113 protein-coding genes, 2 pseudogenes and 2 riboswitches (1 of these 117 only partly in view) are annotated in these 108,090 nt (G+C 68.5%); of the genes and pseudogenes, 60 read left to right on the plus strand and 55 right to left on the minus strand.

The window, feature by feature from the left end:
- Positions 1-356: pseudogene (locus ACFQ4E_RS06200) on the minus strand (flagellum-specific ATP synthase FliI); the annotation flags it as partial.
- Between the two features lie 120 nt (positions 357-476).
- Here ACFQ4E_RS06200 and ACFQ4E_RS06205 point away from each other — a divergent pair.
- Genes ACFQ4E_RS06205 through ACFQ4E_RS06240 form a run of 8 tightly spaced genes read left to right on the plus strand, consistent with a single transcriptional unit; the run spans position 477 to position 6,585 of the window.
- Positions 477-821 (plus strand): flagellar basal body rod protein FlgB, encoded by a 345-nt coding sequence (locus ACFQ4E_RS06205; RefSeq protein WP_386802072.1) that lies wholly within the window; start codon positions 477-479, stop codon positions 819-821.
- 12 nt (positions 822-833) lie between these two features.
- Positions 834-1,244 carry a flagellar basal body rod protein FlgC gene (gene flgC / locus ACFQ4E_RS06210; protein ID WP_386802073.1) on the plus strand — a complete coding sequence of 137 codons (411 nt, stop codon included), beginning with the start codon at positions 834-836 and terminating at the stop codon, positions 1,242-1,244.
- A 7-nt stretch (positions 1,245-1,251) separates the two neighbouring features.
- Positions 1,252-1,575, plus strand: a complete 324-nt coding sequence (locus tag ACFQ4E_RS06215; RefSeq protein ID WP_386802074.1) for a flagellar hook-basal body complex protein FliE — start codon at positions 1,252-1,254, stop codon at positions 1,573-1,575.
- 8 nt (positions 1,576-1,583) lie between these two features.
- Positions 1,584-1,853: a flagellar biosynthetic protein FliQ gene (locus ACFQ4E_RS06220; protein ID WP_386802075.1), complete on the plus strand. Its 270-nt coding sequence runs from the start codon at positions 1,584-1,586 to the stop codon at positions 1,851-1,853.
- A 1-nt stretch (position 1,854) separates the two neighbouring features.
- Positions 1,855-2,613, plus strand: a complete 759-nt coding sequence (locus ACFQ4E_RS06225; RefSeq protein WP_386802076.1) for a lytic transglycosylase domain-containing protein — start codon at positions 1,855-1,857, stop codon at positions 2,611-2,613.
- Entirely contained in the window at positions 2,610-4,697 is a 2,088-nt protein-coding gene (gene flhA, locus ACFQ4E_RS06230; protein WP_386802077.1) for a flagellar biosynthesis protein FlhA, read from the plus strand. The genes ACFQ4E_RS06225 and flhA overlap by 4 nt, the downstream gene beginning before the upstream one ends.
- 3 nt (positions 4,698-4,700) lie before the next feature.
- Entirely contained in the window at positions 4,701-5,456 is a 756-nt protein-coding gene (locus tag ACFQ4E_RS06235) for a flagellar biosynthetic protein FliR (protein WP_386802078.1), read from the plus strand.
- Positions 5,457-5,466: 10 nt separating this feature from the next.
- Positions 5,467-6,585, plus strand: a complete 1,119-nt coding sequence (locus tag ACFQ4E_RS06240) for an EscU/YscU/HrcU family type III secretion system export apparatus switch protein (RefSeq protein WP_386802079.1) — start codon at positions 5,467-5,469, stop codon at positions 6,583-6,585.
- A 1,027-nt stretch (positions 6,586-7,612) separates the two neighbouring features.
- On the opposite strand, the gene ACFQ4E_RS06245 is transcribed toward ACFQ4E_RS06240, so the two are convergent.
- Genes ACFQ4E_RS06245 through ACFQ4E_RS06265 form a run of 5 tightly spaced genes read right to left on the minus strand, consistent with a single transcriptional unit; the run spans position 7,613 to position 10,854 of the window.
- Positions 7,613-8,338 carry a hypothetical protein gene (locus ACFQ4E_RS06245; protein WP_386802080.1) on the minus strand — a complete coding sequence of 242 codons (726 nt, stop codon included), beginning with the start codon at positions 8,336-8,338 and terminating at the stop codon, positions 7,613-7,615.
- Entirely contained in the window at positions 8,335-9,003 is a 669-nt protein-coding gene (locus ACFQ4E_RS06250) for a MotE family protein (protein ID WP_386802081.1), read from the minus strand. The genes ACFQ4E_RS06245 and ACFQ4E_RS06250 overlap by 4 nt, the downstream gene beginning before the upstream one ends.
- Positions 9,000-9,374, minus strand: coding sequence for a hypothetical protein (locus ACFQ4E_RS06255; RefSeq protein WP_386802082.1), 375 nt, complete (start codon positions 9,372-9,374; stop codon positions 9,000-9,002). Before ACFQ4E_RS06255 ends, ACFQ4E_RS06250 begins: the two co-directional genes overlap by 4 nt.
- Positions 9,374-10,306 (minus strand): flagellar motor switch protein FliM, encoded by a 933-nt coding sequence (locus ACFQ4E_RS06260; RefSeq protein ID WP_386802083.1) that lies wholly within the window; start codon positions 10,304-10,306, stop codon positions 9,374-9,376. The genes ACFQ4E_RS06255 and ACFQ4E_RS06260 overlap by 1 nt, the downstream gene beginning before the upstream one ends.
- A complete protein-coding gene (locus ACFQ4E_RS06265; RefSeq protein WP_386802084.1) occupies positions 10,303-10,854 on the minus strand; it encodes a flagellar basal body-associated FliL family protein in 552 nt (183 codons plus the stop codon). Before ACFQ4E_RS06265 ends, ACFQ4E_RS06260 begins: the two co-directional genes overlap by 4 nt.
- Positions 10,855-11,040: 186 nt before the next feature.
- Between ACFQ4E_RS06265 and fliF the strand changes: the two genes are divergently transcribed.
- From fliF to ACFQ4E_RS06295, 6 genes are all read left to right on the plus strand, one after another.
- Positions 11,041-12,735: a flagellar basal-body MS-ring/collar protein FliF gene (gene fliF, locus ACFQ4E_RS06270; RefSeq protein WP_386802085.1), complete on the plus strand. Its 1,695-nt coding sequence runs from the start codon at positions 11,041-11,043 to the stop codon at positions 12,733-12,735.
- Between the two features lie 4 nt (positions 12,736-12,739).
- The gene (locus tag ACFQ4E_RS06275; protein WP_386802086.1) at positions 12,740-13,408 is read left to right on the plus strand and encodes a FliH/SctL family protein; all 669 of its coding nucleotides are present in this window, start codon (positions 12,740-12,742) and stop codon (positions 13,406-13,408) included.
- Positions 13,401-13,853 (plus strand): FliM/FliN family flagellar motor switch protein, encoded by a 453-nt coding sequence (locus ACFQ4E_RS06280; protein WP_386802087.1) that lies wholly within the window; start codon positions 13,401-13,403, stop codon positions 13,851-13,853. Before ACFQ4E_RS06275 ends, ACFQ4E_RS06280 begins: the two co-directional genes overlap by 8 nt.
- 4 nt (positions 13,854-13,857) lie before the next feature.
- Positions 13,858-14,682, plus strand: coding sequence for a flagellar type III secretion system pore protein FliP (gene fliP, locus ACFQ4E_RS06285; protein ID WP_386802088.1), 825 nt, complete (start codon positions 13,858-13,860; stop codon positions 14,680-14,682).
- A 16-nt stretch (positions 14,683-14,698) separates the two neighbouring features.
- Positions 14,699-15,772 carry a flagellar motor switch protein FliG gene (locus ACFQ4E_RS06290; protein ID WP_386802089.1) on the plus strand — a complete coding sequence of 358 codons (1,074 nt, stop codon included), beginning with the start codon at positions 14,699-14,701 and terminating at the stop codon, positions 15,770-15,772.
- 116 nt (positions 15,773-15,888) lie between these two features.
- The gene (locus tag ACFQ4E_RS06295) at positions 15,889-16,296 is read left to right on the plus strand and encodes a GFA family protein (RefSeq protein WP_386802090.1); all 408 of its coding nucleotides are present in this window, start codon (positions 15,889-15,891) and stop codon (positions 16,294-16,296) included.
- Between the two features lie 55 nt (positions 16,297-16,351).
- Here ACFQ4E_RS06295 and ACFQ4E_RS06300 read toward each other — a convergent pair whose 3' ends face one another.
- From ACFQ4E_RS06300 to ACFQ4E_RS06335, 8 genes are all read right to left on the minus strand, one after another.
- Positions 16,352-17,080: a hypothetical protein gene (locus ACFQ4E_RS06300; protein ID WP_386802091.1), complete on the minus strand. Its 729-nt coding sequence runs from the start codon at positions 17,078-17,080 to the stop codon at positions 16,352-16,354.
- Between the two features lie 14 nt (positions 17,081-17,094).
- Positions 17,095-17,907, minus strand: coding sequence for a DUF1217 domain-containing protein (locus ACFQ4E_RS06305; protein WP_386802092.1), 813 nt, complete (start codon positions 17,905-17,907; stop codon positions 17,095-17,097).
- Positions 17,904-18,362: a flagellar biosynthesis repressor FlbT gene (locus tag ACFQ4E_RS06310; protein WP_386802093.1), complete on the minus strand. Its 459-nt coding sequence runs from the start codon at positions 18,360-18,362 to the stop codon at positions 17,904-17,906. The genes ACFQ4E_RS06305 and ACFQ4E_RS06310 overlap by 4 nt, the downstream gene beginning before the upstream one ends.
- Before the next feature lie 4 nt (positions 18,363-18,366).
- On the minus strand, positions 18,367-18,765 hold the full coding sequence (locus ACFQ4E_RS06315; RefSeq protein WP_386802094.1) for a flagellar biosynthesis regulator FlaF: 399 nt from the start codon (positions 18,763-18,765) through the stop codon (positions 18,367-18,369).
- A gap of 129 nt (positions 18,766-18,894) precedes the next feature.
- Positions 18,895-19,734: a flagellin N-terminal helical domain-containing protein gene (locus ACFQ4E_RS06320; protein ID WP_386802095.1), complete on the minus strand. Its 840-nt coding sequence runs from the start codon at positions 19,732-19,734 to the stop codon at positions 18,895-18,897.
- A 106-nt stretch (positions 19,735-19,840) separates the two neighbouring features.
- Complete coding sequence (locus tag ACFQ4E_RS06325) at positions 19,841-20,230, minus strand: hypothetical protein (protein WP_386802096.1); 390 nt, start codon at positions 20,228-20,230, stop codon at positions 19,841-19,843.
- Complete coding sequence (locus ACFQ4E_RS06330; RefSeq protein ID WP_386802097.1) at positions 20,227-20,532, minus strand: rod-binding protein; 306 nt, start codon at positions 20,530-20,532, stop codon at positions 20,227-20,229. The genes ACFQ4E_RS06325 and ACFQ4E_RS06330 overlap by 4 nt, the downstream gene beginning before the upstream one ends.
- Positions 20,533-20,544: 12 nt before the next feature.
- Positions 20,545-21,654: a flagellar basal body P-ring protein FlgI gene (locus ACFQ4E_RS06335; protein ID WP_386802098.1), complete on the minus strand. Its 1,110-nt coding sequence runs from the start codon at positions 21,652-21,654 to the stop codon at positions 20,545-20,547.
- Between the two features lie 175 nt (positions 21,655-21,829).
- On the opposite strand from ACFQ4E_RS06335, the gene ACFQ4E_RS06340 reads away from it, so the two are divergent.
- Positions 21,830-22,549 carry a winged helix-turn-helix domain-containing protein gene (locus tag ACFQ4E_RS06340; RefSeq protein ID WP_386802099.1) on the plus strand — a complete coding sequence of 240 codons (720 nt, stop codon included), beginning with the start codon at positions 21,830-21,832 and terminating at the stop codon, positions 22,547-22,549.
- A gap of 64 nt (positions 22,550-22,613) precedes the next feature.
- Here ACFQ4E_RS06340 and ACFQ4E_RS06345 read toward each other — a convergent pair whose 3' ends face one another.
- From ACFQ4E_RS06345 to ACFQ4E_RS06360, 4 genes are all read right to left on the minus strand, one after another.
- Complete coding sequence (locus ACFQ4E_RS06345) at positions 22,614-23,651, minus strand: flagellin (protein WP_386802100.1); 1,038 nt, start codon at positions 23,649-23,651, stop codon at positions 22,614-22,616.
- A 14-nt stretch (positions 23,652-23,665) separates the two neighbouring features.
- Entirely contained in the window at positions 23,666-25,078 is a 1,413-nt protein-coding gene (flgK, locus tag ACFQ4E_RS06350; RefSeq protein ID WP_386802101.1) for a flagellar hook-associated protein FlgK, read from the minus strand.
- Positions 25,079-25,112: 34 nt separating this feature from the next.
- On the minus strand, positions 25,113-26,417 hold the full coding sequence (locus tag ACFQ4E_RS06355) for a flagellar hook protein FlgE (RefSeq protein ID WP_386802102.1): 1,305 nt from the start codon (positions 26,415-26,417) through the stop codon (positions 25,113-25,115).
- 108 nt (positions 26,418-26,525) lie between these two features.
- Positions 26,526-28,400, minus strand: a complete 1,875-nt coding sequence (locus ACFQ4E_RS06360) for a hypothetical protein (RefSeq protein WP_386802103.1) — start codon at positions 28,398-28,400, stop codon at positions 26,526-26,528.
- A 93-nt stretch (positions 28,401-28,493) separates the two neighbouring features.
- Between ACFQ4E_RS06360 and flgF the strand changes: the two genes are divergently transcribed.
- From flgF to ACFQ4E_RS06385, 5 genes are all read left to right on the plus strand, one after another.
- The gene (gene flgF / locus ACFQ4E_RS06365; protein ID WP_386802104.1) at positions 28,494-29,240 is read left to right on the plus strand and encodes a flagellar basal-body rod protein FlgF; all 747 of its coding nucleotides are present in this window, start codon (positions 28,494-28,496) and stop codon (positions 29,238-29,240) included.
- 12 nt (positions 29,241-29,252) lie between these two features.
- A complete protein-coding gene (gene flgG / locus ACFQ4E_RS06370) occupies positions 29,253-30,038 on the plus strand; it encodes a flagellar basal-body rod protein FlgG (protein WP_386802105.1) in 786 nt (261 codons plus the stop codon).
- Positions 30,035-30,691, plus strand: coding sequence for a flagellar basal body P-ring formation chaperone FlgA (flgA, locus tag ACFQ4E_RS06375; RefSeq protein WP_386802106.1), 657 nt, complete (start codon positions 30,035-30,037; stop codon positions 30,689-30,691). Before flgG ends, flgA begins: the two co-directional genes overlap by 4 nt.
- The gene (gene flgH, locus ACFQ4E_RS06380; RefSeq protein ID WP_386802107.1) at positions 30,688-31,443 is read left to right on the plus strand and encodes a flagellar basal body L-ring protein FlgH; all 756 of its coding nucleotides are present in this window, start codon (positions 30,688-30,690) and stop codon (positions 31,441-31,443) included. Before flgA ends, flgH begins: the two co-directional genes overlap by 4 nt.
- A gap of 86 nt (positions 31,444-31,529) precedes the next feature.
- Positions 31,530-32,156 (plus strand): hypothetical protein, encoded by a 627-nt coding sequence (locus ACFQ4E_RS06385; RefSeq protein ID WP_386802108.1) that lies wholly within the window; start codon positions 31,530-31,532, stop codon positions 32,154-32,156.
- A 3-nt stretch (positions 32,157-32,159) separates the two neighbouring features.
- Here ACFQ4E_RS06385 and ACFQ4E_RS06390 read toward each other — a convergent pair whose 3' ends face one another.
- The 9 genes from ACFQ4E_RS06390 to ACFQ4E_RS06430 form a co-directional block, all read right to left on the minus strand.
- Entirely contained in the window at positions 32,160-32,825 is a 666-nt protein-coding gene (locus ACFQ4E_RS06390) for a flagellar hook assembly protein FlgD (RefSeq protein WP_386802109.1), read from the minus strand.
- Between the two features lie 8 nt (positions 32,826-32,833).
- Positions 32,834-34,819 carry a flagellar hook-length control protein FliK gene (locus ACFQ4E_RS06395; protein WP_386802110.1) on the minus strand — a complete coding sequence of 662 codons (1,986 nt, stop codon included), beginning with the start codon at positions 34,817-34,819 and terminating at the stop codon, positions 32,834-32,836.
- Positions 34,816-35,553: a sigma-70 family RNA polymerase sigma factor gene (locus ACFQ4E_RS06400; RefSeq protein WP_386802111.1), complete on the minus strand. Its 738-nt coding sequence runs from the start codon at positions 35,551-35,553 to the stop codon at positions 34,816-34,818. The genes ACFQ4E_RS06395 and ACFQ4E_RS06400 overlap by 4 nt, the downstream gene beginning before the upstream one ends.
- A gap of 84 nt (positions 35,554-35,637) precedes the next feature.
- A complete protein-coding gene (locus ACFQ4E_RS06405; protein WP_386802112.1) occupies positions 35,638-36,249 on the minus strand; it encodes a hypothetical protein in 612 nt (203 codons plus the stop codon).
- 408 nt (positions 36,250-36,657) lie between these two features.
- On the minus strand, positions 36,658-37,617 hold the full coding sequence (locus tag ACFQ4E_RS06410; protein ID WP_386802113.1) for a flagellar motor protein MotB: 960 nt from the start codon (positions 37,615-37,617) through the stop codon (positions 36,658-36,660).
- Positions 37,618-37,635: 18 nt separating this feature from the next.
- Complete coding sequence (locus tag ACFQ4E_RS06415; protein WP_386802114.1) at positions 37,636-38,109, minus strand: MucR family transcriptional regulator; 474 nt, start codon at positions 38,107-38,109, stop codon at positions 37,636-37,638.
- A 418-nt stretch (positions 38,110-38,527) separates the two neighbouring features.
- Positions 38,528-40,354 (minus strand): tetratricopeptide repeat protein, encoded by a 1,827-nt coding sequence (locus ACFQ4E_RS06420; protein ID WP_386802115.1) that lies wholly within the window; start codon positions 40,352-40,354, stop codon positions 38,528-38,530.
- Positions 40,344-41,606 (minus strand): hypothetical protein, encoded by a 1,263-nt coding sequence (locus ACFQ4E_RS06425; protein WP_386802116.1) that lies wholly within the window; start codon positions 41,604-41,606, stop codon positions 40,344-40,346. Before ACFQ4E_RS06425 ends, ACFQ4E_RS06420 begins: the two co-directional genes overlap by 11 nt.
- On the minus strand, positions 41,603-42,601 hold the full coding sequence (locus ACFQ4E_RS06430; RefSeq protein WP_386802117.1) for a hypothetical protein: 999 nt from the start codon (positions 42,599-42,601) through the stop codon (positions 41,603-41,605). Before ACFQ4E_RS06430 ends, ACFQ4E_RS06425 begins: the two co-directional genes overlap by 4 nt.
- Before the next feature lie 134 nt (positions 42,602-42,735).
- Between ACFQ4E_RS06430 and motA the strand changes: the two genes are divergently transcribed.
- The 6 genes from motA to ACFQ4E_RS06460 all read left to right on the plus strand — a co-directional run bounded on the left by motA (position 42,736) and on the right by ACFQ4E_RS06460 (position 46,644).
- Positions 42,736-43,602 (plus strand): flagellar motor stator protein MotA, encoded by an 867-nt coding sequence (gene motA, locus ACFQ4E_RS06435; RefSeq protein ID WP_386802118.1) that lies wholly within the window; start codon positions 42,736-42,738, stop codon positions 43,600-43,602.
- A complete protein-coding gene (locus ACFQ4E_RS06440; protein WP_386802119.1) occupies positions 43,599-43,838 on the plus strand; it encodes a hypothetical protein in 240 nt (79 codons plus the stop codon). Before motA ends, ACFQ4E_RS06440 begins: the two co-directional genes overlap by 4 nt.
- Complete coding sequence (locus tag ACFQ4E_RS06445; RefSeq protein ID WP_386802120.1) at positions 43,835-44,251, plus strand: hypothetical protein; 417 nt, start codon at positions 43,835-43,837, stop codon at positions 44,249-44,251. The genes ACFQ4E_RS06440 and ACFQ4E_RS06445 overlap by 4 nt, the downstream gene beginning before the upstream one ends.
- Before the next feature lie 115 nt (positions 44,252-44,366).
- Entirely contained in the window at positions 44,367-45,074 is a 708-nt protein-coding gene (locus tag ACFQ4E_RS06450; RefSeq protein WP_386802121.1) for an ABC transporter permease, read from the plus strand.
- Positions 45,067-45,819, plus strand: a complete 753-nt coding sequence (locus ACFQ4E_RS06455) for an ATP-binding cassette domain-containing protein (protein ID WP_386802122.1) — start codon at positions 45,067-45,069, stop codon at positions 45,817-45,819. Before ACFQ4E_RS06450 ends, ACFQ4E_RS06455 begins: the two co-directional genes overlap by 8 nt.
- An 18-nt stretch (positions 45,820-45,837) precedes the next feature.
- On the plus strand, positions 45,838-46,644 hold the full coding sequence (locus tag ACFQ4E_RS06460; protein WP_386802123.1) for a substrate-binding domain-containing protein: 807 nt from the start codon (positions 45,838-45,840) through the stop codon (positions 46,642-46,644).
- A gap of 3 nt (positions 46,645-46,647) precedes the next feature.
- Here the strand turns inward: ACFQ4E_RS06460 and ACFQ4E_RS06465 are convergent, their stop codons facing one another.
- From ACFQ4E_RS06465 to cobU, 3 genes are read right to left on the minus strand one after another with little or no spacing between them, the layout of a single operon-like run.
- The gene (locus ACFQ4E_RS06465; RefSeq protein WP_386802124.1) at positions 46,648-47,754 is read right to left on the minus strand and encodes a THUMP domain-containing class I SAM-dependent RNA methyltransferase; all 1,107 of its coding nucleotides are present in this window, start codon (positions 47,752-47,754) and stop codon (positions 46,648-46,650) included.
- Positions 47,751-48,761: a nicotinate-nucleotide--dimethylbenzimidazole phosphoribosyltransferase gene (gene cobT / locus ACFQ4E_RS06470; protein WP_386802125.1), complete on the minus strand. Its 1,011-nt coding sequence runs from the start codon at positions 48,759-48,761 to the stop codon at positions 47,751-47,753. Before cobT ends, ACFQ4E_RS06465 begins: the two co-directional genes overlap by 4 nt.
- On the minus strand, positions 48,758-49,270 hold the full coding sequence (cobU, locus tag ACFQ4E_RS06475; RefSeq protein WP_386802126.1) for a bifunctional adenosylcobinamide kinase/adenosylcobinamide-phosphate guanylyltransferase: 513 nt from the start codon (positions 49,268-49,270) through the stop codon (positions 48,758-48,760). Before cobU ends, cobT begins: the two co-directional genes overlap by 4 nt.
- 112 nt (positions 49,271-49,382) lie before the next feature.
- Between cobU and ACFQ4E_RS06480 the strand changes: the two genes are divergently transcribed.
- Genes ACFQ4E_RS06480 through cobD form a run of 3 tightly spaced genes read left to right on the plus strand, consistent with a single transcriptional unit; the run spans position 49,383 to position 52,139 of the window.
- Positions 49,383-50,210 carry a propanediol utilization protein gene (locus ACFQ4E_RS06480; RefSeq protein ID WP_386802127.1) on the plus strand — a complete coding sequence of 276 codons (828 nt, stop codon included), beginning with the start codon at positions 49,383-49,385 and terminating at the stop codon, positions 50,208-50,210.
- 8 nt (positions 50,211-50,218) lie between these two features.
- Entirely contained in the window at positions 50,219-51,130 is a 912-nt protein-coding gene (cbiB, locus tag ACFQ4E_RS06485) for an adenosylcobinamide-phosphate synthase CbiB (protein ID WP_386802208.1), read from the plus strand.
- 49 nt (positions 51,131-51,179) lie between these two features.
- The gene (cobD, locus tag ACFQ4E_RS06490) at positions 51,180-52,139 is read left to right on the plus strand and encodes a threonine-phosphate decarboxylase CobD (protein WP_386802128.1); all 960 of its coding nucleotides are present in this window, start codon (positions 51,180-51,182) and stop codon (positions 52,137-52,139) included.
- Here the strand turns inward: cobD and ACFQ4E_RS06495 are convergent.
- From ACFQ4E_RS06495 to cobO, 3 genes are read right to left on the minus strand one after another with little or no spacing between them, the layout of a single operon-like run.
- On the minus strand, positions 52,136-53,566 hold the full coding sequence (locus ACFQ4E_RS06495; protein WP_386802129.1) for a cobyric acid synthase: 1,431 nt from the start codon (positions 53,564-53,566) through the stop codon (positions 52,136-52,138). The two genes, cobD and ACFQ4E_RS06495, sit on opposite strands and share 4 nt — an antisense overlap.
- Before the next feature lie 23 nt (positions 53,567-53,589).
- The gene (locus ACFQ4E_RS06500; protein WP_386802130.1) at positions 53,590-54,198 is read right to left on the minus strand and encodes an HAD family hydrolase; all 609 of its coding nucleotides are present in this window, start codon (positions 54,196-54,198) and stop codon (positions 53,590-53,592) included.
- On the minus strand, positions 54,198-54,806 hold the full coding sequence (gene cobO / locus ACFQ4E_RS06505) for a cob(I)yrinic acid a,c-diamide adenosyltransferase (RefSeq protein ID WP_386802131.1): 609 nt from the start codon (positions 54,804-54,806) through the stop codon (positions 54,198-54,200). The genes ACFQ4E_RS06500 and cobO overlap by 1 nt, the downstream gene beginning before the upstream one ends.
- A 104-nt stretch (positions 54,807-54,910) precedes the next feature.
- A riboswitch (cobalamin riboswitch) is annotated at positions 54,911-55,117 on the plus strand.
- Between the two features lie 75 nt (positions 55,118-55,192).
- Here cobO and ACFQ4E_RS06510 point away from each other — a divergent pair.
- From ACFQ4E_RS06510 to cobJ, 7 genes are read left to right on the plus strand one after another with little or no spacing between them, the layout of a single operon-like run.
- Complete coding sequence (locus ACFQ4E_RS06510) at positions 55,193-55,606, plus strand: DUF1636 family protein (RefSeq protein ID WP_386802132.1); 414 nt, start codon at positions 55,193-55,195, stop codon at positions 55,604-55,606.
- A 1-nt stretch (position 55,607) separates the two neighbouring features.
- Positions 55,608-56,657: a cobalamin biosynthesis protein CobW gene (gene cobW / locus ACFQ4E_RS06515; RefSeq protein ID WP_386802133.1), complete on the plus strand. Its 1,050-nt coding sequence runs from the start codon at positions 55,608-55,610 to the stop codon at positions 56,655-56,657.
- A gap of 13 nt (positions 56,658-56,670) precedes the next feature.
- A complete protein-coding gene (cobN, locus tag ACFQ4E_RS06520; protein ID WP_386802134.1) occupies positions 56,671-59,940 on the plus strand; it encodes a cobaltochelatase subunit CobN in 3,270 nt (1,089 codons plus the stop codon).
- Positions 59,937-61,085, plus strand: a complete 1,149-nt coding sequence (gene cobG / locus ACFQ4E_RS06525) for a precorrin-3B synthase (RefSeq protein ID WP_386802135.1) — start codon at positions 59,937-59,939, stop codon at positions 61,083-61,085. The genes cobN and cobG overlap by 4 nt, the downstream gene beginning before the upstream one ends.
- Complete coding sequence (locus ACFQ4E_RS06530) at positions 61,075-61,704, plus strand: precorrin-8X methylmutase (RefSeq protein ID WP_386802136.1); 630 nt, start codon at positions 61,075-61,077, stop codon at positions 61,702-61,704. The genes cobG and ACFQ4E_RS06530 overlap by 11 nt, the downstream gene beginning before the upstream one ends.
- Positions 61,701-62,429, plus strand: a complete 729-nt coding sequence (cobI, locus tag ACFQ4E_RS06535) for a precorrin-2 C(20)-methyltransferase (protein ID WP_386802137.1) — start codon at positions 61,701-61,703, stop codon at positions 62,427-62,429. Before ACFQ4E_RS06530 ends, cobI begins: the two co-directional genes overlap by 4 nt.
- Complete coding sequence (cobJ, locus tag ACFQ4E_RS06540) at positions 62,426-63,181, plus strand: precorrin-3B C(17)-methyltransferase (RefSeq protein WP_386802138.1); 756 nt, start codon at positions 62,426-62,428, stop codon at positions 63,179-63,181. The genes cobI and cobJ overlap by 4 nt, the downstream gene beginning before the upstream one ends.
- Here the strand turns inward: cobJ and ACFQ4E_RS06545 are convergent.
- The gene (locus tag ACFQ4E_RS06545; RefSeq protein ID WP_386802139.1) at positions 63,154-63,906 is read right to left on the minus strand and encodes a cobalt-precorrin-6A reductase; all 753 of its coding nucleotides are present in this window, start codon (positions 63,904-63,906) and stop codon (positions 63,154-63,156) included. The genes cobJ and ACFQ4E_RS06545 overlap by 28 nt on opposite strands.
- On the opposite strand from ACFQ4E_RS06545, the gene cbiE reads away from it, so the two are divergent.
- The 8 genes from cbiE to ACFQ4E_RS06585 all read left to right on the plus strand — a co-directional run bounded on the left by cbiE (position 63,905) and on the right by ACFQ4E_RS06585 (position 70,294).
- A complete protein-coding gene (gene cbiE / locus ACFQ4E_RS06550) occupies positions 63,905-65,101 on the plus strand; it encodes a precorrin-6y C5,15-methyltransferase (decarboxylating) subunit CbiE (protein ID WP_386802140.1) in 1,197 nt (398 codons plus the stop codon). The two genes, ACFQ4E_RS06545 and cbiE, sit on opposite strands and share 2 nt — an antisense overlap.
- Complete coding sequence (locus ACFQ4E_RS06555) at positions 65,098-65,472, plus strand: cobalamin biosynthesis protein (RefSeq protein ID WP_386802141.1); 375 nt, start codon at positions 65,098-65,100, stop codon at positions 65,470-65,472. The genes cbiE and ACFQ4E_RS06555 overlap by 4 nt, the downstream gene beginning before the upstream one ends.
- The gene (gene cobM, locus ACFQ4E_RS06560) at positions 65,469-66,263 is read left to right on the plus strand and encodes a precorrin-4 C(11)-methyltransferase (protein ID WP_386802142.1); all 795 of its coding nucleotides are present in this window, start codon (positions 65,469-65,471) and stop codon (positions 66,261-66,263) included. The genes ACFQ4E_RS06555 and cobM overlap by 4 nt, the downstream gene beginning before the upstream one ends.
- 117 nt (positions 66,264-66,380) lie before the next feature.
- Positions 66,381-67,685, plus strand: coding sequence for a cobyrinate a,c-diamide synthase (locus tag ACFQ4E_RS06565; protein ID WP_386802143.1), 1,305 nt, complete (start codon positions 66,381-66,383; stop codon positions 67,683-67,685).
- Entirely contained in the window at positions 67,682-68,407 is a 726-nt protein-coding gene (gene cobA / locus ACFQ4E_RS06570; RefSeq protein WP_386802144.1) for a uroporphyrinogen-III C-methyltransferase, read from the plus strand. Before ACFQ4E_RS06565 ends, cobA begins: the two co-directional genes overlap by 4 nt.
- Complete coding sequence (gene cobF, locus ACFQ4E_RS06575; RefSeq protein WP_386802209.1) at positions 68,404-69,174, plus strand: precorrin-6A synthase (deacetylating); 771 nt, start codon at positions 68,404-68,406, stop codon at positions 69,172-69,174. Before cobA ends, cobF begins: the two co-directional genes overlap by 4 nt.
- Positions 69,171-69,380, plus strand: a riboswitch (cobalamin riboswitch). Its footprint overlaps the gene before it by 4 nt.
- A 34-nt stretch (positions 69,381-69,414) precedes the next feature.
- Positions 69,415-69,588, plus strand: coding sequence for a CbtB domain-containing protein (locus tag ACFQ4E_RS06580; RefSeq protein WP_386802145.1), 174 nt, complete (start codon positions 69,415-69,417; stop codon positions 69,586-69,588).
- A 4-nt stretch (positions 69,589-69,592) separates the two neighbouring features.
- Positions 69,593-70,294: a CbtA family protein gene (locus ACFQ4E_RS06585; protein WP_386802146.1), complete on the plus strand. Its 702-nt coding sequence runs from the start codon at positions 69,593-69,595 to the stop codon at positions 70,292-70,294.
- Here the strand turns inward: ACFQ4E_RS06585 and ACFQ4E_RS06590 are convergent.
- Positions 70,291-70,668: a DUF1636 family protein gene (locus ACFQ4E_RS06590; protein ID WP_386802147.1), complete on the minus strand. Its 378-nt coding sequence runs from the start codon at positions 70,666-70,668 to the stop codon at positions 70,291-70,293. The two genes, ACFQ4E_RS06585 and ACFQ4E_RS06590, sit on opposite strands and share 4 nt — an antisense overlap.
- A gap of 61 nt (positions 70,669-70,729) precedes the next feature.
- On the opposite strand from ACFQ4E_RS06590, the gene ACFQ4E_RS06595 reads away from it, so the two are divergent.
- The 6 genes from ACFQ4E_RS06595 to ACFQ4E_RS06620 all read left to right on the plus strand — a co-directional run bounded on the left by ACFQ4E_RS06595 (position 70,730) and on the right by ACFQ4E_RS06620 (position 76,317).
- Entirely contained in the window at positions 70,730-71,263 is a 534-nt protein-coding gene (locus tag ACFQ4E_RS06595; RefSeq protein WP_386802148.1) for an isochorismatase family protein, read from the plus strand.
- 137 nt (positions 71,264-71,400) lie between these two features.
- Positions 71,401-72,060 (plus strand): paraquat-inducible protein A, encoded by a 660-nt coding sequence (locus ACFQ4E_RS06600; protein WP_386802149.1) that lies wholly within the window; start codon positions 71,401-71,403, stop codon positions 72,058-72,060.
- Positions 72,030-72,674 carry a paraquat-inducible protein A gene (locus ACFQ4E_RS06605; RefSeq protein ID WP_386802150.1) on the plus strand — a complete coding sequence of 215 codons (645 nt, stop codon included), beginning with the start codon at positions 72,030-72,032 and terminating at the stop codon, positions 72,672-72,674. Before ACFQ4E_RS06600 ends, ACFQ4E_RS06605 begins: the two co-directional genes overlap by 31 nt.
- Positions 72,671-75,118, plus strand: a complete 2,448-nt coding sequence (locus tag ACFQ4E_RS06610; protein ID WP_386802151.1) for an MlaD family protein — start codon at positions 72,671-72,673, stop codon at positions 75,116-75,118. The genes ACFQ4E_RS06605 and ACFQ4E_RS06610 overlap by 4 nt, the downstream gene beginning before the upstream one ends.
- Before the next feature lie 3 nt (positions 75,119-75,121).
- Positions 75,122-75,676 (plus strand): PqiC family protein, encoded by a 555-nt coding sequence (locus ACFQ4E_RS06615; RefSeq protein ID WP_386802152.1) that lies wholly within the window; start codon positions 75,122-75,124, stop codon positions 75,674-75,676.
- 11 nt (positions 75,677-75,687) lie between these two features.
- Entirely contained in the window at positions 75,688-76,317 is a 630-nt protein-coding gene (locus ACFQ4E_RS06620; protein ID WP_386802153.1) for a GDSL-type esterase/lipase family protein, read from the plus strand.
- Positions 76,318-76,324: 7 nt separating this feature from the next.
- Here ACFQ4E_RS06620 and ACFQ4E_RS06625 read toward each other — a convergent pair whose 3' ends face one another.
- The 5 genes from ACFQ4E_RS06625 to ACFQ4E_RS06645 form a co-directional block, all read right to left on the minus strand.
- On the minus strand, positions 76,325-77,248 hold the full coding sequence (locus ACFQ4E_RS06625) for an ornithine cyclodeaminase family protein (RefSeq protein ID WP_386802154.1): 924 nt from the start codon (positions 77,246-77,248) through the stop codon (positions 76,325-76,327).
- Between the two features lie 132 nt (positions 77,249-77,380).
- The gene (locus ACFQ4E_RS06630; RefSeq protein WP_386802155.1) at positions 77,381-79,147 is read right to left on the minus strand and encodes a PQQ-dependent methanol/ethanol family dehydrogenase; all 1,767 of its coding nucleotides are present in this window, start codon (positions 79,145-79,147) and stop codon (positions 77,381-77,383) included.
- Between the two features lie 294 nt (positions 79,148-79,441).
- Positions 79,442-79,972: a tetratricopeptide repeat protein gene (locus tag ACFQ4E_RS06635; protein ID WP_386802156.1), complete on the minus strand. Its 531-nt coding sequence runs from the start codon at positions 79,970-79,972 to the stop codon at positions 79,442-79,444.
- Between the two features lie 56 nt (positions 79,973-80,028).
- Positions 80,029-81,045 (minus strand): YVTN family beta-propeller repeat protein, encoded by a 1,017-nt coding sequence (locus tag ACFQ4E_RS06640; protein ID WP_386802157.1) that lies wholly within the window; start codon positions 81,043-81,045, stop codon positions 80,029-80,031.
- A 9-nt stretch (positions 81,046-81,054) separates the two neighbouring features.
- Complete coding sequence (locus ACFQ4E_RS06645) at positions 81,055-82,248, minus strand: ABC transporter substrate-binding protein (RefSeq protein WP_386802158.1); 1,194 nt, start codon at positions 82,246-82,248, stop codon at positions 81,055-81,057.
- 186 nt (positions 82,249-82,434) lie between these two features.
- On the opposite strand from ACFQ4E_RS06645, the gene pedF reads away from it, so the two are divergent.
- Together pedF and ACFQ4E_RS06655 are read left to right on the plus strand one after the other, a co-directional pair.
- Positions 82,435-83,109: a cytochrome c-550 PedF gene (gene pedF, locus ACFQ4E_RS06650; protein WP_386802159.1), complete on the plus strand. Its 675-nt coding sequence runs from the start codon at positions 82,435-82,437 to the stop codon at positions 83,107-83,109.
- A 7-nt stretch (positions 83,110-83,116) separates the two neighbouring features.
- Positions 83,117-84,022 (plus strand): substrate-binding periplasmic protein, encoded by a 906-nt coding sequence (locus ACFQ4E_RS06655; protein ID WP_386802160.1) that lies wholly within the window; start codon positions 83,117-83,119, stop codon positions 84,020-84,022.
- A gap of 1 nt (position 84,023) precedes the next feature.
- On the opposite strand, the gene ACFQ4E_RS06660 is transcribed toward ACFQ4E_RS06655, so the two are convergent.
- The 12 genes and pseudogenes from ACFQ4E_RS06660 to ACFQ4E_RS06715 all read right to left on the minus strand — a co-directional run bounded on the left by ACFQ4E_RS06660 (position 84,024) and on the right by ACFQ4E_RS06715 (position 96,684).
- Positions 84,024-84,905, minus strand: a complete 882-nt coding sequence (locus ACFQ4E_RS06660) for an FAD:protein FMN transferase (RefSeq protein ID WP_386802161.1) — start codon at positions 84,903-84,905, stop codon at positions 84,024-84,026.
- A 58-nt stretch (positions 84,906-84,963) separates the two neighbouring features.
- On the minus strand, positions 84,964-87,072 hold the full coding sequence (locus ACFQ4E_RS06665; RefSeq protein ID WP_386802162.1) for a 4Fe-4S binding protein: 2,109 nt from the start codon (positions 87,070-87,072) through the stop codon (positions 84,964-84,966).
- A 53-nt stretch (positions 87,073-87,125) separates the two neighbouring features.
- Entirely contained in the window at positions 87,126-87,473 is a 348-nt protein-coding gene (locus tag ACFQ4E_RS06670) for an SAF domain-containing protein (protein WP_386802210.1), read from the minus strand.
- Positions 87,450-88,418, minus strand: a pseudogene (locus tag ACFQ4E_RS06675) (Gfo/Idh/MocA family oxidoreductase); the annotation flags it as partial. The gene ACFQ4E_RS06670 and the pseudogene ACFQ4E_RS06675, both read right to left, overlap by 24 nt.
- 60 nt (positions 88,419-88,478) lie before the next feature.
- Positions 88,479-90,149 (minus strand): thiamine pyrophosphate-dependent enzyme, encoded by a 1,671-nt coding sequence (locus tag ACFQ4E_RS06680; RefSeq protein WP_386802163.1) that lies wholly within the window; start codon positions 90,147-90,149, stop codon positions 88,479-88,481.
- Between the two features lie 85 nt (positions 90,150-90,234).
- On the minus strand, positions 90,235-90,840 hold the full coding sequence (locus ACFQ4E_RS06685) for an alpha/beta hydrolase (protein ID WP_386802164.1): 606 nt from the start codon (positions 90,838-90,840) through the stop codon (positions 90,235-90,237).
- Between the two features lie 11 nt (positions 90,841-90,851).
- Entirely contained in the window at positions 90,852-91,784 is a 933-nt protein-coding gene (locus ACFQ4E_RS06690) for a VOC family protein (RefSeq protein ID WP_386802165.1), read from the minus strand.
- Positions 91,785-91,887: 103 nt separating this feature from the next.
- Entirely contained in the window at positions 91,888-92,538 is a 651-nt protein-coding gene (locus ACFQ4E_RS06695) for an aspartate/glutamate racemase family protein (protein ID WP_386802166.1), read from the minus strand.
- A 5-nt stretch (positions 92,539-92,543) separates the two neighbouring features.
- Positions 92,544-93,383 (minus strand): ABC transporter permease, encoded by an 840-nt coding sequence (locus tag ACFQ4E_RS06700; RefSeq protein ID WP_386802167.1) that lies wholly within the window; start codon positions 93,381-93,383, stop codon positions 92,544-92,546.
- Between the two features lies 1 nt (position 93,384).
- Complete coding sequence (locus tag ACFQ4E_RS06705; RefSeq protein WP_386802211.1) at positions 93,385-94,233, minus strand: ABC transporter permease; 849 nt, start codon at positions 94,231-94,233, stop codon at positions 93,385-93,387.
- A gap of 140 nt (positions 94,234-94,373) precedes the next feature.
- A complete protein-coding gene (locus ACFQ4E_RS06710; RefSeq protein ID WP_386802212.1) occupies positions 94,374-95,639 on the minus strand; it encodes an ABC transporter substrate-binding protein in 1,266 nt (421 codons plus the stop codon).
- Between the two features lie 61 nt (positions 95,640-95,700).
- Positions 95,701-96,684 carry an ABC transporter ATP-binding protein gene (locus ACFQ4E_RS06715; RefSeq protein WP_386802168.1) on the minus strand — a complete coding sequence of 328 codons (984 nt, stop codon included), beginning with the start codon at positions 96,682-96,684 and terminating at the stop codon, positions 95,701-95,703.
- 257 nt (positions 96,685-96,941) lie between these two features.
- Between ACFQ4E_RS06715 and ACFQ4E_RS06720 the strand changes: the two genes are divergently transcribed.
- From ACFQ4E_RS06720 to speB, 3 genes are all read left to right on the plus strand, one after another.
- Positions 96,942-97,628: a GntR family transcriptional regulator gene (locus tag ACFQ4E_RS06720; RefSeq protein ID WP_386802213.1), complete on the plus strand. Its 687-nt coding sequence runs from the start codon at positions 96,942-96,944 to the stop codon at positions 97,626-97,628.
- Complete coding sequence (locus ACFQ4E_RS06725) at positions 97,625-98,449, plus strand: GNAT family N-acetyltransferase (RefSeq protein WP_386802169.1); 825 nt, start codon at positions 97,625-97,627, stop codon at positions 98,447-98,449. The genes ACFQ4E_RS06720 and ACFQ4E_RS06725 overlap by 4 nt, the downstream gene beginning before the upstream one ends.
- 147 nt (positions 98,450-98,596) lie before the next feature.
- Entirely contained in the window at positions 98,597-99,538 is a 942-nt protein-coding gene (gene speB / locus ACFQ4E_RS06730; protein WP_386802170.1) for an agmatinase, read from the plus strand.
- A gap of 340 nt (positions 99,539-99,878) precedes the next feature.
- Here speB and ACFQ4E_RS06735 read toward each other — a convergent pair whose 3' ends face one another.
- Complete coding sequence (locus ACFQ4E_RS06735; RefSeq protein WP_386802171.1) at positions 99,879-101,111, minus strand: serine hydrolase domain-containing protein; 1,233 nt, start codon at positions 101,109-101,111, stop codon at positions 99,879-99,881.
- A 247-nt stretch (positions 101,112-101,358) separates the two neighbouring features.
- Between ACFQ4E_RS06735 and ACFQ4E_RS06740 the strand changes: the two genes are divergently transcribed.
- Positions 101,359-102,081, plus strand: a complete 723-nt coding sequence (locus ACFQ4E_RS06740) for a TetR/AcrR family transcriptional regulator (protein ID WP_386802172.1) — start codon at positions 101,359-101,361, stop codon at positions 102,079-102,081.
- On the opposite strand, the gene ACFQ4E_RS06745 is transcribed toward ACFQ4E_RS06740, so the two are convergent.
- Both ACFQ4E_RS06745 and ACFQ4E_RS06750 read right to left on the minus strand, forming a co-directional pair.
- Positions 102,078-103,139, minus strand: a complete 1,062-nt coding sequence (locus ACFQ4E_RS06745; protein WP_386802173.1) for a sigma 54-interacting transcriptional regulator — start codon at positions 103,137-103,139, stop codon at positions 102,078-102,080. The genes ACFQ4E_RS06740 and ACFQ4E_RS06745 overlap by 4 nt on opposite strands.
- Positions 103,140-103,148: 9 nt before the next feature.
- On the minus strand, positions 103,149-103,775 hold the full coding sequence (locus ACFQ4E_RS06750; RefSeq protein WP_386802174.1) for a XylR N-terminal domain-containing protein: 627 nt from the start codon (positions 103,773-103,775) through the stop codon (positions 103,149-103,151).
- A 225-nt stretch (positions 103,776-104,000) separates the two neighbouring features.
- Between ACFQ4E_RS06750 and ACFQ4E_RS06755 the strand changes: the two genes are divergently transcribed.
- The 4 genes from ACFQ4E_RS06755 to ACFQ4E_RS06770 all read left to right on the plus strand — a co-directional run.
- Complete coding sequence (locus ACFQ4E_RS06755; RefSeq protein ID WP_386802175.1) at positions 104,001-105,479, plus strand: aldehyde dehydrogenase family protein; 1,479 nt, start codon at positions 104,001-104,003, stop codon at positions 105,477-105,479.
- 104 nt (positions 105,480-105,583) lie between these two features.
- On the plus strand, positions 105,584-106,693 hold the full coding sequence (locus ACFQ4E_RS06760; RefSeq protein WP_386802176.1) for an NAD(P)-dependent alcohol dehydrogenase: 1,110 nt from the start codon (positions 105,584-105,586) through the stop codon (positions 106,691-106,693).
- A 43-nt stretch (positions 106,694-106,736) separates the two neighbouring features.
- Positions 106,737-107,648, plus strand: a complete 912-nt coding sequence (locus ACFQ4E_RS06765) for a SphA family protein (protein WP_386802177.1) — start codon at positions 106,737-106,739, stop codon at positions 107,646-107,648.
- Positions 107,649-107,708: 60 nt separating this feature from the next.
- Positions 107,709-108,090: the start of an ABC transporter substrate-binding protein gene (locus tag ACFQ4E_RS06770; RefSeq protein ID WP_386802178.1), read on the plus strand. It continues 905 nt past the right edge of the window; 382 of the gene's 1,287 nt are visible here — the first part of the coding sequence; it begins with the start codon at positions 107,709-107,711; the stop codon falls past the right edge of the window.

A 108,090-nucleotide genomic window follows, 5' to 3' on the forward strand; every position in this document is an offset into this window, starting at 1 on the left:
CGGAGCGGCCCGAGCCCGTCGCGGGGCCGCCCCAGCGCGTCGATCACCCGGCCGATCCAGCCTGGCCCGGGCCTCAGCCCCTGCCCCGGCGCGTCGATCTCGACTTCGGCGCCCGGACCGACGCCCAGCCACGTTCCGAAGGGCAGAAGATGCGCGCCCCGGGCATCGACGCCCACGACCTCGGCGGCGATCGGCCCCGCTATGCCCGCCACATGGCAGCGCGTGCCGATGGCCAGCGCCCGGTCGAGCCCGCGCACCGTCAGCCGGAGCCCGATCACCTCGGACACCCGCCCCTTGAGCGTGGTGCCCGATACACCGGCAGCCGCCTGCGTCAGGTCTGAAAAAACAGTGTGCATGATCTATTTTCCATGGATCACATTAACTATCCATGCTATCCACAATCAAAAACAAAGGAAAGAGGCATGGATATCGGCGGTATTGCTTTCTTCAAATTGGCCGGAGAGCGGATGCGCTATATGGCGAGCCGGCAGCATGTGCTGTCCGAGAACATCGCCAATGCGGATACACCCGGCTACCGCGCCCGCGACGTAGCGCCCTTCGAGGACGTGATGCGCCAGGGCGCCCCGACCCGTGGCATGACGGTCACGCGGGTTGGCCATATCGACGGCGGCCACAAGGTCGGCGGCATCACCACCACCGAGACGGCGGATGGCTGGGAGCAGAGCATCGACGGCAACTCCGTCGTCCTGGAAGAGCAGATCGTCCAGGCGACCGAAACCGAGGACGCCTACCGCCTCGCCGCCGATCTCTACCGCAAGGGCTACCAGCTCATGAACCTCGCCGCGACCGGCCAGGGATAAGGGAGGGCCGTCATGGACCCGTTGAAATCCATCTCCGCCATCGCCGCATCCGGCCTTCGTGCGCAGGGCACCCGGATCAAGGTCGTGGCCGAGAACGTCGCCAATGCCGACACCCGCGCCACCACGCCCGGAGCCGATCCCTATCGCCGCAAGACCGTGTCCTTCGCCGAGCGGATGGACGACACGATCGGCGCCACGCTGGTCGAGATCGACCGCGTCGGCCGCGACGAGGGCCAGTTCACCAAGGTGCACGATCCCGCCCATCCCGGCGCCGACGAGAACGGGCTGGTGAAGGTCCCGAACGTCAACGCGCTTCTGGAAATGGCGGATATGCGAGAAGCGGCCCGCAGCTACGAGGCCAACATGAACATGTTCGAGACGGGGCGCCGGATGCGGTCGCGCATGCTCGACCTGTTGAAGTGAGGATATCATGGCAGAAAGCCTGATCACATCGACCGCGGCGCTCAGCGCCTATCGCTCCACCCAGGGGCTCTCGGCCACCAAAGGCCCCTCCGACGCGGTCGAGACGAGCCGCGGCGCGGATTTCGCCGAGCTCATGGCCAAGGCCGCCAGCTCTGCCGTCGAGAAGGCCGAGAAGGCCGAGCACGTCATGCAGGCGGGGCTCCAGGGCGGCTACTCGACGCAAGAGGTGGTGCAGGCCACGCTCGAGCTCGAGTCCACGGTGAAGATGGCGGTCACCTTCCGCGACAAGTTCATCTCGGCCTACCAGGAAATCATGCGAATGCCGATCTGACGCCCGCCATGACCGAGGCCGAGGTATATGATCTCCTGTCGGACACGATCTGGACCGTCCTGATCGGCGTCGGGCCGATCCTGGCGCTTGCCCTGGGCGTCGGTCTCGTCATCGCGTTCTTCCAGGCGCTGACGCAGATCCAGGAAATGACGCTGACCTTTATCCCGAAGATCGTGATCATCCTGATCGGCATCGTCGCGACCACGCCCTTCATCTACGGGATGCTGGTGACGATATCGGACCGGAGCTTCGACGCCATCGCCAGCGGGGGGCTCTAGGATGCGCCGCCTCGCCCGCGCCTGCGCCCTTGTGCTGGGCCTCATGCCCCTGCCCGCCGCCGCGGCGGGATGGGCGGATTTCTACGGCACCGCCACGGCACCGAGCGCAGCGCCGGGCGGCGGCGTAACCGGCATGTGCCTGCGCCAGATCCTCGCCGCGCAGGAGCGCTACGCGATCCCCCACAACCTGCTTCTCGCCATCGGGCTGCAGGAGGCCGGGATGATGCGGGACGGAGAGCTGACGGTCTGGCCCTGGGCAGTCAATTCCGAGGGCAAGGGCCATATCTTCGACAGCCGCTCCGGCGCGCTGGCCTTCGTCGCCTCCGAGCATCGCCGCGGCGCCCGCTCGATCGACGTGGGCTGCATGCAGATCAACCTGCGCTGGCACCCCAAGGCCTTCGACAGCGTCACCGACGGGTTCGACCCGGTGCAGAATGTCGATTACGCCGCCCGCTTCCTCAAGGGCCTCTACCACGAGATCGGCGATTGGGAAAAAGCCGCCGGCGCTTACCATTCGCGCACCGAAGAGCACCAGCGGGTCTACCGCACCAGCCTCGAGCGCAATATCCGCGTCGCCAATGACCGCATCGCGATCTTCCGCGACGTGGCCCGCAACGCGCCCGAGACTGCGCCCGTCGCCCAGGCGGGCGGCCCGTTCTGGAGCACCCGTTCCGAGCCCGGCGCGCCGCGCCGCTCGCTTTTCGGTTCCGGCGACCTGCAACCCATCCTTCCGGTCTTCGTGCGCGGAGAGCGGCCATGACCAGCCGCGCCGATCCGCCCCCCGCCTCGGCCTGGGCCACGAGCCTCGCCAATCGCGACATCGGCTTCGCGCTCGGCGTGACGCTGATCCTCGCGGTGCTCTTCGTGCCGCTCCCGGCGATCCTCTTGGACTTGGGCCTCGCGATCTCGCTGTCGCTCTCGGTCCTGATCCTGATGGTCGCGCTCTGGATCAAGCGCCCGCTCGAGTTCAACGCCTTCCCGACGCTCCTTCTCGTGGTCACGCTTCTGCGCCTGTCGCTGAACGTCGCCTCGACCCGCCTGATCCTCTCCGAGGGCCATAGCGGCACGAACGCCGCGGGCGGCGTGATCGAGGGCTTCTCCCGCTTCATCGTCGCGGGCTCCTACGTCATCGGCATCGTGATCTTCTCGATCCTCGTGGTGATCAACTTCATCGTCATCACCAAGGGCTCGACCCGGATCGCCGAGGTCTCGGCGCGCTTCTCGCTCGACGCGATGCCGGGCAAGCAGATGGCCATCGACGCCGATCTCGGCGCGGGCCTGATCGACGACGCCCAGGCGCAAGCAAGGCGCAAGACGCTCGAAGAGGAGAGCAGCTTCTTCGGCGCGATGGACGGTGCGTCCAAGTTCGTGCGCGGCGACGCGGTCGCGGGCATCATCATCACGCTCATCAACATCGTCGGCGGTATCCTGATCGGCACCGTCCAGCACGACATGTCGCTCGCCGCCGCCGCCACCGCCTATACCACGCTGACCATCGGCGACGGTCTCGTGAGCCAGGTGCCCGCACTGATCGTGTCGATGGCCGCGGGCCTCATCGTCACCAAGGGCGGCACCGACGGCGCGGCCAACGAAGTGGTTATGGCCCAGCTCGGCCGCTTCCCCAAGGCGCTCTTCATGGCCTCGGGGCTTCTCGTGGCCATGGGCCTCCTGCCCGGCTTCCCCTTCCCGATCTTCCTCGCGCTCTCGGCGATCATGGCCGCGACCGGCATCATGATGCACCGCCGCATGGCCACCGAGGCCCGCGACGAGGCCCGCAAGGCAGTGACCGAGGAGGCCCCCCAGACCGAGGAAGACGTGCTCAAGCAGACCATGCGCGTCGACGATCTCTGCCTCGAGCTCGGCACCGCGCTGGTGCCGCTCTCCGACGGCCCCGAGGCCGCGCTTCCCGGCAAGATCAAGAGCCTGCGCAACCTCTTCGCCCGCGAGTTCGGCTTCGTCCTGCCGACCGTGCGGATCCGCGACGAGCAGACCCTGCCGCTCAACACCTACCGCATCCTCGTCCACGGCACCGAGGCCGCCCGCGGCGAATGCCGCCCCCGCGGCCGCATGGTCCTGACCCCGCCCGACACCACGCTGAAGCTCAAGGGCGAGAAGACCAAGGACCCCGCCTTCGGGCTCGACGCGATCTGGACCGACCGCCGCCAGGCCAACGAGGCCGAGCAGCACGGGCTGACCGTCGTCGATCCCGAAAGCGTCCTGACCACCCACCTGACCGAGGTGGTCAAGGACCACATGTCCGAGCTGATGACCTTCGGCACCACCAAGGAGGCCGTCGAGCGGCTCGACCGCGACTACCAGAAACTCGTCGCCGATCTCTCCGCGCCGACCCCGATCATCCATGTCCAGCACGTCTTGCAGCGCCTCCTCGACGAGCGCATCTCGATCCGTAACCTGCCGCAGATCGTCGAGGCCATGGCCGAGGCCGACCGCCACGGCGCCAATGTCACCCGCGTCACCGAGCATGTCCGCCAGCGCCTCTCCAAGCAGATCTGCGCGGGGCTGACCGACGAGCAGGGCTTCCTGCCGGTGATCGGCCTCTCGCCCGCCTGGGAGCGCGAGTTCCTCGAGGCGCTCCGCAAGCAGGGCGACGAGACCCAGTTCCTGATGTCGCCAAAGCGCGTGCAGGAGTTTGTGCTCGACGCCCGCCGCGAGATCCAGACTCATGCCCGGGACGAGGTCTGGGCCGCGATCCTCTGCGCCCCCGAGATCCGCCACCATATCCGCGCCATGCTCGAGAGGGTCAGCCCGACCACGCCGATCCTCAGCCATGCCGAGATCCACCGCAAGGCGACGCTCCGCACCGTCGGCCAGATCGGCGGCTAGGGGATGGACCTCTCGGTCTTTCTCACCTCGCAGATCATCGGTGTCGGCGTGATCTTCGCGCGGATCGGCGCGATCTTCCTCTTCATGCCGGCCTTCGGCGAGCAGGCGATCCCGAACCGCCACAAGCTGGCGCTTGCGCTGCTCCTGTGCATCGCGCTCTCGCCCGCCATCGGCATCGGCCCGCTCGATCTGTCGCGCCCCGTCGACCTGATCGCGATCTTCGGCCTCGAGATCACCGTCGGTCTCTGGCTCGGACTGACCGCGCGGATCGTGATGAGCGCGGTCTCCTTCGCGGGCTACCAGATCGGCATGGTCTCGGGCCTCGCCAACGCCCTGGCGCCCTCGCAGGGCGCCTTCGAGGGCGCGACGCTCGTGGCCTCGATCCTGACGCTCGCCGCCACCGCGCTGATCTTCGCCACCGACACCCATCATCTGATCCTCGGCGCGATCATGATGTCCTACGATGTCTTCCCGGTCGGCCAGCTGATGCCCTACGACCTCGCCGACCAGATCATCCGCGCCGCCGCCATGAGCCTTTATCTCGGCGTCACGCTGGCCGCGCCCTTCTACGTCCTGCAACTGGTGATGAATACCGGGCTCGGCCTCGCCAACCGGCTGATGGCCACCCTGCCCGTATTCTTCGTCGCGACGCCGCTCCTGCTCGGGGCGGGGCTTGCGGTGATGAGCATCGCGCTCCCCTCCGTCATCGCCGGGTTCCTGGCCGCCTTTACCGGCTGGCTCGGGACGCTGGCGTTCTGAGGGGGCGGCGATGAGCGAGGAAGACAAGGACAACAAGACAGAAGAGGCCTCCGAGCGAAAACTCAAGAAAGCCCGCGAGAAAGGCGACGTTCCGAGTTCCAAGGAACCCGGCAACGTGATGAGCATCTTTTCCTTCTTTATCCTTGTGCTGTTCATCCTGCCCGTCGCCGGTCCGTCGCTCGCCGAGGTCTTGGGCGCGCTTCTCGCCCAAGCCGCCCATATCGAGGTCAGCGCCGGCGCGACCGGGCTGCGCGATCTTGGCGGCGTCGTCAGCGAGCTCGCGCTGCCGCTGGCCTTCCTGCTCGCGCCCGCGCTCGCCACGATGATCGCGGCGGCGCTGTTCGGTGTCCTGATCCAGGGCGAGGTCGTGGTCTCGACCGAGCGCATCCAGCCGAAGCTCTCGAAGATATCGCCGCTCCAGGGTCTCAAGCGCATTTTCTCGACCGACACCGCGGTCGAATTCGTGAAGAACCTCGCCAAGGTCGCCGTGGTCGCCTTCATCGGCGCGCAGGTATCGGTCGGCGCGGTCACCGCGGTCTGGCAGTCGGGCGGGCTCGAGCCGGTGAGCCTGCTTCTCTATCTCCGCGAGAAGATCGCGCTCGTCTTGATCCTGACCTGCAGCTTCCTGATCCCGCTGGCGATCATCGACATCGTCTGGAAGCGGTTCCAGTGGCTCAAGAAGCAGCGCATGTCGATCAAGGAGCTGCGCGACGAGCACAAGGACAGCGAAGGCGATCCGATGATCCGCCGCAAGCGCGAGGAGCTCCGCCGCGAGCGCGCCCGCCAGCGCGCCGCGACTGCCGTGCCCAAGGCGACCGTGGTCTTGACCAACCCGACGCATTACGCGGTGGCGCTCCGCTACGAGGCCGGTCTCGATCCCGCGCCGGTCTGCGTCGCCAAGGGCGCCGACCTGATGGCCCACCAGATCCGCAAGCTCGCCGCCGAGCATGACGTGCCGATGATCGAGAACCGCCCCCTCGCCCGCGCGCTCTATGACAGCGTCGAGATCGACCAGACAATCCCCGACGAGCACTGGAAGGCCGTGGCCGAGATCCTGCGCTACCTCATGGATCTCCGCGCCCGCATCCGCCGCGCCCCCCCCGAAGGCTCGACCCGCCGCTACGACTGAGCCGCGCCGGGGCCTGCCTGCCCGAGCCCGTAGCCGCGCCAGCGCTGGACCGGGGTGCGGCGCAATGACCTCCGTGGTCGTCGCTTTATGTCTGCCAGATACCTCCGACCTCGATCGTCGCGCCTTCGTCCCCAAAGCGCCGGACCGTTGGGCCGGTCCAACGCAGGCGCGGCGGCCTGCGGCCTTGTTCCGCGCCTGGGTCAGAGGATCATGGTCAGCGCCAACTCCGCGAGAAGAGAACCATCGTTCGCCCGAGCCCTAAGCCACGCCCGCGCTGGACCGGGGTCCGGCGCAATGCCCTCCTTGGTCGTCGCTTGATGTCTGCCAGATACCTCCGACCTCGATCGCCGCGCCTTCGTTCCCAAAGCGCCGGACCGTCGGGCCGGTCCAGCGCTGGCGCGGCGGCCTGCGGCCTTGTTCCGCGCCCTGGGGCGGGGATCACGATCAGCAGCCATGCCGCAAGAAGACGACCACGTTCCGCCAAAGCCCAAAGCCGCGTCAGCGCCTGCCCGCGGGGAGGCGCTCCAACCTCCGGCCCGTGCGCTTTATCCACGCCACACCCGGGAGACCTCCACCGTCTCGCCCAGCGTCCCCAAAGCGCCTGCCCGTGCGGGCGGGCAGGCGCTGGTGCGGCGGCCTGCGGCCTTGTTCCGCACCCTAGGGCGGGGATCATGGTCAGCATCCGTGCCGTGAGAAAACAACGACGTTCCGCCAAAGACAAAGCCGCGCCAGCGCCTGCCCGCGGGGAGGCGCTCCAACCTTCGGTCCGTGCGCTTTATCCCGGCCACCCTCGGACGACCCCAACCGTCTCGCCCAGCGTCCCCAAAGCGCCTGCCCGTCCGGGCGGGCAGGCGCTGGCGCGGCGGCCTGCGGCCTCGTTCCGCGCCTGGGTCAGAGGATCATGGTCAGCACCCCTGACCCATAAAGACGGCATCAAGAAATTGCCCATGGGCAAATGTCCGTTTTCGGTCTGAAAACGGCACACCGCGTCCATTTCAGGGGGTCGAAACGGCGGCTTTGTACCGTTTCAGTAGCCGAGCGCGCTGCGGTAATCCTCGTAACTGAGGCGCGCCGCCCCGAGCGGAAGCTCCAGCGCCGCGAGGATCCGCGCCCGGTCGGGCTCGGTCATCGGGGCATCCGCCTGCTTGGCGCGATGCGAGGCGAGCTTGACCTCTTCTCCGGAAAAATGCCCGATTTCAACGGCATCCGGCACCGCGAAGAGCTCCCGGAAGGCCTGCTCGTCGGCGAGGATCTCTTCCATCTTCACCACCCGCGCCCCGCAGGCGAGACCGGCGACATTGTAACCGGTCACATGCCGCGCCGCGAAGGCGAAGAGGATATCCGGCAAGCCCGGCCCCAGCCTCGCCGCCTTCAGAACCGGCAGCGCCGCGCGCAGGACGTCCGGCAAAACCGGCTGTCCGGTCAAGACTTTACGCGAGATCCAGGCATAGCAGCTCTCGATCTGGCGCGCCGGGTCACGCACCAAAAGCCGATACGCCACCCCGCCCCCGTCGCAGGCCGGTTTCATACTCTGCGGCGCGAAACTGGTGTGCAGCGCCACCGGCGTCCCGCCCGTCTCCGCCGCGCCCCGCATCGACGCGACGAACGCGTCCGGGCTCTGCCCTCCGACGCCGAGCCGCGTCTTCGCGACGAAGTCCTGGCTGCCATGGCTGACCTCGTATCCCGGCAGGTCGCGCAGGATCGCGGCGATGGTATGGGTGGCGGCGAAGCCGATGCTTTCGACGACGATCATTTCAGCTTGATCCCGGTCAGGTCCTGGTCGCCCGGCAGCTGCGAGCGTTCGAGGATGATCTTCGAGATGGCGCGCGCGCGCACCGGGTTGAGGCTGGCGAGGATCGGCGCCGCATCGCGTTCGCGCATGGTCCCGAGCACCATGACCGACACCTCGAGATCGAGATCGTCCATGATGTTGGCCGCATCCGCAGGTTTCATCGCCGCGTAGAGACCCACCAGCCGGTCGACATCGGCGGTATGCGCGGCCTCGACCCGGTCCAGAAGCCCGGTCAGCTCTTCGCGCAGCTCGGTCAGGCGGGCGGTCTCGATGGCCAGTTCCTCGGCGGCGAGGCCGACCTCGGAGGAGCGGGTCTCGAGCTTCTGCTTCTGCGCCTCCAGAAGCGCGCGTTCCTCCTTGATCGCGGCCAGCAGCGTCTCGGGCATCTCGCAGCCGCGCGCGAGGATCTCGTCGGCGGCGCTGGCGACATCCGGCTGGGGCGCGGCGGCGGGTTCGGCTTCGGGTGCGAGCGCGGCGGCTCCGGCCGCATCGGCGGCCGACACGAAGACACCGCGCGGCACCCGGGGCTCGGTCGCCTCGTCCACCGCGACACCGCCGCGGATCAGCGCGGCGCCGCCCAGCGCGACGAGGCAGAGCGTCATCCGGGACGGTCGCCAGGCGATCATGTCGAGCGGTCCTTGGCGGAGGCGAAGAAGGATTTCACCAACTCGCTCTTGTCATCGGCATTATGCGGCCCGCTGCCATTGGCCGAGCGGATCGTGGCGGAATGGTTGCGGCGCGCCTTGGCGGCGGGCGCGACACCCGGCTGCGGCGCCGAGCGCGCGGGCTTGCGCGGAGCCGGTCCGGTCTCGGCGACCGAGCGCAGCGCCTGCACCGTGTCCTCGCTGCGGTCCACCGCCAGCGCGAACTGCTCGACCATCGGGCCGAGTTCCTCGAGCATCGCCCGGAGCCGCGCGACCCGGCGTTCGAGCACCAGCCCGAACCCCACCGCGACCAGCAGAAGCGCCACGATCACGAAATCGATCATCAGTCCCATCACTCTGTTCCCCTTTCCTTGTCGAACAGGATCTCGGTCACCCGGACCGCCGCGGCGCCCGAGCGGCGCCGTCCGATCGCGCCTCGCAGAAGCGTCCGGCCCGATGTGGCCATCGACACCTCGGCATCCGCGTCGAGCCCGAGATCGAGCACCTGTCCGACCTTCCAGTCGAGCGCCTCGGACAGAGGCACCCGGAGTTGTTGCAGGATCGCGGTCAGCGTCACCGGCGTGTCCTTGAGCGCCGATTGCATCCCCACTTCCCAGCTGTTGTCGCCACCGATCTGCTCGCCCATGAACAGCTCCGAGAGCTTGCCGCGGACGCTTTCGACGGTGACATGCGGCAGCACGAAGACGATGCCGCCGCCGCGCCCTTCCAGACCGATCTCGAACGAGACCCGGCTGGTCGGGCTTTTCGGCGGCGCCAGAAGCGTCGATTGCGGACTGCTTTCGAAATGGCTGACGCGGAAGCGGACCTCGTCTACCGGCGCGAAGGCCGCGCGCAGCTCGTCGAGCACGAGCTGCGAGACCTGCTTGGCAAGGTTCTTCTCGATCGAGGTGAAGCTGCGCGGCGACCATTCGGTGGGCTTGGCCGTTCGGCCGCCCAGAAGGATCTCCAGCATCGAGAAGAGGAGCTTCGGGTCGATCGCGAGCGCGAAGATGCCGCCCCAGGGATCGGCCTCGCAGACGACGGTCAGCCAATGCGGATCGACCCCGTCGAGCGCATCGCCGCAGAGAAGGTAGTCGACGCGGGTGAACTCGGCCTCGACCGGCACCCCGGTGAAGCCCTTGAGCGCGCCGGCCAGCCCCTGCGCGTGACGCTCGAAGATGGTCTCGAGCATCGGCAGGCGTTCGACGTTCTGCGCCGTGACGCGGATGATCTCTTCTTCGAGGCTGAGCCCCTGGGGTTCGGTCTGGATCGCCGTCTCGCTCATTGGATCACCATGTCCGACACCAGCACCTCGCGCGGGGCCTCGCTGTCCATCACCGCGCGGGCGCGGCGCAGAAGCTCGGCCTTGAGACGCGCCAACCCGGCGCTGCCTTCCAGATCGTCCTCGGCGAGCTGGCGCAGGTAGTCCTGCAGCGTGTCGCGGATGAAGAGGCGGCGCTCGTCGAAGCGCTCCGCCCCCTCGATGGACTGGTCGATGGCGAAGGCGATGTTGAGCTTGAGAAAGCGCGTGGTCTTGCGCCCGGTCATGGTGAGCGAGGTGATGTTCACGATCATCTCGCTCATCGCCGCGATGCGAATGCCGCTCGCCGCGCCGGGCTCGGCGCTCTCAAGACCATGCCCACCGGCGGCCTCGGGCGCACCGTGGCCTCCCGCGTCGCCGCCATGCGCGGCGTCCCCATGTGCCTCGGGGGGCGTGTCGCCGCCCAGGACCGTATTCATAAGGCGCTCAGGCCCGAGCGCGATGGTCAGGCCGCCAATGGCGGCGCCCGCGCAGACAAGGATCAGCGCAAGGATAACGAAGATGCGTTTCACCTTTGACGGTGACGAAGGGGCTGCTTCTGCAACGGCCATTTTCTGGCTCACTATTTTTGCCTGCTCTCACCAAATAAATGAATAAGAATGAATTGACCGACAAGGAAAAAGAGGACATTATCCATAAAAAACGTATAAAACGTGATCCCGGATGACCGGGACGACATAAACCGAGGCGGAATACAGGTGCTGAAGCTCAAGGAGAACCTTGGAGCGCTGGGGCGTGGGCGCGTGGCATTGCTTGGGGCAACGGGCCTCGGCATGGTCCTCGTGCTGTTTCTGGGTCTCGGCGCGGTCTTCTCTCCGGCCTTCCGGCCCCTCTACGGAAATCTCGATCCCGCCTCCGCCGGACGCATCGTGTCGGCGCTGGAACAGGCGGGCTACCAGGTGCGGCTCGATCAGGGCGGCACCACGGTCAGCGTACCCGAGCCCGACGTCGCCCGCGCGCGCATGGTTCTGGCAGAGCGCGGCCTGCCCGCTGACGGCGTTCCGGGGTGGGAGCTTTTCGACGAGCAGAGCGGCCTCGGCATGAACACCTTCCTGCAGAAGGTGAACCGGATGCGCGCGCTCGAAGGCGAGCTGACCCGCTCGATCCGCACTCTCGAAGGGATCGAAGGCGCGCGGGTGCATCTGGTCCTTCCCGAGCGCGAGGCGTTCTCGCGCACCCGTCCCGATGCGACTGCGTCGGTCATCGTGCGCGCCCGCCCCGGCTACGGCGTCAGCCGCAACCAGGCGCTGGCGATCCGGGCGCTGGTATCCTCGGCGGTGCCGGATCTGCGCGCCTCCGACGTGACAATCCTGTCCTCGACCGGCGAGACCATCCTCGGCGGAGAAGGCGACGCGCCGGGCGAGGTGTCTGTCACCAGCCGCCAGTCGGCCATCGAGGACCGGCTCGCCCAGAGCGTCACCGAGATCCTCGCCGCCCGCGTCGGCGCCGACAATGTCCGCGTCGAGACCGCCGTCACGCTGACGAGCGCGCGGCAGGTCATCCGGCAGGAAAGCTTCGATCCCGACCAGCAGGTCATCCGCTCGACCGAGACCCGCGCGCAGAACCGCGAGGATGCCGATACCGCAAGCGGATCGGTCAGCGTCGTGGGCGACATCCCGCCCGAGCTGGCCGACGGCGCCGGTCAGGGCCCGACCTCGACCAACCGCTCCAGCACCAATGACGAGATCGTCAATTACGAGATCGGCACGACCCTCTCCGAGACTGTGCGCGAGCCGGGCGAGATCGAGCGGCTGTCGGTCGCGGTTCTGGTCAACGGTCTTTACGAAGAGGACGCCAATGGCGATCTCGCCTATCGCGAGCGCACGCCAGAAGAGCTGCAGCGGATCGAGCGTCTGGTGCAGTCAGCCATCGGCTTCGACACCGCGCGCGGCGACGTGCTGACGGTCGAGAGCCTCCAGTTCATGACCTTCGGCGGCGAGGACACGATCGCCAAGGGCAATGTCTTCACCGATCTCCTCGCCCGCAACATGGTCTCGATCCTGAAGGGTCTCCTGGCGCTGGCCATCGTCGCGATGGTGCTGATCCTCGGCGTCCGCCCGGCGCTGAAGCGCGCGCTTCCCGAAGGCTTCGCCGCCCTGCCCCAGCCCGCGCCCGCCGAGCCCGAGCCCGCGCAGGCCCAGATCGCACCGGCGGTCGCGCGTCCGCAGCTGCCCGGCCGGACCACCGTCTCGGGCCCCGACGGGCAGGTGACGCGGATCGAGCCGGCGCTCGACCCGCTCCTGACCGAGGACGCCAATGACGACCTCGTGGCGCTCGCCTCGGTCAATGGCGGCGTCCGTCGCCGCCGGGTGCAGTCGGTGGGCGAGCTTGTCGATGCCGAGCCGGACGAGAGCCTCAAGGTCGTCCGTCACTGGCTGGCAGAGGGGGCCTGATCCTATGGGCCTGCTCTTCGACCGAGATTTCGACCAGGAGCTCGAGATGGAGCGCGGCGGCTTTTCGGTCGCCGGACGCAGCTATTCCGAGGACGAGCTCACCGCCCGCCTCGCCGCCGCCGCCGATGCCGCCCGCGCCGAGGGCCATGCCGCCGGGCGCGCCGAGCTGGCCGCCGAACAGGCGGCGCGCACGCTCGAGACTCAAAGCCTCTGCCGCGACGCCATCGCGCAGGGCATCGCCGTGCTTCTGGCCGATGCCGATGCCCATCGGCAGGCGCTCGAGGCCGATCTGGTCGAGTTCGCCCTGGCCGTCATGCGCCGCCTCGCGCCCGAGATCCTCGCGACCCTCTCCGAGCGCCGCGTCCGCGCCGAGCTGCAGGCGGGGCTGCCGCTGGTGACCGGGCCGGGCCGCGTCAGGCTGACGCTCGCCCCCGACATGCTCGAGGCGCTCCGCCCCGAGATCGCCGAGGTCGCCCGCGCGCAGGACCTCGACGCGCGCCTCGAGATCGACGCCGATCCGGCGCTCAGGCCGGGCGATGCCCGGATCGAGTGGCAGGACGGACTGATGCATTACAGCCTGTCCGCCATTTGCGACCAGCTGATCGACTTGCTGCGCGGCCGCGCCCGCACAGCCCAGACCGCCACCCAGAGCCCGGAGGCCCGCCATGGCTGACGCAGAGACCCCCAAGGACGCCCCGCGCGGCGGCAAATCCGCCAAATCCGCGCCCGAACCCGAACTGGAACTCGAGACCGCCGCCGCGGAAGCTGCGGGCGGTGTCGGCGGCATCGCCGGATCGATCCCGGAGTTCGACGAGGACGCGACCGAGAGCGGCGCGCCGACCGCCGCGCTTCCGGGACCGGGCGGGCATTCGATCCAGGCGATGCTCAATGTCGATCTGGACGTCAAAGTGGTGCTCGGCGCCTGCAAGATGCCGATCTCGACTCTTCTGAAACTCAGCCGCGGTTCGGTGATCGAGCTCGACCAGCGCATCGGCCAGCCGGTGGATCTGGTCATCAACGACCGGCTCGTCGCACGCGGCGATCTGGTCAAGCTTCCGGGAGACCGGATCGGAGTCTCGCTGACGGAAATCGTACGCGACCACGTCACGGATTTCTGACGGCATGACCCGGACGGCCCGCCTTCTGACCTGCCTCGCCCTTGCCGGCATTTCCCTCTGCGCGGCACCGGCGATGGCACAGGAGGCGGGACCGTTCCTCGACGGGCTGACGGGTATCCTGAGCGACGCGCCCGCGGGGTCGGACGACAGGGCGGAGCTTTCGGGCCGGATCATCCAGCTCATCGGCCTCTTCACCATCCTGTCGGTGGCGCCGGGGCTTCTGGTGGTGATGACGAGCTTCACCCGCTTCGTCATCGTCTTCTCGATCCTGCGCTCCGCGCTCGGCCTGAACCAGACGCCGCCCAACATGGTGATCTCGGCGATGGCGCTCTTCATGACCTTCTTCGTCATGCAGCCGGTGCTGGTCGCTGCGTGGGAGGACGGGCTCGAGCCGCTTCTGCAGAACTCCATCGACGAGGAGCAGGCGGTGCCGCGGATCGGCGCGCCCTTCAAGACCTTCATGTTCGCCAACACGCGGCCCAAGGATCTGGGCCTCTTCATGGACATCGCCGCGCGCTCCGAAGGCGCGCCCGCCGATGTCGAGGTCGAGATCCCCGCCACCGCCGAGGACGCGCCCTGGCGGGCGCTCGTCCCGGCCTTCATGATCTCCGAGCTGCGCCGCGCCTTCACCATCGGCTTCCTGATCTACCTGCCCTTCGTGGCGATCGACCTGATCATCGCGTCGATCCTGATGAGCGCGGGCATGATGATGCTGCCGCCGGTGCTGATCTCGCTCCCCTTCAAGGTGATCTTCTTCGTGCTGATCGACGGCTGGTACATGCTCGCGGGCAGCCTGATGGAAAGCTATCTGCCGCCGGTGGGCGGATGAGACGAAAGGCCCTCCCATGAACACCGAAACCATCGAACGCAAGACGACCATGCCGCAGCGCGCCGCGACCGTCGGAAGCGGGTTGCCGACGCCGGGTCTCAGGGGACCCGAGAAGGCCGCGGTGCTGTTTCTCTGCCTCGGCGAGGATCGCGGCAGCGAGCTAATGAAGAAGCTCTCCGAGGACGAGATCCGCAAGATCAGCCACGCGATGGCGGGGCTCGGCGTGATCTCCTCGGTCTCGGTCGAGAAGGTGATGCGCGAATTCGGCGAGGCGGTGGCCCATGGCGGCAGCGTGGTTGGCTCGTTCACCATGGCCGAGTCGATGCTGAAGAAGGTGCTGCCCGAGGATCAGGTCTCCTCGATCCTGCGCGAGATCCGCGGGCCCTTGCAGGAGCGCGATCTCTGGGCGCGGTTCTCGTCGCTCAACCCCACCGTCATTGCCAATTACCTGCGCTCCGAGCACGACCAGACCGCCGCCGCGATCCTCACCAATGTCGAGATGTCCGTCGCCGCCGCGGTGCTGCCTCTCCTCGGCGAAGAGCGGATGGTGGCGATTATCGAGCGCATGGTGCGCATGGACGCCGTGCCGCACCACATGATGCGCCAGATCGAAGAGACCCTGTCGCGCGACATCGCGACCGTCGCCTCGCAGCCCACCGTGGCCGAGCGCCAGAAGCGCATGGCCGAGCTCTTCAACCGGCTCGACAACGACACGTTCGAGAAGCTGACGCCGTCGCTGGAAGAGCGGATGCCAGACAGTTTCCAGGCGATCCGCCAGAAGATGTTCACCTTCGACGACCTGATCCGGCTCGACACCCAGAGCCTCGTGCGCGTCATGCGCACGGTCGAAGGCAACACGCTGCCGATGGCGCTCAAAGGCGCCAAGGAGCATGTGAAGGAGCATTTCTTCGGCTGCCTGCCGCAGCGCTCGCGCGACATGCTGCAGGAGGAACTGGCGACGATGGGCGGCGTGCGGGCCCGCGACGTGCGCGCGGCGCAGTCGGCGATGCTCGACACGGTGCGCCAGCTCGCGAGCGAGGAACTGATCGTGATCCCCTCGACCACCGAGGAAGACGAGCTTCTGAACTGATCTTCGCCGCCGCACTCTCGCGTCGACTTTCGCGCCTCGCTGCGGCTAGGTCTGGGGACTGACCACGGCCTGACCGGGCGGCCGGTCAGAGTAATGCGACAGAGGAGACATGCGCGATGGGCGAACCGGCGACAGGACGCTGCCTGTGCGGCGCCGTGAGTTTCGAGGTGACGGGCGCATTCGAAGGGTTCTTCCTCTGTCACTGCTCGCGCTGCCGACGCGGCACCGGCTCGGCCCACGCGGCCAACCTCTTCTCGTCAACGGCACAACTGGTCTGGCTGACGGGCGAGCGGTCGGCGAAGCGCTTCCGGCTTGCCGGGACGCGGCACGAGAGATGCTTCTGCGCAGAGTGCGGCGCGGCGCTGCCCTACGTCGAAGAGGAGAGCGGCTGGGTCGTCATCCCGGCGGGATCGCTCGACGGTCCGGTACTGACGCGACCCGACGCGCATATCTGCTGGGCGAGCCGCGCCGATTGGGACGAGGGGCTCGACGCCGTCGCGCGGATAGACGGGCTGCCGGAGTAAGGCCCCGCCCTGGCATTAACCACGATTGGAACGACCCGCGCCGCGCGTGCCCGCCTCAGGCGGCAGCGCGGAAGGCGTCGAACCAGCTGTGGTCGTCCTCGTAGCCGAGCGCGATCAGGATGTCGAAAAGCTCGGGGTAGCGGGTGAACTGATCGCGGATGCGTTCGTGATGCTCGGGCTCCATCCATTTCGGACGGGCGCGATGCTCGACCGGGCGCACGCCGTTCAACGCGCGGCTGAGCGCGTCCGGGATCGCGGCCTGGTGGAAATCCGAGAACCGGCCCTCGAACTCGAGATCGAGATCGCTGGCGAGCCGCGCCTGCATCCGCTCCGGATCGGCGATCAGATCCTCGTAGCGCAGAAGGAACACGCCCTGCTTGAAGATGCCGGAGGTGGCGATACGGGCGATGGCCTCGTGGGTCGGCAGGAAGCCGGGATTGGTCAGGCTGCGCGGCTGGCCCTCGGCCACGAACCAGTGCCGGTCCGCGTGGCAGAAGTAATCGTCCGGCACGCTCTTGTGGCGGCTCGTCAGCACATCGCGCGGGTCGCGGAGCGACACGATCAGGTCGATCCGCTTGCCCATTGGGTTGGTTTCGAGGATGCGCGGGATCTCGAAGATGTCGAGCGGGCGCTTGGTCAGGTAATTGCCCGGCAATCCGAGACAGCTAAGCGCGGGCACTTCCCGGGCCGGCTGCGTGAAGTTCTGCAGCGTGTGCCGCATCATGTTGTAGAACAGCGTGGTTCCCGCCCGACACTGTCCGGCGATGACGATGTGACGTTCCATGATGGTCTTCCTTGTCAGCGATAGGGGCTGCGCGGCAGCGACGAGATCGCCTCGAGATCGATCGAGACGAAGCTGTAATTCGCCGCCGAGGTCAGCATCTGAAGCGCGGCGCTGCCAGCGGTGGCGGTGCCCGATTGCGCGTCCGAGATCAGCACGTAGCGATTGACGAGCTTCTCGACCTCGGCGGGGTCCTTCAGGGTCTCGAGATCGAGACGTTCCTTGATCTCTTCGGCCTGCTTGTCGATGTCGAGCTGGGCGAACTCGCGCGGCAACCCGAGCGCGGTGCGCACCACGAGCGCCAGGTCGCGGTCCTTGAGGATGTCGAAGACGTTCTCGACCGACCCGATCTTCTGGCGAAACTCGAGCGCGGTGCCGACGGTTTCGTTCTGGTCGTATTGCTGGTCGATGAACTGCCGCGAGACGTATTTCTCGACGACGCTGTCGCGCCATTTCTTCGAGAGCGTCACCAGCGTGTTCTCGCCCTCGGGACCGAACTGGAGCGCGTTGTAGAGCTCCTTGAAGCGCGGATCCGACAGCCGGTTCACCAGCGCCTTGGGGTCGTCGATATCGCTCTTCAGCATCTTCGACATCAGCGCCTTGCCGAAGATCTGATCCTCCAGATCATAGGCGCGCATCACGAAGGCATAGAGGTCGGGATCGGCCATCAGGTCGTCGACCGAGTTCACCGAGGCGATGTTCTCCTCGAAATGCGCGATGGCGCGAGCGTGCTGGGCGCTGTCGCGGATGAGCGCCTTGGCCTTGTCCTCGACCGTGGTGACAAGGCGCAGCCCGGTCTGGGCCGACATGGTGCCCAGCGCCAGCATCATTCCGCGGCGACCCCGTGCGAGGCGCTTGGCGTCTCGGCGTGACCGGCCTCTGCGGCCTTGCGGGCCTCGATGCGCTCGAAGAGCTCGCGCTCGTGCTTGATCACCGGGCGGAGCGCGGCCATCGCCTTGTAGAAATCGCCGCTCGAGATGAAGTTCGCCGATTTGAAGATCGACGACAGCGACGCGCCGCCGAAGACGCAGGCCAGCTGCGCGAGGTCTTTCTGGATCAGGGGCACCAGCGTCTCGCGGTGCTTCACCTGGGTGAGCGCGGTCTGGATCATGAAATAGACGCGGGTGGCCGGGGTCGCGGCGGCCTTTTCGTCCAGGAGGTCCGAGCCGCGGACGACATCGGCCATGCTCTCGATATAGATGGTCTGGCGGCGGTTGGCATTGACCAGCGCGCAGCCGTTGATGATGACCCGTTCGTTCGGCTTGAGTGTGAGCGCGAGGGCCATGGCTTCAAATCCCGTCGGGGCGCGGCGCTTGGCCCGAGAGGCCGGCGATGACGCGTTTGTTGACCTCGAGGATGGCCGCGAGACCGGGCTCGCCGCCCATCACCTTGGTCGATTGGCGGTCGATCCAGAGCGCCAGCGAGATCAGGCTCGCGCGCAGCTCGACCGGCAGACGGTTCCCGTCCGAGGCCAGGTCGTAGCGCAGCGCCCGCCAGAGGCTCTGGTTGTCGCCGAGCGTGGCGCGCAGCCCGTGAGCCAGGATGTGCTGTTTGCGCCCGGGAAGGGCGGTGTCGTATTCGGCGCCGATTTCGTCCATCTCCGCCGTGATCCGGCTGAGCACGCGGCGCTCGATCTGGCGCGGCGATTCGCTCTCGCGGATGGTCTTCTTGTATGCGGCGATACTCATGTGTTGTCCTCTCTGCCCCTGACGGCTGTCCGGGTGGCCACCCGGCTTCTTCTGGGTGGCGGACCCCGGATGATCCGGGATCCGCCTTTTGGTTGTGCTCGCGACAGCCCGAAGGCGTCACCGCATCCGTCAGCGGAAGAGGCTGAGGATGTTCTGCGGTGCCTGGTTCGCGATGGAAAGCGACTGCGTGGCCAGCTGCTGCTGGACCTGAAGTGCCTGAAGGCGGGCCGCTTCCTCTTCCATGTCGGCGTCGATCATCGAGCCCACGCCGCTGTCGATGCGGTCGGTGAGCTGGCTGAGGAACTCCTTCTGGGTCTCGATCGACTTCTCCGCGACACCGAGATTGGTGGCCGCCGAGATGGCACGATCCAGAGCGCCCTGCGCGGTGGTCAGCGCAGAGGTCAGAGCACCCGTGGAGGTCGAGGTCACGTCGATCGCCGCCAGAACCGCTGCGATCGAGGTGTTCAGATCCTGCGCGTTGAAGGTGATCGTCGTCACGCTGAGCGAGCCGCCCGAACGGGTCACGCCGGTCACCAGGGTCTGCGTCGAGGCCGAGGTCACGAGGCTTTCGCCGTTGAAGGTCGCCTGGTTGATGGTCGTGTTGATACGATCCACCAGGGCGTCGAGTTCCGACTGGATGTCGGCCAGAGCCGAGGCATCGCCCGCGGAGCCTTGTGCGAACGCGACGCGCTCGACAAACTCCTCGGCGATGTCCGCCACGGTTTCGGCACCAAGACGCGCGGTGGAGACAGAGTTCTGCTTCAGCGTAAGGCTCTCGTCGATCGCCTTATACATGTTGCTTTCGCTGTCCATCGTGCGGGAGATGGCGAAATACGCGGCGTTGTCCTTACCGGACTCGATCTTCAGACCGGTCGAGATACGGTTCTGGGTGCCGTCGAGGGACTTGTTGATGCCGCGCAGAGTGGCCAGCGCGGTCATTGCGGAGTTGTTGGTCAGGATGGAAGACATAGTTAGCTCCTAATTTCTATCTGATGAGCTGAGGCGTCTTTCTGACGGCCAGGCGGCATTGCCGCTGATGGGGAAATTGGAACCCGAGGTTACCGAAGGGTTAACGTCAGACCTGCTGGTCGATGCGTGGCCTCCGGGTCACAGGGTCCTGGCGCGCGGCGCCTGTCTTTCCGTAAAGTCCGCCAAGCCCGTGACGCTCCGCGATCCGGCGCAGATCGGTGGCCAGCGCGGCCGCGGCCTCGGCCAACCGGGCCAGCCTCCGGCCGTTGCCCTCGAGCTTGGTGCGCAGGCCCGTCAGCATCTCGCCCAAGGCGGTATCGCCGGGCAGCCGCGCCTCGAACTCGGCCGAGCGCGCCTCCAGCCGCTCCAGAAGCGCCTGCTTTTCGGGAAGAAGCCCGACGGCCTCTTCGGTCTGGCCCTTGTCGAGCGCGCGCGTCTCGCGCGTCAGAAGCGCCTCGAGCGCGGTGAGATCGGGGTCGTGTTTCTGCGCGCTCATGCGTCGCCTCCTGTCCTGTAGGCCGCCATGGCCTCCGCCACCTGCTTGGCAATTCCGGTTCCGCCCTGCTCGGCGAGGCTCTCGGCCACCGCGTTCGACAGGAAGGAGCGCCAGGTCTCTTCGGCATGTCCGCCGCCGAAGAGATCGACCTTCGAGGTCTTGAACATCTCGTCGACCATCTGCCCGAGGAAGACCGCCTCGAACTCCTTGGCCACCTTCCGCACCTCCGGATCGTCCAGCGGCGAGGCGGCGGGTTTCGCGGTGAGGGGCGGCAGGATCGGCGGAATCGCGTCGAGTGTCATCGCCGGCCCTCCTCAGATGATTTCCAGATCGGCATGAAGCGCGCCCGCGGCCTTGATCGCCTGCAGGATGGAAATGGTCTCGGTCGCGCCGACACCGATGGCGTTCAGCCCGTCGACCAGCCGCTGGAGGCTCACGTCGCCGCCGTCGAGAATGGTGAAATTCGCCTGCGCCTCGGTGACCGTGACCTCGGTCTGCGGCACCACCACCGTTTCGCCGATGGAGATCGGTTCGGGCTGGCTGACCTCGATCTCTTCCTTGACCGTCACCGTGAGGCCGCCCTGGCTGACCGCGACCTGCGCGATGCGGACATTGCCGCCCATCACGATGGTGCCCGAGCGCGCGTCGATCACGACCTTAGCCGGGGTGTCCGGCGCGACCGTCAGCCGCTCGATCTGCGCCATCGCGCCGACGAGGTCGGATTTGTCGCTGCTGCGCACCTCGATGGTCGTGGGGTCGAGCGCCCGGGCCGACCCGTTGCCCAGGGATTTGTTGACCGCGTCGGCGACCCGCATCGCGGTGGTGAAATCGGGATCGCGCAGCGAGATCCGGATCGTCTCCATCTGCGAGAGCTCGAAACCGACCTCGTTCTCGACCGTCGCCCCGTTCTCGATCCGCGCGACCGTCGGCACGCCCTCGACAATCGAGGCGTTCGCGCCCTGCGCGGCGTAGCCCGCGACCGCGATCGGCCCCTGCGCGACGGCATAGACCTCGCCATCCGCGCCCGAAAGCGGAGTGACGATCAGCGTGCCGCCCCGGAGCGAGCTGGCATCGCCGAGCGACGAGACCACGACGTCGATGGTCGCCCCGCGCCGCGCGAAGGGCGGCAGCATGGCGGTGACCATCACGGCGGCGGTGTTCTCGGTCCGGATGTTGTCGTTGGAGAGGTTGCCGACGCCCAGCCGCTCAAGCATCCCCTCGATGCTCTTCTCGGTGAAGGGCGAGTTCCGCAGGCTGTCGCCGGTGCCGTTCAGACCGACGACGAGCCCGTAGCCCACGAGCTGGTTCTCGCGGACGCCCTCGAAACTGGCGATGTCCTTGATCCGCACATCGGCCGGAGCCGTGACGGCCCAGATCGACAGCGCGGCGGCCAAAACGGCGCGCGCAAATTTTGTCCCGAACATGGTCCCGTGCCTCAACAGGGTTTGTCTTTATTTTTTGACAGGGAAACACACACCAAAGAATAAAATCAAGTATTCATTACTCGACATCAAATTTATTCTTGTAATTACCGTCTCTGCGCACATTCTATCCTTGCTCAACAAATAATAAGGGCCGTAGAGGCCGCGAGGCAGGACAATGAACATCTATCTCCACGAACCCCGCGACGAGCGCATTCCGTCGCTGTTGCGCGAGTTGGAAACCGCGGGCCTCCACGCCACGCGCATTTCCGAGACCTTCTTTCTGGGTCAGACCCCGATGATCCGGGCGCGCTGCCAGGACGACGTGCCGGTGCTTCTGGCCGACACGCCGGGGATGCTCGAGCATCTGCGCACGCTCCGCCGCGCGCAATGCACCAACCCGGTGGTGGTCCTGCGCGACATGCGCAACGCCCGCCGGTCCGCCGAGGCGCTCGATGCCGGGGCTGATGACGACGTGGTCATCCCGGTGAAGGGCGTCGAACTGCGCTCGCGCATCAACTCGATCCGGCGCCGCGCGGCGGGCCATTCCTCGGAAAGCCTGAATATCGGCGAGGTGAACGTCTATTTCGACGGTCGCGACCCCGAGATCTGCGGCTCGGCGGTGCATCTGTCGCCGCGCGAACACGCGATCTTCCAGCATCTCGCCACCAATGCCGAAAAGGTGGTGCCGAAGCAGATCCTCTATGACGCGGTCTACGGCATGTCCGAGGAGCAGCCCTTCGACAAGGTGATCGACGTCTATATCTGCAAGCTGCGCAAGAAGATCGCCGCCGCCTCGGAAAGCGGCCATCCCTATATCAAGACCCTGCACGGCCGCGGCTACAAGTTCGCCGGACCGGATCACGGCGCGCGCTCCCGTCAGCACCCCGCCGAATGAGCGACGGACGGGGCAGAAGGCCCCGTCCGCGCCCGAACGGTCGTCCCCCCGAACGATGCTGCTCTCACATGTAGTTCAGGAAGCTCAGGTTCGACAGCCGCGCGGTGATCGCGTAGCTCGCCTGAAGCCGCGACTCGAGTTCGGTGAAGCGGCTGGCAGCGGCATAGGGATCGACGCCCTCGAGCTTGTGCTGCTCGGACATGTAGAGATCGCGGCGGTTCTCCAGCGCCGTGACCGCCTCTTCCACCCGTCCCCGCGCGATGCCGGTGCGCGTCTCGGCGCCCAGCACACCTTCGAGTCCCGAGGACAGTTTCTCGGTCGCGGCCTTCATCCATTCGCCATAGGCGGCGTCCGACAGCCCTTCGGTGTCGAGCGCCGCGATCATCGCCAGGCCCTGCATCAGGTCGCGGAAGCCCGGGTCGTCGCCCTGCTCGCCGAACTGCAGATCCTCCTCTGGCCCGATCCGGGCGCCGAGCCGCGGACCCGTCGCCGGAGCGCCGCGATAGAGCGTGTCGGAATAGCCGGTGCCTCCGAAGAGCGCGTCGACCTGCGCGGCCATCGTGGCGGCATCGGCGGCATTGGTCGGCCCGGCGCCGAGGATCGCCGCCATCTCGTCCGCGATGCTGGTGCCGCCGGCACCGGCCTCGGTCCAGCCGCTGAAGGCGCGGTTGTCGGTGTCAACGCCGGAAAACAGCGTGCGCCCGCCATAGACGGTGTTGCCGAGATCGGTGATCCGCCGGATCGCCGACATCGCCATCGCCTGCACGTCGTCGGACGAGGGCGTGATGCCCGAGCGGTTCGGGAGCGACAGGGCCATGACCTCGTCGGCGATGTCGCGCATGCGACCGAGCGCCTCTTCCTGCGCGTCGAGACGCCCCGAGAGCAGGCCGTTCGAGGTCAGGAAGTTCTCGACCCGGTCGAGATCCGCGCCGAGCGTCAGGAGCCGCGAGGCGCTGCGCCCCAGGGCCTCGTAGGGATCGGCAAGACGGCCGGTCGCGACCTCCAGCCCGGACCGGTCGATCTCGGTCTGAAGCCGCATGGTGGTTTCGCGGCGTAGGGTCTGGGCCTGAAGCGTCGACGGGGCGAGGATTGTCAGCGGCATCGTGTCTCTCCGGGTCAGACGGCTTCGAGCAGGGTGTCCATCATCCGCGTCAGCGCGGTGATGACCTGCGAGTTGGCGGCATAGGCCTGTTCGACGGCGAGGAGCTTTTGCAGCTCGTCGTCGACATTGACGCCCTCGATCTGGGAGCGTTCGCTGATCAGCGCGGCCGAGGAGGCGCGGCGCGCCTCGCCATCCTGCTTGGCCTCGGTGATGCGGAGCTTCTGGTCGGCGACGAGCGTCGCGACATAATCCGACAGCTTCATGTTCGAGCCGAGCCCGAGCGTGCCGTCGAAGCCCTGCCGCTCGGCCAGCGCATCGGAAAAGGAGGTAAGCTGCGTGCGGTCGGACGCCGCCGCCGAGACCAGCGCGCCGATGCCGCTGCGGAGCTTGGCGGGATCGCCGCCCACATCGGCCCGCACCGCGTCGTTGACCGCGATCCGGCCCGCAAGCCCGTCCTGCATGAGCGGGTCGTAGACACCGCCCGCATCCGTTAAGAGACCGGCTTGCCCGACCGCGAGCGAGGCGTCTGCGGCCTCGAAGGTTTCGATGAGCGCCCGCGCGACCTCGTCGAGCTGCGCGGCCATCTGCGGAAGGTCGATATCCTTCACCGTAACCCGCGCCGAGAGCGATCCCGACTGGGTGCCGTGAACGCCGGTGCGGCCCGGTGTGATGTCCTGGGCTCCGGCGGAGAGCGTTCCGGTGCCCGCATCATAGCTGATCGGCTGGAAGCTGAGGCCCTCGATCAGCGCGACGCCCTCGTCGGTCAGGACGTCGATGCGCCCCTGCCCGTCGCTCTGGGTGGTGATCCCGATCCGCTCGGCCAGCGCGTCGAGCGCCGCGTCGCGATCGTCGAGAAGCGAGGCGCGGGTCATGCCCCCCTCTTCCGCCGTCACGATCTGGCGGTTGAGATCGACGATCTTTTCGAGGAGCACGTTCGTCTCTTCGATCTCCTGCTTGAGAAGATCTCCGGCCGCGACCTGCGCCTTGGTGACCGCCCGCGACGCCTCGTTGAGGCTGTCGGCCAGCGACACCGCGGCATCGACCGCGCCCTTCAGCGCGGCGATGTCGTCGGGCACGGTGCCCAGAAGGTCGAGCGCGGTCTGGAACTCGGCGAGCGTCACGGACAGGCTTTCGCTGTCTCCCGGCTCGCCGAGGGTGTTGGTGTAGATCGACAGGCTGTCGACCACCGCCTCGTGATAGGACGCAGAGGCGCTTTCGGTTCGCGTCAGCCCGACAAGCGCGGTATCGAGCTCGCGCTCGATCGCCGCGACGGTCACGCCGCCATTGATCATGGTCGAAAGCTCCGCGTCGCGGCGGACATAGCCCTCGCGCCCGGAATTGGCGATGTTGGACGAGATCAGCTCGGCCCGCGTGCCCACGGTATGAAGCCCGGTCCGGACGGTATTGAAAGCGGAGGTGATGGTCATCGCTCAGGCTCCTTTCGAGGGGACGCGCCCCGGCCTATCGCTTGATCTGCAGGGTTTCCTCGAGCATCTGATCGGAGGTGGTCACGATCTTGGCGTTCGAGGAATAGGCGCGCTGCGCCTCGATGAGATCGGTCAGCTCGCCCGCCACGTCGACATTCGAGCCCTCGAGCGCATTGGCCGTCACGCTGCCCGAGCCGCCGGCGCCAGCCGAGAGGATCGACACCGGGCCGGAGCTCCGCGAGACGCGGTAGGCGTTGCCGTCGCGCTCGGTCAGGCCGTTGGGGTTGGCGACCATGGCCAGCGGGATCTCGTAGAGCGGCGAGCGGGTGCCGTTGTCGAACACGCCGTAGACGGTGCCGTCGGCTTCGATCTCGGCCCGGAGCAGGTTGCCGGACTGGATGCCGTCCTGCTCGGAGGTCAGGCCGGAATAATCGCCCGCAAATTGCGTGATGCCCGAGAACGCGCCGGGCGCGCCGAGATTGATGTCGATGCTCTGCGGCGTGGTGGCGTTGTCGAGCGTCAGCGTCGCGGCGCCGGTCGCGGGGTTGAAGGCAAAGGCCGCGGGCGCGGTGCCGAGGTTGGTGATGTTGGTGTAGCTGAGCGGCGAGCCCGCGGTCGGGCCGCTGTCCGAGAAGGTCACGTCGACCGAGCCCAGAACGCCGCTCGTCGTGTCCGACACGGTCAGCGTCCAGAGGTTGTCGGTCGCGGTGGGCTGCCAGGAGAACTGGACCCGCTCGGCTTCACCGAGGGCGGTGAAATACTCGGCCGAGGACACGAAGGGCGCGCCCGGCGTGGCGACGCCTGTCGTCTGCGAGGGCAGGTTGGCGACGATGCTCATTTCCGAGGTCGGGTTGCCGTTGATCGTCCGGTTGGCGATGTTGACAGTTGTCAACTGGCTCATCGAGTTGCCATCCGCCGCCGAGAGCGTGCCGTCGGCATTGTAGGGGCGGCCGGCAAGATAGAGCCCTGCGGCGTTGACGAGGTTGCCATCCTCGTCCGGCAGGAACGATCCCGCGCGGGTCAGCGCGTAGTTGGCCTCGTTCGGATCGTTGACGAATTTGGAGACGACGAAGAAGCCTTCGCCCGAGATGGCCAGGTCGGTGGAGCTTGTGGTGGTGCGCAGCGCGCCCGCCTCGGCGACCTCGGTGCGGTCATTGGCGCGGACACCGGCCCCTTCGGTCAGCTCGCTCGAGCCGGTGACCGAGGTCACGAGCTGGCTGAAGCTGCGCTTGTAGCCGTCGGTATTGGCGTTCGCGATGTTCTGCGAGATGTTGCCGACGCGCTGAGAGTTCGCGGACAGTCCGCTGATCCCGATCTGCATCGCTTGCGAGAGGCTCATGTTCCTGTCTCCTGCCTTTTTTATACGGAATTTCTTCCATTTCTTGCCGAAGACGAAATAGAAGAGCGAAGTTTCGAATAGTTTAAAGGATAGGATAATTCTTTATGCCTATCCTTGCGTTTCTTCCTGACCCAGTTCGTTCAGGCGATTGAGGCTGCGTTCGGCCTCGTCCATCTCGGCCTCGATGGCGTTGCGGCGCAGCGGCAGGAGATCGGGTCGCGTGGCGCCGATCTCCGAGGCGAGCCCGGCCCAATGCGGCACTTCCGCAAGTTCCGGAAGTTCGGCGGCGAGCCGCACGACATCGTCGCCCCGACCGGCGCGATGGGCGGCCAGAAGAAGGCGCGCGGCCTCGGCCTCGCCGAAGGCCTCGCGGCCCTCGGCGCGCAGGGTCTCGTAGGCCAGCATCGCCGCTTCCCAGTCGCCGCGGGCGTAGAGCGCCTCGGCCTTCAGGGCCAGGACCCGCGCCGACGGGGTTTCGGGCGTTAGCGAGAGAAGCTCGTCGGTCAGGCCGGTCGCCTGAAAGGCCTGTGCGCGCAACACGGCGGCGCGCGCGGCCAGGTCGCGGTTCTCGCTGGTCAGAGCGGCGCTGAGGATCTCGGCGGCGCGGCTGTCCTGCCCGCCTGCGAGAAGCGCCTCGGCCTCGTCGAGGCGCAGGCTGTCGCGGCGTTCGGGCGCGATGCTCGCAAGGCCCAGATCATGCGCGACGGCGATATGGTCGCGGATCTCGCCGAAGCGTTCGGCGGCGGCGGTGGTGGCGCCGAGCTCCAGCAGGCGGTTCGCGAGCCGCTCGGTATAGCGGTCGAAGCCCGGCGCGAAGCGGTAGTCGAGTGTCAGGCGGTCATGGCCGTCGACAAAGGCCGAGAGCGGCAGATCGCCCTTGGCCCCGGCGCTGTAGAAGGCGTCGAGAAGGCTGTCGGCTTGCTCGACCGCCGCCGCGGCGACGGTCGGATCGATCTGGGTCTCGGAGAGGTCGGCGAGGATCTCGAGCGCGCGGACGCGGTCTCCGGTCTCGACCAGGGCCGCGACGAGCCGCTCCAGCAGAACGATTTCCAGAGGGTCGCCGCGCCACATCCAGCGCGCGACCTCGAGAAGCTCGACCGCGTCTTCGGCGGTCAGCGTGCCAGTGCGCTGTCCGAGCGCGACGATCGCGAGCCGCGCCTCCTGCGCGGCGCGATCCCGGCCCTCGGCGGCGCGGCGATAGCTGTCGAGCGCGGCAACATCCTCGCCCCCGGCCTCGGCCACCCGGCCCAGGAGATAGTGGTAGACCGGGGCGTCGCTGAGGCCCGGCACATCCGCGAAGCGCATGGCGAGGTCGCGCGCGGTGCGCCATTCCTCGATCTCGACCGCATGCGAGAAGAACACGGGAAGCGCGCGCGAGAGGAGCGGAACCGGCAGGCTGTCGAGACGCTCCAGCGCGGCGGCGAAGCCCGGGACGTCATAGGCCCCGACGAAGAGCCGCGCGAGCGCATCATAGAGCGGCGCGTCGGGCCAGGTCTCGGGCATGGGCGGCGGCGGGCTCGACTGGCGTGCGGCGCCCTCCATCTCGAAGACGCCGATGGCGATGTCGAGCGCGGCGGCGCGGGCATCCGCCTCGGGTGCGTAGGCGGCGTCGAGATAGGCGCGGGCCTCGGGCAGGAAGCCATGCGCGAGATGCAGCGCCGCGAGGGACAAAAAGGTCTCTTCATGCGGGATCTGATCGGCGGCGAGCGCGCCGAGGAAACGCGTGCGCGTCTCGAAGAAAGGCTCGTCGGCGATCTCGGGCAGGCGCAGGGCCGGGAGGGGTCCCAAGGGGCGGCGCGGTTCTGCGGGCGCGACCTTTTCGGGCGGTGGGGCTTCGGCGACACGCTCCGGTGCCCGGTCCACGGATCCCGTGCCGGGCCACGCAAGCTCGGCGCGCGCGCCGAGATCGGCGGCGTCGGGGGGATCCATGCCGAATACCAGCGCCGGGGCTCCGGCGGCGATCAACAGGAGCGAATAAACCATGCCTCAGTTTTTTCTATTCTTGATTTTTGAGAACTGTTCTATAAGAATAAATAAAAAATCAAGAAAAAATGGCTTAGGCAGGGCCGAAACAAAATGGACAGTGCGAGCTATATCCCGATCTCGCTGGCGAGCGCGTTGCAGCGCGACCTGGACGTGACCGCGAACAATATCGCCAACGCCAACACCACGGGCTTCAAGCGCGAGCGTGTGGCGTTCGAGACCTACATGCACCAGGAAAACGCGACCGGCGAGGAGGTGAGCTTTGTCGTCGATGGCGGCTCCTATCTCGACGCGTCAGCGGGCGCGCTGGAGCATACCGGCAACCCGCTTGACCTGGCCATCGAGGGCGAAGGCTGGTTCGCCTACGAGACCGAGGACGGCACCCGCGCCTATGGGCGCGACGGGCGTCTGGTGCTTGATGGGCAGGGCAATCTGGTCACGCTGAACGGGTCGCGGATCCTCGATTCCGGCGGCGGCGCGATCGCGCTCGATCCGGCCCTCGCGACATCGGTGGCGATTGCCGAGGACGGCACGATGACCGGGCCGGACGGCGCGCCCATCGCGCGCGTCGGGCTCTTCGAGATCGCCGATCTGCAGTCCTACGAGCGCCGCGGCGGCGGGATGTTCGTCGCGCCCGAGATCGGCGCGGCCCCGCCGGTTCCCTCGCCCACCACGCGGGTCGTGCAGGGTGCGGTCGAGGGCAGCAACGTCCAGCCCGTGACCGAAATGACACGGATGATCGAGATCCAGCGCGCCTACGAGCGCGCGATGAAGCTGATGAGCACCGCCGACGATCTGCGCAAGGATGCGATGCGCCGTCTGGCCAGCCCCACGGGATAAGGAGACAGGACGATGAAAGCGCTCGGAATCGCGGCGACGGGGATGCTCGCGCAGCAGACCAATGTCGACGTCATCTCGCACAATATCGCCAACGCCAACACCACCGGGTTCAAGGCCCGGCGAGCGGCGTTCCAGGACCTGATCTACGAGAACCGCAAGCGCGAGGGCACGCTGACCGCCGAGGCGGGCTCGGCCCGGCCGACCGGCGTCGATGTGGGTCTCGGCGTGCAGACCGCGGGCGTCGTCCGGCTGGCGACGCAAGGCGGCCTCGCGCAGACCGAGAACCGCACGGATGTGGCCATCGACGGGCGCGGCTTCTTCACAGTGCTGATGCCCGATGGCGGCACCGCCTATACCCGCGACGGGGCGTTCCAGATCTCGGCCGAGGGCCAGCTCGTGACCCTGCAGGGCTTCGAGGTCGATCCCGGCATCGTCGTTCCGCAGAACACCATCCAGCTCGACATCACCGAGGACGGCACGGTCTCGGCCTTCGTCGAGAACGACCCGGTGCCGGTCGAACTGGGCCGCCTGACGCTTGCGACCTTCGTCAACGAGGCAGGGCTCCGGGCGCTTGGCGGCAACATGCTGCAGGCGACGGTCGCCTCGGGCGACGCGCTTCCGGCCAATCCCGGCGATCCGGGGGTCGGCCTGGTGCGGCAGGGGTATCTGGAGAACTCCAACGTCAACATCATCCAGCAGATCACCGACCTGATCGCGGCGCAGCGCGCCTATGAGATGAACTCAAAGACGATCGAGACCGCCGACCAGATGCTCTCGACCGCCAACCAGATCAAATGATCCGCGCCTGTCTTCTCGCGGCCCTCTGGCTGACCCCCGGGATCGCCGGAGCCGCGCCGCTGGCCGAGCTGATCGAAGAGAAGACGCGCGCGACGCTTGGCCTGCGCGTGCCGGACACGGCCGCGATCCGCGTCGCCTTCACCGCGAAGCCGGTGGACGAGGCGATGGTGCTCTCGGCCTTCTGGATGGACGAGGGCACCGGCCAGTTCCTGGCCAATGCCGTGACCGAGGCGGGCGGCGTGCACCGGATCGGCGGCGTCGCCGTGGTCTCGGTGCCGGTCACCGTGCCGACCCGGTCGATCATGCCCGGCGAGATCATCGGCGCGGGCGATCTGGAAAGCGTGGACCTGCCCCTGGGCCGGATCGGAGCCTTCACCCTGAGCGATCCCGAGAGCCTGATCGGCAAGGAAGTCAAGAGCCTCCTCACCGCGGGCCGGCCGGTGATGGCGCAGGCGGTGCAGGAGCCGCTCGTGATCGCGCGGGGCGCCGAGGTGTCGATCCGCTTCAGCGACGGCCAGCTCAGTCTCTCGGCCCCGGGCCGCGCGCTGCGCGACGCCCATGTCGGCCAGGAGGTGAAGGTCGTGAATATCGCAACGAATGCCACCGTGATCGGCGTGGCCACCGCAACCGGAGACGTGGAGATTCCGCGATGACCCGCCCCACCCCGCTTCGCGCCCTCCCGGCGCTCGGTCTTGCCCTTCTGACCGCCTGCACCGGCGCCCTGCCGGACAGCGACCCGATGCCCTCGCCCATGGGCAGCGGCATCGAGGAGGTCAGCCGCGTCCAGGTGCCGATGCCGCCGCCCGATCTGCCCGAGCCGATGCTTCGCGCCGAAAGCGCGTCGCTCTGGCAGCGCGGCAATGCGAGCTTCTTCGCCGATCAGCGCGCCGAGCGCGTCGGCGATCTCCTGACCATCGTGATCGAGATCGACGACAACGCCCAGCTTCGGAACCAGACCCAGCGCAAGCGCGAGGGGCAGACCAATCTCGGGACGCCGTCGCTCTTCGGCTATGGCGACCAGCTGGGCAAGATCCTGCCCGGCGTCGATGACGACGCCTTCGCGGGCAAGGACCTGATCGCGATCTCCGGCGGGCAGGACGTGACCGGCTCGGGCTCGATCAACCGCAACGAGACGATCAACCTGCGCGTCGCGGCGCTGGTGGTCGAGCGGCTGCCGAACGGCAACCTCGTCGTCGCGGGCCGTCAGGAGGTCAAGGTGAACCACGAGCTGCGCGATCTGCGCGTCTCCGGCATCATCCGGCCCGAGGATATCCAGCGCGACAACTCGATCCCCTACGACAAGATCGCCGAGGCTCGCATCAGCTATGGCGGACGGGGACAATTGTCCCGCCAGCAGAAGGTGCAATATGGCGAGGGCGTCATGGATGTGATCCTGCCCTACTGATAGCCAGCTCCTTCCACGGTTTGGCCGCAATTCGCGACGATCTTCACGGCTGCTGAGTCTGCCAACGAAGAAAGCCGTACATCGCGATGTCCAAACTGACGATTCTGCTCGCCGGTCTGCCTGTCCTGAGTGTCGGGCTGGGATTCGGTGCGGGCTATCTGCTCGATCCGTCCGGTTCCGATGCCCACAGCTCTGCCGCGCTCCATGCCGACGCGCCCGCCGCGCAGGACGGCGTGAAGCCCACGGCCGGAAAGGCCAGCGGTCATGCTCCGGTCACCGCCAAGGCGCATGCGCCCGCGGCGACCGCAGATCATGGCGGCGACGGCGACGTGATCGTCCAGTCCCCCACCAAGGCCAAGGAGGTCGGCCCCGGAATCAAGCCTGAACTCGACGGCCGGGTGATCATGCTGGGACGCATCACGCTGCCGGTCCAGAAGGCGCGGTCGGTCAGCTATATCGTCGCCGATCTTGGCGTGGCCCTGCCCGATCCGCAGATCGCCGAGAGCTACAGCAGCCCCGAGACCGCGATGCGGCTCCGGGATGCGGTGCTGACGGAATTGACGAAAGCGGCGGGCGGCCCGGACCTCAAGGGCGCGAGCATCGATACCGACGCGCTGTCGGACCGGCTGCGCTCGGTCCTGGCCCAGAGCTACGCGGATGTGGAGGACGTGCTGTTTCTGTCCTTCTACAAGGCCGACGTTCCGCGCGTCTGACGTCTACCTGACCGCCATCACCTCGGAGGACGCGATCTCTTCGCCCGAACCGAGCCGCAGGTAGGCGGCGCCGTCGCGGAAGACGAGGCTGTCGACCTTGGCCTCGGAAAAGCTCGTGTAGCCGACGCGATCGCCCGCGGCGTCGGTCGCGACCACCGCGATGCGGTAGGTCCCCGGCGGCACCGCGAGCCCTTCGCGGTCGAGCCCGTTCCAGTGAATGTCGTGGCGCGTTCCGGCCTCACCCGAGAGGCCGGTGAAGCGGCGGAGCACCGTGCCGTCCGTACCGAGCACCTGCGCCTCGACCTTCGCGGCCGGACGATCCAGGCGGAACGCCATCTCCGCGCCATCCGTGCCTAGCTTGACCTCGGAGCTCGGCACCGACACCGACCGCCCGATCAGACCGACATCGGCCATGGAGCCGAAGCTCGACAGCGCGGTCGAGATCCGCTCGAGCGTATCGTTGGTCTGGATCGATTGCTCGACCTGGCTGAGCTGCGCGAGCTGGCTGACGAAAGTGGTCGAATCCATCGGCTTCAGCGGGTCCTGGTTGGCGACCTGCGCGGTCAGGAGCTTCAGGAAGCTTTCGTAATCGGCCGAGAGCGACTGCCGTGCGGCATCGGCCTTGGTCTGAAGCGCGGCGCCGGTGGGCGCGAGGGGATCGATGGTCATGGCGGTCCTCAGGTCAGGATATCGAGACGGCCCGCGCCTTGCGCCCTGGGCCGGAGAGTGGTGCGGAGCGGCTCGGTCGGCTCGTCGCTCTCGGATCGTGTCCCGAGGCGGTGCCGACTGTCCTCAAGCTGCGTGTTCTGGCGCGGCTGGTTGAACTCCTCGAAATCGAGCGCCGCGTCGCCCAGGCCCGGCTGGCTGTCGCCGAGCACGCTCATCAGAAGCGCGCGGTCGGAGCGCAGCGCGGCCAGAACCGCGGGATTCTCGGCGCGCAGGACGACGCGCAGCTGACCGGTCTCGTCGGTCTTGAGGTCGATCTCAATCGACCCGAGACCGCGCGGCGCGAGCTCGATCACCGTCCGCCCCTCGCTGATCCGGGTGCGACCGATCTGGTCGGAGACCGAGGCGGCAAGGCCCGGGCTATGGGCCTGTGCCTGCGGCTTGTGGGTTTCGAGCGGCGCGCGCGGGCCCTGCAGTTCGCTGCGATGCGCGGGCTCCGGCAGGGGCGCTTCTGTAAGGATCGGGGAGGTCGCGCTCCGCTCCGGAAGGGCGTCGTCCACTGGGGCGGAAGTGATGCCGGATGGGGGCAGATACGGGTTCGGACGGGCGACATCTGCGCGGCTCGCCGCTGCGAAGAGCCGCGCGCCAAGGTGGCGCGGAGGGGAGATTTCGCTGGGGCCAGTTTCGACCTTGCGGATCCCGAGATCCGCAGCGGCGCGCGGCTGTCCGTCGGCCCGGGGGGCCAATGCGGCGATCGCGGTGGCGATGGGGATGGCTCCCTGCGCGGCGGGACGGTCGGGCGACGCGGTTTGGGGCGTGGAGACGGCAGCGCCGGGCGGTGTCGGGCTGTCTGTCTGCGAGGGAGGCAGCGCGACGGGCGTTGCGGCACGTGAATCGAGGCGGGGTGCTTGGACGACGGTGGCTTGGGTCGGGGTCACGGCGCCACGCGGATCGGACCTCGGGCCGGTCTCGGTCAGGGTGTCTTTGGATTGGGTGAAAGCCGGAGGCGCAGCGATGTCGGAGATGGGGTTCTGCACCGGCGCGGGCCGAGCGTTGGTCTCGGGAACCGCAGGTTGTGATCGCGGGCTGTCCGAGACAGACGCCGAGGCCCTTTGCGGTTCGGCGGCAGCGGTCGTGGGTGTCTCCGCGTTCTGAGCGATGGGACCGGGAACGGGGTCGGTTCGCGTCGCGCTGATCGGACTTGCCTGCGCCGAGGCCGCGTCCGTCACGGGGCGATCCGATTGGGACGTGGCGTCGGTGACGGCGGCCCCTGCAGTTGCGGGCGGCTTAGTTGTAGCGACGTCAGTGATAGGATGCTTTGGCGCGGCAGGGCGCTGCTCCGCGGACGCTGTTTCCGGCTCGCGGGGCGCGCTTGACCCTTCCTTGATCGGCGTCGCGACGGAGGATGACGCGCTCGGCTCTGCGGGCTTGGGTGCGGCGTCGCCCGGCGGGTTCTGAAATGCGCGCGACGCAACCGCGGGCGCGGCGTCCCGGATCCAGTCGGGCCGCATCGACGCTCCCTGTCCGGGCCGGGGTGCTTCGGTGTCCGGTGCGTTAGAGAGCGGAGCGAGTTGCTCGCGGATTGTTTCGATCCGCTGGTCCAGCGCGGCGGCGATATCTTCCGCCGTCACCTCGATGGGCGTGCGGGGCTGGACGCCCTTGAGCGCCTGCGCGACGGGGGCGGCCAATCCGTCGATAGCCGCGAGCGCGCGCAGGGCGGCGTCGAAACTTGCTTCGATACGCGCCAAGCCGGCCTGGCTCGGCAGCTCGTCGCCGTCGAGGCTCGCGACGATCTCGTCCCGGAGCGCCATGGCGGCGGTCAGGAAGTCGTCTACGGTCTGCTGATCGGGCGTGCCGATCTCCGGCTCGGCATCGGCATTACCGTCGCCGCCGGACAGAAGCGCAGCGAAGCGCTCGGAGCCGTCATGCTCCGCGACGGGCGTCGACGCGCCGGCCCCGCGCAGAACGCTGCGGAATACACCAAGTATATCAGTCACTGCAGAACCGCCATCGAGAAGCCCCGCGCGACCAGTTTCTGACGCAGACGACCGAGCGCGCGGGTCTCGATCTGGCGCAGTTTTGCGGGCGACACGCCAAGCTCCTTGGCGAGGATCGCGATGGGTTCGGGGCGGGCCGACAGGCGGCGACGGATGACCACCTGCGCCTCGTCGGCGCCGAGCGCGTTGAGGGCGGCCATCAGCTCGGCCCGCATCACGTCCTGCTCGGAGCGCTGGAGCGCCATTTCCTCGGGCGAGAGATCGTCGCTCGGGATGGTCTCGAGAAGCGCGCGCGCCTCGCCCTCGGGCAGCGCATCGAGCCAGACCTGACCGGCGGCGCTGAATTTCGGCATCGTCGTGCCCTCGACCGCGTCGATGGGCGCTTTCCGCGTCTTGGCGGGCAGGTCGATGACCGTGCGCACGCGGCGTGCGGCGGTGCTGAGCTCATTGCGCACCCACCAGGCGCAATAGGTCGAGAAGCGGACATCGTGGCTGAAATCGAAATTGTCCGCGGCGCGCATCAATCCGATCATCCCCTCGGCCACGAGGTCTTCGAGATGTGTGGGGTTGTCGGTCCAGCGACGGGCCTGAGACCAGACCTGTCGGGCATGCGACCGCATCAGCCGCTCGAGCGCCGCCGGGTCGCGGCGCTCCTGCCAGCGGAGGATCGCATCGCGCTCCTCCTCCTGTCCCAGAAGCGGCTCTCGCAGAGCCGCCCCGAAGGATTCAAACATGTCCTGCCTCGGTTTATTCTTACCTTTTCTTGGATGGTAAGCACAAACCTTCAGAAACCGTAAGAAAACAATGGTTAAAGAAGTTTAAACCGAGCCATCCCGGCACAGAGTGTGGGATCGCTGCACAGTTTCACCGAGGGCGAAAGGCAGGACCGCAAGGTCGGAGAACAGCACGAGGCTGAGCTTGCGGCGACAGGCGACGAGATGGTCCAGAAGGGCGCTGCGCACGCTTGCGCGCTGCGTGTCCTCGCCGCGGCGGATCACGCCGTGACCGGTGGCGAGGCTCCAGTCGGAGACCTTGGATTCGAAGCCCGCGGCGAAGGCCTTGGCGTCGAGATCGGCGGGAATGCGGCCACCCTGCTGCGCGCAGAAATGCGACCAGAGCGACGCCATCGCGACGGCCTCGTCATCCGCCGAGGAGAAGCAGATTTCCGCCATGTCGATCAAGGCTTTGGCCACTGCCCGGCCGAGCGCCTCGGACAGCACCAGCGAGGTGCAGTCGGGCTGCAGGAAGCGCTGGGGCACGAAGAACACCAGGCATTGTTCCGGCGCTAAGAGGTCGATCTCTTCGGCGAGAAGATCGCCCAGCGACAGGTCCGGCAGGACCAGGGTGCTGTCAGTCAGGACGTCGATATCGACGGCGCCCGCGTCCCGCGTTTCCAGAAAGACCGACCGGACCGGAAGCAGGGCGGCCAACGCCCTGGCTATTCGGATCGCTCCGCCCCCTTCGGCTTCGACGATATCACCACGCCAAAGCCCCTCAAGAATAGTCTTGGAGTACATGCTGCTCTTGCCCGCATTTTTAGTTTTTTATTAAGGATTAATGTACCAGAGGCGATTCGCTCAAAAAAGCCTCCGGGAGGCGAAAAATGGCCGGTACTTTAAATCATCAGGCGAGAGTTTTGATTTTTATATCGAAGTGATGAAGTCAGATTTCGAAAGTTACTGTTTTTTAACGATAATTTTTTAGAGCCCCATCATCACTAATCGCTTTTCGCAACGCCGCTTTTACGTTTTGTGCAAAAATGCAATCGAGTAATCGCCCAATGATTGCGCAGATTTGCGTGTCCTAACGGCCTCTACCGCAAGGATTGCAAGCCCGGATCAGATCTCGGGGTAGGCGAGGAGGACGCTGATGCGGCGGTTCTCGGGAGCCTGGGGATTCTCGGGAATCAGCGGCTCCATGTCCGCGAGGCCGGAAACCCGGGCGACGCGACCGGCATCGAGGCCGGCGGCGATCAGGACGCGGCGGGTCGCGTTGGCGCGATCCGAGGACAGATCCCAGTTGTCGGCCAGCGAGCGCTCGGAGAACGGCACCGCGTCGGTGTGGCCCGAGATCATGACCGGCTGGTCGAACGGCGCGATGGAGCGCGCGATGGCCTCGATCACGGTGCGGGTGCGCGCGTCGATCTGCGAGCTGCCGGAGGCGAACATCGAAGACCCGGCATTGTCGATGATCTGGACCTCGAGCCCCTCGGACGTCCGCTCGAAGCGCAGATGTCCGATGATCTCGTCGGCGAGACCGGAGTCGCGGATCGCCTGTTCGATATCGGCCTCGACCGCGTCGAGCGTCTCTTCGCGGCGCGCTTGGGCCATCTGGCGTTCGAGCTCGGCATCGGTCAGCTCGCCCTCGGCATCCGCGTTGGCGCTGGTCTCGGCCGGGGCGCTTTCGCCCTCGTCGGCATATTCCACGACGATCTCGGGAGACTCGTCGTAGCGCAGACGGCTGTCGAACACGGCCAGGGGATCGGCCTGCCCGAAGGTCGGAAGTTCGGGCGGCTTCGAGGGATCGGTGCTGCCGCCGACGAGCTGGCCGTCCGCCGCGAGCGTCTGTCCATCGAGAAGGCCCGGACCGCCGCCGGACGAATGCGAGAGCACCGGCGTGAAGTATTCGGCGAGGCCCTTGAGCTTCTCGTCATCCGCAGAGTTCAGGATCCACAGCATCAGGAAGAACGCCATCATCGCGGTCATGAAGTCGGCATAGGCCACCTTCCAACCGCCACCATGATGGTCGTGATGCTCTTCGTCGTCGCTCTTGCGGATGATGATCGGCTGATTGGACATGGTCCCGCCCTGCTGCGTTTATCCCGAAACCGGCATGTCGCCGGGCGCGGTCACACCGCGGTCGTGTTTGCCGAAGCCGACCTTCTTGGCGTAGTTCGCCTTGCGCTCCGAATAGCTCGGGGCGACCAGCGGGAAGTCCTCGGCCAGGCCGAACATCCGTCGATAGGCCTCTTCGGACAGGCCGTGCTCCGAGGTGATGTGCCGCTTGAGCATCTTGAAACCCTTGCCGCAGCAGAGGCAGAAGACCTTGTCGCGGGTCACCGCCTCGGTGATCGGCATGCAGGGCTCTGCCGCGGGCGCGGCCTGGATCATCTCGGATGCAAGCGTCGGCTCGGCGGCGCGCGCACCGGCTGCGGGGGCGCGTTCGCTCGAGAACTCTTCGCGCAGACGGCGCAGGAGCTCGACGATATCTTGCGGCCCGACATCGGCGCGGGCTGCGTATGCTGCGACCACCGACGCAATAATGGTGGCGTTCGTGTCCTGACTATTCATTCGAACCTCGGCTCTTCTCGATTTCTACGTGAGGTGCCACTCCGGTCGACAGGGGCTCAACGCCCCGGTGAGTGCGTCCGGCGGGCACGGTCGCTTCTGCGGACCATGAGGACAAAACGCTTCGAAATGCATGGATAGGCTTGGATGATGGTGGAGCTTTCACGGGACCTCCTCGTCACACTCAGCAAATGTCCACTACCTACGCCCGGCTCTGAGTGGTCGATCTGAACGTTAAACGCGCAAACCTTGCATCAGTTCCTGTCGTTAGCCAGAACCTATCCTTCGTCTCGTCCAACTCTCCAATAGATAAGTATCATAAATTAAGAATTGTTCAAAGAACCGTTACTTTTACCACTCAGAATGGCAAACACCCGCCGAATAGGGCGGGTGTCCTGCAATCTTTCGCCGAATGTCCTTCTCAGAGCGCGGCTCGCAGGGATGCCAGCGACGCGGTCCAGTCCTGCGGACTGGCATGGCGGTGGAGCTTGAGACACCCGTAGAACCGGTCGGTGTCGCCCGCCCTGCCCCAGTACCACATGCATTCCGACCCCGCCGGGATCAGGACATGGGTGTCGGGATGCTTGAGCGCGCCGCACATGTGAACGGTGGTGTTGTCGATCGAGAGCACCGTGTCGATCGCGGCCAGTTGGGCGGCGAAACCCGCGAGATCGGTCATCTGGTCGACGCTCTCGTCGGTGATGAAGCGCAGGTCGGGACGCGTGGCGCGGGCGGCCTCGATCTCGGCGTCGTGTTGACCGTATTGCAGGTTGATCACCAGCGCGCCCTTGGGGATCTCGGCCAGGAGCCGCTCGAGCGCGATGCCGCGCAGATGGCCGAGCGGGTTCGCGCTGTGCCAGGCGACGCCGAAGATCCGCCCCGGGCAATAGCCGCGATAGCGCGAGCGCAGCTCGGCCACGCGGCGCGCATCCGGAACGATCAGCGGCTCGGGCCCGGCGAAGGGCGTCTCGACGCCGTCGAGATAGCGGGTGAGATCGCCCAGATAGACGAGCTCTCGCTTGTCCACATGCGCGACCGTGGCCTGGAAGCGTTCGCGCGACAGGACCGACACGCCGGCGGTGTTCCCGGCGAGGAGCGCGTCGAAGCGCGGCTCGGCGACAAAGAAGATCTGCTGGCGCGCGGCGTCGAGCGGCGTCCAGGCCAGGAGCGACAGAAGCGCCAACTGGTCGCCGACACCCTGCTCGGCCCGAAGGAAAATGCGCTCGCGGGCCTCGAGGTTCTCGGGCGCGGCATTGGTTTCGGGTGTCATCGCGCGTGTCGGGCCGTCGAAGCGTTGCGCGTAGAAGGGGACGCCCTCGGCGAAGCGGCCCTCGCGGAAGAGGAAGGTGCCGAACGCCTTGGCGACCTTGCCCGGCGCGCCGGTGACGAGCACGGCCTCGCGATAGGCGGTTTCGGTCGCGTCGGCATCGCCGCGATCCTGGTGGATATTGGCCGCGACGCCCTGCGCCTGGGCAAAGGCGTTGGCATCGGTGAAGGGGTGGCTGTCGACGAGACGGAGCGCCGCGTCGTGGCGGCCGGTTTCGCGGAGCGTGCGCATGTGCAGCGCGACCATGGCGTCGGTCTGCCGTCCGGCGGCCTCTTCGGCGCGATAGAAGGCATCCGCCGCGGTCAGGTCGTTCGACAGGACCAGCGCCGCGAGATGCGCGAGACGGGTCGAGGGCGTTTCGGGCGCGAGGCGCCAGGCTTCCTCGAACCACTCGACGGCGGCGCGAAATTCGTCGGCATCCACCAGCGCGTAGCCCGCGGCGAGGCAGAGCTCGGGATCGGCCACCGCGCGGAGCGCGTTCCCGGCGATCTCGGCGATCTGCGCCTGACGTCCGAAGATCGACATGAGATCGACGAAAATGTGCAGGAGCCCCGCGTCTTCGCTGCCAAGCGAAAAGGCCGTCTCGGCGGAGCGAAGCGCCTGCACCGGGTTCGCGTCGAGAAGCGCGGCTTTCGCCAGACCTTCATGGACCAGCGGAAGATTGGCACCGTGACGCTCGGCCTCGCGAAAGAACGCGGTCGCCTCGCCGCCCTTGCGCGTGGTCAGCGCCGCGCCGCCGAGGATGATCCAGGGGTGCGGATTGGTGGGGGCGTCCTTGCTGAAATCGAAGGCCGTCCGGGCGGCGCTTGCGATGTCGCCGCGAGCGAGCGCGTCATAGGCCCGCTCGAGCTCGCGGACCGCCGGGCCGCGCAGGCGCGCAGGGCTCGACTGGGTGAAATTGGGCGAGGGATCACCGGGCATGGCGCTGCTCCTGCGGCAAGAAGAAGTAATGCACGCGGTCGCCCGCACGCAGGCTGTCACTGACGCGGTAGCGCGCGCTCCGCGCCCAGTCGCGCACGACCGGCAGCATCTCGTCGAGACCGGCCTCGACGATCAGGGCAGGTCTGAGCTTGGCGATCATCGGCTCGAGCGCGGCAAGTCGGTCGAGGGTCCGGCCCGGACAGGCCAGGCGCACGAGATCGGGTGCAATGCTCTCAGGCTGTGCGGCGGGTGCCTCGGGGCCACCGGCGGCGACGAGCTGGGTGTCCTGCAGCTTCAGACGGGCCGCGACACCGTTGCGACGCGCCAGATCGGCGAGGGCCTCGGAGTTCTGGGCGGCGCAGATTTCCACCTGAACCGCGCCCATATGCTTGAGCGCCCAGAGGACCGGCGCGGCCTCGTGCCCGCAGATGTCCAGCATCGACAGCCCCATCGGCAGATGCGCCTCGATCCGGCTGTAGAACTCGGCCTGGGGCAGCCGCCCCTCCAGAAGCGTCGCGGTGTCCGGCGCGTCGAGATCGGCGACGCGCATCTCGATCACCGTGCCGGCATGTTCGACCGGCACGTGGATCGGCGCGAGACCCAGCTCGACGCGGCGCTGCGCCTCGACGCTCTTGACCCAGTCGCGCCCCGTGGCCGAGCGCGGCCCGGTGCTGTGCTGGCCACGCCGGTTGACGAAGAAGATCTCCGGACGCTTGGCGCAGCGATGGCCGTTCCAGAGCGCGCGGTAGAAGCGGTAATCCTCGCCCGTGTCCATGCCGGTCTCGAAGCCGATGGTCGCGGCGACGGCGGTGCGGACGAAGCCTCCAATCTGCACGGCATAGGCCGGATGGGTCGCGAGGAAGGCGTCGCGGCTGTCGAGCCGCTCGGGCTGATCGGGGCGGAGCTGCACCTCGCCGAACTCGTCCTGCTCGCAGATCACGCCCCAGACCGCGTCGAGATGAGGCTCGGCGGCGATCACCCTCCCGAAGGCGTCGAAGGCGTTGGCCGCCACGAGATCGTCGGCGTCGAGGAAGAACACCCAGTCGATCCCGTCCGCGAGCGCCGCCTTCAGCGCGGTGTTCCGGCGCCGGGAGCGGCCATGCTTGCCCTCGGTGTCGTCCATGCGGAGGTGACGGATCTCGGTGAAAGGTCCGGTAGAATACTCCTGCGCGCGCTTTACGGACGGTGCGCATTCGCTCGCGAAGAGATCGGCGTGGCCGGGTCCGACGGGCGTGATGATCGCAAGCTTCATCGCAGGTCATCCTCCGAGAGGCGCGCGTCGGATGCGGCGAAGCTTTCGAGCACGTTAAGCGCCGAATTGCCCGGCGCGGGCTTGTAGGCGAGACGGTCTTCCGGCTCCGGTCCGGTCGGCTGCACCGCGGTGACGACGCTGGCTGACACGAGGCCCAGCGCGGCCATGCCGACAAGGAGCGTGCGGAGACCGCCGACCTTGGCGATCACCGGATGGCGGCCGTTGCGCTTGGGCGTGCTGAGGGTCCCGACCGGATCGAGGGGCGTGACGAAGATGCCCCAGGGGGAAATCCCGACCTCGGCCCGGTGCGCGGTCTCGAGAAATTTGCCCGACAGCGCCCGCGGGAAGGCGGACATCGGCACGTCGATCAGGCAGCCGCGGCTGCTGTCCCAGGGCTCGAGCGCGTCGCGCGGGATGACGAAGCAGCGCAGATCGTCGCGGAGGCCGATCGCCTCGATGCGCTGCGGCAGCGCGGTGCGCTCGATGCGGTCGGGGCAGATGGCGATGCGGACGCGCGCCCCGGCGACCCGGATCTCGGCGGGCAGAAGCGCGGTGTCGTCCTCGTCGAACGAGCCGGGATCGTGGAACCCTTCGGGCAGCGCACGATGCTCGTCGAGCGCCCTGACGCGCCCGGCTTCGGCGACGCGCACCTTCGGCAGCTCGATCTCGGGGGCGGCTGCGTTCGGGTTCAGGACCCGCTCGGCGCGCTGCAGGAGATCGCCCTCGGAGAGAAGGATGCGGGTGAAGGTCTGCGCCTCGGAGAACATGACGCGGACCGAGGGGCACCCGTCGATGGCCGGAGAAATGGCAAAGGCGCCCTGCTCCCACCCCATCGCCTCGGCGATCCGCTCGGGGATATCCTGGTCTGCCTTGATGAACACCGGGCGGGTGGCGCCGCTTCGACCCATGCACAGCGCGACCCGCAAACCTGGGGGCCACTCCGGCATGAGTTCGAGAAGCTCGTCCTCATCGAAGAGGTAAGCCAAACGATCCATGTATACTGCCTCGACACGTTTATTTTATTTATTGCTATTCATGCTATATATTCTTGATTTCGAGTCAAACGCTATTCATCTATTCATTCAAAAGCGCCGCAAAGACGGCACGCATACAACATACGAGGCAGAATATGACGCTCATCATCGGCATTGTGATGGTCTTTGGCCTGGTCTTCGGCGGGTTCATCCTGTCGGGCGGCAAGATGGACATCGTGCTGCACGCCCTCCCCTTCGAAGGGATGATGATCGGCGGCGGCGCGCTCGGGGCCTTCGTGATCGCCAATTCCATGACGGTCGTGAAGGATGCGGCCAAGGGCATCGTGAAGACGATGAAAGGCCCGAAGTGGAAGGAGCAGGATTATACGGACCTGCTGAACCTGCTCTTCGAGCTCGCGCGGATCTACAAGCAGAAGGGCATTCTCGCGCTCGACAGCCATATCGAGAGCCCGAAAGAGAGCGACATCTTCCAGCGCTACCCGAAGATCCTCGCCGACCATTTCGCAATCGAGCTGATCATCGACAGCTTCCGCATGCTGGCCATGCAGTTCGACGATCACTTCCAGACCGAGGACGTGATCAACAAGAAGCTCCGCAAGCATCACAAGGAAAGCGCCGCTGCGGCGGCCGCGATCCAGTCCATGGCGGACGGTCTTCCGGCCATCGGGATCGTCGCGGCGGTTCTGGGCGTGATCAAGACCATGTCCTCGATCGACCAGCCGCCTGAGATTCTCGGCACCATGATCGGCGGCGCGCTGGTCGGCACGTTCCTGGGCGTGTTCCTGGCCTATTGCCTCGTGCAGCCCATCGCCGGTCGCCTGAAGGCGGTCGATGAAGAGGACCACGCCTTCTACCTGATCATTCGCGACGTGTTCGTGGCGATGGTCGCGAACCATCCGCCGAATATCTGCGTCGAGATCGGGCGCGGCAATGTGCCGACCACCAAGCAGCCCGATTTCTACGCCATCGAGGCCTCGCAGCGCGAACTGCCCGCGGCATGATCTTGCGGGCCACGCTTCTCTCGGCTCTCGCCGCGGTCGGCACGTCGGCGCTCGCCGCGACGTCGGCCCCTGCGCCCGAGGACGAGGGCGAGGGCGCGGAGGTCGTCGAGGTGCTGATCGTCCCGGCCCTGCCACCGGCCAACACCGGGCTTCCAGAGGAGATCCTCGACGCCATGCGCGACCGGCTGGTCGAGCAGGCCTCCGCCCGAAAAGACCCCAAGACGCATCGCGAATGACGCAGCGCCGGACCCGGACACTCGCGCTTCTCGAACGGCTGGCCCGGCAGCGTCTCGATGCCGAGGCGCGTGTGCTGGGGCAGCTCCGCGCGGATCTGAGCGCGACCGAGGCCGAGCGCGCCCGGCTGATCGCCAGCGTCGAGACCGATGCCACCCCTCCCGACCAGATCGGCGCCGCCTATACGGGCAGCTGGCTCAACGGTGTCAGCACCTATGCGCAGGCGCTCTCGGCGCAGGCGGTGCATCTGCGCCGCGAGGCCAGCGACGCGCAGGACCGGCTGGCCGAGCTCTACCGCGAAGCCAAGACCTTCGAGCAGCTGAAGGCGCGCGAGACCGAGGCGCGCAAATCCGAACGCGCCGCCAAGGAGCAGGCGCAGATCCGGGCGCATCTCGAACGTCTCCTTCCGGAGTAATCCATGTCCTCAGAAAGCATCCGACCGACGGCACCGCCTTCGGTCGCTGTTGATCTCTTGCGTTTTGCGCGTAATAAATTCGAGAGTTGTGAATTTTTCACAAGGTTCGGAAATTTTGCAAACCTTCCACGAGGCCTTCGCGCTGGCCCTGTCCCTGGTTCTGAGCGGCGATCCCGACCTGATCGAGATCGTGGCCCTGTCGTTGCGGGTCAGCCTGAGCGCCACGATCCTCGCCTGTGCCATGGGCCTTCCCCTGGGCGCGCTGGTCGCGATCTCCCGATTTCCGGGACGCGGCGCGCTTCTGGTCACGCTGAACGCGCTGATGGGGCTGCCGCCGGTCGTGGTTGGGCTTCTGGTCTACCTGACGCTGTCGCGCGCCGGTCCTCTGGGCGATCTGGGGCTGCTCTATACGCCGAGCGCCATGATCATCGCGCAGACCCTGCTGATCGCGCCCCTTGTAGCGGCGCTGTCGCGGCAGGTGATCGAAGATCTGCACGGGGAATATGCCGACCAGTTCCGCTCGCTCTGCCTGACCCGCGGACAGGTGATCTCGGCGCTTCTCTGGGACGGGCGCTACGCGCTTCTGACGGTCGCGCTCGCGGGGTTCGGGCGCGCCACCGCCGAGGTCGGCGCGGTGATCATCGTCGGCGGCAATATCGACCACCTGACGCGCGTGATGACGACGGCCATCGCGCTCGAGACCTCCCGCGGCGCGCTGCCCATGGCGCTGGCGCTCGGGATCGTGCTCTTGGTCCTCGCGCTGGCGGTCAACGCCGCGGCGCAAGGGGTGCGCCATAGCGCGCTGAAGCACGCCCATGTCTGACGTGGCCACCTGCCCCGCGTCCCTCGCCGCCGCGCCCGCGACCCGGGCGGTGCTGCCGCTGTCGGTCCGGGGCCTGTCGCTCAGGCTCGGCGGCGCGCAGGTGCTCGACCGGGTCGACCTGACGCTCGGGGCGCGCGGCTGCACGGTGATCCTGGGCCCGAACGGCGCGGGGAAAAGCGTGCTCCTGAAGCTCCTGCACGGGCTCATGATGCCCGATGCGGGCTCGATCCGCTGGGGCGATCTCGACCCGGTCGCGGCACGGCCCCGGCAGGCGATGGTGTTCCAGACGCCGGTGCTGCTGCGCCGGTCGGTGGCGGCGAATCTCGATTTCGTGCTCCGCGCACGGGGTCTCGACCGCAGCCGCCGCGATGCGCTCCTGTCCGAGGTCGGGCTCAGCCACAAAGCGCGGCAGCCCGCCCGCAAGCTCTCGGGCGGCGAGGCGCAGCGGCTGGCGCTTGCCCGCGCGCTGGCCACCGATCCCGAGATCCTGCTTCTCGACGAGCCGAGCGCCAGCCTCGATCCCGCCTCGACGCTCGCCATCGAGGAGATCGTGCAGTCCTGCCGTCGCACCGGACGCCGCGTCTTCCTGGTCACCCACGATATCGGGCAGGCGCGCCGGATCGCCGACGATATCGTCTTTCTGCACCACGGGCGCGTGCTTGCACATCAGCCCGCGCAGGAGTTCTTCTCCGCCCCCGAGCGCGCAGAAGCGCGCGACTATCTCGCGGGCAAGCTTATCCTCTGACCCCACGGAGTGTCCCAGATGCGCCGCCTTCTCGCCGCCGCAACCCTTTGCCTTCTCGCCGGTCCGGCCTTTGCCCAGGAGCGGTCGATCCTCGTTCAGTCGACAACCTCGACCGCCAATTCCGGTCTCTACGACCATCTCCTGCCGCTCTTCTCGGACGCGACGGGCATCCGCGTGGACGTGGTGGCCGTCGGCACGGGCCAAGCGATCAAGAACGCCGAGAATTGCGATGCCGACGTGCTTCTTGTCCATGCCAAGCCCGCCGAGGAGGCGTTTGTCGCCGCGGGCTACGGCACCGAGCGCCGCGACCTGATGTATAACGACTTTGTCCTTGTCGGCCCCGCCTCCGATCCCGCCGGGATCGGCGGGTCCACCGATGCCAAGGCCGCCCTCGCCCGGATCGCCGAGACCGAAAGCCTCTTTGCCTCGCGCGGCGATGACAGCGGCACGCACAAGAAGGAGCGCGCGCTCTGGTCGGAGACCGGCATCGACCCCACCGCCGCCTCCGGTCAATGGTATCGCGAGACCGGCTCGGGCATGGGCGCGACGCTGAACGCGGCCATCGGCATGGACGCCTACGCGATGACCGACCGCGCCACCTGGATCAGCTTCGGCAACACGCAGGATTTCGAGGTGCTGGTCGAAGGCGACACGGCGCTTTTCAACCAGTATGGCGTGATCCCGGTCTCGCCCGAGCATTGCCCGGACGTGAATGCCGAGGATGCGGCGGCCTTTGCCGATTGGCTGACCTCGGTGGCCGGGCAGAGCGCCATCGCCGGGTTCGAGATCGACGGCCAGCAGCTGTTCTTCCCGAACGCCGAGTGACGCTCAGAGCGGTCCCGCCTGCCAAAGCTTGACGCTGAGGCCGCCATGCGGGACCGGCGGACCCGCGGTCAGGCCCTTGAGCCCGGTCGCGCGGGCGAGCCCGTCATCCGAGGTGACAAGACCCACGCGCCAGCCCCGGAACCGCTCTTTCAGCGCGCCCCCGAACGCGCCGTAAAGACCGAAGAGCAGCTTGCGATTGCCGATCCGCGCGCCATAGGGCGGATTTACGATCACCAGCCCCGGCGGACCTTCCGGCGGGGTGATGTCGCTGACCGGCTTGACCTCGAAGCTTGTGATGTCGCCCACGCCCGCGCGCTCGGCATTGGCCTCGGCCCGACGCACCGCGCCCTGGTCCCGGTCGGAGCCGTAGAAGCGCAGATCGGTGTCGCGCGGCGCCTGCTCTTTCAGCGCGGTGATGCGGTCGGGATCGACGCTCGCCAGGTCTTCGAAGGCGAAGCTGCGGGAGCGGCCGGGAAGGAGGCCGCGGGCGATCTCGGCCGCCTCGATCGGGAAGGTGCCGGAGCCGCACATCGGATCGTAGACGGGCTCCTGCCCGTCATAGCCGCAGGCCCGCAGGAAAAGCGCCGCGAGCGTCTCGCGCATCGGCGCCTTGCCGACATCGCTCTTGTGGCCGCGCTTGTGCAGGCCCTCTCCCGAGGTGTCGAGGCTCAGCGTCACGAGGTCGTCCTCGATCCGGACCTTGAGCGTCAGCCCCGCCTCGGCGGAGATCGGCGCGCCCAGTTCTTCGCGCAGCGCGGTCTCGATGCGCTGCCGCGCGGCGCGGTCGTGATAGATCTTCGAGCGGCGGCAAGTGACCTCGACCCGGATCGGAAGATCGGACCGCAGCATCTCGCCCCAGGGGAATTTCCGGGCGCGCTTGTCGAGTTGGGCGAGGTGCATCGCCCGGAACGACCCGATCCGCACGAGCACCCGGCTCGCGCCACGCAGCGCAAGATTGGCGCGCCAGACCTCGCTCCAGCCGCCCTCGCAGACCACGCCGCCCGGCACCGGGGTCGCGGGCGCGAAGCCCAGCGCGCGGGCCTCCTCGGCCAGAACCGGCTCGAGACCCGGCGGACAGACGAGGAAGAGCTCGAGCGGCGCCTCGCTCACCCGTCCGACACCCCGGCCTCGGCGAAGGTCGCCATGCCGTTGTGACAGGCCAGTGCGGCGCGCAGGATCGAGAGCGCCAGGGCCGCGCCCGAGCCTTCGCCCAGCGCCATATCGAAATCGAGGATCGGCGTCTTGCCGAGCGCCTCGACCAGCCGCCGGTGCCCCGGCTCGCGGCTGAGATGGCCAACCCAGCAATGCGCCAGAAGCGCGGGATCGGCGGCGTGAAGGGGCAGAGCCGCGGCGGTGCAGATATACCCGTCGAGGATCACCGGTATACGCGCCGCGCGCGCGGCCAGAACCGCGCCGCAGATCGCCGCCTGCTCGCGCCCGCCCAGCGCTGCAAGGGCCTCAAGGGGCGTAAGACCGCCATGGCGTTCGGCGGCACGGGCCACGACACGCTCCTTGCGCGCGAGACCGTCCTCGTCCGCGCCGGTGCCGCGACCGACCCAAAGCCCCGCCTCGCCGCCCAAGAGCCCATGGGCCAGCGCGGCCGCGACGGTCGAATTGCCGATGCCCATCTCGCCGAGGATCAGGATGTCGGCGGCCGGATCGACCGCGTCGGCCCCGGCGCGCATCGCCGCGAGCGTCTCGGCCTCGGTCATGGCGGGCCCTTCGGAGAGGTCCGCCGTCGGACGGTCGAGATCGAGCGGGATCACCGAGAGCCGCGCGCCCGCGACCCGGCAGAGCTGGTTGATCGCCGCGCCGCCATGTTCGAAATTCGCCACCATCTGCGCGGTGACTTCCTGCGGAAACGGGTTCACGCCCTGCGCGCAGACGCCGTGATTGCCCGCGAAGACCAGCGCCTGGGCTGAAACGATCTCGGCCCGCGCATCGCCGCGCCATCCGCAGAACTCTTCGGCCAGTGTTTCCAGACGACCGAGCGCCCCCGGCGGCTTGGTGAGATGCGCCTGGCGGGCGCGGGCCGCCTCGGCGGCGGCGATGTCGAATGCCGGAAGGGTCGGGCCGAGCGCCGCGACGGCGTCGAGCGAGGACAGATCGAGGGTCATTGCGGTTTCACTTGGATCGGGCAGCCGGAGACGCAGAGGACGACCTCTTCGGCGATCTCGGCCACGGCTTGGTTCAGCTCGCCGGCCGCATCGCGGAAAGCCCGGGCGAGCGCGTTTTCGGGCACGATCCCGGCGCCGACCTCGTTGGTGACAAGCACCACGGGAGCGGCCTGGCGGGAGAGCGTGTCGATCAGGGTGTCGGCCTCGGGTCGCCAGTCACGCTCGGCGAGCAGCAGGTTCGAGAGCCAGAGCGTCAGGCAATCCACGAGCCGCGGCGCGCCACCATCGCTGCGGTCGAGCGCCCCGGCCAGATCGAGCGGCGCTTCGATCAGCTCCCAGCCCGCGCCGCGACGCTCCTGGTGGCGCGCGATCCGCGCGGTCATCTCGTCGTCGAAGGCCTGAGCGGTCGCGATGTAGATCGCCCGGCTGCCCAGCGCGCGCACCCGCGTCTCGGCATGGCGGCTCTTGCCGGACCGGGCGCCGCCGGTGATGAGGATCGTTCGGGCCATCGCGCGCGCCACAAAGCACGAAGCCACGCGGAGGGAAAGGGCGATATGCGGTCCCTCGACTTTTGCGGCGTGTCGTGACACGTCCCGTCACTGGACATCAGACAGGCCTCCCATGCGCCCTGAAAGCGACAGCGCTGACCGAGATCCGGGCTTCCGCGTGGCGGGGCATTTCGGAGAGTTCCTGCAGGGCCGCCTCGGGCCCGAGGGGCCGGTCGCCTTGGTCACGGTGCCCTGCGCGGGCGTTGGCGTGACGGCGCGGAGGGTCGGCGAGGCGGGTGCGCTTCGGCAATCCGTGCCCGTCGTGGACGGCGAGGTCGCGGCGCGGTTTCTCTCGGCGCTCGGACTGCCGGTCGGAGGCTACGCCCTTGAGGCAGAGGCCCCTGCCGGGCTCGGGTTCGGGATGTCGACGGCGGGTCTGGTGGCGCTGGCCCGGGCCGGAGGTGCGACGGGTGATATCGCGGCGGCCTGCCGCCTGGCCGAAGGCGCGTCGGACCCGCTGATGCTGAAGTGTCCCGCTGCCGCGCTCTGGGCGCCGCGCGAGGGGCGGGTGCTCGAGGAGATGCCCGAGCCGCCCGCCTGCGAGATCGTCGGCGGGGCGCGTCCGGGGCAGCTTTGGACCGATCCCGCGGACATGGCTTTCCCCGACATCGCCCATCTCGTGGACCAGTGGCGGCAGGCTTGTTCTGCCGCAGATCTGGAGAGCGCCGCACGGCTCGCGACGCGCTCGGCCACGCGCACGACCGCGCTGCGCGGGCCGGCGGACGATCCGACGCCCGAGCTGGCGGCGCGTCTCGGAGCGCTCGGATGGCTGCGCGCCCATACCGGCACGCTGCGGGGCCTGATCTTCGCGCCGGGAACCGTGCCCTCCGGTGTCGAGACCGCCCTCGCCGAGGCCGGGCTCTCACGCATCCTCCGGTTCCAAGCGGGGCGCGCGTCGTGAGCCTCGCGATGCTGGTCGCGCTGCTGATCGATCTGGCGATCGGCTGGTCCGCGTGGCTCTTTGCCCGGCTCTCGCACCCCGTGGTCTGGGTCGGCGCGCTGATCACATTTCTGGAGCACCGGCTGAATTCGGACGCGCATCGGCACGCCAATGGCGCGCTCGCCGTGGCCCTGACCGTCTCCGCAGCCGTCCTTCCGGCAGGGGTGATCCAGTGGCTCCTGCCGGGTGGATGGGTCGGACTGGTCGCGACCGGCATCCTCGCTTGGCCCTTGGTCGCGGCACGATCCCTGCACGATCACGTCGAGGCGGTCGCGCGTCCCTTGGTGGCGGGCGATCTTGAGGCCGCTCGGCGCGCGGTGGCGATGATCGTCGGGCGCGATCCGAACCGGCTGGATCAGGCCGGGATCGCCCGCGCGGCGCTCGAAAGCCTGGCCGAGAACGCCTCGGACGGGGTGGCGGCGCCGCTCTTCTGGGGGGCGGTGTTCGGGCTGCCGGGGATCGCGGGCTACAAGGCGATCAACACGCTCGATTCGATGATCGGGCATCGCAGCGCGCGCTATGCCGAGTTCGGCATGGTCGCCGCGCGGCTCGACGATCTGGTCAACCTGATCCCGGCGCGGCTGACGGGGCTGTCGCTTGCGCTGGTCTCGGGCCGTCCGGGGCCCGCCTTCACCACGATGCGCCGCGATGCGCGCCGCCATCGCTCTCCGAATGCCGGTTGGCCCGAAGCGGCGCTGGCGGGCGGTCTGGGCGTCCGGCTCTCGGGGCCGAGGCTCTATGCTGAAGGCGTGGCCGACGAACCCTGGCTCAATGGAGACGCAGCCGATCCGACGCCGGAGGACCTGAGTCGCGGGCTCGGGCTCTACCGCCGCGCGGTGCTCCTGTGGCTCGCGGCGCTCGCCGCGCTCGCGCTGATCTGAGGCGCGCGGGCGCTTGCCTTCCGGGGCGGGACGCGCTCAAAGCGCTTGCATGGAACATGGCGGCAATCTCGACGGCGCGGCGGCGCGCTTCGGTGGCGATCTGGCCGACTGGCTGGATCTCTCGACCGGCATCAACCCGCGCCCCTACCCGATCCCGCCGCTCCCGCCCCGCGCCTTCACGGCGCTGCCGACGCGGAGCGACATGGCCGGGCTCGAGGACGCGGCACGCGCGGCCTATGCGACCGATGCCTCGGTCGTGCCGCTGGCTGGGGCGCAAGGCGCGATCCAGCTGCTTCCGAGGGTTCTGCCGAGGGGCCGCGCCCGCGTGCTGGGACCGACCTATGGCGAACATGCCGCCGCCTGCGCCGGGGCCGGGTGGCGCACCGAGACGGTTGCGACGCTCGACGCGCTCGACGGCGCCGATCTGGCGGTCGTGGTCAATCCGAACAATCCCGACGGTCGGCGGCACGCGCCCGAGGCGCTGATCGCCCTGGCCGAGCGTGTCGGACTTCTGGTGGTGGACGAAAGCTTCGCTGACGCGGAGCCGGAGCTGTCAGTCGCCGCCCAGGTGAGCGACCGGATGGTGGTCGAGCGGAGTTTCGGCAAGTTCTACGGGCTCGCGGGGCTGCGGCTCGGGATGCTTCTGGCGCGGCCCGATCTGGCGCGGGCGCTGCGCGATGCGGCGGGACCCTGGCCGGTCTCGGGGCCCGCCATCGCGGTCGGCTGCGCGGCACTCAGGGACGAAGGCTGGCAGGAGGACACGCGCGGCTGGCTCGCCCGGTCGGCAGCGCGGCTCGACGCGCTGACCCTCGAACGAGGATGGGATCTGGTCGGCGGCACGACGCTCTTCCGCACCTACGCTGTCGGCGACGCCCGCGCCGAGCAGGCCCGGCTGGCCCGCGCCCATATCTGGACCCGGGCCTTCGATCACTCGCCGGGCTGGCTTCGGCTCGGATTGCCGCCCGAGGACGGCTGGACGCGGCTCGAGGCGGCTCTGGTGCCGGATTAACGCGCGGCGGCGAAGAGACCGTCGAGGTCGAGATGCGCCTCGAGATGCGCCGCAAGCGCGTCGAGCGTGGTCTCGACGGTTGCCTCGTAGCCGCTCTCCGAGGACGCCCCGAGACCTGCGAGAAAGGCGCGGCGGAACCCGTCATCGCGGAACATGCCGTGCAGGTAGCTCCCGGCGATCCGGCCGCTGGCGTCCTGCGCGCCGTCCGGGTCGGTCCCGATCCGCGCGAAGGGCCGAACGGTGTCCGGCCCGGTGGTGCGGCCGATATGGATCTCGTAGCCGCGGACGCGCGCGCCGCTCGCGACATGGCTCGCCTCGACCTCGGTCAGCCGCTTCTCGGGCGACATCACCGTCTCGACATCGAGAAGCCCGAGGCCCTCGGTCTCGCCGGGCGCGCCCTCGATGCCCTCAGGGTCGCGGATCACCCGACCGAGCATCTGGTAGCCGCCGCAAATTCCCAGGACACGCCCGCCCCGGCGGACATGGGCGGCAAGGTCGATATCCCAGCCCTGCGCGCGCAGGAACGCCAGATCGCCGCGCGTCGACTTCGATCCGGGCAGGATCACCAGATCGGCGTCGCCAGGCAGCGCCTCGCCCGGGCCAAGCATGGTCAGGCGGATACCGGGTTCCTGCGCCAGCGGGTCGAGATCGTCGAAATTGGCGATGCGCGAGAGGCGGAGGCAGACGATGTGGGTGCCGGAGCTGCCGGTGCTTCTGGGGATGTCGAGCGCGTCCTCGGCGGGCAGTTTCCAGGCCTCCGGGAACCACGGAGCGACGCCGAAGCCGCGCCAGCCGGTCCGCGCCTCGATCAGGGCGTAACCGTCGTCGAAGAGCGAGGGGTCGCCGCGGAACTTGTTGATCAGGAACCCGCTGACCTGCGCGGCGTCCTCGGGGCCGAGCACGGCCTGCGTGCCGACGATCTGCGCGATCACCCCGCCCCGGTCGATATCGCCGCAGAGAATCACCGGGACATCCGCCGCGCGGGCGAAGCCCATATTCGCGATGTCGCCGAGGCGCAGATTGACCTCGGCGGGGCTGCCCGCCCCTTCGACTAGGACCAGACCATGCGCCGCCCTGAGGCGCTGGAAGCTCTCGACCACGGCGCCGAGGAGTTTCGGCTTCAGAAGCGCGTAATCCCGCGCCTTCGCGGTGGTGAGCCTGCGCCCCTGCACCACGACCTGCGCGCCGGTATCGCTTTCGGGCTTCAGTAACACCGGGTTCATGTCGCAGACAGGGGCGAGCCCCGAGGCGCGGGCCTGGAGCGCCTGCGCGCGGCCGATCTCGCCGCCATCGGCGGTCACGGCGGCGTTGTTCGACATGTTCTGCGGTTTGAAGGGCGCGACGCTCAGGCCCCGGAGACGCGCCGCGCGGCAGAGCCCGGCGACGAGCATCGACTTGCCGACATTCGAGCCGGTGCCCTGGATCATCAGGCTCCTGCCTGTGCGCGGGCTCATGCGAGGCCCAGCGTTTCGGGCAGGCGGTCGCGCGTGTCGTCGCCGAAGCGGAAGGTCTTCCACCCGCGCCGCGACGCGGCCTCGGTGTTGCGGGCGAGGTCGTCGATCAGAAGGATGCGCGCGGGCGGGAGGCCCGACCAGCGCTCGATCTCGGCGTAAAAACCCATGTCGGGCTTGGCCACGCCCATCTCGCCGCTGGCGAAGACGCGCTCGACCCGCGCGCCGAAGCCCAGGTCCTCGGCGATGTAGCGCGCCCGGTGGCGTTCGTTGTTGGTGCCGATCACGCGGCGCCCGGGATGGGCATCGAGCCAGGAGATGACCTGCGCGTCGGGCATCGCGTCTCGCGAGAACCAGTAGTCGCGGAAGGCGAGGCCGCTCAGGTCATGGCCGCGGCGGGCCAGCCAGGCATCCAGCTCCTCAACCAGATCGCGGCGCCCGCGCAGGATGTCCTCGATCCGTTCGCGGCCGAAGAAATCGGGCGAGAATTCCTCAGGGTCGATGCCCAGATCGGTCTTGAGATCGTCGGTCCAGGAGAACCGCCCGTCGCGGATATTGCGGTTCAGGACGCCGTCGAAATCCCAGACGACGAGGTCGTATCCCGGCATCAGAACTCCACGCCCTTCTGCGCCTTCACGCCGTCGCGGAAGGGATGCTTGACCAGCGTGTACTCGGTCACCAGATCGGCGGCCTCGATCAGCTCGGGCTTGGCGTTGCGCCCGGTCAGGCAGACATGGGTCATGCGCGGTTTCTGGTACAGCAGGAACTCGACCACCTCGTCGATGTCGAGGTAATCGTAACGCAGCGCGATGTTGATCTCGTCGAGAAGGACAAACGCGATCTCGGGGTCGAGGATCTGCTCCTTGGCGATCTCCCAGCCGCGTTTGGCGGCGGCGATGTCCTTCTCGCGGTCCTGCACCTCCCAGGTGAAGCCTTCGCCCGAGACGAAGAAGCGCACCTCGTCGGCGAAGCGCTCGCGCAGGAACGTCTTCTCGCCGGTGTCCCAGTTGCCCTTGATGAACTGCACCACCGCCGAGGGCATGCCGTGGGCGATGCAACGCATGATCATGCCGAAGCCCGACGAGGATTTCCCCTTGCCGGGACCGGTATGGACCATGATCAGACCCTTCTCCTCGGTCTTGGTCTCCATCATCCGGTCGCGCGCGGCCTTGATCTTCTTCATCTTCTCCGCGTGGCGGGCGTTCTCGTCGGTCATCTCGGGCATCCTCGGGCAAGGGCGTCGGGTTCGGCGCCTTTGGTGGCACCGGCAGCAGATGGGGTCAATCGCGCCGCAGCGCTTGACTCGCAAGGCGGCGGCGCGCAGAGAAGCGCGTGGCTGGTGCCTGCGCATCGCCAGGTGAAAAGGGAAGGACCAGCCGCGACCGCGCGGTGAGGTCAGCCGCCCCCGCGACCGTGACCGGAGAGGTCCCCCACCCGCCACTGGCGCCCGCGCCGGGAAGGCCGGGGGACCGACAGGGAAACCTGACATCCGCAAGCCGGGAGACCTGCCAGCCCGAGAAGAAACCCACCGGACGGGGTGTGCCGGGGTCGTGAGGCGCTTCGCCCCCCGTCCGCATCCCCGCCCGAGACAGGAGAGCGCCCGTGCTGGATACTGGGCTGGATACCGCGCCCGAACCCGTCGAGCTTCTGGTCTGCGTCAAGTGCCGCGGCCTGCGCGAGACGCCTGAGGACGATCGCCGCCCCGGCGTGGCGCTCTACCAGGCGGTGCTCGACGGCGAGCTCCCCGAGGGCGTGACCGTCACTCCGGTCGAGTGCCTGCAGAATTGCGATCACGGCTGCACCGTCGCCTTCCGCGGCGGTCCGGGTCGCTGGACCTATGTCTACGGGCGCCTCGACGAGACCGCCGATGCCGACCTGCTGCGCGAAGGCGCCGCGCTCTATCGCGACGCCGTCGACGGGCTGATCCCGTGGCGCGCCCGCCCCGATCACTTCAAGAAGAACTGCGTCGCGCGCATCCCGCCGCTCGACGCCCCCCTGCCCCGACTGGAGAATTGAGATGACCGATCTCGCCAAGCTGCCCGTCACCGTGATCACCGGCTTTCTCGGCTCCGGCAAGACCACGCTCATCCGTCACCTCATGAGCCAGACCGGCGGGCGGCGCCTTGCCGTGATCGTCAACGAGTTCGGCGACGTGGGTGTCGATGGCGACATCCTGAAAAGCTGTGCCATTCCCGACTGCCCCGAGGAAAATATCCTCGAGCTCGCCAATGGCTGCATCTGCTGCACGGTGGCCGATGACTTCATCCCGACCATCGAGGCGCTGATGGCGCTTGATCCGAAGCCCGATCACATCCTGATCGAGACCTCGGGCCTGGCGCTGCCGAAGCCGCTCCTCAAGGCCTTCGACTGGCCCGCGATCCGCTCGAAGATCACCGTCGACGGCGTGATCGCGCTTGCCGATGCCGAGGCCGTCGCGGCGGGCCGCTTCGCGCCCGACGTCGCGCGCGTCGATGCCCAGCGCGCCGCCGATGAGGGCCTCGATCACGAAACGCCGCTCTCCGAGGTGTTCGAGGACCAGATCGCCTGCGCCGATCTCGTGCTCCTGACCAAGGCCGATCTCGCCGGACCCGAGGGCATCGCCCGCGCCCGCGAGGTGATCGCCGCCGAGGCACCGCGCCCGCTGCCGGTGGTCGAAGTCACCGAAGGCGTGGTTGATCCGAAGGTCATCCTCGGGCTCGAGGCGGCGGCCGAGGACGACATGGACGCGCGGCCCTCGCATCACGACACGCCGCATGACCACGATCACGAGGAGTTCGAGTCGGTGGTCGTGGGGATCCCCGAGCTCGACGACCCCAAGACGCTCGTCGCCGCCATCGAGACGCTGGCGCGCGAGCGAAACATCCTGCGGGTCAAGGGCTACGCGGCGGTGCGCGGCAAGCCGATGCGGCTTCTGGTGCAAGCGGTCGGCGCGCGGGTGCGTCACCAGTTCGACCGGCCTTGGGGCGCCGATTCGCGGCAGGGCAAGCTCGTGGTGATCGCCGAGCATGACGATATCGACGAACGCGCCATCGCCCAGGCGCTGACCGGGCTCGTCCCGGCGGAGTAAGGCGCGCGCCTCCATGCATGTCGTCTTCCGCGAAAGCCACGGGCTCGAAGAGACCGAGACCCCGACCGACCTGGGCCAGAGCCCGGCGGATCTGGTTGTGCTGTCCTTCTCGGACAGCGATCTCGGCGCGTTCGCGGCCGGGTGGCATCGCGGCGGCGGACCGGAGGGGCGGATGCCCACGCTGAGGCTCGCCAATCTCGCGGCGCTGACCCATCCGCTTTCGGTCGACACCTATGTCGAACAGACGCTGTCGGGCGCGACGGGCATCCTGATCCGCCTGATCGGCGGGCGCGCCTATTGGGACTACGGCCTGGCGCAGGTCGCCGCCTTGGCCGAAGAGCGCGGGATCGCGCTGGCGGTTCTGCCCGCCGACGGGCGGGCCGATCCGCAGCTTGACGCGGTCTCGACCCTGCCGGTCTCGACGCTCCGGCGGCTCGCGGCGCATTGCGACGTGGGCGGCGTGGTGGCGGCGCAGGCGGCGCTGCAGCAGATGGCTCTGGCGGCGGGTCTCTATGCCGGACCGGTCCGCGGCGCGAAGGTCCTGCCCGCGGTCGGCGCCTGGAGCCCCGAGCACGGCGTCTGCTGCCCGGTGGCCCTGATGGACCCGGAGGGCGACACCCCCCGGGCGCTTCTGGTCTTCTACCGCTCCTACCTCGTCGCCGCCGATCTCGCCCCCATCGCCGCCCTCACCGCTGCGCTCGAAGCGGAAGGCTTCGCGGTCACGCCCCTCTTCGTGCCCTCGCTCAAGGCCCCCGAGGCGGCGGGCTGGCTGGCGCGGCAGGTGGCCTTTTGGCGCCCAGATATCGTGGTCAACGCCACCGCCTTCTCGGGCAAGGGCGCCGAGGGCACCTCGCCCCTCGACGCCAGTGACGCGCCGGTCCTGCAGGTGGCGCTCGCCACCTCGTCGCGGGAGGCTTGGGACGAGGCCGAGCGGGGCCTCTCGCCCGCCGACCTGGCGATGCATGTCGTCCTGCCGGAAGTGGACGGACGGATTTTCGCGGGCGCGGTGTCGTTCAAGGCCCCCGAGCCCCGCGACCCGGCGCTCGAGTTCACCCGCTTCGCGCATAGCGCCGACCCCGGGCGCATCGCCGCCGCGGCGTCCCGCGCCGCCGGTTGGGTGCGGCTGCGCCGGCTCTCCGCTCGCGAGCGTCGCGTTGGCATCGTGCTCTCGACCTATCCCGGGCGCGATTGGAACATGGCCCATGCGGTCGGGCTCGATCCGCTGGCCTCGGTCACCTCCATCCTCGACGATCTGCGCGCCGAGGGCATGGAGGCGCCAAACCCGGGCGCGCTGCCCGAGGCGCTCGCGGCGCGCTCGGCGACGTGGTCCCTGACGGAGTATTGCGCCGCGCTCAAACACCTGCCGCAAGAGCTTCGGGAGCAGCTCGACGAGGCTTGGGGCGCGCCCGAGGACGATCCCGATTGCCAGGACGGCCTCTTCCGCTTCGCCGCGCTTCGGACCGGACAGGTCACCATCGCGCTCCAGCCCGAACGGGCGACGCGCTCGGGCCGTGACGAGAGCTATCACGACCTGTCGCGGGTGCCGCGGCACGGTTATGTCGCCTTCTATCTCTGGCTCACCGCCCGGCTCGACGCGCTCGTGCATCTCGGCGCGCATGGCACGCTCGAATGGCTGCCGGGCAAGGCCGTCGCGCTGTCCGAGACCTGCTGGCCCGAGGCGCTGACCGGCGCGACGCCGGTGATCTACCCGTTCATCGTCAACGACCCCGGCGAGGCCGCGCAGGCCAAGCGGCGGATCGGCGCGGTTACTTTGGGCCATGTGCCTCCACCCCTGAAACAGAGCTGCACGCCGGGGCGGCTGAACCGGCTCGAAGGGCTTCTGGATGAATTCTCCAATGCCGACGGGCTCGACCCGCGCCGCCGCACACGGCTGATCGAGGATATCCGCGCCGAGGCGCAGGCGCTCGGCGTCGAGGACGATCTCGGCATCGACCGCGCGGGCTGCGCCGCCGAGGCGATCACCCGCATCGACCGCTTCGTCTGCGACGTGAAGGAAAGCCAGTACGGCGACGGTCTGCACGTCTGGGGACAGGCCTCGGAGTTCGGCGACGGCTCAGAGGAGCGCCGGTCGCTGATCGACGCGCTTGCCGGTCGCCGGATCGCGGCAGGGCCGTCGGGCTCGCCCCATCGCGGGCGGCGCGACGTGCTGCCGACGGGGCGCAACCTCTTCACCACCGACCCGCGCAGCGTTCCGACCCGCGCGGCCTATGCGCAGGGCCAGCGGCTCGCCGACGAGCTGGTGCGGCGGCATCTGCAGGACGAAGGCGACTGGCCGCAGGGCGTGATCGTCGATCTCTGGGGCTCGGCGACGATGCGCACCGCGGGCGAGGAGTTCGCGATGGCGCTGGCGCTGATTGGTGTGCGGCCTCTCTGGGACGAGGGCTCGGACCGGGTCTCGGGCATCGAGATTCTGCCCATCGCCGAACTGGACCGCCCGAGGATCGACGTGACCCTCAGGGTCTCGGGGCTCTTCCGGGACGTCTTCCCGACGCTGTCGGTGCTGTTCGGGCAGGCGGTGCGCGCGCTTGCTGAGCGCGACGAGGCGCCGGACTGGAACCCCTATGTCGGCACCGCCGCATCGCGCGTCTTCGGGCCCGAGCCCGGGCAGTACGGGCTCGGCATGGGCGCGCATCTCGACACCTATACGGAGGCAGCCCGACAGGCGGCGGGTGAGACCTGGCTTGCGTCCTCCTCCTGGGCGCTCGACAGCGGCGAGGCCACGCCCGACCCCGACGGCATCGCCACCCGCGTCGCTCAGGCGGACAGTTTCGTGCATCTCCAGGATCTGCCGGAGACCGATCTGCTGTTGTCCTCGGACTATGCCGCGCATGAGGCCGGGTTCGCCGCGGCCCAGCGCGTGACCGGCGGCGCGGCGCGGCTCTGGCATCTCGACAACACCGATCCCGCCCGCCCCCGCGCCCGCGATCTCGGCGAAGAGATCGCCCGCGTCGTGCGCGCTCGCGCCACCCATCCGAGATGGATCGCAGGCATGATGCGGCACGGGTTCCGCGGCGCGGCCGAGATCGCCGCGACGCTCGATCACATGGGCCAGTTCGCGCATCTGGCGGGCGTGGTCCCGGCGCATCTCTTCGATCAGTACTGGGAGGCGACGCTTGGCGACGAGGCGGTCGAGGCGTTTCTCGCCGATGCCAATCCCGACGCCCTCACGGCCATGCGCGACCGCTTCGCCGCCCTGCACGAGGCCGGTCTCTGGGTGTCGCGGCGCAATTCGGTGATCGCCGGTCTCGAGGCGGTCCGATGAGCGCGCCGCTGGTCCGAGGCTGGTGCCCCGGCGCGCTGCGCCCGATGCGGGCCGAGGACGGTCTGGTCGTGCGCGTGCGGCCCCGGCTGACGCGGCTCTCTGCGGCTCAGGCACAGGGGCTGGCCGCGCTGGCCGAGCGCTACGGCGCAGGTGTGATCGAGGTGACCTCGCGCGCCAGCCTGCAGCTTCGCGGCGTGTCCGAGGGCGATCATGCCGCGCTGGTCTCCGAGCTGCAGAGCCTGGGCCTGGCCGATACCGATGCCGCGCGCGAAGCGCGGTGCGCGGTTCTGGTGGCCCCCTGTCGCGATGCCGAGGCCGAGGCGCTCGCCGCCGCCCTGGATGCGGGCCTTGCGGCGGCGGTGGATCTGGAGCTGCCGTCGAAATTCGGTTTCGTCGTCGATTGCGGCGCGACGCGGCAGTTGGCGGATGTCAGCGGCGACATCCGGCTGGAGCGCAGCCTCGAAGGCCTGATCCTGCGTGCCGACGGCTCCCCGACAGGCCTCCCGGTCGCCCCCGATGACGCGGTCGAGGCCGCGCTGGAGTTGGCCCGCTGGTTCGTGATGTCGGGCGGCGTGGGCGCCGATGGACGAGGCCGGATGGCGGCGCATCTGGTGCGGGTTGCCCTTCCCGAGGCGCTTTCCGGCCATGCCCTGCCTGTCGAAAAGGTCGCCCCGATGCACCCCGGCCGCACTTCGGAAGGCATGACCGTGGCGGCGGGCTTCGGCCTCTTCCCGGCGACGAGCGTCGCAAAGCTCGCCGAGCAGACAGACGCGCTGATCCCGACGCCCTGGCGCAGCTTCTTCCTGCCGGGCGCGCCCGAGCTCGCGCTTGATCCGGACCTCATCACCGACCCGCGCGACCCGCTCCTGCGCCTGCATGGCTGCACCGGAGCGCCCGCCTGCCCGCAGGCCGAAGCCGAGACCCGCAGCATCGCGCGCCAGCTCGCCCGGGACCTGCCCGATGGCGTCACCCTCCATGTCTCGGGCTGCGCCAAGGGTTGCGCGCATCCCGGCCCCGCCGACCTCACGCTGACCGGCCGCGACGGCCGGTTCGACCTCATCCGCGCGGGCCGCGCCTCGGATCCTCCCGAGCGCCGTGGCCTTGCGCCCGACCAGTTGCACCGGATGTTCCAGAATGCCCCATAGCTACGAGACCGATGGCGCCGCCATCTACCGGCAGTCCTTTGCCACGATCCGGTCCGAGGCCGATCTCGACCGGTTCGACGCGGACGAGGAACAGGTCGCGGTGCGCATGATCCATGCCGCGGGCATGGTCGGGCTCGAACGCCATATCCGCTTTTCACCCGGCATGGTGGCCGCGGCGCGGCGCGCGCTGGAGGACGGCGCGCCGATCCTCTGCGACGCCCGCATGGTCTCCGAAGGGATCACCCGCTTCCGCCTGCCCGCGGAAAACGAGGTGATCTGCACGCTTCACGACCCCTCGGTCCCCGAGCGCGCCCGCGAGATGGGCAACACCCGCTCGGCGGCGGCGCTGGAACTCTGGCGGCCGCATCTTGCGGGCAGCGTCGTGGCCATCGGCAACGCGCCGACGGCGCTCTTTCATCTCCTGAACATGCTCGAGGATCCCGAGTGTCCGCGCCCTGCCGCGATCATTGGCTGCCCGGTGGGCTTCGTCGGCGCGGTCGAATCGAAGGACGCGCTCTGGCAGGTCCAGCCTGTGCCATGCGTGATCGTCGAGGGCCGTCTCGGCGGCTCGGCCATCACCGTGGCCGCCGTCAACGCCATCGCGAGCCGCGCGGAATGAGCGGTACGATCTACGGGCTGGGCCTCGGGCCCGGCGATCCGGACCTGATGAGCGTCAAGGCGCACCGGCTTCTGACCGGCGCGCGCCATGTCGCGTTCTTCCGCAAGAAGGGCCGCCCCGGACAGGCCCGGACGCTTGCCGATCCGCTGATGCCGCAAGACGCGATCGAGGTGCCGATGGAATACCCGGTCACCACCGAGATCCCGCTCAGCGATCCGCGCTACAACGAGATCCTGTCGGCCTTCTACGCCGAGAGCGTCGCGCAGCTCGTCGAGATCGCCGAGCGCGGCGAGGATGTCGTGGTGCTCTGCGAGGGCGATCCGTTCTTCTACGGCTCCTTCATGCATCTCTACACCCGCCTCAAGGACCGCGTCCCGGTCGAGGTGATCCCCGCGATCACCGGCATGTCCGCGGCCTGGACCGCGACCGGCCTGCCGATCACCTGGGGCGACGACGTGCTGACGGTGGTCATGGGCACCCTGCCCGAGGCCGAGCTGGTCCGGCAGATGCTGAACGCCGATGCGCTGGTGGTGATGAAGATCGGGCGCAACTTCGCCAAGATCGTCTCGGCGCTCGCGCAGGCCGGAAAGCTCGAGCGCGCCTGGCTCGTCGAATACGCGGCGATGCCCGGGCAGACCGTCCAGCGGCTGAGCGATGTCGCGGCGGATCAAGCCGCGCCCTATTTCTCCATCGTGATCGTGCACGGCCAGGGGCGCCGTCCGTGAGCGGCTGGGTCAAGATCGCCGGTCTCGGCCCGGGCGCAGAGGCGCTGGTCACGCCCGAGGTCAGCGCCGCCTTGGCCGAGGCGACCGATGTGGTGGGCTACATCCCGTATGTCGCCCGCGTCGCCGAAAGGCCGGGCCTGACGCTCCACGCCTCGGACAACCGGGTCGAGCTCGACCGGTCGCGGCATGCGCTCGAGATGGCGGCAGAGGGACGGCGCGTGGTCGTGGTCTCCTCGGGCGATCCGGGCGTCTTCGCCATGGCCGCGGCGGTGTTCGAGGCGGTCGAGGCCGGGCCGTCCGACTGGCGCGCGCTCGAGATCGAGGTCCTTCCCGGCATCACCGCGATGCTCGCCGCGGCGGCGCGGGCGGGCGCGCCTTTGGGCCATGATTTCTGCGCCATCAATCTCAGCGACAACCTCAAGCCCTGGGCGGTGATCGAGCGCCGCCTGCGCCTTGCCGCTGAAGCCGATTTCGCGATGGCCTTCTACAACCCGCGCTCGAAAAGCCGCCCCGAAGGGTTCGCGCGCGCACTTGTGGTACTGACCGAGGCCTGCGGCGACGACCGCCCGGTTCTCTTCGCGCGCGCGGTCTCGACCCCCGAAGAAGAGCTCCGCGTGGTGCCCCTGCCCGAGGCGACGCCCGAGATGGCGGACATGCGCACGATGGTCATTCTGGGGTCGTCCCGGACACGGCTCATCGAGCGCCCCGGGCGCGCGCCGATCGTCTACACGCCGCGCGGGATCGACCCATGAAGCCAGGCGAGCACCTCGTCCGGGCTGGACAGCTCCTCTCGGTCGGGCACGGCCGGGCGGTCGACCATGATCACCGGCAGGCCCAGCGCGCGCGCGGCGTCGATCTTCGCACGCGCGCCGGTGCCGCCGGAGTTCTTGGAGACGACAATCTCGATCCCGTGCGCCTCCATCAGTGCGCGGTCGCCCTCGGCGGTGAACGGCCCGCGCGACACCTCGACGTGACAGGAGGGAAACGGCGGCGGCGCGGCGGGCGGATCGACCAGACGCAACAGGTAGACATGCTGCGGATTGCCCGCGAAGACCGGAAGATGCATGCGCCCGACGGCGAGCATCACCCGGCGCGGCGGCCCGGCGAGCGCCTCGGCAGCGGCCTCCAGTGTCGGCACGCGGGTCCAGCGGTCCTGCGCCCCGGCGCTCCAGGCCGGTCGGGTCAGCGCCACGAGCGGGACGCCCTCGGCGGCGCAGGCCTCGACGGCATTGGCGCTCATCTGCGCGGCAAAGGGATGGGTCGCGTCGACGACATGAGTGATACGCTCGGACCGGAGAAACGCCCGCAACCCGTCGACACCGCCGAAGCCGCCGATCCGCATCGGCAGGGGCTGGCGCACGGGTCGTTCGACCCGGCCCGCCAGGGACAGGGTCGCGGTGAGGCCCGCCTCGGCCAGTGCCTTGCCCAAGGCCGTGGCCTCGGTCGTGCCCGCGAGAACGAGGAGGTTCGGCACCATGTCTGACACTCCCTGGCTGACCATTGTCGGGCTCGGCGAAGATGGACCGGAGGGCCTTGCACCTGCAAGCGCCCGTGCGCTCGCAGAGGCCGACCTGGTGATGGGGGCCGCCCGCCACCTCGCGCTCCTGCCCGATCTCGCCGCCGAGTGCCAGACCTGGCCGGTGCCCTTCGCCGACGGTATCGCCCCGCTTTTGGATCAGCGCGGGCGGCGGGTAGTGGTCCTGGCCTCCGGCGATCCGTTCTGGTTCGGCGCGGGCGCGGTGCTTGCGCGGCACCTGGCCCCGGGTGAATGGCGGGCTTTCCCCGCGCCGTCCTGCTTCTCGCTTGCTGCGGCACGGCTGGGCTGGCCGCTCGAGACGCTCCGCTGCCACGGTCTGCACGCCGCGCCGCTGTCGCGGCTCCGTCCCGATCTCGCGGCCGGTCTCCGGCTCCTAGTCACCTTGCGCGACGGGGCGGCGGTCGGCGATCTGGCCGCCTATGTCACGGCGCTCGGCTTCGGCGAGAGCACACTGACCGTGATGGAGGCGCTGGGAGGTCCGCGCGAACGGATCACATCGCACCGCGCCGAAACCCTATCGGGAAGCTTCGCGCATCCGGTTCTCGTGGCGCTCGATATCACGGGCGCGGGAGAGACGATCCCCTGCGCCTCGGGCCGCGAGGATACGCTGTTCGAAAGCGACGGGCAGATCACAAAGCGGCCTGTCCGGGCGCTGACGCTCTCGGCCCTCGCGCCGAGGCCGCATGAGCTTTTGTGGGATATCGGGGGCGGCTCGGGCTCGGTGGCGCTGGAATGGCTCATGGCCCATCCGACCACGCAGGCGATCAGCATAGAGCCCCGCGCCGACCGCGCCGCGCGGATCGGGCGCAACGCCGCGGCGCTCGGGCAGGACCGGTTGCAGGTCGTGACCGGCTCCGCGCCCGAGGCGCTGGACGGGCTGGCAATGCCTGAGGCCGTCTTCGTCGGCGGCGGGCTGTCGGCGGCGCTTCTCGAGTCGCTCTTCGCGCGCCTTCCGGCCGGGACACGGATCGTTGCCAATGCGGTGACGCTGGAAAGCGAGGCGCTGCTGGCAGCGGCGCAGGCCGAGCGCGGTGGCGATCTGTTGCGCATCGCGCTGTCCGAAGCGGTGCCGCTCGGGTCCAAACGCGGCTGGCGCAGCGCCTATCCGGTGGTGCAGTGGAGGGTCACGACATGATCGTTGCCGGGTTCGGGTTCAGGCGCGCCGCCACGGTGGAGAGCCTTGCCGATGCGCTGATCGCGGCGGAGCGCGCGCAGGGATGTCGTGCCGAGCGGATCGCGACGGTCGCGGACAAGGCCACGAGCGACAGCTTCGCCGGGTTCGCGACAAAGACCGGCCTGCCCGTGTCGGCGGTGTCCTCCGACGCGCTCGTCGGACAGGACACCCGCACCCGCTCCGAGGCCTCGGAGGCCGCGCGCGCGACGGGAAGCGTGGCCGAGGCGGCGGCGCTGGCGGCCGCCGGTCCCGGAGCGCGGCTCCTCGGCGCGCGGGTGATCTCGCCCGACCGGCACGCGACCTGCGCGCTTGCAGAAGGAGACCCTGCATGACCGTCCATTTCATCGGCGCCGGTCCGGGCGCGCCAGATCTCCTGACCTTGCGGGGCCGCGACCTGATCGCGTCCTGCCCGGTCTGCCTCTATGCCGGGTCGCTCGTGCCAGAAGCGATCCTCGCGCATTGCCCGGAAGGCGCGCGGATCGTGAACACCGCGCCGCTGTCGCTCGACGAGATCATCGAGGAATGCCGCGCCGCGACCGCCGAAGGGCGGGACGTGGCGCGCCTGCATTCGGGCGATCTGTCGGTCTGGTCGGCGATGGGCGAGCAGCTCCGTCGCCTGCGCGCGCTCGACATCCCCGTCTCGGTGACGCCGGGGGTGCCGAGCTTTGCCGCCGCCGCCGCGGCGCTCGGGGCCGAGCTGACCCTGCCCGGCGTGGCGCAATCGGTGGTGCTGACACGCACGCCGGGCCGCGCCTCGTCGATGCCCGAGCGCGAGACGCTGGCCGCATTTGCCGCGACCGGCGCGACGCTGGCGCTGCACCTGTCGGTGCAGAACCTCGACAAGATCACCCGCGAGCTGACGCCGTATTACGGCACCGATTGCCCGGTCGCGCTGGTCTGGCGCGCGAGCTGGCCGGACCAGGAGATCCTGCGCTCGACCCTGGGCCGGATCGGCGAGGAGATCGGCGCGCATGTGACGCGGACGGCGCTGATCCTCGTCGGACCGGCGCTCGGGGCCCAGGGCTTCGCGGAGAGCTGTCTTTATGCGGCGGATTACGACCGGCGCTATCGCCCGCAATCGGCCGCATCGCCCTGGTCGGAGTGGCAGCATGGCGATGATTGACCGTCGGTTGCGCCTTCGGAGCGCGGGCGATGCGGGCTTCCGGCCCGCATGCGAGAGGCGCTGCCTCTCGCGCTCTCCGGGATATTTCCAGACAGATGAAACCAGGCGGGTGGCGCGATGCGGGGCGTGATGATCTCGGCCCCGGCGTCGGGGACCGGCAAGACGACGGTGATGCTGGGCCTCTTGCGGGCGCTCCGCGAGGACGGGCACGTGGTGCAGCCCTTCAAATCCGGGCCCGATTACATCGACCCGGCCTTCCACCTGGCCGCGGCGGGACGGGCGTCGTTCAACCTCGACAGCTGGGCGATGGACGAGGCGCTTCTGGGCGCGATTTCGGCGCAGGCGGCGGGCGCGGATATCGTCGTCGCGGAGGGCTCGATGGGGCTCTTCGACGGGGTCGCGACTCAGGGCCGCGCGGGCTTCGGGTCGAGCGCGGAGACCGCGCTGCGCTTCGGCTGGCCGGTGGTGCTGGTGCTCGATATCGGCGGGCAGGCGCAATCGGCGGCGGCCACCGCGCTCGGGTTCCGGAGTTACCTGCCGGATCTGCCCTTCGCGGGGGTGATCCTGAACCGCTGCGCCTCGCCCCGTCACGAGCGGCTGGCGCGACTGGGCATGGAGCGGGCCGGGATGCCGGTTCTGGGCGTGCTCCCGCGCCGGGGCGATCTGACCCTGCCCGAGCGGCATCTCGGTCTAATCCAGGCGGTCGAGCATCCCGATCTGGAAGAGGCGATCGCGGGCTACGCCGCGTTCCTGCGCGCGCATGTCGATCTCGGGGCGATCATCGCCGCGGCCTCTGGCGCACGGCTCGGCGCGGCGGGCGCGCTGCCGACGCCTCCCGCGCAGCGCATCGCGCTGGCGCGCGACGCGGCGTTTTCCTTCACCTATCCGCATCTTCTCGAGGGCTGGCGGGCGGCGGGGGCCGAGATCCGGATGTTCTCGCCCCTGGCCGACGAGGCGCCCGATCCCGCGGCCGATCTGGTCTGGCTCCCCGGCGGATATCCCGAGCTGCATGCCGGGCGTCTTGCCGCCGCCGAGACCTTCCGCGCGGGGCTCCGGCGTCATGCCGAAACCCGGCCCGTCCATGGCGAGTGCGGCGGCTACATGGCGCTCGGCGAGGCGCTGATCGACAAGGAGGGCGTGCGGCACCGGATGGCGGGGCTTCTGGGGCTCGTGACCTCCTACGAGACCCGGAAGTTTCACCTGGGCTATCGCCGCGCCACGCTGACCGCGCCGATGCCGGGGCAGCCTCCCGGCGCGCATCTCCGGGGGCACGAGTTCCATTATTCGACCATCCTCGAGCAGCCCGACGCGCCGCTCGCGCAGGTCACCGATGCCGATGGCGCGCCGGTCCCGGAGACCGGATCGGTGCGCGGGCATGTCAGCGGCACGTTCTTTCACCTCATCGCCGGAGAGACGCCATGAGAGGGTTCGTCAGTTTCGTGGGCTCCGGGCCCGGCGATCCGGAGCTTCTGACCCTGAAGGCCGTCGATCGGTTGCGCCGCGCCGACGCGGTGCTTTTCGACGACCTGTCCTCGGGGCCGATCCTGTCGCATGCGCGGCCCGGGGCCGATCTTGTGGGCGTCGGCAAGCGGGCCGGTCGGCCATCGCCGAAACAGCACCATGTCAGCCGCCTCTTGGTGGATTACGCGCAGGAGAACGCGCGGGTGGTGCGGCTGAAATCCGGCGATTCGGGACTGTTCGGGCGGCTCGAGGAAGAGCTGGTCGCGCTCCGCGAGGCCGGGATCGGCTACGAGATCATCCCGGGAGTGCCCTCGGCGGTGGCGGCCGCGGCGGCGGCGGGCATCCCGCTGACGCGCCGCCTGACCGCGCGGCGGGTGCAGTTCGTCACCGGCCACGACCAGACCGGCGCGCTGCCCGAGGACATCAATCTCGACGCGCTTGCCGACCCGTCGGCGACCACGGTGGTGTTCATGGGCAAGCGGACCTTCCCGGCCCTGGCGCAGGCGCTCTTCCCGCGCGGCCTGCCCGAGGCGACCCCGGCGCTCCTGGCCGAGGCGGTCTCGACCCCGGAGCAATCGCTGGCGCGCAGCACGGTCGCGGAGCTTGCCCGGACGCTCGAGGCCGGGCGGAGCAGCGCCGCGGCGCTGATCCTCTACGGGCCGCTCGCGGCGGAGGCGGGCTGATGGAGCTTCTGCTCATCGGGATCGGCACCGGCAATCCCGATCACCTGACCCGCGCCGGAGAGGCCGCGATCCACGAGGCCGATGTCCTCCTGATCCCGCTCAAGGGCGAGGAGAAGCGCGAGCTGGCCGATCTGCGGCGCCTGATCGTCGACCGGATCAGGCCCGACGCGCCGGTTCGCGCCTTCGATCTGCCGGTCCGGGACGCCGAGCGGCCCTATCTCGACGCGGTCGAGGCCTGGCACGACGCCATCGCCGAGGCCTGGCGCGGCGCGATCCCGGCGGGGGCCGAGCGGGTGGCGCTTCTGGTCTGGGGGGATCCGTCGCTCTACGATTCGACGCTCCGGATCGCGGCGCGGCTCGATCCGGCGCCGCGCCTGCGGGTGATCCCGGGGATCACCGCGCTGCAGGCCCTGACCGCCGCGCATGCGATCCCGCTCAACACCGTCGGGGGCGAGGTCACGATCACCACCGGGCGTCGGCTGCGCGAGACCGGCTGGCCGAAGGGCGCAGAGACCGTCGCGGTGATGCTCGACGGCGCGACCGCCTTCACCACTCTCGATCCCGAAGGATTGGAGATCTGGTGGGGCGCCTATCTCGGGATGCCGCAGGAGATCCTCGCGCACGGTCCCCTTGCGGAGATGGCGCGCGAGATTCCGCGCCTGAGGTCCGAGGCGCGCAAGGACCATGGCTGGATCATGGACATCTATCTCTTGCGGCGTCGAGCGGCCGTTGCTTTGTCATTGCATCGGGCGACCCGTTTGCCCTAAGCAGGAAGGTGTTCGGTGCCGGATCCGCGAGGGTTCGGCCAAAAGGGAATGTCGGTGACGCCCCCCAAGGGGCCAGTCCGAAGCCGCCCCCGCGACTGTAAGCGGCGAGCGCCCGGCCAGGAACGCCACTCGGAGCCATCCGGGGAAGGCAGGCCTATGCGCTTTGACCCGCGAGCCAGGAGACCTGCCGGGCACGGGACCATATCAAAGCCGTCGGGTTGGACGGCAAGGAGAACGAAGATGACCCAAGCGCTGACCGCCCTCCGTGACACCTCCGTGTCGCATCTCGCCGCCATCGCGCTGACCTTCGCGCTCGGTGCCGGAATCGTTTTTGTGGCGGGCCACGTGCAGGCCGCCGCGCTCCACGACGCGGCGCATGACATGCGTCACGCGACCGGCTTCCCCTGCCACTGATCCGATGCTGAGCCGTCTTCTGACCGGCGCGCTCCTTGCGGGCGCCGCCGCGGGTCTTGTTGCGGCCGTGCTGCAACTGGTCCTGCTTCAGCCGCTTCTCATCGAAGCCGAAGCCTACGAGATCGCATCGATCCCCGCCGCGGGCGGCGAGGCGCATGGGCATGGTGCGACCGAGATCGCAGCCGGGATCGACCTGGCCCGGAACGGGCTGACGATCCTGTTCTCCATCCTGATCTATGCGGGGTACGCGCTGATCCTGACCGCGCTGATGGCGCTGGCCGAGAGCCGCGGCCATGCCGTAACGGCGCGCGCGGGCCTTCTTTGGGGCGCCGCCGGGTTCGTGGCGGTGCAACTCGCCCCCGCGGTGTCGCTGGGCGTGGCCCTGCCGGGCGGAGCCGCGGCGGATATCGCGATGCGGCAGGTCTGGTGGATCGCCTGCGTCGCGGCGACCGGGCTCGGGCTCTGGTGTCTCGCCTTCGGGGCCTCGGCCCGTGCATGGGGCGCGGCCATTGTCCTGGTGCTTGGGCCCCATCTGATCGGCGCGCCGCAGCCCGAGAGCTACTGGAGCGCAGCCCCGGCCGAGCTCGCCTCGGTCTTCGCGCCGCGCGCGCTGGGGATCGGGCTCTTCGCCTGGATGGTGACCGGCGCCCTTGCCGGATACTTGCGCACCCGCTCCGAGACGGCAGCCGAGACCCGCGCGGCCTAGAGCGCGGGCACCCGTCCGACGAGCAGCATCCGCAACCGGCCACAGGCGGTCGCGTCCTCGATCCACCCGCGCTCTGCGGCGAGATAGGCGCGCGTCGTGCCGACGATGTCGGCCAGGTCTGCATCGGGGCGCACATCCGAGAAGAAATAGGTCGCCCGGCCCTCGCCCTGCAGCGCCAGGCTCGCGGGGTGGGCGCAGCCGTTCATGCAGTCCGACAGCGTCACCTCGGCGCTCAGACCGGCGGCCTCGAGCGCTGCTTGCAGAGTGTCACGCGCCGCCTCGGGCGCGTCGAGGCAGGTGGCGCACAGGCGCAGGCGGGCGTCGGGTATCCTCATGACCCAGCCATAGCGGCTGCGACGGGCAAGCGGAAGCATTGGCCCCCGCCGCGTGGCGGTCTAGACTAGGCGCATTCCCCTCGCCGATAAGGACCGCCCCATGCCTGCCCTGACTGCCGCTGCCTCAAGCCTCCTTGTGATCGATATGCAGGAGCGCCTGATGCGCGCGATCGACGACGCGGAGGCGCGCACCGCGGCGGCGGCGCGCCTGATCGCCGCGGCGCGGATGCTGGAGATCCCGCGCGTGGTCAGCGAACAGAAACCCGAGAAGCTGGGACCGACGGTGGCCGAGCTGCAGATCGCGCCCGGCGAGGCGCTCGCCAAGATGTCCTTCGACTGCTGCGGCAGCCCGAGCCTCGCAAGGTCGCTCGACGGGGAAAGCGACCTGGTGATCTGCGGCGTCGAATCGCATGTCTGCGTGCTCCAGACCGTGCTGTCTCTGCGTGCGACGGGCCGCGCCGTCGCGGTGGTGGCTGACGCGACCGGATCGCGCAAGGAAAGCGACCGCCAGGCGGCCTTTGCCCGGATGCGCGATCACGGCGCAGAGATCGTTACCTCGGAAATGGTCCTTTTCGAATGGATGGGCACCGCCGAGCACCCGCGCTTCCGCGACATCAGCGCGCTGGTGCGCTGATCGGCCGTGCCGCGGATTGCGCCCTCGCTGCATCGTGTGCGACAGGCTCCTTCGCGACGGATGGACACCGGGCGGTGAGCCTCTAAGATCCCGCCGATCAAAGTTCCGGGCGTCTGGCCCCTGAAGGAGAGCGCATCGTGACTGCGACCGCAGCACAGCCCAACGATCCCCGCTACGCCGCAAGCGATCTGGCCGAGATGATGGCCTGTCCCAATTGCGACGCGCTCTATACCGCGCGCATGCCGGAGGTCGGCCAGCGCGCCGTCTGTACCCGCTGTCACACGGTGCTGATCGCGCCGAAGCGGCAGGCGGGCATGAAGATCATCGCGCTGACCGTGGCGGTGTTCATCCTGGTGGTCTCGGCGCTGTTCTTCCCCTTCCTGTCGATCGACGCGCGCGGCTTCGGCAACGAGGCCTCGATCCTCGACGCGGCTTCGGCCTTCCGGTCGGGACCGCTCGCGGCGCTCTCCATCGGGGTGGCCGCGATGATCGTGATCCTGCCGCTCCTGCGCACGCTCCTGATCCTCTACGTGCTGATCCCCATCGTCGGCGACAGAAAGCCCTACGCCCATGCGCGCCGCGCCTTCCGCCTGAGCCAGACGCTGAAGCCCTGGGCGATGGCCGAGATCTTCGCGATCGGCTGCGCGGTGGCCTTGGTCAAGGTCGCCTCGCTTGCCCATATCGGCTTCGGCCTCGCCTTCTGGATGTTCTCCGCGCTGGTCATCCTTGTGCTCATCAATGACAATTACCTGTGTACGTTTTCGGTATGGAAATCCCTGGAACTGGACGCGGAGTGACCGCGCGAGAGGCGGGCCTCGTCGCCTGCCGCCGCTGCGCCCGGGTCTGGCCCCTGGGCCGGGAGCGCTGCGGGCGCTGCGGGGCGCATCTCGTCTCGCGCGACGATCATGCCCTGCAACGGGTCTGGGCGTGGTGGATCGCGGGCGTGATCTGCTACATCCCCGCGAACCTCTACCCGATGCTCGTGACCCGGACGCTCCTGTCGACCTCGGACAGCACCATCGTCGGCGGCGCGGTCGAGCTGGCGCATCACGGCTCCTACGGGGTGGCGGCGATCATCCTGATCGCCTCGGTGCTGATCCCGGTCGGCAAGTTCCTCGCCATCGCCTTTCTGGCGCTCTCGGTCGGGCATGGCTCGACCGTCTCGGCGGAGCGGCGGCACCATCTCTATGAGCTGGTGGAGTTCATCGGCCGCTGGTCGATGATCGACGTCTTCGTCGTGGCCATCCTCTCTTCGCTCGTGCAGCTTTCGGTGGTGGCCTCGATCCGCCCCGGCCCGGCGGCGCTGACCTTCGCGCTCTCGGTGATCTTCACGATGCTTTCCGCACAATCCTTCGACCCGCGCCTGTTCTGGGACCCCCCGGAAGGCGCAAAAAGGACGACCAAGACGTGACCGACCAGCCGCAGAGCCCCAATGAGCCCCAGCCCGTTCCCATCGAAACCGAGCGCCGCTCGATCTGGGACCGCGCCTCCGTCGTCTGGGCGATCCCGATCATCGCGCTGGCCGTGGCGCTCGGCGCCGCCTGGCGGAACTACAACGCGCAAGGCCCGGTGATCGAGGTCTCCTTCCAGCAGGCCGCCGGCATCACCGCCGACGAGACCCAGCTGCGCTTCCGCGACATCTCGGTCGGCACGGTCGAGTCGGTCCGGTTCGGCGAGGATCTGGAGCATGTCGTCGTGGGCATCCGCGTGGACAAGGCCCTGGCACCCTATATCGACGCCGACGCGCGGTTCTGGGTGGTGCGCCCCGAGGTCACCGCGCAGGGCATCTCGGGTCTCGATACGGTGCTCTCGGGCGTCTACATCCAGGGCGCCTGGGACGACGAGCCGGGCGGCACGGCCTACAGGTTCGAAGGTCTCGACACCGCGCCGCTTCTCGGTGCGAACAACGAGGGCATCGAGTTCATCATCAGCTCCGACGAGGGCCTGCCCGCCGCGGGAACGCCGGTTCTCTACAAGGGGGTCGAGGTCGGCAAGGTCGGCGGCTCCTCGGTCAACGAGGACGGCTCGGGCGTCACCGCGCCCATCGTGATCTACGATCCCCACACCGCCTACATCACCAGCTCGACCCGGTTCTGGGACATCTCCGGCTTCTCCTTCTCGCTGGGTGCGGGCGGCGCGAAGCTCAACTTCACCTCGCTCGCCTCGCTGATTTCCGGCGGCGTCACCTTCGACACGCTCGGCTCGGGCGGCGCGCCGCTCGCCGAGGGCATGACCTTCGAGCTCTTCGCCAGCGAGGAAGCCGCCCGCGACGATTTCCTGGTCGAGGGCGAAGGCGAGGCGGTCAGCCTGGCGATGATCTTCCCCGAGAACCTCTCGGGGCTCTCCGCGGGTGCCCCGGTCGAGCTGGGCGGGCTGCGCGTGGGCGAGGTCACCTCGATCTCCGGGCTGGTCGATCGCGACCGCTTCGGCGACGGCTCGGTCCGCCTGATCGCGTCGGTCCGGATCAACCCGGGCCGGATCGGGCTGGGCGAGGAGGCCGGGGAGAACGACCTTCTCGACTATCTCGAAACCCGGATCGAAGAGGGCCTGCGCGCGCGGCTCACCAATGCGTCGCTGCTGACCGGCGGGCTCAAGGTGGAGCTGGCACTCCTGCCCGACGCGCCGCCCGCGTCGCTTGACCGCAACCGCGATCCGCTGCCGCTCATCCCGACCGCCGATGCCGATGTGACCGACGTGACGGCCACCGCGCAGGGCGTCCTGCAGCGGGTCAGCGCGCTGCCGATCGAAGAGGTCATGACCTCGGTCACCGATTTCCTCAACGCCGCCACCGAGCTGGTCGCGAGCCCCGATCTGCAGGCCGCGCCCGGAGAGATTCGCGGCATCCTGTCGTCGGTCCGCGGCGTCACCGACAGCGACGGCGTTCAGGGACTGCCCGACCAGGTCGCGGCGCTCTTCGAGGAGCTCCTGAGCACCGTCGACGGCGTCAGCGAGCTGATCGAGACGCTGGAAGAGGGCGGCCTCGCCGAGAACGTGGCGACCACCGCCGAGAACGTCGCCACCAGCAGCGAACGCCTGCCCGCGCTTCTCGAAGAGGTGCAGGCGGTGATCGCGCAGGTGCAGGGGCTGGGGCTCGAAGCGCTCTCCTCCGAGCTCTCGGCGCTCCTGTCCGACGCCGACGCGCTGGTCAGCGATACCGAGACGCAGGCGATCCCGGGCGAGCTGCGCCAGCTTCTAGCCTCGGTCCGCGAGATCACCGAAAGCGAGGCGGTGCAGGCCCTGCCCGAGCGCGTCTCGGGCCTTGTCGCCGAGCTCGAGGAGACCGCCAGCGGGGTCACCGGGCTCGTGGCCGAGATCGAGACCCAGGACACCGTCGCCCGCCTGACCCAGGCCATCGACGACGTGGCCGCCGCCGCCGACGGGCTGCCCGGCCTTGTCGAGGACGCACGCGCGGTTGTCTCGGAGGCCGCAGAGGTCGATCTGGAAACGCTCGCCGAGCGTGCCTCGACGCTCCTGACCTCGGTCGATGCGCTGGTCGATCAGCCCAGCACCCGCGAGCTTCCGGCCGAGCTGAATGGCGCGCTGACCCAGCTGCGCGAGACGCTCGAAGAGCTGCGCCAGGGTGGCATCGTCGAGAACGCCAATGCCGCGCTCGCCTCGGCGCGGCAGGCGGCGGATGCCGTGGCCAACGCCACCTCGGTCCTGCCGCGGCTCGCCGCCGATCTGCGCCAGGTCGCGGCGCAGGCCGGCACGACGCTCACCGCCTACAATGCCGACAGCCAGTTCTCGCGCTCCACGCGCGAGGCGATCCGCCAGGTCGAGGCCGCCGCGTCCGCCATCGAGCGGCTGGCCCGGCAGCTCGAACGCAATCCGAACTCTCTCATTCTTGGACGCTAACGCATGACACGCATCTTCTCCGCCCTCGCCCTTGCCGCCGCGCTTGCCGGATGCGGCTCGGACGCGCGCTACGCCACGATCACGCCGGAGCCCGAGGCCCGCATCCCGTCGCTCTACGGCACCATCGAGGTCGTCGAGGTGACGCTGCCGACCTATGCCGAGGGCGAGGAAATCTACGCGCAGGACCCCGACGGCGCCATCGTCGCCTTCGGGCCGCTCTGGGCGGATCTGCCGTCGCGCGCGATGACGCTGCAGCTGGCCAGCACGCTCGACCAGATCACCGGTGCGACCGTCGCGGCAGAGCCCTGGCCCTTCCGCGATTTCCCGGCCGCCAAGGTCGATGTGCGGGTCGAGGACATGCTGGCCACGTCGCGCGGGACCTTCCGCCTTGCCGGGCAGTATTACGTCGCGCCAGAGGAACTGGGCCGCAACCGCTCGGGCCGCTTCGCCATCGAGGTGCCGCTTCCTGAGGACGCCGGCGCGCCGCAGATCGCCGCCGCCCGCGGACAGGCCACGAGCCAGCTCGCCGAACAGATCGCGCGATCGGGCCTGCGCTGAGGCGCGCGCCGGTGGTGAAGCGCGCCCTTCTCTACGGCGACAGCAACACCCACGGGACCGAGCCCTACGCGTCGCTCTTCGATCCGCCCCGGCGGTTCGCCCGCGATGTCCGCTGGCCCGGCGTCGCCGCCGCGATGCTCGGCCCGGGTTGGGAGCTGATCGAAGAGGGGTTGCCGGGCCGGACCACGGTCTTCGCCGACCCGGTCGAGGGCGCGCATCTTGACGGGCTGGCGGTCCTCCCGGCGGTCCTGAAAAGCCATGTGCCGCTCGATGCCTGCGTGATCATGCTGGGCACCAACGATCTCAAGGCGCGGTTCGGGCCGTCCGCCACCGAGGTCGCCCAAGGGGCGGCGCGGCTCCTGCGGGCGGTGGCGTTTCACTGCCCCGGCCTGCCCGTTCTGCTTGTCGCGCCGCCCTGCCCGCGCGGGGTCGCGCCCTTCTCCGAGATCTTCCGCGACAGCGATGTGCGCGGCGCCGGTCTCGGCGCGGCCTTCGCCGCTCAGGCCGAACGGTTCGGCGCGCGATGCCTCGACGCGGGAACGGTGATCGAGGTCGGATCGGACGGCGTCCATTTCGGCCCCGAGGCCCATGCCGCGCTCGGACACGCCATCGCGAAAGAGCTCGCGGCGCTGGTGGCCTGAGGACGGATCAGTTCAGCGCGGCCGCTTCTCGCACGATCCAGTCGGCGATCATCAGGTCGAGATGCGCGCCGCCGCCATTCTTGAACACGGTGATCGCCTCGGCGTCGCGGACCGGCGGGTCCGGCACGATGTCGTAGAACTCCCCGAGGACCGCGTCTTCGGTGATCGCGCCAGTGCGGATCGGGATGATCAGCTCGCCGATATGCCCCAGAGTCGTCTCACTGCTGTCCACGTAGAGCCGGGCGCGCGCCATCAGGTCGTCATCCGCCTCGCGCATATCGGCCCGGAAGGCGCCGATCAGATCGACATGGGTGCCGGGCGCGATCCAATTGCTCTGCAGAACCGGGTCGCGCGCCATGGTCGCGGTGGCGATGATATCGGCCTGCCCGGCGGCCTCTTCGAGATCGGTGACGGCCTCGACCCCGTCCAGCCCCTCCGCCAGCGCCTGCGCCTGCTCGGGTCGGCGGGCCCAGATCGAGATCTGCTTCAGATCGGCAAACCCGGCGCGATAGGCCGAGATCAGGCTCGCCGCGACGGTGCCTGCCCCGACGATCAGCAGCCGCTCGCTGTCCGGGCGGGCGAGAAGCGTCGCCGCCAGAAGCGAATCGGCGGCGGTCTTGATCTCGGTCACGAGGCGGCTGTCGATCATCGCGGCAAGCTGGCCGTGCTCGGGCTCGAAGAAGAACATCGCGCCCTGGACCGACGGCAATCCGACGGACGGGTTGTCGCCGAGCACCGTCACCGATTTCACCGCGTAACCCAGCCCCTCGATCCGCGCCGCGCGGGTCAGGAGCGTGGCGTCAGGCGGTCCGAGGAAGAGATCGCCCATTTCGGCGCGGGGGAGGAGATGCCCGCTCCGCAGCGCCTCGACCGCGCCCGACCAGGAAAGCCTGTCGCGAATGTCGTCGTAGCGGATGATGCGCGGCTCCATGCCCGGTCCCTTTCCTTTTCCGTCAGGGACAGCATCGCAGCGCCGAGGCCGGGCCTCAAGTTCGGCAAGTGAAAAGACAAGACGCCCGGACCGATGGTCCGGGCGTCGATGCCTTCGTGGAGTGGGGAGGGGTCACTCGTTCGAGGCAAGCTCTTTCGGCAGCTTGAACGTCCAGACCATGCCACCCTGGTTGAGGTAGTTGACCTTCTTGGCCACCTCGCCGCCCCAGAGCGGAACCGCGCCGCCCCAGCCGGAGATCACCGAGACATACTGCTCGCCGTCCATGTCCCAGGTGACGGGCTGGCCGACGATGCCGGAGCCGGTCTGGAACGACCACAGCTCTTCGCCGGTCTCGTCATCGAGAGCGAGGAACTTGCCCTCGGGCGTGCCGAAGAACACGAGGCCACCCGCAGTGGTCATCACGCCACCCCAGAGAGGCGCGTCGTTCTTGTACTCCCAGACCCAGTCGCCGGTGGCGGGGTCGATCGCCTTGAGCGAGCCGATATGGTCTTCGTAGTTCGGCTTGATGGTGAAGCCCGAGCCCAGATAGGCGGCGCCTTTCTTGTAGGTGATCGGCTCGTTCCAGATATCCATGCCCCACTCGTTCGAGGGAACGTAGAAGTTGCCGGTCTTCTGGCTGAACGCCATCGGCATCCAGTTCTTGCCGCCAAGGAAGGACGGCGAGGAGAACACGACCTCACCCTTGTTGCCTTCCGCGGCCTCGGTCGGATCGCCGGGACGGTTGTCCTCGACGAAGATCGGGCGACCGGTTTCGTCGATGCCCTCGGCCCAGGTGATGTCCTTGACGAAGGGGTTGGCCGACACGAAGGCACCGTCTTCGGCGTTCAGGACGTAGAAGAAGCCGTTCCGGTCGGCGGTCGCGAGACGCTGGTTGCCGTCGCGGTCGTTGAAGGCCACGACCTCGTTCACGCCGTCATAGTCCCAGCCTTCGCGGGGCGTGCTCTGGAAGTGCCACTTGATCTCGCCGGTCTTGGGGTCGATGCCGAGACGCGAGGCGGCGTAGAGGTTGTCGCCGGTATTGCCCTCGACGGGCTGGCCCGCGTTGCGCAGGTGGCTGTTCCAGGGTGCCGGGTTGCCGGTGCCGAAGATCAGCGTGTCGGTGCGCGCGTCGTAGGAGCCGCCGAGCCAGGTCGCCCCGCCGCCGGTCTTCCACATGTCGCCCGGCCAGGTTGCGTTCAGCTCGCCGGTCATGGTGCTTTCTTCGCCGTTCAGCGTGCCCATGTGGCCTTCGATCACCGGACGGGTCCAGACCAGCTCGCCGGTCTCGGCGTCACGGGCCTGCACTTCGCCGACGATGCCGAACTCGCCGCCGGAATTGCCGGTGACGATCAGCCCGTCCACGATCAGCGGAGCGGCGGTGTAGGAATAGCCGGCCTTGTAATCGGCGATCTGGTCGCGCCAGACGACATCGCCGGTCTTGAGGTCGAGCGCCACGATGCGGGCGTCGAGCGTGCCGAAATAGATCTTGTCGCCGTAGATGGCGGCGCCGCGGTTGACCACGTCGCAGCAGGGCAGGATGCCCTCGGGCAGACGTGCGTCATACTGCCAGAGCTCTTCGCCGGTCATCACGTCGATGGCGTAGAGGCGCGAATACGAGCCGGTGATATACATCACGCCGTCGTAGATCAGCGGCTGGGTCTCCTGACCGCGCTGCTTTTCACCGCCGAGCGAGAAGGCCCAGGCGGGAACCATCTTGCCGACGTTGTCCTTGTTGATGATCTCGAGCGGCGAGTAGCGCTGCAGATCCCGGCCCATGCCGTTGGTGACGATCTGGTTGGTGCTGGCCTGGTCGTTGGCGAGGGTTTCCTCGGTCACGTTGGCGCCCGCGGCGCCGGCAACCAGGATACCCGCCACGACGATGGCGACGAAACGATTCATGTTGGTCCTCCCTGTGCGATCTCCCAAACGCCGGACACCGGATCGGCCTGCGGCGCGTGATGGCGGGACTATCGACGCTTGCGGCGGTCTCGGGATACGGCGCTTTGGTCGTACGACCCTCGGACGCTTGACAAGTCCAACCGAGTCGCACCGCAAAAACGGCTCCGAACCCGGGAAATTCCACGTGTTTGGGGCGGAAACCGGGGGAATCCGGCGAAAATTCGGGGGGTCGGGGCAGGTTCGGAGGGGGATGCCGCGCCCTCGTACTATGGTCGTAGAGGGCGCCTTAAGGGCTCAGAAGCCCGGCGCGTAGCGCCAGTTGTCGGCGTCGGGGGTCACTTCGTCGAGGTTGTAATCCGCCCGCTGGAGCCTCAGCGCGATGTCGAGCCCGGCATCGGCGGCACGGTCGACCATCGCCCGGCCCGCCGCCTCGTCCCGGCCGATACCGTGCCCGCGCATGAGGTTCAGGCCGTGGTTGAATTGCCCGACCGGATCGCCCGCATCCGCGGCCTTCCGGTCCCAGGCGGCGGAGGCATCGGGATTGTACTCGGCCCCGAGACCGTTGTTGTCGAGCTGGCTCATCCAGGTCATCGCGCCGGTATAGCCCGCCGCCGCGCAGCGCTCGAAGAGACGCCGCGCCGCGCCATGCTTGCCGGATTTCGTCAGCATGTAGCCCGAAGCGCAGGTCATCATGTCGGTCTCGCCGCGCTCGGCGTTCTCGAGCATCCGGCCCCAGGTCAGCTCGTCGGGATTGAGCGTGCCGTAGTCGTCGGCGGCAAGCGGCGTGGCAGTGGCCAGCAGAACGGCCAGGGCGATGCGATGCATATCTGTGTCTCCTCGGGCCATGAGCCTAGCGCGCAATCTACGCGCTGCCAGCCCGCTCACTCGGTCGGGCGGAACGCGGCGCCCCAGGGGAACCGTCCGACCTTGATCGTTTTCAGGGGCTTGCGGCTTTCAACGTCGATCACGGTCACGTCGCCCGAGACGCCGTTCGTGGTGAAAAGCCGATCCTTGTCGCGGTCGAAGGCCATGTGCCAGACCCGGCGCCCGACGAGCATGTACTCCTCGACCTCGTAGGTCTCCGCATCGACCACGGCGACGTGGTTCGCCGGGCCGAGCGCGACGAAGGCGTGGCTGTCATCCGCGGTGAACTCGAAGCCCACGGGCTGGATCAGGCTCGGCAGGATGCGCGGCAGTTCGAATCCGATCTTGGCCTTCTCGGCCTTAGTCTCGACGTCGAAGACGGTGATCGTGCCGCCGATCTCGGACGAGACCCAGAGCTCGGTCCCGCCCTTCACGAACTCGGCGTGACGCGGACGGGAATCGACAAGCGTATTGGCGATCAGGGCACCGGTCCCGGTGTCGATCCAATGCGCCATGTTGGTGGTCTCGGAGGTGGTGATCGCGATGGTCCCGTCGGGCGAGACGGCCATCCCCTCGGGCTCGATGCCGACATTGATCTGGCGCACCACGGTGCGGGTCTCGGTATCGACCACGGTGGTGATCGCGTCGTCTTCGTTGGCGATGTAGAGATGGCGGTTGTCGGGATGCAGCGCGAACTGCTCGGGGTCCTCGCCCGAGGGCAGATCATGCAGAACCTCGCCCGTCTCCGGGTCCATGACCTGCACCGCGTCGCTGTCGGAGGCGCAGATATAGACCACCGAATAGTCATGCGCGAAGGTGATGCCGCGCGGGCGGTCTCCTGTCGCGATGGTGCGCGTGACCTCGAGCGTGTCGGTGTCGATGACCGAGATCGTGTCGTCCTTCTCGTTGGTGACCCAGATCTCGTCCGCCAGCCCAGGCGACGCCAGAAGCACGGCGGCCGAAACCGCCGACAGGAGCCCGGGCTTGCTCCGCGCGCTGCGACGCGTCGATCGTTTCACCACGTCACCGGTCATGATCGCCCCTCACCCACCAAAGGCCGTGCAGCCCGCATCGCTTCGGTCGAGGCCGAGCGTGTCGAGCGGGTCGGTCTGGTGAAGGAACCCGTCGAAGGGCGCCTCGCCCGCCAGCGCGCGCGGATGGGCCAGCGCGATGGGTTGGCGGAGCTGGCCGTTCCAGTCCCGGAAGGACATCGGCTTGCCCTTGAACCCCGCCAGCTCGAACTCCGATCCCAGGATGAATTCCCGCAAGGTCGCGACATCCTCGACGCCGGTGCGCGTCACCGCCTCGCCGATGGAGCGAACAGCGGCCCAGGCGGCGTAATCGACATCCTGCATGTCGCGCGACGCGATGTCGTGGAACCGGCCCTGGAGTTGCAGCGCGCCCCATTGCTCGATCACCGGCGCCCAGGCCGAGGGCACCAGACCTTCGGAGCCCATCACCGGGCGCGGCAGCCAGGTGTTGTAGAGCAGGTAGCGACCGAAATCATGGACCTCATCGGCAACGAGCAGCACGTCGAACTCGCCCAGTCCCTGGGTGAGCATGCGCACCTCGGTCCCGGCGCTGCGGCGCAGATCGGCGTCGATGGTCCAGTCGGCGCGGCTGCCGATCTCCAGTCCGAACTTGGTCAGCGAGGCTTCGATGGCCGCACCGAACGCGCGGTCGGCGGGATGAGGCCCGGTGATCAGCGCGATATCGCGCCACTGCGCCCAGACGAGCATCTGCGCCAGCGCATCGGCGCGCATCGCGTAGGACGGCAGCGTGTGCAGGAGATTCGGGCGGCAGTCGCCCGCGCGCAGGCTCACATCCGGGGCCGAGACGTTGAAAAACAGCGTCTCCGGGTAGGCATCGGCGGCGGCGATCAGCGTCTCGGCGGGCGCGTCGAGCAGGATCAGGTCGGACCCCGCGACGGCACTGGCCAGGGCTTCTGCCACATCGCCGCCTTCGGGCACGACGGTGGTCGACAGGCTGTAGCTCTGGCCCAGGAACATGCCGGTCGTGGCGTTCTCGGAGATCCCGAGCTCTGCGCCCTTGAGGCCCAGATCGGCGGGCGGGATGTCCCGCTCGGTCAGCGTCGGCGGGCGCGCGACCTCTTGCCGGAGATAGCCGATCTCGACGGTCAGGCCCTCCTGCGCGACCTGCGTCGTGGCGGTCGCGGGCAGGCTCAGCGACAGCGTCAGCGAGATGGCGGCAAGGCCGTGGAACAGTCGTGTGCGCATGGTGGACTCCCTCGGGCGCAGGCTAGAAACCGCGCGGGTGCGCGCCAATACGACCAATGTCCCAGACCGGAGACGCCGCGGCGCGGCATCTTGTGACCAAAGTCCAATACCCTCGCCCGGCGCCCTCCACGTATCACAAACGGCGAGGGAGACGTCCCATAGCCCGTCTCCGGAGAGGAGCTGACCATGACCCTTACGACCCGCGCCCTCGGCGCTGCCGCGCTGACCCTGACCGCCACGCTGGCCTTCGGCCACGGCGATGTCGCGCCGCAGGCCGTCGACACCACCGGCCTGCCCGAACTGGGCGAAGAGTGGCTGACCGAGAACCCCTACCGTGCCGAAGCCGCCGGCGAGGAGGTCTGGGCGACCGCCGTGTCCATCGGCTCGTCGGGCTACAACCAGAACTGCGCGCGCTGCCACGGGCTTGAAGTGATCTCGGGCGGTCTCGCACCGGACCTGCGCTTCCTCGAGGCCGAGGAATACGGCGACGAGTGGTATGTCGAGCGCTTCCGCCACGGCTACACCCAGAACGGCACCACCAAGATGCCCGCCTTCGGCGAGCTCCTGGGCCAGGAAGCCGCCTGGGCGATCCGCACCTATATCGAGACCCGCCCCGATGGCGACAGCATGGATGCGTTCTCGGACGAGCTGCACGCGATCCGCGACGAGCTGGCCGCGGGCTCGGCGGATGCCGCCGCGGTCGAGGCCCGGCTGACCGAGATCGCTGGCGAGGTCGAGACCCTCTCGGGCGCCCCGGTTGCCGACAGCATTGCCTATCGCGCCTCGAACCAGCTTGCTGCCGGGGGGAGCCAGGAACAGGCCGCCGAGACCCTGACCATCGGTCTCTCGGCGACGCATTGATCCCGCGATGAGACCCCTCATCACCGGCGCGTTCTGTGTCGTGGCGGCGTCGGTCCTCTGGACCGGCGCCGTCTTCGCGGCGGATCCCTGCGCCGATTACATCCCGCAGCCGAAACCCCAGAACGCGGGCCGCGACGTGGTCGGGCAGGATATCGACACGATCCTCGAACGCGGCCTGATCCGGATCGCCGTCTACGAGGATTTCCCGCCCTATTCCTGGGAAGAGGGCGGGCGCGCGAAAGGCGTCGATGTGGAGCTGGGCCGCATCATCGCCGAGGATCTCGGCGTGAAGGTCGAGTTCGACTTCGTCGCTGCCAGCGAAACGCTCGATGCCGATCTGCGCAACTACATCTGGAAAGGTCCGCTGGTCGGCGGTGCCGTGGCCAATGTGATGATGCGGGTGCCCTTCGATCCGGCCTTTGCCTGCCGGGTCGAGCAGGTCACCTTCACCGGGCTCTACGCCGACGAGAGCATCGCCATCGCCTATTCCGAGGCCGAGTATCCCGATGGCGGACCGGTCCCAGCCTATTTCCGCTTCGACACGGTGGCGGTGGAGAACGATTCGCTGTCGGATTTCTACCTCTCGGGCTTCGCGGGCGGGCAACTGGCCGCGGGCGTGCGGCGCTTTCCCGACATGGCGGGCGGCATGGCCGCGCTTGCGGCGGGCGAGGTGAAGGCGGCGATGGGGCCAAAGGCGCAGCTCGAGTTTGGTCTGACCCCGGGTCTCGCCGTGCACGAGCCGCCGCTCGCGGGCCTCGCGAAATCCAAGTGGCTCGTGGGCGTCGCGGTTCATTTCGCCTACAAGCCCCTGGGCTACGCGGTCGACGACGCGATCCGGAAGGCGATGGAGGATGGGCGGCTCGAGGCGATCTTCGCCGAATACGGCCTGACATGGCAGCCGCCCGAATGGTGATCTAGAGCCGCCGGAGATTTCCGGCGGCGTCGATCACGGTGACATGCGACAGGCCGGCCCGGGCCTTGAGCGCTGTCAGCGCATCCCTGTCCAGGAACACCGCAGCGGTCGACAGCGCATCGGCCAGTGTCGCCGTGTCGGAGGCGACGCTCGCGGTCGACCAGCGCGGCGCACGGCCATCCGGGGCGAGGATATGCGTCCCGTCCCCGAGGCGCAGCGCACCGGGGCTCGACGTGGCCACTGCGCCATTTGCGAGAGTGATCTGACCGACGGGGCCATGCTCCGGATCGACGATCCCGAGCCGGAACGGCCCGGACAGCGCGCGCTGCTCGCCGATATCGATCAGCGCCCGGGTCGCGCCGCGCGCCGCCAGATGCCGGGCGACCAGATCGGTGGCGAAGCCTTGCGCAATGCCGTTGAAACTGAGCGCCTGCCCGGGTGCGAGGGCGATCACGTCTCGTGCCGAAACGCGCTCCCATCCGATCAGCGCGCGGGCCGTCACCGGATCGCCACCCTGCGCAAGCGCCTGCCAGAGCGGCTGAATGGTCGGATCGAACAGCCCGCCCGTCAGCCGATGCGCGCGGTCGGCCTCAGCCATCAGGTCGCGGAACAGCGTCGTCGGCGCATCGAGGCGGCCCGAAGCGTTGAGCCGCGACAGCTCGGAGCCCGGATCGTAAAGCGAAAAGGCGCGCTCGACCCGGGCCAGAAGCGCCGGAATATCGGACAGCAGACCCGCAACCTCGGCGCGGGGGCCATCGACGCGCACCGACACCTCGGCCCCGAGCGCACGACCCCGCCAGGTCTCGGCCTGCGCCAGATGCGGCGCGCAAGCGAAGCTCGCGGCGAGCGTCAGGAACCGGCGGCGGCGCATCGGGCGGGTCATTCCGGACCTCCGGTTTTAGGTGAAGGAGCCAAGCGCCACGGAGGATGAACCGACACGCTCATTCCGCAGGCACCGCGTTGGGATGGCCAGTGACGCGCGGCGGACGCTTGGCGGAGCGGTCCTTGAGCACCAGCGGCACGCAGCGGCTCTTGTCGTCATGGATCGACACGCAGTCGAGGCATTGGAAACATTCGGAATAATCGACCTTCCCCGATTTCTCGATGGCGCCGTAGAGGCACTCGACCCGGCAGAGCTGACAAGGGGTTCCGCATTCGGTGCGACGCGGGATCCAGCGGCGGAGGCGCAGCACGCCCGCGATGGCCAGAAGCGCGCCGAGCGGACAGACGTAGCGGCAGAAGCCCTTGAAGAGCACGAGGCCCAAGAACACCCAGGCCAGCGCGTAGAGCGCGTAGTGCCACTCGCGCAGGAAGAAGGTGGTGATCGCCGTCTTGAACGGCTCGACCTCGGCGGCGGTGTCGATCTGGGCGGGGTTCGCGACCGCGACCCAGACGAGCGCTGCGAGCACCCCGTATTTCAGCCATTTCAGACGCCTGTCCCAGCGGGACGGCAGCTCGATCTGCGGCAGGCGCAGGAGGCGGCCCAGGTGATGCGCGAACTCCTGCAGCGCGCCGAAGGGGCAGAGCCAGCCGCAGAAGAACCCCCTGCCCCAGAGCACGAGCCCGACAAGCGCCGCGGCCCAGACGAGAAGCGAGAACGGATCGTAGAGGAGGAAGGCGAAGCTGCCGCCCGACAGCCCCGCCTGCACCACCGCCAGCGGCGTGACGATCGACAGCTGCCCCTGCCCCCACCAGCCGATGAAGCCGAGCGTCAGCGCCAGAACTCCGAGCCGGATCGGTGTGAAGCTGCGCAGCCCGGCCAGGCGCGATTGCGCGAAAAGGAGCACCGGCAGCAGCACGCCGAGACCGGCGGCGAGCAGGATCAGGTCGCCCTGTCGGTTGCGGATCGCCTCTTCGAACGGGCTCAGGCGCGCGGCGGCGGCGCGGGGTTTGAGGAAGAAGCGCTCGGGCGTCTGGTGATCGAGGGCGAAGGTGACCGCGCCGGTCTCGGGCTGGAACATCCCGTGCTCGCGGACCGCGCGGACCGACAGGGTCCAGGGCCGCGAGGGATCGAAGCCGAGGCGCCGGTCGGTGCGGAACACCATCGCGGTGCCGTCGCGCAGTTCGGGCGGCAAGCTCTCCGACAGGCCCACCAGCAGATCGGCGTCGCGCAGCGCGACCGGCAACCCGTCCTGCTCGAGCGCGACCCATTCCGGCGCGGTGTTGCGGACGAACTCGGGCGAGACCAGCCCGTGCCGCGCGGTCTCGATCATCAGGAGCGGCTCGTCGCTGCCCGAGATCTCGCGGAACCGGGCGAGCCGTTCGGTGGTGGCGGCGTCGAAAACGGCGGCGGCGACGCTCGGCGGGCCGACATCGATGACCCAGAGGTCGAGATAGGGAGCCTCGGGCGCATCGAGCGCCTCGGCATCGTCGTACTCCCAGAGCGTGCCCGCGAACTCCTCCTGCAGCTCGGCATTGCTCACGCGCAGATGACCGGCGATGCCCTCTGCGACCAGCGCGTCCCAGTCGAGCGCCTCGGCGAAATCGGGATCGGGCGCGGCGGGCGGACCGGCATCGAGGCCGCGCATCTTTTCGCGCGCGACCTGCAGCGTGGCGGCCAGGATCGATTCATGCGCGATCCGCACGCTCGCCGTCGCCTTGGTCACCCCGTCGAGATAGACCAGATCGCCGCCGCCCTCGCCTGCCCCGTAGGGCGACCCGACCACGAGGCTCTCCGAGATCGAGTGGCCGCGATACTGCTCGAAAAAGGCATGGAACGGCGCCTGCCCCAGCCCGGAGACGAAGATCGGCTCGTTATGGTCGATGAGGCGCACATCGAGGAACCGGCCCTCGAGATCGAGCACCACGAGGATATTGATGGCCTGCCCGGAAAAGCCGGGAAGCGGCGCCATCGGTTCGGTCTGGAAGACATAGCCCGCCTCGGCGCCCCCGGAATTCAGAAGCTGGTAGACGCCCTGATCGGTCACGGGATCGCCGAGGCTCATTGGCGGGGCGATCAGCCCGGCCAGACCGTCACGGTCGAGCGTCTCGGCCAATGAGACGCTCGCAGAGATCAGACAGAAAAGGATCGCCCAAAAAACACGCATCATCGCCACAGAACCACGCTCCGGCGCGCGGCGGAATGCGACCTAAGTTGGGGGGATCACGCGGGCGCGAGCGCGGTCCGGTAGAGCGTCAGGACGTCGTCCTCGGCGATGTCGGTATCCGACAGGCGCAGCATCTCCCCGCGCGCGACATCGCGGGTCAGCGTGACGTCATGCGCAAGCCCGATGGGCAGGGCGTGGGCGGCCCGCGCGGCGGGCAGCGCCTTGCCCCAGACGGTGTAGCCGCCCTCGCCGTCGAGCCGCTCGCCGCGTTTGAGGTCGCGCTTGGCCACCGCCGCGACGGTGCCCCGCATCTCGCGGCTCTGGCCGGTGGGCTCATTGCGGAGCGCGGCCGAGAGGACCGAGATCGACAGCTCCATGCCGATCAGGTGGAAGGGCTTGTACATCGCCGCAAAGCGACCGGTGTCATCGGTCGGAAGACCGTATTGCCGGAAGCAGGCGGCGGCGTAATCGTTCGGCGCCTCGAGCACCACGTAGACGCCTCAGCGCAGATCGCGGAACACGGGCCGCCCGTCGCGTTCGAGCGAGGACACAGTTTCGGCCAGACCGCGCGCCTCCATCTGCCCGCCGAGATCGCGTGGGCGCAGGACATGGGCCAGATCGTCGACCCCGCAGGCCGGAAAGGTCAGCCCGTCCGAGGGCAGGTCGAGGCCGCAGGCATTGGCGATGGCGGTCATCTCGATGGCGCTCTTGGTGCCGTCGAGGAAGGAATTGAACATCTTGGGGTTCATGCCGGCGCGGCGGGCCTCGTCCGGGGTCAGGCCGTAATGGTCCCAGACCGTGTCGGGCGTGACCTCGTGATAGGCGGGCAGGTATTTCGTGCCCTTGCCCGCCGCCGCGACCGAGAAGCCGGTGGCGCGCGCCCAGTCGACCATCTCGGAGACGAGCGCGGGCTGGTCGCCGTACGCCATGGAGTAGACCACGCCCGCGGCGCGCGCTTCCGCGGCCAGCGCGGGACCGACGAGCACGTCGGCCTCCACATTGACCATGACGATATGCTTGCCATGCGCGATGGCGGCGCGGGCATGGGCGATCCCGGCGCGCGGGTGGCCCGTCGCCTCGATCACCACGTCGACATCGTCGCGTGCGGCCAGCGCGGCGCCGTCCTCGAGGAAGGTGCAGGCACCGATGCGGGCGGCATCCCAGCCGGTCGCTGCGCAGGCGCTCCGGGCGCGATCCGGCGAGAGATCGGCGATGGCGGTGACCTCGAGCCCGGCGATGGTCGGGACCTGGCTCAGGAACATCGCCCCGAACTTGCCCGCGCCGATCAGCCCCGCGCGCACCGGCGTGCCGCGCTCTGCTGCCTCGGCGGCCAGAAGTGCCAGGTTCATGATTTCTCCTCCCAAGCCGTTCCGCCCGAGAGTAGCGGCGCCGCCCGCCTCTGGACAGGCTCAGTCGGCGCGGGCGGCCAATGCGGTCGCGCGCATCTGGCTGAGGCTCACCCGCGGGGTCAGCGCTTCGGGAGAGATCGCGAGATCGAGGACCGCGCCGGTCTTGGAGGCCCGCGCGCGCTCGAAGGCGGCGGCGAAGGCGTCGGTCGTCTCGACCCGCTCGCCGTGGAAACCGTAGGCCCGGGCGAGCGCGGCGAAATCGGGATTGACCATGTCGGTGCCCGAGACGCGCTCGGGATAGGTGCGCTCCTGATGCGCGCGGATGGTGCCGTAGATGCCGTTGTTCAGGACCAGCACGATCGGCTCTGCGCCTGCCTGCGCGGCGGTCGCAAGCTCGGCCAGCGTCATCTGCAGATCGCCGTCGCCCGCGAAGCAGACGACGCAGCGCTCGGGATGCGCGATCTTGGCGGCAATGGCCGCGGGCAGACCGTAGCCCATCGCGCCCGATTGCGGCGCGAGAAGCCGCATCTTCGCCCCGTAGCGCAGGAAGCGCCCCGACCAGATGGCGAAATTGCCCGCGCCATTGGTGATGATCGCGTCCTCGGGCAGCGTCGCGCGCAGATGGGCGCAGACCTGGCCCATGTCCACCGGGCTCTCGAGCGGCGGAATATCGAACGCGGCCTCGTAGGCGGCGCGGCCCTCGGCGCGCCAGCTGGACCACGGCCCGGTGACCGGCCCTGCGGCGAAGAGCGCCCGGATCACCGCGTCGGGATCAGCGTGGATCGCCAGCGCCGGGCGGTAGACCTTGCCCAGTTCCAGGTCCGAGGCATGGACATGGATGAGGGTCTGGCGCGGTTCGGGCACGTCGAGCAGCGTGTAGCCGTCGGTCGAGTTCTCACCGAAGCGCGGGCCGAGCGCGAGGATCACGTCGGCCTCGCGGATCAGGGTCTTGACCGACGGGTTCATGCCGACGCCCGCCTCGCCGCAGAAACAGGCGGAATTGTTGTCAACCTGGTCCTGGTAGCGGAAGACCGCCACGACGGGGATGTCCGAGGCCTCGGCAAAGCCCTTGAGCGCGGCCGCGCCCTCGGCGCTCCAGCGGCACCCGGCATAGAGGATGAGCGGCCGCTCCGCCGCCGAGAGCTTCGCCCGCGCCTCCGAGAGCGCCGCTTGCGTCGGCTGCGGCGGGTGGATCGCGACCGGTCCAGAGAGCGGCGCGGCGTCGGTCTGCGCCGAGAGCACGTCCTCGGGGAGTGCGACGACCACCGGTCCGGGACGCCCCGAGAGCGCCACGGTCCAGGCGCGCGACAGGATCTCGGGGATGCGCTCGACACGGTCGATCTCGACCGCCCATTTCGCCAAGGGTCCGAAGGCGGCGCGGTAATCGACCTCCTGGAAGGCCTCGCGCCCGGACATGTCGGTGGCGACCTGGCCCACGAAGAGGATCATCGGCACGCTGTCCTGCCGCGCCGTATGCACCCCGATCGAGGCATTGGTCGCGCCCGGCCCCCGGGTCACCATCGCGATCCCCGGCTGACCGGTCAGCTTGCCCCAGGCCGCGGCCATGAAGCCCGCGCCGCCCTCGTGTCGGCAATTCACGAAATCGAGCTGGCCGCGCACGTCATGCAGCGCGTCGAGCACCGCGAGATAGCTCTCGCCCGGAACGCCGAAGGCGCGGGTCGCGCCAAGCGCGACGAGACTGTCCACCAAGAGCTGTCCGCCGCTGCGCATTGCCGTCTCCTTGCTGCAAATTCCGGGCGACTGTGCCAGCCCGGGAACGGCAGGAAAAGCCGGATCTCGGCGCAGCTTGCGCGGCTCAGGCCCGCATCAGTCGGGCGACCGCCTCGGCCTCTTCGGGACGCAGCTCGTGGCCGCCATCGTGAAGGGTCGTTGTGGTCTCCGCACCCTGCGCGCTGAGCCAGCCGATCAGACCTTCGGTCATCGGCCAGGGGCAGATCGGATCGCGCCGGCCGGCGGTGACCAGAACCCGCGCACCGGCAAGCTCCGGCACCGGATCGGGCGCCCAGGGGATCAGCGGGTGCAGAAGCGCCGCGCGTTCGAAGAGCTCAGGAGCCGCCATCATCACCGAGGCCAGGATGTTGGCGCCGTTCGAATAGCCGAACCCGTAGACCGGCGATCCGGGATAGGCCTCGGCCCAGGCCGAGACGAAGCCCACCATCTTCTCGGTCGCGCGGGCCAGGTCGTCCATGTCGTAGACGCCCTCGGCCTTGCGGCGGAAGAACCGCGCCGCCCCGTGCTCGGAGACATCATCCCTGGGCGAGACGACGCCCGCGCCGGGGACGAGGCTCTGGGCAAAGTCGAAGAACTGCGTCTCGTCGGCGCCGGTGCCGTGGAAGGCGAAGATCAGCGGCGCGCCCTCGCGCGGCGCTGCAGTGCGGGCGGTATAGCTGTCGCGGGACATGAGTCGCTCCTTCAATCGTCGAGCCGCGGCAGGATCGCCTCGATCCGGCTGCGATAGGGACGGTAGCGCTCGGGCAGCTTCAGGGCCTCGCCCAGATGTGCGGTATCCTCGTCGCGGTCGAAGCCCGGCTCGTTCGTGGCGATCTCGAAGAGCACCCCGCCCGGCGTCCGGAAGTAGATCGCCCAGAAATAATCCCGGTCGATCACCGGCGTCACCTGGTAGCCGGTGTCGAGGAGCTTCGCGCGCATCTCGGCCTGAGCGGCGCGGTCTTCGACCGCGAAGGCGATGTGATGCACCGAGCCCGCGCCCAGATCGGCGGGGCGGGCGGTGGGTGCCTCTTCGAGGTCGATGGTCGCGGCGGCATTGCCGCCCTCGATCCGGTAGCGGGTCAGCCCGTCGCTCTGATCCTCGCGGGTGTAGCCCATGAAGGTCAGGAGCTCGCCGGTCGCGGCGGCATCGCGCAGCCGGAAGCGCGCGCCGTGAAACCCGAGGATGCCGGTGTCTTCGGGCACGCCGTTGCCGGTCCAGGGGGTGCGCCCCTGGGGATCGGTTTCGACCAGCGCGAAGGCATCGCCGTCGGGGCCGTCGAAGCTGAGCCGTGCCTCACCGAAGGCGGTCTCTTCGCCGAGACCGGTAACGCCGCGCGCCGAGAGACGGTCGCGCCAGTAGCCGAGCGCGCCGGTCGGGACGGCAAACTCGGTCACGCCGACCTCGCCCGCGCCCCGGTGGCCGGGCCGCATATGCGGGAACGGGAAATAGGTCATGACCGAGCCGGGCGTGCCGACCTCGTCGCCGTAATAGAGGTGGTAGACCTCGGGGGCGTCGAAATTCACCGTCTTCTTGACCCGGCGCAGGCCAAGATCGCCGGTGAAGAAACGGTTGTTCTCGTTGGCGTCGGCCGCCATCGAGGTCACGTGGTGCAGGCCTTGGATCAAGCTCGACATGGCGTCGCTCTCCTCTGCGTCAGGTCACGCACATCTAGGCGCTGAGCGGCGCTTCGGGGAGAGGGCGCGGCGCACAGGTCGTGTGCAGCAAGCCGGCCCGGGATCAGGCGGGCGCGGCGAGCCAGCCCATCGCGCGCGCGGCGGATTCCACCGGGTCGATCACAGTGACCGGCAGCGCGGCGCGAAGCGCGCGGGTCACGAGGACCATGCCGGCGCAGCCGAGGATCAGCGCCTCGATCCCGTCCTCGTGGATCGCCGCTTGGGCGGCTGCTCCGATCGGGCCGAGCGCGGCCTCGGGATCGCGGTCGAGCTCGAGCACCGGGACATCCGCTGGACGCACGCGCCCGAGCCACGGGGCAAGGCCGTAGGTCGCGATATTGCCTTCGAGCACCGGCACCGAGATCGGCAGCGTGGTGATCACCGAGAAGCGCTTCGAGCGGAGCGCCGCCTCGTGATAGGCCGCCTGCCCGATGCCGATCACAGGACAGGGCGCGCGCGCGGCCGCCTCGGCCAAGGCGGTGTCGTCGAAACAGCCGATGATGATGCCTTGCGCGCCCTCGGCCACCGCCTTGTCGATGAGCTTCAGAAGCGGCGGCGCGGCGCGCGCGCCATCCTCGGCGCCCTGGATCGCGGGCGGCGCGTCATGCGAGGTCCATCCCTCGATCTCCAGTCCCGGCGCGGCAGCCCGGGCGGCCGCGAGCATCGCCGTGGTCATCGCCTCGGTGCTGTTGGGGTTGATCAGAATGACAGCCATCTTGTTCAGACCAGCCCCTTGCCCGCGTCCGAGCCCTGTCGCGCCCGCCGCCGTCCACTCCACCAGACGATGCCGAGGAAGGCGCCGATCACGAGGAAGGAGAAGGCGGTGGTCAGCGTGCCCAGCGCAAAGATCACCGGGGTCGTGACGTTGGTGGTCATCCCGAAGATCTCGAGCGGCAGCGTGTTGTAGCTGCCCGCGGTCAGGAGCGTGCGCGCGAACTCGTCATAGGACAGCGTGAAGCCGAAGAGCGCCACGCCGATCAGCGACGGCGCGATGATCGGCAGGACGACGTGACGGATGGTCTGCCACGGGCTCGCACCGAGGTCGCGGGCGGCCTCTTCGTAGGCGCGGTCGAAGCGGTTGAAGACCGCGAACATGATCAGAAGACCGAAGGGCAGCGTCCAGGTCAGCTGCGCCCCGTAGCCCGAGGTGGTCCAGTGCACCGCCAGCCCCGCCTGGCTGAAGATCAGGCCGACGCCCAGCGAGACCAGGATCGACGGGATCACCAGCGAGGTTACGATCAGATAGAAGACAACCGAGGACCCGGCAAAGCGCTTGCGGAACGCCAGACCCCCCATGACCGAGACGACCACCGTGGTCACCATGACCATCAGGCCCAGCGCGAAGGACCGCCGGAACGAGCCCCAGATGTCGCCCACCGCCTGTTCCTGGAAGAGGTCGCGGAACCAGTGCAGCGACACCCCGCGCATCGGGAAGGTCAGGCCGCCCTCGGGCCCCTGGAAGGACAGGATCGCGATGGTGAAGGTCGGGCCGTAGAGAAAGATCAAGAAGAGTGTGAAGAACGCGGCGAGGATGTAGAAGGAGCGCGGGCGCTGTTCCATCTCAGAGCTCCTTCCGGATGTCGACGAAGCGCAGCATGATCGCGATCACCAGAAGCACCGTGATCAGAAGCACCACCGCCGTGGCCGAGGCCGAGGGGTATTGCAGAAGCCCGATATCGTTCGAGATCAGACGTCCGACATTGGCGCTCTGCGAGCCGGACATGAAGCGCACGGTGATGAAATCGCCCATCACCAGGGTGACGACGAAGATGGTGCCGATCATGATCCCGGGTTTCGTGAGCGGGATGATCACGTGCCAGAGCACCTGCCAGCCGGTGGCGCCCGCATCGACGGCGGCCTCCACCAGCGAGCGGTCGATGCGCATCATCGTGTTGAAGATCGGGACCACCATGAAGAGCGTGTAGAGATGCACGAAGGCGAGGATCACCGAGAAATCGCTGAAGAGAAGCCAGTCGAGCGGCTCGTCCACCACACCCCAGGAGATCAGCGCCTGGTTGGCCAGCCCGTTGCGGCCGAGAAACGGGATCCACGAGATCATGCGGATGATGTTCGAGGTCCAGAACGGGATCGTGCAGAGCAGGAAGAGCGCGATCTGCCAGTTCAGGGTGCGGACGTGGAAGGCCAGGAAATAGGCCACGGTGAAGCCGATCCCGAGCGTGAAGGCCCAAGTGATCAGGGCGTATTTGAAGGTGTTGAAGAAGACGCGCCAGGTGACCTCTGAGCCGAAGAGGAAGGCGTAGTTGTCGAACTGGAACGCCGGGTAGATCGAGAACTCGGTCGCGCCCCAGAAGCTGACGATCACGATCATGACGATCGGAAGCACCAGGAAGAGCGCCAGAACAAGCGCCATCGGCGCGGCCAGAAGCCAGCCGGTCACGTGGCGCGACATCGCGCCGGTCTTGCGCGCCGGCGCTGGGACGGTGGCGGTCATCGGGCTGGCTTGATCGGTCATGTGCGAGGACTTTCGGAAAGAGTTGCTCCGGCCCGGGAGGAGGAGGGCCGGAGCGCTGGCATCATCGGGCGAAGGGATCACGCCGCGATGAATTCATTCCACTTGCGGACCATGTACTGGTTCTCGTCCATGACCGCGTTCCAGCAGGCCACGGCGCCCATCCGGTCGTAGAAGGATCCGCCGTCGCGCACCTCGCCCGCTTCGGCGAGCTTGTCGCCGGTCGGCGAGGTGATGACGTCGGTGGCTTCCTTGCCCTCGAACCAGTAGCCCCACTCGTTCTCGGACATGAACTCCTTCGAGGTCTCCGGAACCGCCGAGTAATAGCCCTGGCGCATCAGGTAGCCGCCGACCCAGCCGGAGAGATACCAGTTGATGTATTCGTAGGCCGCATCGAGCTCCATGCCCGACAGCGAGTTCGACAGGCCGATGCCGCCGCCCCAGGAGCGGTAGCCTTCCTTCAGCGGCTGGTAGACGCAGGGGATGCCGCGGGATTTCACCGCGGTGATCGCGGGCGACCACATCGACTGGATCACCACCTCGCCCGAGGCCATGAGGTTCACGCTCTCGTCGAAGGTCTTCCAGAAGGCGCGGAACTGGCCGTTCTGCTTGGCCTCGGTGAAGATCGCGATGGTCTTGTCGATCTCCTCGCGGGTCATGTTGCCCTTGTCGCCATACTGGACCTCGCCCATCGCCTCGCAGACCATGGCCATGTCCATGATGCCAATCGAGGAGATGTCGAGGATCGACGCCTTGCCCTTGAACTCGGGGTTCAGAAGCTCGGTCCAGCTCTCGATCGGACGACCGATCAGGTCGGGACGGATGCCCAGAGTGTCGGCGTTGTAGATCGTCGGGATGAGCGTCATCCAGTTGGTCTGCTCGTCGGCGAAGGTCGTGGCGCCCTGCTCGGGGACGAAGCCCACGGTATGCGGCGCGGTGCCCTGCGCGATCTCGCTCTCGGGCGTCAGCTTGCCCGATTTGAAGATGCCGACGATCTTGTCGTAGTTCTTGATCTTCGAGACATCCATCGCCTGGAGGTTGCCGGTCGGCCAGACCTTCTTGCAGATCCAGTATTCGATATCGGCGATGTCGAAGCTATCGGGCTGGGTGGCCGCGCGCTGGGTGACGCTGTCGGAATCGAGCGCGGTCATCTCGAGCGTGAAGCCAAGGTCTTCCTTCACCTTCTGCGCCACGTCGTTGAGGTTCGACACGCCGGTGCCGAACTGGCGCAGGACGATGTCCTTCGTTTCCTGGCCCCAGACCATCGGGGCAGGCAGGGCGGAGGCCGCGAGCGCCGCACCCCCGGTCTTCAGCAGCGCACGCCGCGAATAGCGCACTTTCGAAATCGTGGTCATGAGTGACTCCCTGTTACGATCTTATGTACGTTTCTTGTTCTTGATGGCCGGATCAGCCGCGCAGCGCATGCGCGTCCTGCCCGTCCCAGTCGAGGCCGACGGCCTCGCCGACATCCTTCGGAGCCCCGAAGAAATCCCTGTCCGTCAGGAGCGCGGTGACCTCCTGCTCGCCCGCCACCGCCGCGGTCAGCGACACATGGGTGCCCTGGTACTCGATGGCGGTGATCCGTCCGGCCAGCCGTGCGGCATCGGGCGTGGTGACGCGCAGCGCGTCCGAGCGGACCGCGATCGGTCCCTCGGGCAGCGCGATGACGTTATGCGCCCCGATGAAGCGCGCGACGAAGGCCGTGGCCGGGGCGTCGAACACCTCGCGCGTGGGGCCCGCCTGTTCGATGACGGCGTTGTTCATCACGACGATCTCGTCGGCGAGCGCCAGCGCCTCGTCCTGGCCGTGGGTGACGTGGATGAAGGTGATGCCCAGTTCGCGCTGCAGCTTGCGCAGCTCGGCCCGCATGCGGATGCGCAGGAACGGATCGAGCGCCGAGAGCGGCTCGTCCAGAAGCAGCACCTGCGGCTCGGTGATCAGCGCCCGCGCCAGCGCAACGCGCTGCTGCTGGCCGCCCGAAAGCTGCGCGGGCAGGCGTTCGGCGAAGCCCGTCATGTCGACGAGCTCCAGCATCTCGCCCGCGCGGGAGCGGCGCTTGGCGGCGTCCACGCCCTTCATGCGGAGGCTGAAGGCGACGTTCTCGATCACGCTCAGATGCGGAAAGAGCGCGTAGCTCTGGAACATCATCGCGGTGCCGCGCTTTGCAGGAGGCATCGACGAGATATCGCGCCCGCCCAGGAGGATCGCGCCGTCCGACACCGCCTCGTGGCCCGCGAGCATCCTCAGCGTCGAGGATTTCCCGCAGCCCGACGGCCCCAGGAGGCAGGCATAGGTTCCGGCGTGAAACAGGTGGTTGATCGCGTCGACGGCGACCGTGTCCCCGTAGCGCTTGGTCAGCGTGACCAGTTCGAGATCGAGTTCGGACCGCATGTCGCCTCCTGTCCGGCTGTCCTGACGAGACTGCCGCAGGGTCAGGACCCGAGCGAAGGGCTACCCGACATGGCGCGGTGTCCGACACGGTGTTTGCCTCAAAGCGAGGCGCAGACTTCCGGGATTGTCGAAAATCTGTGCAAAGATCGTATACGATCCTGACGACAATACCACTGCTCTCTTGCGACAAAGCGGCGGACAGGCGAGTTTCGGCGGTGTCCCTTACTGCCTGTCAGGAATCGTTTCCGGTGCTTTCCATCGACCAGACCTCGCCCGAGCGCGCCTCTGCCGACACGATCTCGGAGCGTCTGACCGAGGCGATCCACGAACACCGCATCCTGCCCGGCGCGAAACTGTCGGAGGACGAGGTCGGCGAGATCTTCAGCGTCGGGCGCACGGTCGTCCGGCAGGCGCTCCGGGCGCTCGCGCATGACGGGCTGGTGCAGATCGAGCGCAATCGCGGTGCCTTCGTCGCCAATCCGTCGGTCCGCGAGGCGCGCGAGGTGTTCGAAGCGCGCGCTCTTCTCGAGCCGCGCACCGCCCGCGCGGCGGCGGAGCGGACCACGCCCGAGGCGCTCAAGCTTCTCGAGCGCCATATGGAGGAAGAGCACGCCGCGATGGCCGCTGGCGAACCGGGCCGCGCGCTCAAGCTCTCGGGGCAGTTCCATATCGAGATCGCGCGGATCGCCGACCAGGCCACGATCGAAGCGTTCATCCGCCAGCTCGTCTCGCGCTCGTCGCTGGTGATCGCGCTCTATTGGCGCCGCCGCAACGCGATGTGCGAGAGCCACGCCCACCACGCCCTTCTGCAAGCTTTCCGCGACAAGGACGGAACCGCGGCCGAAGAGCTCATGACCAGCCATCTCGTCGATCTCGTCTCGCAGCTCGACCTTGTCGAGACCCGCAAGACAGGTGGATCGCTCCGCGCGGCGCTCTCGCTGTGATCTCGTATCGCCAGATGGAGGCGCGCGATCTGGCGCGGGTCCTCGACTGGGCGGCAGAGGAAGGCTGGAATCCGGGCCACGGAGATGCCGCCGCCTTCCATGCCGCGGACCCGGGCGGCTTCTTCCTCGCCGAAGAGGATGGAGCGCCCGTCGCGGCGATTTCGGTGGTCAACCACGGTGCGGATTTCGCCTTTCTCGGTCTCTATCTCTGCCGCCCGTCGCATCGCGGCCTGGGCATCGGCTTCGATCTCTGGACGCATGCGCTGGCGCGGGCGGGCGGGCGGACCGTGGGTCTCGACGGCGTGCCCGCGCAGCAGGAGAACTATGCCCGCTCCGGCTTCGTGCTGGCAGGCGGGACCGCGCGCTCTGGCGGGCAGGTTCAGGGCGCGGTGCATGAGGCCGTGCGCAGCGCACGGCCCGCCGAGCTTCCCGCCTTTGTGGCCGCCGAAGGCATGGCCTCAGGCGTGGTGAAGCCGGACTATCTCGGCCGATGGCTCAGGGGCGACGACACCCGCGTTACGCTTGTGGCCGAAGCGCCCCTGGGGTTCGGCTTCGCCACCGTGCGCCAGTGCCGGGAGGGCGCGAAGATCGGGCCGCTGCTTGCGGAGACGGTCGAGACGGCCGAGGCCCTGATCCGCCACGCCGCGACGCTCTACCCGGGTCCGGTCTTCCTCGACGTGCCGGAACGCTCCGCGCCGCTCGCCGAGCTCTGCGGGCGGCTTGGCTTGGCCGAGGGCTTCCGCACGGCGCGCATGTATCGCGGCAGACCGGTGATCCAGACCGCCGACATCTTCGCGGTCACCAGCCTCGAGCTCGGCTGATCACCGCGCCCTCGCGCCTCCGGGGTGGAGGCGTCGCGACCAGCGAAGAGCCAGGACGATTGGCCAATCTCCGCCTGCGCCCTAAGCCTTGATCCTATCACCCCGGACCCAACGGCGCTGACGCGCACCCCGCCCAACGGAGAGATCATGACGGACCTCAACCAGCCGCTCGGCGGCAACGACATGCCGCGCTTCGGAGGCCCCGCCACGATGATGCGCCTGCCCGCGGCAGAGACCGCCAAAGGTCTCGACGCCTGCTTCGTCGGCATCCCGATGGATATCGGCACCTCGAATCGCCCCGGCACGCGGCTCGGCCCCCGACAGATCCGCGACGAGAGCCGGATGCTCCGGCCCTACAATATGGCCACCGGCGCGGCGCCCTTCGACAGCCTGCAGGTGGCCGATATCGGCGATGTGCCGATCAACACCTTCGATCTGAAGAAATCCGTCGAAATCATCGCCGAGCACTACCGCGACATCCTGGGCCACGGTGCGGTGCCCCTGACGCTCGGAGGCGACCACACCCTGACCTGGCCGATCCTCCGCGCGATCAAGGAGCGGCACGGACCCGTGGCGCTCGTCCATGTCGATGCCCATGCCGATGTGAACGAGGCGATGTTCGGCGAGACCGTCGCCCATGGCTGCCCCTTCCGCCGCGCCTGGGAGGAGAACCTTCTCCAGAACGACAAGGTCTTCCAGATCGGCCTCCGGGGCACGGGCTACGCCGCGGACGATTTCGACTGGGGCCGCGCGCAGGGCTGGCGCGTGATCCAGGCCGAGGAGTGCTGGTATCGCTCGCTTGCGCCGTTGATGGAGGAGGTGCGCGCCACGGTGAGAGACGCGCCGGTCTATCTCAGCTTCGACATCGACAGCCTCGACCCGGCCTTCGCCCCCGGCACCGGCACGGTCGAGCCCGGCGGGCTGACCACATGGCAGGCGCTCGAGATCGTGCGGGGACTGTCCGGGCTGAACCTCGTGGGCGCCGACCTCGTGGAGGTTTCCCCGCCCTACGACCCCTCGGGCAACACCGCGCTGATCGGCGCGAACCTGCTCTACGAGATGCTCTGCCTGCTGCCGTCTCGGCCGTGAAACACAAGGCGGTCGCCGGGGGAAGCGTTACGATAACGGCGATGCGAGCACCGATCCGCGCGGGAAAGGATTTGGACCTGTCGCTTGTCGCCAGCCTCTTGGAGGACGGACGGATCTTCGTGTCGTTCTGGACCGAGCTGTCCGAGTGAACGCCCGTCGAGGGTCACAGGACCTGCATCCGCTGACAGAGAAACCGCACCGAACCATCCGCCAATGCGCAAGCGTCGAACCCGTGTGGGTGAGGGGCTGAGCCGGATCAACTGAGCCCGGCGTGACCGCTGGGTCCGGGTCGTGCTTCTCCGAAGCGCGGGCCCGCGGCGTCGCAAGCCCGCGCCGAGGATCACTGGGTCAGTTTCGCGGTGATCTGGGCGAAGAGCTCTTCGTTTTCCTCATCGCGGCCGACCGGCTCCTGCGTGTAGCTGATCTTGACGATGACGATGTTGTTTGTCGGATCGACGCGGATGAACTGGTGGTGCAGCCCGAGCGCCATGAAGACGTCGCTGCCGGCATCGGTCCACCACTGGTACTGGTAGCCCATCGGCGCGCCGGGGGCGAAGGGCTCGTAGCCCTCGTCGGCGACGGTGGCTTCGCGCACCCACTCCTCGGGCACGACCTGCTGGCCGTTGGCCTTGCCGCCCTGCAGGAACATCTGCCCGAACCGCGCATGATCGCGCGCCGTCGAGGCGAGGCCCGCCCCGTAGAACTCGCGACCCACATCGTCGGGGCCGTCCATGATCCAGTAGGCGTCATATTCCGCGCCCATCGGCGCCCAGAGCTTCTCGCTCATATACTCGGCGCCGGTCCGGCCGGTCACGCGCTCGACGATGCAGCCGAGCACGCTGGTGTCGAGCGTGGCATAGTTGAAGACCGCATCGGGCGCGTTCGGGCCCGGCTCGCTCTCGGTCGCGGCGTAGTCGCACCAGCGGTACCGATAGGCGACGAGAGAGTTGTCGTGCACCTGCGTCAGCTGCGTCTCGCTGCCGAACTCGTAGCGCTCTTCCCAGGCCACACCGGAGCGCATCCTCAGCACGTCGCGGACCGTCGGGCCGTCATAGCCGGTGCCCTCCATCTCGGGCAGGTATTTCGTCACCTTGTCGTCGAGACTGTCGATCAGGCCGTCGTTCAACGCGAGGCCAATCAGCGTCGAGGTATAGGACTTCGCCACCGAGAAGGTCAGGAAGCGCGTGTCCGGGCCGCTGCCGTTGCGGTAGGTCTCGTAAACGATGGCCCCATCCTTGAGCACCACGAGCGCGTTTGTGCGGGTGCGCTCGAGCGCCCCTTCCAGATCGGTCGTCTCGCCGAGGATGGTGTAGTCGCCCTCCAGCGACATCGGCGCTTCGGGCAGATCCCAGGCGCTGTCCCCTGCTGCGACGCTGCGCGTGGCGAACATCTGGTCCATGTGCTGGAAGGTCAGGTAGTTGAGCGACGGCATGAACATGCTCGCCCGCGCGTCGATCATGGTGGGCGTCAGCCAGCGGTCGGGATCATTGGACTGCGCTAGCGCGGCGCTGCCAAATCCGGTGACAGTGACCGCTGCGGTCAGGGCCGCCGCGACGATATTCAGGGATCTCATAGAACTCTCCTCTCTTGCAAAGCCAAGGATCGCCCCCACCCCGGGCGGTTGCCCGCCATCGGTGGAAATCGGCTGCAGGTCCGCTTAGGGTCAGGATCGTGGCCGCGCGCGCCTGGAACCGCCGCGGGCCGCGAAAGTGCGGAATGCAGGGAAAATGGGAACAAGCCTCTCCTCTCGGGTCCGTGGCCCTCATTGCTATTGGCTAAAAACTTTTAGTCAAATAAAATAATTTATGGAATAAAAACTCATGGAGAAATCGTCCCGCCGATCCGACCCGTCGCAGGGCGCACAGCCCGATGGCGCAGAGCCTCCGGCAGAGGGCCTGCGGTCGCGCAAGAAGGCCAAGCGCCGCGACGACATCCTGATGCAGGCGCGGTCGCTCTTCGCCGAGACAGGCGTGGACGCGGTCACCATGTCCGAGATCGCCCAGGCCGCGGGCGTGTCGACGCCCACGGTGTTCAACTATTTCGGCAACAAGGACGGCATCCTGATCGCGCTGATCACCGAGGGCACGCAGAAGGCGCGCGAGAACAGCAAGGTGCTGGAGCCCCGCACCGATGTGGACTTCCTGACGACGCTGATGACGGTGTTCCTTGATGTCTCGTCCGAAACTCTGGCGATCGCGCGCAAGCGGATCTGGCGCTATGCGCAGGCGGCGACGATCCGGCATCCCGATACCGATATCGCGCGGTCCCTCGAAGAGATCGATGCGGCGCTCCTGCAGATCGTCGAGCGCATCCTGTCGCGCTACGAACTGACACTGCACGACGGATCACGCGGCGATCCGCGCGTGGTCGCGCATCTCTTTCTCGATGTCTGGATGACCACCTTCCATGCCTTCGTGCGCGCCGAGGACATGACGCTCGAGACCCACGAAAAGCAGCTGCACGCGCGCTTCGCCCCGCTCTGCCGGATGATCTTTGCGCCAGCCTTCCTGGCCCGCCCGACCCTTGCCGAAGATCGGGCCTAGCTGCCGCGGGGCGCCTTGCCCGAAGGGCCCGGCTTCAGGTTGAACTTCTTGATGCGGTAATCGACCTTCGCGCGGCTGACCCGAAGCTTGCGCGCGGCTTCGGACACGTTCCAGCCGACCTCGGTGAGCGTCGTCCGCAAGAGCTCCAGTTCCAGCGATTCCATCATGCTCTGACCCGGCTCCTCCGGCGGCGACACGGCGCCGCCCGCGTGGAACTTGGCGGTCTTGGCGATTTCGGGGAGCGTTTCGAGCGCCGAGAACATGTGGTTGATCTCGATGAAGGCGCCGGGTTCGGCATAGATCATGCCGCGCCGCAGGAGGTTGGACAATTCGCGCACATTGCCCGGGTAGTCGTAGCGCAGGAGCGCATCGAAGCCCGCGCCCGACAGCCCCGCAACCGTCCGGCGCAGGCGTTTGCGATGCACGGCCAGGAAATGCGAGACGAGCAACGGAATGTCGTCGCGCCGGTCGCGCAGCGCCGGGATCTCGATCGGCAGGACCGACAGGAGCGTGTGGAGATCCGAGCGGAACGCGCCCTTGCGGATCGCCTCGACCGGCGAGACGCCGAGCGCAGAGATGATCCGCGTCTCGCGCAGGCGCCTGTCATCCTCGGTGATCAGCGAGGCCAGTCGCGCCTGGTGCCCCTCGCTCAACGAAAGGAGCGCGTTCAGAAACAGCGTCCCGCCCTTGGCCTGGGCCAGGAGACCCTCCTCGCCCAGAAGCTCGTCCTCCTCGGACCCCGCCGAGCCGGGACTCAGCGCCGCGCAGTTGACCGCGACGAAGGGCCCCTCGGGCGTTGCGCCCAGCATGTGGAGATGGCGCGCGAAGAAGGCCTTGCCGGTGCCGGACTCGCCCAGAAGCATCACCGGTTCAGAGAACGGCGCTGCTTTTTCCAGAAGCCGCTTGGTGCGCTGGATGGCGGGGGAGGTTCCGATGATCACGTCGTCCTGCACCGACGTGTCCGCGGGCGCGATATCGGGCATGGCGGTCGCGGGGTTCCAGGGCGTGCCGCGCTTGGCCGCCGTGGCGGTCAGGCCGAAGATCTCCAGCTCCGGCACGTCATCACGTCACCCCCCCACGTCCTTGCCGACAACAAGGCAGCGCGGCGCGCCCTGCGCCACGCATTCGATCTCGCGGAAGATCACCGGAAAGCCGAGCAGCGTCTTGGTATAGCCCGACGGCACGCCGACCTGCATCCAGCAGGCCGCGCAATCACAGACACCGAACCGCCGGATATGCTCGGTTCCGGCGACGCTGTCGGTCCAGTGAAACTCGCCGTGATAGGTCTTGCGCTTGGCGTCGAACTCGAAGCGCCGCGTGGTGACCTTGGCGTAGCCCTCGATCGTGTGGAGCCTCGGCCCGGCGGCGAGTGCGGCGGTCAGGTCCTGCTGCGGAAAGCGGTTCATCACGATATGGGCGAGCTTGACCCCTTCCTGCCAGCCGATCCGCATAGACTGGATGCGCGTGTGCTGGGTGCCCTTGTCCTGGATCATCTGGGCCATCAGCGCGCCCAGCACATCCGCCTGCATCAGCACCATGCGGTTGTCGTTGAACCAGATCCGCCCATCGCCCAGCGCGAATTGCAGCGCGTCGGCCAGGTCGTTCAGCGTCGGCGGAGCGCCCTCATCCAGCAGCAGACTGTCGCCCCGCTGGAGAATCCGCGGCGCGCGTCGCGACACCTCGCGCAGGGACACGCGCGTGGCATTTTCACTATTTTCAAAATCTGAATCGCTCATTTCATAAAATTATGAAACACCGACACCCTCGTGGGAAGCTATTTTCCAATTAAAATTACATGCACTTATCTCAATTCCGCACATCCCATTAAGATTTTTCTTCCTGAAATGACGGCCCGAGCGGCAGAAATTCCGGCAACCGACGCACCGGGGAGGGTCGCGTCTGTGAATGGGAGGAAGACGATGGACGGCAATACCATGCCATTTCTGGACGAGAGCGTCTGGAGCGGAAAGATTTACCTGAGCGACTGGGTTGCGGGTTCTGCGGGGACCCGCACGGTGACCGCCCCCGCGGACGGCTCGGCCGTCGCGGTCGTGGGCGAGGCGAGTGCCGCCGACCTGGCCGATGCCGCGCGCAAGGCCGCCGCGGCGCAACCCGCATGGGAGGCCACGGCCCCCGAGGCGCGCGCCGCGATCCTCAACCGCGCCGCCAGCGTTCTGGAAGAGAACGCCGAAGAGCTCATGCCCTGGATCATCCGCGAAAGCGGATCGATCCCGCCCAAGGCCGGCATCGAGATCCAGCACAGCGCCGGTTTCCTGCGCGCCGCCGCCGAGGCCGCGACCCAGGGCGGGGCAACCTCGCTGCCCTCCGTCGATGGCCGCGAGGCCGAGGAACAGCTGATCCGCGTCGCGCATGGCGTCGTCGGCGTCATCTCCCCCTTCAACTTCCCGCTGATCCTGTCGATCCGGGCGATTGCCGCGGCGCTCGCCACCGGCAACGCGGTGGTGCACAAGCCCGACCCGCGCACGCCGGTCTCGGGCGGCGTGATGATTGCCCGCGCCTTCCAGGAGGCCGGTCTGCCCGAGGGTCTCCTGCATATCGTGCCCGGTGGTGCGGATGTGGGCGTCGCGATGTGCGAGGACCCGAATATCGCGATGGTCTCCTTCACCGACTCGCCCGAGATCGGCGCGCGGGTGGGTGAGGCCTGCGGGCGGAACCTCAAGAAGGTCCAGCTCGAGCTCGGCGGCAAGAATGCCCTGATCGTGATGGACGATGCAGATATCGATGTCGCGGCCTCGAACGCCGCCTGGGGCGCGTGGCTGCACCAGGGCCAGATCTGCATGGCGACAGGTCTGATCCTCGCGCCGGCCGCGCTGGCCCCGCAACTCGCGGAAGCGCTCGCCGCGAAGGCACAGGCGCTTCCCGTGGGCGACCCGGCGAAAGAGCAATGCGCTCTGGGGCCGCTGATCGTGGAGGCCGAGGCCACCCGGATCAAGGCCATCGTCGATGACGCGGTGGCGCAGGGCGCCGTGCTCCATGCGGGCGGCGCACCCAACGGGACGATGTTCCCGGCGACCGTTCTCTCTGGCGTCCGCCCCGGCATGCGTGCCTTCGACGAGGAGATCTTCGGCCCCGTCGCCGTGGTCGCCAGCTACGAGGACGACGACGACGCGGTGGCATTGGCCAACCGGACCGAGTTCGGTCTCGTCGGCTCGGTCATCGGGCGTGACGTCGCCGGCGCCAAGGCGCTCGGCATGCGGCTCAAGGTCGGTCACCTGCATATCAACGACCAGACCGTCACCGCCTCGCCGCTGGCGCCCTTTGGCGGGCGCGGCCGGTCCGGGAATGGCAGCCGGATCTCCGGCCCCGCGATCTGGGAGGAGTTCACCCAGTATCTCTGGGTGACGATCAAGCCCGAAGCGACCCCCTACCCGTTCTGATCCATCGGCTCCGCGCGCTCCGACAGGGCGCGCGGCCCGATCCCAGTTCAGCCTGCACCCGCCACGGGTGCGGGACCGAAACCTGCATGCCGGAGAACGCCCCCATGCCCCTGAACATCCAAGCCGCCGTCGCCCGAAAACAGGATGGCGACCTCAGCATCGAAGACCTGACCCTCGACGATCCGCGCGACGACGAGATCCTCGTCAAGGTCGTGGCCACCGGCGTCTGCCACACCGACCTCGTGGTGATCGCGGGCCATCTGCCGACGCCCATGCCGGTCGTCCTCGGCCATGAAGGCGCGGGCATCGTCGAGGCGGTCGGCGCCAAGGTCACCAAGGTCAAGCCCGGCGACAGTGTGGTGATGACCTACAACACCTGCGGCACCTGCCCGTCCTGCCGGGACGACGCGATGTCCTATTGCTACGAGTTTTTCCCGCGGAACTTCTTCGCCACCCGGCCGGATGGCAGCCTGCCGCTGCAGGCCGGATCGGATCCGGTGCATGGCAATTTCTTCGGGCAATCGTCCTGGGCGACCCATGCGCTGGCGACCGAGCGCAACGTGGTCAAGGTCGACGCCACCGGCGACGAGCTGGCGCTGATGGGCCCCTTGGCCTGCGGCGTGCAGACCGGCGCGGGCACCGTGATCAACGCGCTGAAGCTCGAAGCGGGCAAGAGCTTCGTCTGTTTCGGCGCCGGGTCGGTGGGTCTCTCGGCCATTCTGGCCGCGGCGGCCCAGGGGGCCAGCCAGATCATCGCCGTCGACATGCATGGCTCGCGCCTCGACCTGGCGCGGGAGCTCGGAGCGACCGACACGCTGAACGCGGCCGACGAGGACATCGTCGCGCGCATCAAGGAGATCACCGGCGGCGGCGCGGCCTACGCGCTCGACACCACCGGACTGACCCCGGTGATCCGCCAGGCGGTCGAGGCGCTGGCACCGCGCGGCAAGGCGGCGGTGCTGGGCGCCCCGGCCCCGGGCTCGGAGATCATCGTCGACAACACCGACTTCATGTCGACCGGCAAGACCCTGATGGGCGTCGTCGAGGGCGAAAGCGACGGCGACACCTTCATCCCGCAGCTGATCGAGCTCTGGCGCGCGGGGCGCTTCCCCTTCGACCGGCTCGTCACCTTCTACCCCTTCTCCGAGATCAACCGCGCCATCCACGACAGCCACGCGGGCACCACGATCAAGCCGATCCTCAGGATCGGATGACCGCCGGACGATCGGCACATTCCATAACAACGAGGGACCAGACATGAACCGAACACTGCTCTTTGCCGCGGCGCTTCTCGCGGCGACGCCCGCCCTGGCGCGCGAACCCGGCACACCCGCCGTGATGCCGTCGGGCGCGACGATGGGTGTGCCCGTCGGCGCCAACTTCCCGGTGCCGGGCTTCTATCTCTCCAGCCGCTCGGCTCTGGTGCGCGGCAAGGTCTATGACGACACCGGCACCGATACAGGCCAGTCGCTCGACGTGAACGTCACCGCGGTGCAGCTGCACTGGACACCGGGCGTCGAGATCCTCGGCGGCACCTATCGCGCGATGGGGATCATGGCGTTCCAGGACCTCGACTTCGCGGTCGGCGGCACCAGCGTCGGCAAGAACACCAGCGTCTCCGACCTGACGATCAGCCCGCTCAACATCCACTGGATGGTCGCACCGGGCGTCTTCACCACCGTGGGCCTGGGCTTCAGCCTGCCCCTGGGCGAGTTCGAACCGGCCGGCCCCGGCGCCGGGCCGAATGGCGGCCTCGGCGCACCGGCCCTGGCGCTCAACGCGGGCTTTTCCTACCTGCGCGACGGTTGGAACCTGTCAGCCGACGTCAATTACTTCATCCATGGCGAGAACGAGGACACCGGCTACCGCTCGGGCAACGAGGTGCTGGCCAATTTCACCGCCATGCGCGGCTTCGGTGAGAGCGGCTGGAGCGCCGGCGCGATCGGCTACTGGCGCGACCAGGTCTCCGACGACAAGAACAACGGCACCGCCTATGGCGGCTTCACCGCCGGGCGCGTGAAGGAGACCGCCATCGGCGTCGCCGTGGCCAAGCGCTTTGGGCCCACCGAGATCTACGCCGATTACACCTGGAACACCCATGCCGAGAACACCGTCGGCGCCGATACCTTCCGGCTGAACATCACGTTCCCGCTGGGCGGCAAGAAATGATCCATGCGGCCCGCCGCAGGATGCAGCGGGCCGGTCACAACACGTGAAGGGGAGGACACCATGACGTATCGACTGAACCGGCGCCGCTTCGGCGCACTCGCGGGGGCCGCGGCCCTTGCTCCGGCACTATCCACCACCGTCCGCGCCACGACCGACGAGACGATCCGCATCGGCTGGATCGGTCCGCGCTCGGGACCGCTCGGCATCTTCGGCGAGGCCGATGCCTGGCTCGCCGAGACGGTCACCGCCAAGCACGCGGGCGGCCTCCAGATCGGAGACCGCAGCTACGCGGTCGAGATCGTCATGGTCGACACCCAGTCCGACCCAGTCCGCGCCAGCCAGGAGACGCGCAACCTGATCAACGGCCAGGCGCCGGACATCATCATCTCGTCCTCGACCCCCGAGACGACCAACCCGGTCGCGGATGCCTGCGAGGCGTCGG

It is taken from the genome of Litorisediminicola beolgyonensis, from assembly GCF_042679605.1.
Taxonomy (GTDB): domain Bacteria; phylum Pseudomonadota; class Alphaproteobacteria; order Rhodobacterales; family Rhodobacteraceae; genus Litorisediminicola; species Litorisediminicola beolgyonensis.

Bases quoted from the DNA above. Each gene is read 5' to 3' on its own strand.
- ACFQ4E_RS06205 (WP_386802072.1), top strand. From the start codon at position 477: ATGGCGAGCCGGCAGCATGTGCTGTCCGAGAACATCGCCAATGCGGAT.
- flgC (WP_386802073.1), top strand. From the start codon at position 834: ATGGACCCGTTGAAATCCATCTCCGCCATCGCCGCATCCGGCCTTCGT.
- ACFQ4E_RS06215 (WP_386802074.1), top strand. From the start codon at position 1,252: ATGGCAGAAAGCCTGATCACATCGACCGCGGCGCTCAGCGCCTATCGC.
- ACFQ4E_RS06220 (WP_386802075.1), top strand. From the start codon at position 1,584: ATGACCGAGGCCGAGGTATATGATCTCCTGTCGGACACGATCTGGACC.
- ACFQ4E_RS06225 (WP_386802076.1), top strand. From the start codon at position 1,855: ATGCGCCGCCTCGCCCGCGCCTGCGCCCTTGTGCTGGGCCTCATGCCC.
- flhA (WP_386802077.1), top strand. From the start codon at position 2,610: ATGACCAGCCGCGCCGATCCGCCCCCCGCCTCGGCCTGGGCCACGAGC.
- ACFQ4E_RS06235 (WP_386802078.1), top strand. From the start codon at position 4,701: ATGGACCTCTCGGTCTTTCTCACCTCGCAGATCATCGGTGTCGGCGTG.
- ACFQ4E_RS06240 (WP_386802079.1), top strand. From the start codon at position 5,467: ATGAGCGAGGAAGACAAGGACAACAAGACAGAAGAGGCCTCCGAGCGA.
- ACFQ4E_RS06245 (WP_386802080.1), bottom strand. From the start codon at position 8,338: ATGATCGTCGTCGAAAGCATCGGCTTCGCCGCCACCCATACCATCGCC.
- ACFQ4E_RS06250 (WP_386802081.1), bottom strand. From the start codon at position 9,003: ATGATCGCCTGGCGACCGTCCCGGATGACGCTCTGCCTCGTCGCGCTG.
- ACFQ4E_RS06255 (WP_386802082.1), bottom strand. From the start codon at position 9,374: ATGGGACTGATGATCGATTTCGTGATCGTGGCGCTTCTGCTGGTCGCG.
- ACFQ4E_RS06260 (WP_386802083.1), bottom strand. From the start codon at position 10,306: ATGAGCGAGACGGCGATCCAGACCGAACCCCAGGGGCTCAGCCTCGAA.
- ACFQ4E_RS06275 (WP_386802086.1), top strand. From the start codon at position 12,740: ATGGGCCTGCTCTTCGACCGAGATTTCGACCAGGAGCTCGAGATGGAG.
- ACFQ4E_RS06280 (WP_386802087.1), top strand. From the start codon at position 13,401: ATGGCTGACGCAGAGACCCCCAAGGACGCCCCGCGCGGCGGCAAATCC.
- fliP (WP_386802088.1), top strand. From the start codon at position 13,858: ATGACCCGGACGGCCCGCCTTCTGACCTGCCTCGCCCTTGCCGGCATT.
- ACFQ4E_RS06290 (WP_386802089.1), top strand. From the start codon at position 14,699: ATGAACACCGAAACCATCGAACGCAAGACGACCATGCCGCAGCGCGCC.
- ACFQ4E_RS06295 (WP_386802090.1), top strand. From the start codon at position 15,889: ATGGGCGAACCGGCGACAGGACGCTGCCTGTGCGGCGCCGTGAGTTTC.
- ACFQ4E_RS06300 (WP_386802091.1), bottom strand. From the start codon at position 17,080: ATGGAACGTCACATCGTCATCGCCGGACAGTGTCGGGCGGGAACCACG.
- ACFQ4E_RS06305 (WP_386802092.1), bottom strand. From the start codon at position 17,907: ATGATGCTGGCGCTGGGCACCATGTCGGCCCAGACCGGGCTGCGCCTT.
- ACFQ4E_RS06310 (WP_386802093.1), bottom strand. From the start codon at position 18,362: ATGGCCCTCGCGCTCACACTCAAGCCGAACGAACGGGTCATCATCAAC.
- ACFQ4E_RS06315 (WP_386802094.1), bottom strand. From the start codon at position 18,765: ATGAGTATCGCCGCATACAAGAAGACCATCCGCGAGAGCGAATCGCCG.
- ACFQ4E_RS06320 (WP_386802095.1), bottom strand. From the start codon at position 19,734: ATGTCTTCCATCCTGACCAACAACTCCGCAATGACCGCGCTGGCCACT.
- ACFQ4E_RS06325 (WP_386802096.1), bottom strand. From the start codon at position 20,230: ATGAGCGCGCAGAAACACGACCCCGATCTCACCGCGCTCGAGGCGCTT.
- ACFQ4E_RS06330 (WP_386802097.1), bottom strand. From the start codon at position 20,532: ATGACACTCGACGCGATTCCGCCGATCCTGCCGCCCCTCACCGCGAAA.
- ACFQ4E_RS06335 (WP_386802098.1), bottom strand. From the start codon at position 21,654: ATGTTCGGGACAAAATTTGCGCGCGCCGTTTTGGCCGCCGCGCTGTCG.
- ACFQ4E_RS06340 (WP_386802099.1), top strand. From the start codon at position 21,830: ATGAACATCTATCTCCACGAACCCCGCGACGAGCGCATTCCGTCGCTG.
- ACFQ4E_RS06345 (WP_386802100.1), bottom strand. From the start codon at position 23,651: ATGCCGCTGACAATCCTCGCCCCGTCGACGCTTCAGGCCCAGACCCTA.
- flgK (WP_386802101.1), bottom strand. From the start codon at position 25,078: ATGACCATCACCTCCGCTTTCAATACCGTCCGGACCGGGCTTCATACC.
- ACFQ4E_RS06355 (WP_386802102.1), bottom strand. From the start codon at position 26,417: ATGAGCCTCTCGCAAGCGATGCAGATCGGGATCAGCGGACTGTCCGCG.
- ACFQ4E_RS06360 (WP_386802103.1), bottom strand. From the start codon at position 28,400: ATGGTTTATTCGCTCCTGTTGATCGCCGCCGGAGCCCCGGCGCTGGTA.
- flgF (WP_386802104.1), top strand. From the start codon at position 28,494: ATGGACAGTGCGAGCTATATCCCGATCTCGCTGGCGAGCGCGTTGCAG.
- flgG (WP_386802105.1), top strand. From the start codon at position 29,253: ATGAAAGCGCTCGGAATCGCGGCGACGGGGATGCTCGCGCAGCAGACC.
- flgA (WP_386802106.1), top strand. From the start codon at position 30,035: ATGATCCGCGCCTGTCTTCTCGCGGCCCTCTGGCTGACCCCCGGGATC.
- flgH (WP_386802107.1), top strand. From the start codon at position 30,688: ATGACCCGCCCCACCCCGCTTCGCGCCCTCCCGGCGCTCGGTCTTGCC.
- ACFQ4E_RS06385 (WP_386802108.1), top strand. From the start codon at position 31,530: ATGTCCAAACTGACGATTCTGCTCGCCGGTCTGCCTGTCCTGAGTGTC.
- ACFQ4E_RS06390 (WP_386802109.1), bottom strand. From the start codon at position 32,825: ATGACCATCGATCCCCTCGCGCCCACCGGCGCCGCGCTTCAGACCAAG.
- ACFQ4E_RS06400 (WP_386802111.1), bottom strand. From the start codon at position 35,553: ATGTTTGAATCCTTCGGGGCGGCTCTGCGAGAGCCGCTTCTGGGACAG.
- ACFQ4E_RS06410 (WP_386802113.1), bottom strand. From the start codon at position 37,617: ATGTCCAATCAGCCGATCATCATCCGCAAGAGCGACGACGAAGAGCAT.
- ACFQ4E_RS06415 (WP_386802114.1), bottom strand. From the start codon at position 38,109: ATGAATAGTCAGGACACGAACGCCACCATTATTGCGTCGGTGGTCGCA.
- ACFQ4E_RS06420 (WP_386802115.1), bottom strand. From the start codon at position 40,354: ATGCCCGGTGATCCCTCGCCCAATTTCACCCAGTCGAGCCCTGCGCGC.
- ACFQ4E_RS06425 (WP_386802116.1), bottom strand. From the start codon at position 41,606: ATGAAGCTTGCGATCATCACGCCCGTCGGACCCGGCCACGCCGATCTC.
- ACFQ4E_RS06430 (WP_386802117.1), bottom strand. From the start codon at position 42,601: ATGGATCGTTTGGCTTACCTCTTCGATGAGGACGAGCTTCTCGAACTC.
- motA (WP_386802118.1), top strand. From the start codon at position 42,736: ATGACGCTCATCATCGGCATTGTGATGGTCTTTGGCCTGGTCTTCGGC.
- ACFQ4E_RS06440 (WP_386802119.1), top strand. From the start codon at position 43,599: ATGATCTTGCGGGCCACGCTTCTCTCGGCTCTCGCCGCGGTCGGCACG.
- ACFQ4E_RS06445 (WP_386802120.1), top strand. From the start codon at position 43,835: ATGACGCAGCGCCGGACCCGGACACTCGCGCTTCTCGAACGGCTGGCC.
- ACFQ4E_RS06455 (WP_386802122.1), top strand. From the start codon at position 45,067: ATGTCTGACGTGGCCACCTGCCCCGCGTCCCTCGCCGCCGCGCCCGCG.
- ACFQ4E_RS06460 (WP_386802123.1), top strand. From the start codon at position 45,838: ATGCGCCGCCTTCTCGCCGCCGCAACCCTTTGCCTTCTCGCCGGTCCG.
- cobT (WP_386802125.1), bottom strand. From the start codon at position 48,761: ATGACCCTCGATCTGTCCTCGCTCGACGCCGTCGCGGCGCTCGGCCCG.
- cobU (WP_386802126.1), bottom strand. From the start codon at position 49,270: ATGGCCCGAACGATCCTCATCACCGGCGGCGCCCGGTCCGGCAAGAGC.
- ACFQ4E_RS06480 (WP_386802127.1), top strand. From the start codon at position 49,383: ATGCGCCCTGAAAGCGACAGCGCTGACCGAGATCCGGGCTTCCGCGTG.
- cbiB (WP_386802208.1), top strand. From the start codon at position 50,219: ATGCTGGTCGCGCTGCTGATCGATCTGGCGATCGGCTGGTCCGCGTGG.
- cobD (WP_386802128.1), top strand. From the start codon at position 51,180: ATGGAACATGGCGGCAATCTCGACGGCGCGGCGGCGCGCTTCGGTGGC.
- ACFQ4E_RS06495 (WP_386802129.1), bottom strand. From the start codon at position 53,566: ATGATCCAGGGCACCGGCTCGAATGTCGGCAAGTCGATGCTCGTCGCC.
- ACFQ4E_RS06500 (WP_386802130.1), bottom strand. From the start codon at position 54,198: ATGCCGGGATACGACCTCGTCGTCTGGGATTTCGACGGCGTCCTGAAC.
- cobO (WP_386802131.1), bottom strand. From the start codon at position 54,806: ATGACCGACGAGAACGCCCGCCACGCGGAGAAGATGAAGAAGATCAAG.
- cobW (WP_386802133.1), top strand. From the start codon at position 55,608: ATGACCGATCTCGCCAAGCTGCCCGTCACCGTGATCACCGGCTTTCTC.
- cobN (WP_386802134.1), top strand. From the start codon at position 56,671: ATGCATGTCGTCTTCCGCGAAAGCCACGGGCTCGAAGAGACCGAGACC.
- cobG (WP_386802135.1), top strand. From the start codon at position 59,937: ATGAGCGCGCCGCTGGTCCGAGGCTGGTGCCCCGGCGCGCTGCGCCCG.
- ACFQ4E_RS06530 (WP_386802136.1), top strand. From the start codon at position 61,075: ATGCCCCATAGCTACGAGACCGATGGCGCCGCCATCTACCGGCAGTCC.
- cobI (WP_386802137.1), top strand. From the start codon at position 61,701: ATGAGCGGTACGATCTACGGGCTGGGCCTCGGGCCCGGCGATCCGGAC.
- cbiE (WP_386802140.1), top strand. From the start codon at position 63,905: ATGTCTGACACTCCCTGGCTGACCATTGTCGGGCTCGGCGAAGATGGA.
- ACFQ4E_RS06545 (WP_386802139.1), bottom strand. From the start codon at position 63,906: ATGGTGCCGAACCTCCTCGTTCTCGCGGGCACGACCGAGGCCACGGCC.
- ACFQ4E_RS06555 (WP_386802141.1), top strand. From the start codon at position 65,098: ATGATCGTTGCCGGGTTCGGGTTCAGGCGCGCCGCCACGGTGGAGAGC.
- cobM (WP_386802142.1), top strand. From the start codon at position 65,469: ATGACCGTCCATTTCATCGGCGCCGGTCCGGGCGCGCCAGATCTCCTG.
- ACFQ4E_RS06565 (WP_386802143.1), top strand. From the start codon at position 66,381: ATGCGGGGCGTGATGATCTCGGCCCCGGCGTCGGGGACCGGCAAGACG.
- cobA (WP_386802144.1), top strand. From the start codon at position 67,682: ATGAGAGGGTTCGTCAGTTTCGTGGGCTCCGGGCCCGGCGATCCGGAG.
- ACFQ4E_RS06580 (WP_386802145.1), top strand. From the start codon at position 69,415: ATGACCCAAGCGCTGACCGCCCTCCGTGACACCTCCGTGTCGCATCTC.
- ACFQ4E_RS06585 (WP_386802146.1), top strand. From the start codon at position 69,593: ATGCTGAGCCGTCTTCTGACCGGCGCGCTCCTTGCGGGCGCCGCCGCG.
- ACFQ4E_RS06590 (WP_386802147.1), bottom strand. From the start codon at position 70,668: ATGCTTCCGCTTGCCCGTCGCAGCCGCTATGGCTGGGTCATGAGGATA.
- ACFQ4E_RS06595 (WP_386802148.1), top strand. From the start codon at position 70,730: ATGCCTGCCCTGACTGCCGCTGCCTCAAGCCTCCTTGTGATCGATATG.
- ACFQ4E_RS06605 (WP_386802150.1), top strand. From the start codon at position 72,030: ATGGAAATCCCTGGAACTGGACGCGGAGTGACCGCGCGAGAGGCGGGC.
- ACFQ4E_RS06615 (WP_386802152.1), top strand. From the start codon at position 75,122: ATGACACGCATCTTCTCCGCCCTCGCCCTTGCCGCCGCGCTTGCCGGA.
- ACFQ4E_RS06625 (WP_386802154.1), bottom strand. From the start codon at position 77,248: ATGGAGCCGCGCATCATCCGCTACGACGACATTCGCGACAGGCTTTCC.
- ACFQ4E_RS06630 (WP_386802155.1), bottom strand. From the start codon at position 79,147: ATGAATCGTTTCGTCGCCATCGTCGTGGCGGGTATCCTGGTTGCCGGC.
- ACFQ4E_RS06635 (WP_386802156.1), bottom strand. From the start codon at position 79,972: ATGCATCGCATCGCCCTGGCCGTTCTGCTGGCCACTGCCACGCCGCTT.
- ACFQ4E_RS06640 (WP_386802157.1), bottom strand. From the start codon at position 81,045: ATGACCGGTGACGTGGTGAAACGATCGACGCGTCGCAGCGCGCGGAGC.
- ACFQ4E_RS06645 (WP_386802158.1), bottom strand. From the start codon at position 82,248: ATGCGCACACGACTGTTCCACGGCCTTGCCGCCATCTCGCTGACGCTG.
- pedF (WP_386802159.1), top strand. From the start codon at position 82,435: ATGACCCTTACGACCCGCGCCCTCGGCGCTGCCGCGCTGACCCTGACC.
- ACFQ4E_RS06655 (WP_386802160.1), top strand. From the start codon at position 83,117: ATGAGACCCCTCATCACCGGCGCGTTCTGTGTCGTGGCGGCGTCGGTC.
- ACFQ4E_RS06660 (WP_386802161.1), bottom strand. From the start codon at position 84,905: ATGACCCGCCCGATGCGCCGCCGCCGGTTCCTGACGCTCGCCGCGAGC.
- ACFQ4E_RS06665 (WP_386802162.1), bottom strand. From the start codon at position 87,072: ATGATGCGTGTTTTTTGGGCGATCCTTTTCTGTCTGATCTCTGCGAGC.
- ACFQ4E_RS06670 (WP_386802210.1), bottom strand. From the start codon at position 87,473: ATGTACAAGCCCTTCCACCTGATCGGCATGGAGCTGTCGATCTCGGTC.
- ACFQ4E_RS06680 (WP_386802163.1), bottom strand. From the start codon at position 90,149: ATGCGCAGCGGCGGACAGCTCTTGGTGGACAGTCTCGTCGCGCTTGGC.
- ACFQ4E_RS06685 (WP_386802164.1), bottom strand. From the start codon at position 90,840: ATGTCCCGCGACAGCTATACCGCCCGCACTGCAGCGCCGCGCGAGGGC.
- ACFQ4E_RS06690 (WP_386802165.1), bottom strand. From the start codon at position 91,784: ATGTCGAGCTTGATCCAAGGCCTGCACCACGTGACCTCGATGGCGGCC.
- ACFQ4E_RS06695 (WP_386802166.1), bottom strand. From the start codon at position 92,538: ATGGCTGTCATTCTGATCAACCCCAACAGCACCGAGGCGATGACCACG.
- ACFQ4E_RS06700 (WP_386802167.1), bottom strand. From the start codon at position 93,383: ATGGAACAGCGCCCGCGCTCCTTCTACATCCTCGCCGCGTTCTTCACA.
- ACFQ4E_RS06705 (WP_386802211.1), bottom strand. From the start codon at position 94,233: ATGTCGCGCCACGTGACCGGCTGGCTTCTGGCCGCGCCGATGGCGCTT.
- ACFQ4E_RS06715 (WP_386802168.1), bottom strand. From the start codon at position 96,684: ATGCGGTCCGAACTCGATCTCGAACTGGTCACGCTGACCAAGCGCTAC.
- speB (WP_386802170.1), top strand. From the start codon at position 98,597: ATGACGGACCTCAACCAGCCGCTCGGCGGCAACGACATGCCGCGCTTC.
- ACFQ4E_RS06735 (WP_386802171.1), bottom strand. From the start codon at position 101,111: ATGAGATCCCTGAATATCGTCGCGGCGGCCCTGACCGCAGCGGTCACT.
- ACFQ4E_RS06740 (WP_386802172.1), top strand. From the start codon at position 101,359: ATGGAGAAATCGTCCCGCCGATCCGACCCGTCGCAGGGCGCACAGCCC.
- ACFQ4E_RS06755 (WP_386802175.1), top strand. From the start codon at position 104,001: ATGGACGGCAATACCATGCCATTTCTGGACGAGAGCGTCTGGAGCGGA.
- ACFQ4E_RS06760 (WP_386802176.1), top strand. From the start codon at position 105,584: ATGCCCCTGAACATCCAAGCCGCCGTCGCCCGAAAACAGGATGGCGAC.
- ACFQ4E_RS06765 (WP_386802177.1), top strand. From the start codon at position 106,737: ATGAACCGAACACTGCTCTTTGCCGCGGCGCTTCTCGCGGCGACGCCC.